Below are 105,092 nucleotides of genomic sequence, written 5' to 3' on the forward strand. Positions count from 1 at the left end.
GTGGGCTGGGTTCCGCTGGATGATCCCCGATTGGCTGAAGAGGAATTGGGAAGGCTGAACGCCGATTCCCTGTTCCGGGGTGTCCGCCACCTGGTGCACAACGATCCGCGGGATAACTTCCTTGCACTGCCGGAAGTCCGGGAATCCTTGAAACTCGTGGTCGGGCGCGGACTGGCTTTCGATGTGCCGGACGCATGGCCACGGCATTTGAGGCAAACTGTGGAGCTCGCCCGGGCGCTGCCAGAGCTGACGATTGTGCTGGATCACCTTGGCAAACCACCGCTCAGCTCCGGAGGATCGGAGCTGCACGCCTGGCGGGATGAATTCCGGGCCCTGGCTGAACTGCCCAATACGGTAGCCAAGGTCTCCGGCCTGCAGCTGCCCGAAGTGCCCAATACCGCAGCGGCCCTCCATCCTTTGTGGGAGGAAGCGTTGAACAGTTTTGGCCCGTCCCGCCTCATGTTTGGCGGAGACTGGCCGGTCAGCACCCTGACGACAAGCTACTCGGAAACCGTTGGAGTGCTCCTGGACCTGTCCGCAGAACTCTCAGAAACTGAGAGACAAGAATTCCTGGCGGGAACAGCCCGTCGGGTTTACAAGCTCGGCTAGGCGCCCCTTGAAAACATCTGATGTAATTACCCCTTCGCGCCACGAAAGACGTAATATTTCTGGGGAAATTGTCAGTAAACTTCATAAAAGATCGGATGTTTTTGGGCTTTTTGCTTGACTTCAATGTGACGAGGGCCGCATCCTGAGTATCAGGAACACGGCAGCCAGCGGACGATGACGTCGGCACTGCAACACCCGAAAGCTTTACCCGTATTTAGATCGGAAGGACCTTCACGTGCCTGTAAAAACCAAGCAACTCATCTCTGCGGCAACCTGTTTGACCGCTGCTGCCATCGCCTTGACGGCCTGTGGCTCCGGTACCAGCGCTGAAGCTGATACCAAAGCCGCGTCATCGATGTACACATGGATCTCCAATGACAATGACCGCCAGCAGTGGCAAGCTTTTGTAGACGCAGCAAAAACCAAAGATGCCGGCTTCAACCTGACTCTGGAGGGTCCGTCGTTCCCGGACTACTGGACCAAGGTCAAGACGCGTTTGGCCAGTGCCGGAGCGCCCTGCATCATCACCACCCAGGCGGCCCGCGCGCAGGAGCTCAAGGACGTTCTCGCACCGCTGAACGACCTGGTCAAGAAGAACAACGTTGACACCTCCGTGTACAACCAGGCAATGATCAGCGGAATGACGGTGGACGGGGAGCTCCGCGCGCTGCCATACGATGCAGAGCCAATGGTGCTGTATTACAACAAGGACCTGTTCAAAGCTGCCGGCTTGAAGGAACCTTCCACGAACTACACCCGGGACCAGTTCCTCACCGACGCGAAGGCCCTCACAGGCCAGGAGAAGTTCGGCTTCGCTCTTCCGCCGCAGCTCTCCGCCGGGCCAGGGCTCGCGTTCGCCTTCGCCGACGGACACCAGCCGGTCAAGGACGGTGCCTTGGACCTGGCCAATCCCGACTTCGTCAAGGACATCCAGTGGACGTTCGATCTGGTGGCCAAGGACGGCGTAGCCAAGGCGCCGCAGTCTTCAGACTCCAGCGACGTGGCCCAGCAGCAGTTCATGAGCGGCGAGGCAGCCATGCTCGTCGATGGCCCATGGATGTACGAACAGTTCACCACCAAGACGAAGGGTGAGGTCGGCATCGCCGTGATTCCCTCAACCTCCGGAAAGCCTTCCGCCATGGTGCAGGGCTCAGGATTCGGCATCGCAGCGTCCTGCAAAGACAAGGAAGCCGCCTTCCAAAACATCATGAAGATCACGACACCTGAGGTCATCGGGACAGTCGGCGCAACCCGGGGAACTGTCCCGTCGATCCAGTCCGTCGTGAAGGAGTGGGCCGGGAAGAAACCGGCAGGTGATGTGTCGGTCGTCGAAGCCCTTCTGGCAAACGGTCAGCCGCTCCAAACAACTTCCAACTGGAACCAGGTGGACACCCAGTTCACCCAGTACTCGGTGGAAGGCTTCCGCGGATCCAAGACGGCTGCGGGCATCCTAGACACCATCTCGGCATCCACCAAGTAGCCAACTAAGAAGACCGCCTGGACTCATCAGGTGACACCGATAGGCCCATCATGACCCTAATCCCGCAAATCCGCCGCGAGCCCAAGACAGCACCAGAACGCCCCGCCCCTCTCCCCGCCACCACCCGGCGGCGGGGACAGGGACGCCAAGCGGCGCTGTACCTGGCGCCAGGAATGCTCGGCTTCCTGATTTTCATTGTGCTGCCGTTGCTCGCTTCGCTGGTGATCAGCCTCTTCAGATGGCCGCTCTTCGGCACCCCGGAATTCATCGGCATGGACAACTACGTCACCATGCTGACCACTGACCCGGTCTTCTGGACCGTATTGCGAAACACGCTGGTGTTTGCGGCCTGCTACACCCTCGTGAATCTCGTCGTCGCTCTCGGACTGTCCACATGGCTTCAGAACCTTGGCAAGTGGGGACCGTTTTTCCGGATCCTGTTCTTCATCCCCGTGGTCACTCCCATGGTCGCCAATGCCCTGGTGTGGCGTCTGATGCTTGCCGACGACGGTGTGGTGAACGGAGTATTGGAAGCCGTAGGCATTGCGGGCCCGTCGTGGCTCAGCGACGGCAACCTCGCAATGCTCTCACTTATCACGATGTCCGTCTGGCAAGGTATCGGGTACAACATCATCGTCCTGGGCGCGGGACTCAACGGCATTTCGCCCAGTCTTCTCGAGGCCGCCAAGATTGACGGGGCCGGTCCATGGAAGCGGTTCATCAGCGTCATCCTGCCGATGCTCTCCCCGTCGCTGTTCTTCTGTACCGTCATGACCATCATCGGAGCCTTCAAGGTATTCACACAGCCCTATCTGCTGACCCTCGGCGGCCCGGGCGAGTCCACCAACACCATCGTCCTCTACCTCTACCGCAATGGATTTTCCTTCGACCAGATGGGGTATGCCTCGGCGCTGGCGTGGGCATTGTTTGTGATCGTCATGCTGATCACGGCCCTTCAGTTCTCTCAGCAAAAAAGGCTGGTCAACTATGACAATTGAACCAATGACCAAAAATGAACCAACGACCAAAAGGTACCAATCCGCGCCCGGGACCCTCACCTGGATCAGTCGAGCTGCGGTCGTCGTCGTTGGCTTCCTCTTCTTTTTCCCGTTTATCTGGATGTTCGCCACGAGCCTCAAGCCCAGCACCGAGGTTTTCTCCTCGGGCGCCAGTCTCCTTGGGTCACGCGTGGAATGGTCCAACTATGCTTCAGTCTGGACCGCTGTACCGTTCGGAAGGATCATCCTCAACAGCTTCGTTGTGGCCATCGCGGGTGCCGTCCTAACTTCAGTCGTCTCGCTGCTGTCCGCATACGCCTTCGCCCGCTTCAGCTTCAAGCACCGGGACAAGCTCTTTCTCGTTTTTCTCGGGACCCTCGTGCTCCCTCAGGAAGTTCTGGTCATCCCCCTGTACATCATGATGAACCAGCTGGGCATGACGAACACTCTTCCCTCGCTGATCATTCCATTCGCTTTCGGGGCTTTTGGAGCATTTCTCATCAGGCAGTTCCTGCTATCGCTCCCTGCCGATTTCGAAGAAGCTGCCCGTCTGGACGGCGCCGGCTCACTCCGAATCCTATGGAGCGTCATTTTGCCCCTACTCCGGGCGCCGCTGGCAGTCGTGGCAGTCTTCAGCTTCATCGAGTACTGGAGCAGCTTCCTCTGGCCGCTGATCGCCATCAACGATGTGACCCAAGCAACAATTCCGCTGGGACTCTCCATGTTTTCCGGCGAGCGAGGCACCGACTGGGGACCCTTAATGGCTGCTTCAGCGCTGGCGGTCATTCCCAGCCTCCTGATCGTGATCGTGCTGCAGAAACAGCTGGTCAAGGGCGTGGCCATGGGTGGCTTCGGCGGCCGCTAAGTCCATATCGCGTCCGTAACCCGTACCTAACTTACTAATTGGAGTCTCATGTCTCACAACACCGGAGCCACATCCGACTGGTCAAGCCTGGACCGCCCGCTGCCTGAATGGTTCAGAGATGCCCCGTTCGGAATTTTCATCCACTGGGGCGCCTACTCGGTTCCCGCTTGGGCCGAGCCCATCGGGGCTTTGGGGACAGTTAGCGACGACCGCGAATGGTTTACGCACAACCCCTACGCCGAGTGGTACATGAACACCATTCGGATTGAGGGCAGCCCCGCACAGGCGCATCACCAGGCGGCATTTACCGGCGTCGAGTATGACGGGTTGCTCGAGCAGTGGAAAGCAGAAAATTTCGATCCGCAGGAATGGGCGGCACTATTCAAGGCCGCAGGCGCAGACTATGTTGTGCCCACGACCAAGCATCATGATGGCATCACGCTGTGGGATGCCCCCGGCACCGGGGAACGAAACACCGTTCACCGCGGCCCCCACCGCGACCTGATCGCCGACATCGCCGGGGCTGTCCGGGATCATGGCCTGCACCTAGGCCTCTACTACTCGGGCGGCCTCGACTGGCACGTCAGACCCTTCCCTCCCCATCTCTCCACGGAAAGTGTTGATGAAACGGGACGGCCAAAGGACGCCGAGTACGCCCAGTACGCCTATAACCAGGTACTTGATCTCATCAACAAGTACAAGCCCGAGGTGCTGTGGAACGACATCAACTGGCCAGACGCAGGCAAGAACTTCGGGTCGTTCGGGCTCGGTACCCTCTTTGAGAAGTACTACGACGCTGTGCCGCAGGGCGTGGTCAACGACCGATGGGGCGACACGCACAAGGACTACTCCACCAGTGAGTACGAGAACTTCAAGGAATCAGAGTCCGCCGCTGCGTGGGAGAATTGCCGCGGCCTCGGCTTCTCATTCGGGTACAACCAGGTTGAAGGCCCCGAGCTGACACTCAGCGGCAAGGAAATCGCCCGCCAGCTTGTGGACGTCGTCTCCCGTGGCGGACGTTTCCTGCTCAATGTTGGTCCCCAGGCCGACGGCACTATCCCGGATCTGCAGCGCCGGTCGCTGATGGACATGGGCAGGTGGATGGTTGACGCGAAGCCTCTGCTGGTAGGAGCCATGCCGTTGGATCCTGGAACCGCCGGCTCGCAGGACGCGCCATGGGTTCGATGGGTAGACCGGGGCGATGAAATTGTTGCCTTCGTGGACGACCTGACCGGAGACGCAACAGTGGAACTGAATGTCAAAGACGTTGCCTTGCGGACAGCCGACGCAGCAATTGTCGGCGGCGGTGCCAAGCTTAATTTCAACGGGGATCGGCTCCACGTCAAGCTGGGCCCCGGGCGCGTAGGACCCGCTTTGGTCAGGATTCCTCGAATACGGCCTCAGGTGAACTAGTCAGAGGGTACCGGCTGGAGACTCCGGGGCTGTGTACTTGCCAGGTGTCCAGTTATGGGAGGTCCTGTCCGGGGACAGGGGCGGGGGCGGTCCGACCTAACGCCCAATACCCCCCAGGCCCTCCTCCCGCCCCTCCCCGCCCAAACATCCGATCAATTCGCGTTAGGATCGAACTATGGCTTTGACGGACGATGCAATCGGCAAAATCAAGGACATGTTGATGCGCGGGGAACTGAAACCCGGCGATAGGTTGCCGCCTGAGAAAGAACTGAGTGAACGCCTGGGTCTCTCCCGCAGTTCACTGCGGGAGTCCGTCAAGGCCTTGGAACTCATTCGTGTACTGGACGTGCGGCGGGGTGACGGCACCTATGTGACCAGCCTGGACGCCAAACTCCTCAACGAGGCTGTGGCGTTCGTGGCTGATTTGCACCAGGACCGGTCGGTTCTGGAAATCTTCGAAGTACGCCGCATCCTGGAGCCAGCAACTGCCGCACTCGCGGCAGGAAAGATTACCGCCGAGGAAATCACCGAGCTGCGTTCAGCCATGGATGGAATCAATGAGAGCACAGACGTAGAAGAACTAGTTGCCCACGACCTGGAATTTCACGGCATCATCAGCCGCGCCGCAGGCAACGCCTACCTGGGTAGCCTGCTCGAGGCCCTCTCCAGCAGCACCGTCCGGGCCCGGATCTGGCGGGGCCTTACTCAGGAAAAGGCCGTGTCCCACACCCTCTCGGAGCACGCGGCCATTGCGGATGCCTTGGAACGACGCGACGTGGAACTCGTGCGAGCCCTTGCGACAGTGCACATCAGCGGAGTGGAGAACTGGCTCCGTCAGGCACTCTGATCGACCGAGCGTATCGACCTGCGGGCCTAACCCCGGGGGAGAGATCGTCGCCCCGTGACCAGGACTGGGGGATGGTTCTAAAGGAGAATGCCCCGGGAGCCGTAGTGGCTGTAGATGTTGGGAGTTCATGCCAGCGGCCGACGCTGGCTGCCGCATCGAGGACGCCGATCAGTGGTGTGCGGAGGCGTCCGCCGGTGAAGGGACGGCGAGTCCTTCAGTTGCTTCCACCGTAGCGACCGTGAGCGGGGTGGCGGGGTCCTGCGGCTGTCTTTGCCTTCTTTGGAGAGGCTGTACGGGGCTCCCTTGGATCGGACGAATGCGGCGGGGTCGTCCTGTGCCCGGTCATCGTCGCCCCTTGCGGGGTGCCTCCGCGGGAAATCCGCTTACGGCAGGACGCCATCTGCAGCGCGGGGCCGTAGATGCCGCCGCGCTGTTTGTCGTGGAGGTGGACTACACCCCAGCCTGACGTCAGGTGCGGTCAATTAGTCCGTCAGAATAGGGTCCGTTCTGCGTATTCCGGACAGCCTTACGTGAAGGCCCTGAATCCTAAACTGACACTCTTGGGCGGAGGACCCTCCAACGCCAAACAGCCCTAGCGCTTGCCCTTTTTCCGTGACCCCTTGCCGCGTCCCTTGTCCGGGTTCGGCGCGTACCGCTGGGCCACCTTGGGCTTCTTGACGGCAGGTCCGCGACGGTCCGGCTTCGGTTCCTTCTTGGGCTTTTCCTGCTGAGCCGAAGGCTGGCGGGAGCTGGCCGCGGTCCGGCCGCGGACGATTCCGATGAACTCCTCAATGATCTCGTCCGTGGAGTCGGCGGGCCAGGCCAGCGCGATCTCCGTGACGGGCGCACCGGTGAGCCGGCGGGCCACTGTGTCCTTCACGTTGAAATGCCGGGCCACGGACATCGGCAGGATCACCAGGCCGGCGCCGGAGGCCACCACCTGCATGGCTGCTTCCGGGCCGCCCATTTCCGCAACGTCCAGGAACGTCTCTGCAGCCAGATCTTCCAGCGCCACTTCCTCGAACACCGAAATCTCGTGGCCCTTGGGCGCCACCACCACCGGCTGCTCCTCATAGAGGGGAATCACGTTCAGGTCGCCGCGATCAATCGGCAACCGGACAAAGCTGAGGTCCGCGGAACCGTCAGTTAATACGGAAACCTGTGCGCCGTCGTCGGCCATAAACGATTCCAGCGGGATGTCCAGCACGCGCTCTTCCCAGCGGCGGATCCACTTCCCGGGCGTGACGCCGGCAACGTAGGCGAACCGCAGCACCCGGGGCGCCTCCTGCCCGGTGGCATCGGAGGGGCTGCTCTCGGCGGGCGCAGCGTTCTGCAGGGATTCATTGTCAGCGGGCACGTCTTCACAGTACCGTCCGCCCGGATACCCTTGAAGCATGACCTCTGCAAACTCCCAGTCCATGAAGCCGGCCACCGTTGCCAAGAAGCTTGGCATCTACCTGCCGGCAACACCGCAGGAGTTCCAGGATTCCACCATCAGCCGCACCGATTTCGCCGAGCTCCAGGCCAACCCGCCGGAGTGGCTCGTGGAACTCCGCCGCAACGGCCCGCACCCCCGCCCGGTGGTGGCCCAGAAACTGAACGTCTCCATAAGCGGCCTCGCCCGCGGCGGCCTCGAGGAAGCACTTACGACGGCGGAAATCACCGCGCTGCTGCAGGCTCCCCCGGCGTGGCTGGTCACCGAGCGCTCAACCCACGCGGCGGTCCGCGCCGAAGCCCAGCGGGTCAAGGATGAGGCCGCCAAGAAGGACGCGAAGAAGGCACGCAGCCAGGCCGAGTAGTCCTTCCGCCTTTAAAGAGAACGTCAGTCCTGGTGCAGCATCACGTAGTTGCCGCAGCCGTCGTCGAACACGGCGCTGATTCCGGACGGGTCCTCTGACGGTTCGCCCTTGAACTTCACACCCGCCTCGACCAGCCGCTCGTATTCGGCCTGTACGTCCGGAACGCCGAAGACGATGGCGGGAAGCCCGGCCTCGTGCACCGCATTCATGTAGGTCGCCCCGATCGGGTTGTCGCTGGGTTCCAGCAGCAGCCCCGCGGTGTTGTCAGCGGCGCCCGGGTCTTTGATGATGTAGAGGTTGTACTCCGGCATCGCCATCAGGGTGTCGAACCCGAGGGTCTCGGTGTAGAACTTGTGGGCCGCGGCCGGATCCTGGACATGGATGCTGCACATCTTGATTCTCATGAACACCAACGTACCGGCCATGCCTGCGGGGTGAGAATAGGCGTGAGAAGCCTACCCATTGACCCGGCCGCCCGCAGGGGCTGGAATGGAAGAAGCAACCCGGAATCCTGGGCCGGGCCTGACGCTGGGAGGTGCCGCGGTGCCGGCAGTAGCAGAATCCATCCTTTCCGGAGCGTTGCAGCTGTTGATCTGCGGTGCAGTGCTGGTGTGCGCGGTCGCCGCCACCGTCTTCGCTGTCCGCCGCCATTCGACGCCGGACCCCGCCGCGCACGCCACGGGCCACACCACCGACACTGTGTTCTGGGACGTCTTTATGGGCTCCGCCGTGGCAATCCCGGCGCTCCTCATCCCCACGTTGGCGTCGCCCTGGTCCGGGGCAGTCCTCACCGCGCTGGCCGCAGGTGCGGGAGTGGCCGCACACCGTGGCAGCCCGAGGATTTTGGCCTGGCAGTCAGCACGCCGGCAGCGGCGGCTGGACCTGCCCGTCTACACCGCGGCGGAGGCTGAACATGACACGCTGCTGACCCGGTGGCGCCGCTACGAGCTGGACCCCGCCAGCTGCATCGACTACCCCGCCATGACCGATGTCCGGCGGCCCGAAACGTCCGCGCTGATCCGGGCCATGCGGGAGGCGGACCAGTTGAGGGCCGCGCGGCACCAAGGGTACGTTCCCGCCGTCGCACGCCTTGGCCTGGCCCTCAGCGCCGCCGAACAGGCGGCCGGCATCCGTTCCGCAGGGATCAGCTGACGACGTTAACGGGTATGTCGCCGCCACTGGAGTCCGCGGATTGCACGCCGTAGCATCCGAGGATGGAACCCACAGAAGCGGAAGTCCTTGACGAGTTCGGCAGGCGGCTGGTGGACAAAGGCGCCTGGCGGCAGGCCATCACCCTCGCGGCTGCCGGCGAACTGACAGCGCGCTGGCTTGAGGGCGAGAGCCAGTACCAGGCCGCCACCTTCACCCCCACGTACGACGCCGAGACGGCACCCATCGCGGCCGGGCTCGCCGCCCTGAACCGGAACGGGCTGTTCACCAAGGAGTCCCAGCCTGGCCTCCGGGAGGGGGAAACGGCGCAGCGCCAGTACGTCACCGGGTTCTGCAGCTCCGAAACGGCCGCCGAACTCCTGGCCCTCTCCACCCGCTCCGACCTGGTGACCGTGGCGCACGCGCCGGGCGAGTCCAGCAGTGCAGCCATTCCGGTAACGCTCGACGGCGGCGAGGTGGTCACCGTGCTCGGATCCAGTGAGAACCCGGTGGACGAAGGGCAGATCCAGGACTGGGCGAACGAAACCAACGACACCCTCGCCCTGCTGCTCGCCGATTCCTGGTACGTGGAAATCCTGGACCCGGTCTGGGGCCGGAACGATGTCCTGCTGCCGGCGGTCCTCGAAGCGCTGACCTCCGGGCAGTAAGGGACCGCCCCGGCTCCCGCCGTCGTTATCCTTCCGCCGCCTTGCGCGTGGTGAACGGCAGGACCAGGCGGGACGGGTGGGCGGCGTCGCGGTAGATCTTGTGCGTGACGGGCCGGCCCACCGGCAGGTGGAACGCATCGGGCGGGAGCAGCGCGTTGTGTTCGTCGGCCAGCGGTTCGTCGTTGGACAGTTCCACCGTGAGTTTGTGGCCGGGCAGGAACGTGTTGGCGAACGGGAAGAGCCGCAGCACGTATTCCTCGATCTGCCCCGGCTCCACGGGCACGGCACGGGTGTGCGGGTGGCGGGGGTTGCCCTCGGTGGTCCGGTCCTCGTCGAGCTCGCGGTGGGAGGCCTTGAGGTATCCGCTGGTGATGAGCTGGCGTTTGCCGTTGGGGGCGTAGTCCCACAGGCGCAGGATGAAGTTGGTGTCCGGCTGGTCGATTTCGGCGAAGATGTGCGCGGCGCCCGTGCCGATCATCTCTGTGGCCTCCTCGAAGACCGGGGTGGACCAGCTGATGATTTCCACCTTGTCGGTGACCGTCAGCGGGGCCTGGTAGAAACCGTCCGGCGCGGCGTATTCGGTCCCCATGGGTTCGGGTTCGGTGGACAGTTTGTGGCGGGGGCGCAGGTACAGGCTGGTGTAGTCGATGTCGTTCGGCGGCCACTGATCGGCGGTGACCACCTCGCGGGAACCCTCCACGAAGACGCTGACTGCGGGTTCGTCCATGACGCCGTTATCGATCCCCTTGATCCAGTAGTCGTACCACCGGAACATCTTCTCGTGTTCCTCAATGAAGGGGCGCGACTGCATGGGCGGGTAGGGGCCGATGTCGAGCTTTTTGGGGCCCTTCAGTTCATTGAACAGGTCGATGGTGCCGTCCAGGGTCCAGCCACGGCCCTGGTCCAGCTGCAGCCACACCGGGATGTCGATGTTCGGGGCGAGGGTGATGGGGTTGCGTTCCTCGTACCAGTCGCCGTCGAGCTCGTTCATGACGATGTCGAACCAGGCCTCGTGGTTCTTCGGGTAGTGCAGGACGTGGACCAGGTTGGGCCAGGCGGCGACGTCGGGGTCCTGCAGGCGCTTGTGGACGAGTTCCTTGAGCTCCTCCGGGGCGTATTTTTCGATCATGCGGGACTTCACGCCGTCGGTGAAGGCCCAGCCGGAGTCGCCGCCGCGGCCTTCGCGGGCGGCACGCGGCATGAACCACATGATGCCGCCGTGGTAGGTGGTTTCGTAGAAGTCGTAGTGTCCGCCGGACACGAAGATCGCCTTCAGGCTCGGCGGGCGTTCGGCCGCGGCGAGGACCTGCATGGAGCCGAAGTAGGAGATGCCCACCATGCCCACGTTCCCATCGCACCAGGGCTGCGCGGCCACCCACTCGATGAAGTCGTAGGCGTCCTGGCCCAGGGAGACGCCGCCGGCGTTGTAGTTGCCGATGTGTTCACCCTCGGAGGCGCCGGAGCCGCGGAGGTCGCCGATGACGTGGACGTAGTCTTCCTTGACGATCCGGGCGATGTCGCCGGCCTCGATGCAGCCGTCCCACATGGGGCTGGGGCGCCGCTGCGGCGGGGTGGTCAGCGCGAGGGCCTGGAGCTCCTTGCCGTAGGGGCTCAGCGCCACCAACGCCGGGCGCGGCTTGTCCTCGGCGCCCTGGTAGGCGTCCGCAGCGAGCTCCACGCCGTCGCGCATGGGAACCCGGAGGTCCTTGCGGATGGCGATCTTCTCGCCGCCGGCATTCCAGAACTGAAACTCATCCATGGGTGGGTAACCCCTCATCCTCGGTCGTATGGTGGAGCGTGGTGCGGTCAAACGTGGTGTCATCAAACGCGGTGCGGTAGCCGTGGAGCGTCGTGAAGAACGGGGACGGCTCCAGGCCGGGATCCCCCGTGTAGCCCAGGTCCTCGGCAACAGGGGCGAACGGCGAGTACGGCGAATCCGTCTCCTGCAGCCCGGCCGTGAAGCAACCGCAGGCCGCGTCACTGACCCGGGCCTCAATCTCCAGGCTCCCCTGCAGTGCCTCCCGGGCTTGTTCGGCGTCGAGCTCCACGCCGTAGGGTGTGCCGTCTGCCCGCCGGTACGGGTGCCCCAGGTAAAGGTGCCGGGGCCGGATTTCCTCGCTCAGGTACTGCAGGCTGGAGCGGTAGCCGGCCGGGTCAACGAAGCCGGGGAAGCCGTTGGCTGCGCCGTGGACCTGCACGGCGTCGCCCACGAACACGTCGTCCTGCCCGTCAATGACGTAGGCCACCGAGCCCGGGGTGTGGCCCGGGATGGAATGGACGGAGACGGTGACATCCCCCCCGAGGGAGATTCTCTCGCCGCCGCGGACCAGCATGGTCGGTTCCATCTCGCCGGAGATGACCGCGTTGGTGGCGGCGGTCAGTTTGGCTTCACCGTCCGGGTCGTTCAGATACCGGCCCCGTCCGGCCAGGTATTCGTCCACGTGGGCCCGGCGCGAGCGGAGCATGGGAGCGTCGGCCTCGTGGATCACCACCTGGGCGCGTCGCCCGGTCAGTTCCCACAGCGCATGCGCCCCGCCGATGTGATCGATGTGTCCGTGGGTCAGGAAGATCCAGCGGACATCCTCGATCCGGCGGCCGATTGCCTCCAGCGCCGGAACCATGCCCTCGGCCGGCGAGGACGCGATCCCGGTATCCACGATGGCCGGCTCCGGAGCATCAATGTAGAAGCTGTACAGCCCGAACCGGCCCCACGGCGAGACCAGCGGATGGATGCTGACCGGCGTCGTCATTTCACTGTCCGTGCGTTCAGGAATCCCGCCGCCTCATGGAACGGCCGGTAGAAATCAGGAATCCAGGAGAAGTTCTGGACAAAGCCGTGGTTGGCCCCCGCGTACCTGCTGACCCTAGCGTCCACCCCGGCCTCTTTCAGGCGCTGCCCGTACAGTTCAGCCTCGTCACGCAGGGGGTCGTGCTCGGCGGCGATGACCAGTGCCGGTGGCAGGCCGGTGAGGTCGCCGCGCTTGATCGGGGAAACCAGGGGGTCAGCCGGGTCCGCCCCGCTGTCCAGGTAAAAGGAGTTGAACGGTGCCAGGCCCGCCGTCTCCAGCCCGTAGCCTTCGGCGTTCTCCCGCAGGGAGGCGTAACGGTCCGCGTCGAAGTCCAGGTCCAGCGACGGGTAGAAAAGGATCTGGTGGGTGATCTTGTCGAAGCCGTCGTCGTGCGCTTTGGCGGCGACGGCGGCCGCGAAGGTGCCGCCGGAACTGTCGCCGGCAATGGCGAGGTTCTTCCCATCCCAGCCCAGGCTGTCGCCGTTCTCGGCGGCCCAGCGGACCACTGCGTAGCAGTCGTCGAGGCCGGCCGGGAAGGCATGTTCGGGGGCCAGCCGGTAGCCAACGGAGATGACCTTGTGGCCGGTCTCCTTGGCCAGGGCACGGGCCACGTGATCATGGGTATCCAGGCTGCCCAGGAAAAACGCGCCGCCGTGGAAGTACACCAGCAGGCCGTAAGCGTCAGCTTCCGCCGGCGTGTAAATGCGGACAGGCACCTCGCCGTGCGGCGTGACCGCGGTGGCCTCCTCCACTGCGTGCAGCGGGAGACGGTCCTGCAGCGGGGCAACCTGCGCTGCCTCGCCGGCCCGCATGGCCGCGGGGTCCAAGGGGGAACCGTCAGGTGCCGGCAGGGTTGCCAGGATCTTGCCGATCTCGGGGTGGATGGTCATGGCGCTCAGGCCTTTGCGTGCGCGGCGGGCTGCTGGGACGTGGGCTTCTGGCCCGGGAAGACATCGTTGACTTCTTCCTCGCTCCAGCCCTGGCGGGAAATGCGCTGCAGTTCGTCCGTCACCGGCTTGCGGGTTGCCTGGAAGAGGGCCAGCGCCTCCTTGACCGAACCGGCTTCGGCCAGTGCGTCGGCCAGTGCTCCGGCGTCCTCAATGGCGGAGTTCGCGCCCTGGCCCTGGTGGTGCAGCATGGAGTGCGCCGCGTCGCCCATGAGGACCACGGAGCCGGTGTGCCACGAGTCGACGGGGTCGATGTCGTAGACCGCGCGGATGTTGACGGTGTCCATGTCCAGGCCGCGGGCGATCGCCACGATCCGCTCGTCGAAGCCTTCCACGGTCTTGAGGAGTTCTTCCTTGGTGATCGAGGGTGCCCAGGTGCCGTCCGGGTTCAGGGCGGTGATGTCGAAGGACATCTGGTTGCGGTGGCGCAGCGGCAGCAGGTAGACCTTCGTGCCCCGGCCCATGTACATCCGCAGGTTGTCGTCCACCACCATGCCGTGGGCGTCGTCGGCGGAGATCACCACGCGGTAGGCGTGCTCGCCGGAGAACACCGGGCCCTTGTCGCTGAACATCTGCTCGCGCACCGTGGACTTGATGCCGTCGGCACCCACCACCAGATCGGCGTCGGCGGTTTCCCCGTTGGTGAAGGTCAGGACGGAGCGGCCGTCCTTCTCCTCGATGCCCTGCAGCTTGTGGCCGAGCCGCACCATGCCCTCGGGGAGCACGCTGAGGAGGGCCTCGATGAAGTCGCGGCGGTGGATGAGGTAGGTCTGCTTCTCATCGCCGGACTCGGGCCAGGTGTCCTTCATGATCGGATCCCCGGTGGCCGTGAGGATCTCGAAGTAGTCGCTGGGCGAGCTGACCTTGGCCACCGCGTCGAAGATGCCCCACTGGCGGAAGCGGGCCATGGTGGCGGGACGCAGGCCGATTCCGGCGCCCACCTCCCCCATCCGGGGAGCCTGTTCGTAGACCGTGACGTCTGCACCGAGCAGGCTCAGGGCCTTGGCCGCAGCGGCGCCGCCGTAGCCTGCGCCGATGATGGCGATCCGGAGGTTCTTGATTTCTTCAGCCTTCATGGGGTGGGTCTCTTTCTTGAACCAGGCCGCGCCTGGGGGTAAGTTTTGGTGGTTTTGTCCGGGGTCAGGCGTGCAGCGACAGGAAGTCGGCCGGGTTGTCCTCGAGCAGGAGTTTGAGGGTGGCATCGTCGATCCCGGCGGCGCGCATGTCCGGGATCATGTCCTCGAAGATGTAGTTGATGGTGTGGCCCTTCACGCCCGGCCAGCCCAGGGGGCTGCAGTTGGCGTCGGCCGAGACCAGGAGCTTGTCCGCATAGCCCTTGTTCACGAGCTTGACGAAGTGCTCCATGCGTTCGGCGCGCTTGCGGCCCCAGAACGGCGGATCCGGCAGCTCGAGATCGTAGCCGAAGGTGTCGAAGCCGATCCGGCCGCCCTGTTCGTAGATCCAGTCGTGCGGAGTCACGGGAGCGTTCAGGCCGTCGTCGGCGTGTCCGAAGAGCACACGGTCCAGCGGGAGGCCCTCTTCGGTGAAGATGTTCACTGCCGGCTCGGGATCGATGGCCAGGTGGGTCAGGATCGGAGCTCCGGTGACGACGGCGGCGCGGGCGGCAGCGCGGTAGATGCGCTTGTCCAGCTCGGTCATCCGTCCGCCCCGGCTTACGCCCACCTTGATGACGCCGGCCTTGGCGCCGGTGTTGCCGATGCCCACGGTGATCTCGTGGATGAATACCTTCGTGAGGTAGTCAACGGTGGCGCGGGAGAAGTGCGGCAGGGCGGTGTCGCCGCCGACGAATCCGGTGCAGGCCACGATGTGCACGCCCGTCTTTCGGGACAGTGACTTGTAGTAGTCCACGTCGCGGCCGTTGCAGATGCCGGTGGCGTCCACGAAGGTGCCGCCGCCGTATTCGCGGAATTTTCGGAGCTTCGGCACGGTCTCCTCGTAGGCCTGCTCGGGCGTCTTCCACCATTTGGTGTCCAGCTCGGACCCGGGCATGCCGTAGCCGATGTGTTCGTGGACCGCCACGATTTCCAGTTCTTCGGCCGGGATGGTTCCCAGCACGGTGTTGACCTTGGTCATTGCTTCACCTCAGGGTCTCGAAAGTTTGTTGTGGGGGCGTGCTTAGCGCACGGTCAGCAGGTTGCGCGGGTTGTCCACGAGGATCCGGCGGGCGTCGTCCTCGCTCAGCCCCCGGGACTTTAGGAAGGGCATGAACGTGGCCAGGACGTGGCTGAAGGGCAGGTTGTACTCCGCCACACCCTTGGCCACACCGATCGAGTTGCCAGAAAGGATGATCCTGCCGGCATGGCCGGCCTCCACGAGCTCGAGGACCAGTTCGGCGCGGTCATGGTCGGTGAGGTAGTCGGCGTGCTCGTTCAGGCCCACGTGGTCGATGCCCACGAAGGCTCCGCGCCCGGCCACTTTGATGGCGGCCCCTTTGGCGTCCTTGCGGTCCAGATCGCCCACGAGCACGCGGTCGGCTCCGATCTGCTCGTCCAGGACGATGTCCAGATCGTGCAGCGCATCGGCGCCGAAGCGGATGGAAACTGCGACGCCGGTGCTCCCGGCGGCGCGGGCGGAACCGCGGAAGAGGCTCTCCTCGGCCGGCGTCATGCCGGAGCGGTCGGCGACGGTGGCAACGATGCCGGCGGCGGCGCGGCGCTCCACCCGGGGAATCACCATGCCCTCGGTGACCTCCTTACCGAAAAGGTCGGCGAACTTTTCGGCCGGCCAGGGGGTGGGCGGGTTGGTCTGCGGTGTCAGGAAGTAGCCGCCGAGTTCCTCTTCCGGGCCCAGCCCGGTGGAGGCGATGATGTGGACGCCGGTGGAGCGGGACAGTGCCTCGTACAGCTTGAGGTCGCGGCCGTGGAACATGCCGGTGCTGTCGACGACGGTCCGGCCGCCGTGCTCACGGAAATCGATGAGTTTCGCAGCGAGTGCCTCGAAGATCTCCGCACGGTCCATGGAAATGTCCGGGGCGTACTGGGCGCCCGGAAGTACTGACAGCAGGGCCTCGTGGACCGCGACGACTCCCAGTTCAGAGGCGGGGACGGGGCCCAGGACCGTGTTGACGGTTTGCCCGGACGCGGCGCGGGACGCATCGCCGGTACCGACGGGGTTGGTGTTACTCACTTGGCTTCTCCCTTGAAGATTTGGGAACTGAAATGCGGGGGGCGCCGCGGAGAATGACCGAGCCATCGCTCCCTTGCGGTGTAGCCAGCATCACACAATCCTTTACACGGTGTCAAGCAAATAGTCGGAGCGTAAGTTCAGAATGCTTACGAAAACAACGCCTCGCAAACACTCTTGACACCATGTAAAGTTTTAAGCCACACTGTGGGGAGCGCCACATCTACCCGGAAACAAAGGAGTTTCATCGATGAGTCAGATCCCCCTGGGCCAGAGCCGCGGCTCAGTACGGGCCACCTTCATCGCCGCCTACAGCGCGGTCACCCTGGCCCAGATCACCAACGCCCTGCCAGGTGCCCTCAGCGGCACGTTCGCCGTCGAATTCCACACCTCCGGTGCAGGCCTGACCTGGATCGCGGGCATGTTCCTGATGGGCATCGTGGTGTTTGAGCTCAGCTGGGGCCTCCTGGGCGACATGTTCGGGCGCAAGAAACTGCTCTACGCCGGTGCCGCGGTCAGCGTTGTCGGCTCCGTGCTGGCAGCGCTGGCGCAGACCACCGAAATGATGATCTTCGCCCAGGCTGTCGGCGGCATCGGCGCCGGCATCCTGTTCCCGATCTCGCTGTCCATGATCGCGGCGATCACCCCGGACCACCGCGCCCGGGCGAAAGTGATCGCCACCTGGGCAGGCTTCCTGTCCCTCGGCGCGGTGATCTCCCCGGTGCTCGCCGGCTTCACGGCGCAGTTCTTTACGGTGCCGGGCGTTGCACCGGGCGCACCGAACGCCTTCAGCGGCTGGCGGGCGGCCTACCTGGTGGCGGCCGCCATCGCCGTACTCGTCCTTACCGTCGCGCTCCGGGCCAAGGATTCCGCCGCCGCCGAGGGCCGCAAGCTGGACCTGCCCGGCCAGTTCACGCTCGCGCTCGGCCTGATCGCCGTCCTCTACGCCACGGTGACAGCGGTGGATGCAGGCTTCGGCAGCGCCCAGGTGATTGCGAGCTACGTCGTCGGCGTTATCCTCCTCATCGCTTTCGTCGTCATCGAATCACGCACCGCGCAGCCGCTGATCCACCTGTCGCTGTTCAAGAACAGCTCCTACTCCATCACCGGCATCGTGGCGGTCACGGGCATGTTCGCATTCCTGGCGATCTGCTTCAGCACGAGCGTCGCCGTCAGCGGGCTCGCCCTTGCCGAGACCTGGAAGATCGGTGTGCTCTTCGTGTTCATCCAGGGTCCTGCATTCGCCTTCATTCCGGTGGTGGGATGGCTTATCCACCACGTCGCCCCGCGGTGGGTGCTCACCGCAGGCTTCGCCCTCATGGCAGTCTCCGGCTTCTGGCTCTCCACTTTCGCCCTCGGCACTCCGGAGGCCTTCGGCGGCACCACGTGGACGGCCTTCATCCCGCCGCTCTTGGTGCTGGGCATCGGATTCGCCCTCACCGTCGGCTCCGTCACCGCTGTTGCCATCAACACCGTCCCGCCGCAGCAGATCGGCATGGCCTCGGCGACCACCAACCTCCTGCGTGATCTCGGCTTCGCCCTCGGCCCCGTCGTCGGCTCAGCCATCGCCTTCGGAATCGGAGCCACGGCCTTCGCGGGTCCCCTCGCCGGGATCCTCAGTGGGGCAGGACTGCCCGCAGAGGCCGTCAGCGGGCTGGCGAACGTGCCGCCGCTGGGCTTCCTCTCCGGCTGGGACGGCGTGATCGCCCAGTTCACCGGCCAGGCAACGGCAGGCGGCGCACCCGCGCAGGCCGTCGACAACATGGTCAAGGCCCTCCACGCCGCGCAGCCGCAAATCCAGGGCGTGGCAGGGACCTCGCTGGGCCAGGGGTTCCAGGCCGTGTACCTCGCCGCAGGTATCGCGGCAGTCCTCTCCGCCGTTCTTACCCTCTTTATCTCCGCACGTTCCTCGGCGCCCACTCCCGAGGCCATCGCGGAAACCACCGAAGCAAACGCCGAGGCAATCGTCTAAGGCTGACGTCAGCCGGCCCCGGCCAACCACCCACCAATCCGCAAGGAGAACACCATGACTGCACCCATCGAGTCAGACATCGACATCTGGGATGACGGGATCCTCGTCGACCCCTACGGCACGTACGCCGCGCTCCGCGAGCAGGCCGCCGTCGTCCACCTGCCCAAGAACGATCTCTACGTCCTCACGCGCTACGACGCCATCCGCGATGCCCTTGGCGATCCGGAAACCTTCTCGTCCACCAGCATCGGCTTCAACCCGATGGTGAACGAGGCCTTGCAGGGCACCTCGCTCGCCTCCGACCCGCCCGTGCACACCCAGCTCCGCGCCACGCTGTCGCAGAACCTCACTCCGCGCGCCCTCCGCGGCCTGAAGGTGGTCATCGACGAAAAGGCCGACAAGCTGGTGGCCGAACTCGCCGCCAGCGGAAGCTTCGAAGCCATCGATTCCCTGGCCCGGGCCTTCCCGATCGAAATCGTTGCCGATCTCATCGGTTTCCAGGGCCATGTGAAGGACAACATGCTGCGCTGGGGCCAGGCAGCCATGCAGGTCATCGGCCCGCTGAACCAGCGCACGCAGGAAAGCTTCCCGATCGCTGGCGAGCTCTACGGCTGGTGCTCGTCGGTCACCGCCGAAGACCTGGCGCCCGGCTCCATCGGCCGCGGCATCTTCGACGCCGAGACCCGGGGCGATATTCCGGAAGGCTCGGCAGGACACATCATCCACCAGTACCTCGGGGCCGGCGTCGATACCACCATCGCCTCGATCGGGAACATCATTGCGCTGTTCGGCCGCCACCCGGAGCAGTTCAAGCAGGTGCGGGAAAACCCGGAACTCGTCCCCGCAGCTTTTGCCGAGGTCCTGCGCTACTGGGCGCCGGTCCATATCTGGGGCCGGAAGGCAACCCGCGATGTGGAGATCGACGGCGTCACCATCCCCGCAGGTGCCCAGGTGGGAATCCTCTTCGGCGCCGGAAACCGCGACCCGCGGCACTACGGCAACCCCGATACCTTTGACGTCACCCGCAACCCGGCGGACCACCTGTCCTTCGGCTACGGCCCGCACGGCTGCGCCGGCCAGGGCCTGGCGAAACTAGAAGCCCACGCCATCATCGAGGCCCTGGCCCGCAGGGTGGAATCGCTGTCCGTCGGCGACGAGGTACGCGAGCCGAGCAATATCACCCGCAGCATCGAAAAGCTGGAGGTCACCAAGGTGGTGGCAGCGTGAGGATCGAACTGGACCGGCCGCGCTGCGAGGGACACGGCCTTTGCGAGGAAGCCGCGCCCCAACTGATGCACCTCGATGACGACGGCGATCTGGTGATCGACGTCCCGGAGGTGGACGGGGCCGAGCTTGATGCCGCGAAGGCTGCGGTCAGGATCTGCCCGGTGGCCGCACTGCGGTTGGCCGCAGCATGACCATGCGCCGGATCGTGGTGGTGGGCAACGGCATCGCCGGACTGACAGCGTGCGATTCGCTGCGGTCTGCCGGCTTCGACGGCGAACTCACGGTCGTGGGGGCCGAGCGCCACCAGCCCTACAGCCGGCCCGCCCTGTCGAAGGCCCTGCTGCATGGCGACGACGCCCTTCAGGCGCATGAGCTTCCGGAGCCCAACCACGAGGCAACCGAACTGCTGGGCGTCAGCGCCACGGGCCTGGACGCTGACGCCGGGCTGGTCCGCCTGGCCGGGGGCGGTGAGCTGCCGTATGACGGCCTGGTCATCGCCTCCGGCTCCCGGGCGAGGCGCCTGTCCGAGGGATCTGCCTCGGAGCTCACGCTGCGCACCATCGAGGACGCCATCCTCCTCAAGGAACGCGTGGCGTCGCGGCCCTCGGTCATCGTGATCGGCGGCGGACCGCTCGGCATGGAGGTCGCCTCCGGCTGCCTGCATGTAGGCTGCGACGTCACCCTCGTTTCCGACGTCACGCCCCTCTCGCGTCAGCTGGGCGCGCACCTGGCTGACATCTTCACTGCAGCGGCCATCCGGCGTGGACTGAAGGTGGTTCGCGGCGGGAAGGCCCGAATTGTGGACCACGGAGCCGGGCCAAGGGTGGTCCTCGCAGACGGCACCGAACTTGGGGCTGATCTTGTGGTCACAGCCATTGGGGATGAGCCGAATACCGGCTGGCTGGGCGGCTCGGGCCTCCTGACGGACGGCTCGCTGCGGGTCGATTCCCGCGGCCGGGTCCGGCCGGAGATCGTGGCCGCCGGCGACGTCACGTTCTTCCCCACCAGCCGCGGCATCCAGCGCGTTCCCCTCTGGACCAGCGCCATCGACCAGGCCAAGGCCGCCGCCGTCGGCCTGCTCAAGGGCGACACCGCACCGGAGTTCAGCTTCCAGCCGTACTTCTGGACCGAAGGCTTCGGCCTGTCGCTCAAATCGGTCGGCTTTACGCCGGTGGTGGGTGCCCCCGACTACTGCGAGCCGGGTGCGGAACAGGAGTCGGTGCTGATGCGGTGGCAGAACGACGACGGCGCCGGCACCGCCGCCGCAATCAACTACCGGATCCCGATCCCCAAACTGCGCCGGCTGGCCGACGGCGGTGCGGCGGCGCTGCGTCCCGCCGCGCCCGCCCGGGTCTGACCCTGCAAGGGCCTGACTCTGCACACCCACCGTTAGGATTGATCTATGTCGTCGCTGCGAGAAGCCCAGAAGAAGCTCACCCGCGACGTGATCGTGGAGCGGGCACTGGCGCTCTTCACCGAGAAGGGTTACGCGGCCACCACCATCGACGAGATCGCCGCCGCGGCCGGAACCACCCGGGTGACCTTTTACGCGTACTACCCCTCCCGCAGTGACCTGATGAAGGACTTCATGGCGCGCGTCAACGCGGTGCTGGACCGTGCGGACGGACCGGACAGCGGTTCGACGGCGGCCGACCTGGTTGACGTGGTGCGCGCCGGCGAACTGTCGGGCATCCTGGCCTGGCTGGAGTCGCGGGCGGCGCTCTGGCCGGTCTTCCGCCCCTACCTCGATGTGCTCGACGAGGCCGCCGCCGTGGACCGCGACATGCGGGCCATGGTGGAGGGCTGGCACGAAGAGGTCATCTCTGACCTGGTCCGCGGAATGGAGCAGGCAGGGCGTTTCCCGGCGGAAACCCGGCACATCCGCGGAACCCTCGCCTTCACCGCCCTCGACTACGTGGCCACGCTCTGGACCCGGCGCAAGTTTGAACCGAACCGCGAGCACGCCCTCGAGATCCTCGCCGACAACTGGTACCACCTCCTCTGCGACGAAGGCTGAGGGCCGCCCGGTCCGCTAGTCCACGCGGTTCTTTTCCACGATCGCCACGATCTCCGTTTCAAAAGCCTGCGAGGACCGCATGGAGCCGCGGAACCAGCACACGGCGTGGACGTTCTCATCCCCCGGAACCACCATGGGCCGGAGGTTGTCCGCACCCGAATCAGCGGTGACAGCCTCCCAGTCCCAGCCCGCGCCGCCGTCGGACGTCCTTCCCGAGTAGATCTCGTAGTTCCTGGTGGACCGGCCGGAGCGCGGATCCACCGGAGTGGAGATATAGACGTGGTCAAGATCGTACGGATCCACTGCGCCCAGGCCCGTATAGTCCTGCTCGTGCGGGAGGTAACCGGGCCCGGCGACGGCGAGCGGATGCAGGTTCCACGCCGAACCGTCAAAGCGCGCGTACAGCAGCCGGTGATCGTCGACGTCGAGCTGCTGGACCCGTTCGAGGGCACCGTTGACGTCGTTGGCCCGGCAGGTGATGATGGCGGCGAGTTGGTTCCCATGCCGTCGCAAATCGGTGGTCCAGGCGTGGGTCAGGATGTCGCCGTCGAGCTCCATGCCGGCCGCGAAAATGGTGCTGAGCGCATTCTGGTTGACCCCTGCCGAACCGATTACAGGCTTGCTGACAACCTGGCCCGCCGCATCATGGAGGGCGTCACCCTGGAGGTAGCCGTGGTAGATGCTGTTGTTGAAATCGCGCGGGTGGTGGTCCGTGGTGATCAGGTCGATCCGGTCCGTGCCGTTTGAGCTGTACCGGGTGTAGCCGTTGACGTAGCCCACCTTGGCGCGGGTGAAGAGCTTGCCCCCGTAGCTCCACGTGCTGCCGTCGTCGTCGGAGACCATCAGGGTGGGGTCGTCGTTGATGGCCCGGACGAAGTCATACGTCCGGGACTCGGCAGCGAGCCGGTGCAGGTTGGAATAGGTGGCGCCGCGGCCGTCCGCCAGTTCGGTCCAGTCGAAGACCTGCTCCGGCTCCCAGTCGCTGGCATCATGGGGCCGGACCGAGACGCGCCAGCGGGAGTAGTTGTCCGTCTTGTGCTTGGCGTACATCGCCAGGTAGCGGCCGTCCGGACGGATCAGCAGGGCCGGGGCGTTGTGGTCGTCTGATTCGAGCTGCTCATGGAGGACGTGCACGCGGTGTTCACCGGTGGACAGATTCAGGACCGCCACCTCAATGTTTCCGCCACGGCTTTCGCCTCCGGGCCCCTCCGGCGCCGCGACCGACCCCACCAGCAGCGTGTTGTTCGCGGGATCCACCAGCGCCCGTTCGTCCTGGAACCAGCACCACGCGCCGTTGTCATTGATAGGCACAGGAACGTTCGGCATTGAAGATCCTCGGGTTGTATCGATTCAAAAGGCTTATCGCTCTCAGTTTATCCGTTTTGTTAGCGCGGACAAGCCCGTCGGCATGCGGAAGAGGCCATCCGTCAGCGTCTCGCCCCAGCGGGTCGACGGTACCGACTCTTGATGGGCCCTGTCTGCGCGGCGTAACCTGCACAGCAAGGCAGCGGACAGACGGCTATGCGTACTGGAGGCACGGATGAATCTACTGAGCCAGATTTTTGCCGGGGCGACCGCCCTCACCCTGTTCAGCGTCGGCCTGCTGGAGATTCTCCGTCACGGGGACCAACGCCTTTTCAGGATCTTTCTGATCAGGCCCCACGATGTTCCGGCCGTCCGCATGTGGGCGATGAACATTGGCGCCTACAACATCGCCTTTGCGCTGGGCATCGCCTCGGGGCTGTGGATGGTGAACTTCTCCGGCGATGCCGCCGGTGGCTCAGCGATCGTGCTTTTCTGCTGCGCGAGCCAGTTCTTCCTGGGCATCTGGCTGTGGATCACCGAAAAACGCCTGCTCATCAGTGCGATCGGACAGGCCATCGGCCCCGGCCTGGCGCTGGTCTTCTACTTCTTCCTGCGGTAAAGCCGGGCAGCCGCGAATGCTGCTGCCCGGCCGGTCCTCAGAGCCACTACAGCTCGACGGTGCCGCTTTCGCCGACACTCATGCGGCTGTTGGTCACCTTGGACTTCACCCACTGGAGCACTGTGGCGGCGGTGCCACCGGGGCTGGTCCAGTATTCTGCGGAGTCTGAATCGACACGGAGCAGGCACACCTCGGGAGTATCGGGGCCGTCCGGGAACCACGCCTCCACCACCTGGTTCCACATCTCGTGGATCTTGGCACGGTCCGTGATGACTTCAGCCGTCCCGGCCACCGAAACCCATTCCGTGCTCTTGCCGAACGAAACGTTCACGCGCGGGTCGGCCCGGACATGGGCAACCTGCGAGGTGCCCAGGCCCGTGAAGAACCACATGTCGCCGTCGTCCTTCACATCCTGCACGGCCAGCGGCCGGCTGACCAGGGCGCCGTCTTCGTTGATGGTGGTCAACATTCCGATGTGGGAATCGTTGATGATGTCCGTAACTTTGCTGATCTTCTCAGTGTCCGTCATGCTCTCACCTCGTTCTGGTCGAAAGGGGAAGTTCCCCGACCGCCAGCCTATTGGTAAGCATGCTTATTTTCCACCGAGGGACAGCGGTAAAGCTCGCCTAAAGCAACGCGGGGTCACTTCCGGCCCGATATCCTCGCTGGATTGGGCGTGGAGTGACCCCGCGTTGGCCTCGCCGGCCCCGGGCCTGCCCCGTGCGGGTGGCGGTCCTTTAGAAGTGGGCTCCGTCAGCCTTCACAGCCAGGACGGGGCGGTCGGCCTGCATCAGGATCCGCTGGGCGTGGCTGCCCAGGATGAACTTGCCCACCTGGGTGCGGTGCCGCAGGCCGATGACGATCAGGGATGCGTCGGCTTCCCGCGCCACGTCCAGGAACTCATCGGCCAGATCGTGCAGGTACGGCGGCTGGATCACTGTAGCCCGGACTCCCGCCTCCGCGGCACGGGCTGCCGCGCGCTCCATCACGTCCTCCGAGGCAACGGATTTGTCCACGAGCGCCCCCTCCCTGGCGGAGTTGACGATCACCAGGTCCTCATTGCGCAGCTTGGCTTCGGCGATGCCTGCCGTGAGGGCGGCATCCCCTGCTGGCGTGGGGACGAATCCGACGATGATGCTCATACCTTCTCCTTGATGTCCGGCGTGACGGCTGGGGTGGCAACAGTGGTTTTGCGTTGGGCGATGGCACCGCGGATGATCGGGAGCACAGCCACCAGGACAAAGACCAGCAGCAGGGTCGCGGAGATCGGGCGGCCGAAGAAACCCATGGGGTCCCCGCCGAAGACCAGCAGCGAGCGGCGCATGGAGCTTTCGAGCAGTTCGCCCAGGACGAAGGCCAGCACGAGCGGACCAGGTTCGAAGCCGAACTTCTTCATGAGGTAGCCGACGACGCCGAAGACCACCACGAGCGTGACGTCGAACATGCTGTTGTTGATCGTGTACGCACCCAACAGCGTGATCAGCGCGGTGACCGGCGCCAGGATGGCTGCCCGGACGCGGAGGATCTTCACGAAGATTCCCACCAGCGGCAGGCTCATGATCAGCAGCAGGATGTTGCCGATGTACATCGAGTTCACCACGCCCCAGAAGAGCTCCGGGTTCTGCTCCACCAGCTGCGGCCCGGGGGTGACTCCCTGGATCAGCAGCGCACCGAACATCAGCGCCATGGTGGCGTTGGCGGGGATGCCCAGGGTCAGCAGCGGGATGAACGACGACGTCGCTGCCGCATTGTTCGCGGTTTCCGGTCCTGCGACACCCTCGGGGGCACCCTTGCCGAAACGCTCGGGCTGTTTGGCCCGCTTCTTCTCCATGGCGTAGGAGGCCATCGACGCGATCGTGGCGCCGCCGCCGGGGAGGATGCCCAGGAAGAAGCCGAGCACGGATCCGCGGCCGATTGCGCCCGAGGCCTGCTTGAGGTCCTTGCGTGAAGGCCAGACGTTCGTCACTTTCGACGGCGCCTTGGCGGCCCGGTGGCGTTCCTCCAGGTTGTAGAGGATCTCGCCCAGGCCGAAGATGCCCATGGCGATGGGCACGAAGTCGATGCCGTCAGCCAGTTGCAGGCTGCCGAACGTGAAGCGGCTTTCGCCGGTGAAGATGTCCCGCCCAATGGTGGCAAGCAGGAGGCCGAGGGCCGCGGCGATGAGCGCCTTGGCTTTGGACCCGCTGCTGATGGTTGCCACGAGGAGGATGCCCAGCATGGCCAGGGCCGTGTATTCGGGCGGCCCGAAATCCAGGGCGAAACTTGCCACGATGGGGGCGAGGAACGTCAGGCCGATGATGGATGCGGTTCCTCCGATGAAGGAGCCGATCGAAGCCAGGCCCAGTGCGGTGCCTGCTTTGCCCTGCTTGGCCATCTGGTAGCCGTCGAAAACGGTGACAACCGAGGACGCTTCGCCGGGCAGCCGCAGGAGTACGGAGGTAATGGTGCCGCCGTACTGCGCGCCGTAGAAGATGCCGGCCAGCATGATGATGGCCGTAACGGGCTCCACGTTGTACGTGAGCGGCAGAAGGATGGCGATCGTTGCCGCGGGCCCCAGGCCGGGCAGCACACCGATCAGCATGCCGATCACCACGCCGATCAGGCAGTACAGGAGATTTGTCGGCTCCAGGACAACGGCAAATCCGTTGATAACGGGATTCAGGAAATCCACTGAGGTCTCCTAGAAGAGGTGGGGAATGGAGGTGTGGAGCGCGAGGACGAAAATCGCATAGAAGGAAATCACGACGGCGGCGCTGACTACCAGCGTGGAGCGCCACGTTTCGCCACCCAGGAACCGCATCCAGATGAGGCACAGCACCAGGGCTGGGATTTCGAAGCCGATCAGGGGCATCAGCGAGACCATTGCGGCGAGCGTCACCAGGCCGGTCAGCGGCGCGGTGGACATGCGGGTGAATTTTTCCGCATCCCGGTTGTGCCGGCCGGCGATCAGCTGGAACAGCCCCAGTGCCACCATGACGGTGCTGATGATGAACGGCCAGAGACCGGGCTGCGGCTTGTCAGGGGTGCCCAGCCCCATTGCAATGGACAGGACCGCTGCAGCGAGGCCGACGGCGAGGACCACCAGGGATGACGCGGCGTTGGCCAGGGCTCCGGCTGCGGGCGGCTTTTCATCCTCCCACTGGGCGGCGAGCTGTTCCGGCGTCAGGTCATCCACAGGGCTCTCCGGCGAGATACTCATTTTTTTCCACTCAGGCTGATGTCGTACTTCTCCACCAGTTCCTTGTACTTGGCCGCGTAGCTCTTCCATTCGGTCACAACCTCCGCCCCTGGGATCTCCTTCGGCGTCAGCGAGTTCTTCTTGTTGAACTCCTTGTAGGCGTCTGACTTGAACGCTTCCTGGAATGACGCGAGCAGCTTGTCCTTGACGTCCTGTGACGTTCCCTTCGGGGCTGCCACTGCCCGGTACTGCGCGACGGGGACGTCGAAGCCGGCTTCCTTTGCCGTGGGCGTATCGGGAAGGAAGCTGGTGCGTTCCTCGGAGAAGACCAGGAGCGGTGTCACCTTTCCGGCCTGGATCTGCGTCATCGCTTCGCCGAGCTGGATGGTGGCGAGCTCCACCTGGTTGCCCAGGACTGCCGTCAGTGCGGGCTTACCGCTGTCAAACGGGATATCCGTACCCTTGACGTCAGCCTGCTTGAAAAGCACTGTCTGCGCCAGCTGGCTTCCGGTGCCCACACCGGTGGTCCCGAAGGTGACGTTGCGTCCGGCGTCGGAAACATCCTTGAACGTCTTGAACCCGGACTGGTTACTGGCCACCAGCACGTAGTCATCCTGGGACAAACCCGCGATGATATCCAGGTCGTCGATGTTCACGGCCTCATCGGCAGTGACTGCCAACGGAGTGATGGTGATCAGGGAGGCGTTGAGCAGGACCAGTTCCTGGCCGTCCGCGGGCTTGCCCGCAACTTCCTTGGTGGCCAGGGCACCGTTGGCGCCGGGCTTGTTCACCACGGGCATCGGCTGGCCGAGCGTCTTGGAGGCACCCTCGGCGAGGGCCCTGGCGATCAGGTCGGTGCTGCCGCCGGCAGCCTGGCCGACGGAAAGGTTGATGGGCCCGCTGGGGTACTTCGCCGAATCGGCAGCAGCGCCGCCGCCTACGTTGCCACAGGCGGTGAGCGCCAGCAGGGCGACGGCAGAGGCTGCGCCGAGAATAGTGCGGCGTGTGGGGAAGTGCATCATTGGTACTCCTCATAGAGATTCGGGGCAGGCCCGGTTCTTTTGCTGTGAACCGAATCACTTCTGGCTCGCTCAACGACTATAGAGACGCGTTATGATGCATGTCTAAGCCCCAATAAGCATCAAGTGATACCCGAAAGGCATCATGTTTACCTTCGACCAATTGGCCGGATTCATCGCCGTCGCCGAGGAACTGCACTTCGGACGGGCCGCGGAAAAGCTGAACATGACCCAGCCGCCGCTCAGCCGCCAGATCCAGAAGCTGGAGAAGAGCATCGGCACCGAACTGCTGGAACGCGATAACCGCAAGGTGGAGCTCACTCCGGCCGGGAGCGCTTTCCTGGACGAAGCCAAGCGGCTGATGGCACTGGCCCAGCGCGCCCCCGTGACGGCCCGCCGGATCGCCACCGGCCGCTCGGGTGTTTTGCGGGTGGGCTTCACGGCCGCCAGTGGCTTCAGCATCCTTGGACCGCTCCTGGAAGAGATCGCCTCCATCCTTCCGGAGGTGGACATCGACCTCCAGGAGCTCGTGACGGGGGAACAGATCGAGGGGCTGCTGACAGGCGAGCTCGATCTTGGCCTGGCCCGGCCGCCGTTCGACCGCAGGGTCTTCGATTCGCACCTGCTCTACCGCGAGGCCATGGTGCTGGCCGTGCCATCGGGCCACCGCCTGGCTGGACTTTCCCGGCCGGTCAAGGACGAGGATCTTCGGGACGAGCCGCTCATTATGCATTCACCCACCAAGGCCGCCTACTTCTACGACCTCGTCATCCGCATGCACTCCATCCAGCATGAAAACGTCCTTCATACAGTGAGCCAGATCCTCACGATGGTCTCCCTGGTGGCAGCCAAGCGGGGTGTTGCCTTTGTCCCGCACTCCGCCACCCTCCTGGCCATCAAGGGAGTGGAATTCCTGCCCTTGGCCGGCGGCAGCGGCGAAGAGCCGGTTGAGCTCCACGCAATCTGGAACCGCAAGGCGGCAAACCCGGCCCTCCGCCGGCTCCTCCAGGACCTTGAGTTCAGGACGGACTAGCGCCAACACGAGGCACCGACCGGTCGCTCCGACGATGCAGCCAGGGTATCAATCAATACGAAATGGGCCTTAGACAGGCATCATGTTGCCTGCCTACTCTGGACGGGAACCAGCATCCAGCCGCCCCGGCGCATTCACCGCGCGGCATTCAGACAGAGGACAACATCGTGGCAAAGTACACCCCCCAGGAACTGGCGGACACCCTCAAGGAAGGCCTTCTCTCGTTCCCGGTGACCTCGTTCGATGCCCAATTGCAGTTTGACGAGGAAAACTACCGCAAGCACCTGGCCTGGCAGGCAAGCTTCCCGGTGGCCGGACTCTTCGCTGCCGGCGGCACCGGCGAAGGGTTCTCCCTCACGCCGGCGGAATCCGAGCGGGTGGTCCGCACCGCCGTCGACGAAGTGGGCGGACAGGTTCCGGTGCTGGCTTCTGCCGGGGGTTCCACGGCCCAGGCCATCGAGAACGCGCAGGCGGCGGAGGCAGCCGGCGCCGACGGCCTCCTGCTCCTCCCGCCCTACCTCACCGAAGCGGACCAGGGCGGCCTGATCGACCACGTCAGCGCCATCTGCAGCTCCACTTCGCTGGGTGTCATCATCTACAACCGTGCCAACGCCATCTACAAGGACACCACCGTGGCCACCCTCGCGGACCGCCACGAGAACCTGATCGGATTTAAGGACGGCGTGGGCGATCTCGAACACGATGCCCGCGTTTACGCCAAGCTCGGTGACCGGCTCTTCTACCTCGGCGGCCTTCCCACCGCGGAAACCTTCGCCCTTCCGCTGCTCCAGCTCGGCATGAGCACCTACTCGTCCGCCATGTACAACTTCGTCCCGCAGTTCGCCCTGGATTTCTACCAGGACGTCCGCAACAACGACCGCGTGGCCGTGAACAGGAAGCTCAACGAGTTCGTGATCCCGTACCTGGACATCCGAGACCGCGTGAAGGGCTACTCCGTTTCCATCGTCAAGGGCGGACTGGACGCCATCGGCCGCTCCGCCGGCGGTGTCCGTCCGCCGCTGCAGAACCTCGCCCCGCAGGACTTCGCAGACCTTAAAGCCCTGATTGCCACCGTTTCCTGATCAACTGGTCCTTGATCACCCGCACTTGATCACCCCCTCTTAGGAGTAACCACAGTGACACTCACCGGACATTCCCTGATCGCCGGGCAGCCCGTCGCCGGAAGCGGCAAGACTGCTTTTGGCTTCAATCCCGCCACCAACGAACAGCTCAGCCCCGCCTACTCGCTGATCACCGAAGAGCAGCTGACGACGGCGACCTCCGCCGCCGCGGCCGCGTACCCCTCCTTCAGCACCTTGGACCCGGAGACCCATGCCGCGTTCCTCGAGGCCATTGCGGAGAACATCGAGGCCATCGGCGAGGAACTCACCGTCCGCGCCGGCCAGGAAACCGGCCTGCCCGCGGCCCGGCTGACCGGCGAACGGGCCCGCACCACCGGCCAGCTGCGGCTTTTCGCCACCGTGGTCCGGCAGGGCGACTTCCGCGGCGTCCGGATCGATCTGGCCCTGCCGGAGCGCACCCCGATGCCCCGGGCCGACATCCGCCAGCGCCAGATTCCGCTCGGCCCCGTCGCCGTGTTCGGTGCCAGCAACTTCCCACTGGCCTTCTCGACGGCGGGCGGAGACACCGCCTCAGCCCTCGCCGCCGGCTGCCCGGTGGTCTTCAAGGCCCACAACGCCCACCCCGGCACGGGTGAGCTCGTTGGCCAGGCCGTGGTCAAAGCCGTCAAGGACTTCGGCCTGCACCCGGGCGTGTTCTCCCTGATCTACGGCCCCGGCGCCAGCATCGGCCAGGCGCTCGTGGCAGATCCCGCCATCAAGGCGGTCGGCTTCACCGGCTCCCAGGCCGCCGGCATCGCCCTGATGCGGACAGCCGCGGCCCGGCCCGAACCCATCCCCGTCTACGCGGAAATGTCCTCGCTGAACCCGGTCTTCGTCTTCGAAGGCGCCCTCACCGGCTCCGCCGAACAGATCGACACCCTGGCCCAGCAGTACGTCACCGCCGTCACCGGCAGCTCCGGCCAGCTCTGCACCTCCCCGGGCCTCCTGTTCGCCCCCGCCGGCGAGGCAGGCGACAAGCTGGCTGCCGCCGTCGGGCGTGCCGTCTCCACCTGCGCCGGGCAGACCATGCTCACCGAAGGCATCGCCGCGTCCTGGAACCAGGGAGCCGAAGCACTCGGCTCAACCGCCGGCGTCGACGTCGTGGGGCAGGGCACCGCGGGCCCCACCGAAAACGCCCCTGCCCCCACCATCTTCGGCACCCAGGTCAGGGACTTCGTGACCAACCACGTGCTCCACGAGGAAATCTTCGGCGCCGCGTCCCTGGTCATCCGCTACGACTCTGTGGAAGAACTCATCGATGCCGTCAACCGGCTCGAAGGCCAGCTCACCGCCTCCCTCCAGCTCACCGAAACGGACTACCCGACGGCGGCACGCCTGGTCCCTGCCCTCGAGCAGAAGGTGGGACGCATCATCGTCAACGGCTGGCCCACCGGCGTCGAAGTAGGCCACGCCATGGTCCACGGCGGACCCTTCCCCGCCACCTCCGACACCCGCACCACCTCCGTAGGCACCCTCGCGATCAACCGCTTCCTGCGGCCGGTCGCCTACCAGAACCTGCCCCAGGAACTCCTCCCCGCAGCGCTGCAGGATGGGAACCCCTGGCACCTGAACCGCCGCATCGACGGCGCCGTCGTCCCTGCAGATGTGGAGGTCAACGCATGAGCACGCAGCCCAGCATCGCCCGCGTGGAAGTAGTCCCGGTGGCCGGCCACGACAGCATGCTGATGAACCTCAGCGGCGCCCACGGGCCGTTCTTCACCCGAAACATCGTCATAGTGACCGACTCGGACGGGCGGACCGGCCTCGGCGAAGTTCCCGGCGGCGAGAAAATCAAGAACACCATCGAGGAGGCGGGAGCGCTCATCACCGGCCAGCCGGTGGCCCGCTACCGATCCCTGCTGCGGGAGGTCGCGGCCGAGTTCGCTGACCGCGACGCCGGCGGCCGCGGCCTGCAGACGTTCGATCTTCGCACCACCGTGCACGCCGTCACCGCCGTCGAGTCCGCCCTGCTGGACCTCCATGGCCAGTTCCTCGGCGTTCCCGTCGCGGAACTGCTCGGTGACGGCCAGCAGCGCTCATCGGTGCCCATGCTCGGCTACCTCTTCTTCATTGGTGACCATGCCCGGACCGACCTTCCCTATCTCGTGGAGGACGCCCCCGCGGACCGCTGGGAGCAGCTGCGCCGGCAGGAAGCCATGACTCCGGAGGCAGTGGTGGCCCTGGCCGAAGCCGCCCAGGAACGCTACGGCTTCAGCGACTTCAAGCTCAAGGGCGGCGTGCTGTCCGGCGACGACGAGGTGGACGTGGTCACGGCCCTCCACGAGCGTTTCCCGGATGCCCGGGTGACCCTCGATCCGAACGGCGGCTGGCTCCTGGAGGAGGCTATCCGCCTCGGCAAGCGGATGCAGGGCGTGGTTGCCTACGCAGAAGACCCGTGCGGTGCAGAAGGCCGGTTCTCCGGCCGCGAGGTGATGGCTGAGTTCCGCCGTGCCACCGGGCTGAAGACCGCCACCAACATGATCGCCACGGACTGGCGGGAAATGTCCCACGCCATCCGCAGCAACGCCGTGGACATCCCACTGGCGGACCCGCACTTCTGGACCATGCACGGCTCAGTCCGGGTGGCGCAGCTGTGCAACGAGTTCGGGCTGACCTGGGGATCGCATTCGAACAACCACTTCGACATCTCGCTGGCCATGTTCACCCACACCGGCGCCGCGGCACCCGGCGAGATCACGGCACTGGACACGCACTGGATCTGGCAGGACGGGCAGGGGCTCACCAAGAACCCGTTGCAGATCCGCGACGGCGCCATCGACGTTCCGGACGCTCCGGGCCTGGGCATCGAACTGGACCGCGACGCCCTTGGCAAGGCGCACGGGCTGTACCTGCAGCACGGCCTGGACGCCCGCGATGACAGCATCGGCATGCAGTACTACATCGACGGCTGGTCCTTCGACCCGAAGCGGCCCTGCCTGGTCCGGTGAGAATGTTAGGTACAGTCCGGTAACGCACCTCACGCTTCCGCACGGCCGGACCTCCCCGCAAAAGGAGACGGCCGTGCGGAATCCCGACAGTTAAAGAGAAGGGCGCATTTTGGGCGGCGTTGTCTCCGGAATCCTGATCATCTCCGCTGTCATTGCCGTGGGCTTTTTCGCCGCCCGGCTGAAGATCCTGGGGCCTGAAGTCCAGGGCGCCCTGACCCGCACGGCGTTCTACGTCACCAACCCGGCGCTCCTCTTTACCGTTGTGGCCGGCAGCGATATCCGCGCCGCGCTGGGAACCGACGCCCCGCTCGCGCTGCTCTCCGCAGCGATAGTGGGGCTTCTGTATTGCCTGCTCAGTTTCCTGTTCTTCCGCCGCCCCGTGGCTGAAACCGCCGTCGGGGCCATGGCCAGCAGCTATGCAAACGCCAACAACATCGGCATTCCGGTCTCCCTCTACGCCGTGGGCACAGCCCAGCACGTGGCGCCCGTGCTCCTGGTCCAACTGCTGGTCATGGCGCCGTTCTACCTCACGGTCCTGGGCCTGGCTTCGGGCTCCAGGATCTCGTGGCGGAAGGTGCTGCTCCAGCCGTTCGGCAATCCGATGATCATCGCCTCGGGGCTGGGGGTCGCCGTCGCCCTCACCGGCTGGGAGGCCCCTGACCTCCTGCAGAAGCCGATCGACATGCTTGCCGGGGGTGCCGTACCCATGGTGCTGCTCGCTTTCGGCCTCTCGCTGGCGGGCAGGGCGCCGCTTCAAAAGGGAGACGGCCGGACCGAAACCCTCGTGGCCACCTTTCTTAAAATTGGCGGGATGCCCCTAATTGTCTGGGTGCTTGGCCGCTTTGTGTTCGGGTTGGAAGGGCAACACCTCCTGGCCAGTGTCATCATGGCCGCGCTCCCCACCGCGCAGAATGTCTTCCTCTTTGCCTCCCCCTACGGCCGCGGCATGACCGTGGCCCGCGATGTGATCCTCTGCACCACAGTGCTCAGCGTGGGCGCTCTGCTGGTTGTTGCCTGGCTCGTCTGAGCGTGCCCACCGGGCAGAGGGGATTACTTGTAATACAAGTACAATACTTGTATCCTTAGTGGGAGGGCAATGCAGCCCGGACAGCCTGCTTTCGAGGAGCACCATGAGCACCGTAGACCTCATCCGCCACGTGAAACTTTCCACCGCGAGACTTCCCCTCGCCGTCCCAATCAGCGATGCAAAAGTGTTCACCGGGCGCCAGAAGCCCATGACCGAGGTGGTCTTCCTGTTCGCCGAGATCACCACGGAGCAGGGCCACAGCGGCATCGGCTTCAGCTACTCCAAGCGTGCCGGCGGTCCCGCCCAGTACGCCCACGCCAAGGAGGTCGCCGAAGGCATCATAGGCGAGGACCCCAACGACATCGGCAAGCTCTACACCAAGCTCCTCTGGGCCGGCGCCTCGGTGGGCCGCTCAGGGGTAGCCACCCAGGCGCTGGCCGCGATTGACATCGCCCTGTACGACCTCAAAGCCAAGCGCGCCGGCCTCCCGCTGGCAAAGTTCCTGGGCTCCTATCGCGATTCCGTGCAGACCTACAACACCTCAGGCGGCTTCCTCAACGCCTCCCTGGACGAGGTCAAGGCCCGCGCCACTGTCCTGCTGGACGAGGGGATCGGCGGCATCAAGATCAAGGTGGGCCTCCCGGACAGCGCCGAGGACCTGCGGCGCGTGGCCGGAATCCGCGAGCACATCGGCTGGGACGTCCCCCTGATGGTCGACGCCAACCAGCAGTGGGACCGCGCCACCGCCCTGCGCATGGGCCGCCAGCTGGAGGAATTCAACCTCATCTGGATCGAAGAACCGCTGGACGCCTACGACTTCGAGGGCCACGCCCACCTGGCGAACGTCCTGGACACTCCCATCGCCACCGGCGAAATGCTCGCATCAGTCGCCGAACACAAGGGGCTCATCAACGCCAACGGCTGCGACATCATCCAGCCGGATGCACCGCGCGTCGGCGGCATCACCCAGTTCCTGCGCCTGGCCGCCCTCGCGGACGAGCGCGGACTGGGGCTGGCACCGCACTTCGCCATGGAAATCCACCTCCACCTGGCCGCGGCCTACCCGCGCGAGCCCTGGGTGGAGCACTTTGACTGGCTGGATCCCCTGTTCAACGAACGGCTCGAAACGAAGAACGGCCGCATGATCGTCCCGGACCGCCCCGGACTCGGCGTGACCCTCAGTGACCAGGCCCGCGCCTGGACCACCGAGTCAGTGGAATTCGGCGCGTAACCTTGGACGCATGAGCCGGAACCTGACCGCGGACCTCGCTGCCGACCTTCGTACCCGTATTGTGGACGGCGTCATCCAGCCCGGCGACAAACTCCCCAGCGAAAATGCCCTGATGGGCGAATTTGGCGTGAGCCGCACCGTGGTGCGGTCGGCGCTGACCCGGCTCCAGGCCGAAGGGCTCGTGGAAACCGAACGCGGGCGGGGCAGCTTCGCACTGACCCCGCCCGACGACGGCCCCCAGCCGTTCCCGGGCAGCCGTCCGGTTGCCAGCGTCGAAGACCGCCTCCATCTGCTGGAATTCCGGATGGGTGTGGAGGCGGAGGCCGCGGCCTTGGCCGCGCGCAACCACTCGGACCGTCAGCTCCGGGCAGTCAACGCCGCATTGGAGCAGTTCACCGCCAGCTCGGACCACCCGGGCCACGCCATGAAGTTCGACTTCGAGTTCCACCGCGCCATCGCCGCAGCGTCAGGGAATCCGTTCTATACGGACTGCCTTGCCGCCTTGGGGCAGACGATGATTGCCATGCCGCGCACCCGGCTGATGACCGGCGTCGAGCATTATGCCCGCGACCATTTCGACCAGGTGGTGCATGAGCACCGTTCCATCGCTGCCGCGATCGCGGACGGCGACGAAACCGCCGCCGCCGCCGCCATGCGGAGTCACCTGGCTAATTCACGACGGCGGTTTAAGGCGTCGGTGCGTCCGCCGGCTGGGGAGCCACTCAACGCTGACCCGATGTGATGCCTTGACGGCATCACGTCATGCCACATCCGTGTTGGACGGGCATCGAAATTCCTGAATACAGTGGTGGCACCCGCTGTGGTCCGGACCACGGCACTCGATTCGGGTCCACTGGGCCTCACCGCACTGTTTAAGGAATTCCCCCATGCAGTCTGTAGACACCGCTGTCACGGATGTGGCCCTCGCCACGAAGAAGTTCTTCAAGCGGGTGCTGCCGATCATGCTGGTCATGCTGGTGTGCAACCAGCTCAACCGCTCCAACATCGGCTACGCCCACGAACACCTCGAAGCAGATGTGGGCATTGGCGCTGCGGCGTACGGCTTCGGCGCAGGCCTCTTCTTCATCGCGTACGCCATCTTCGAACTTCCCAGCAACGTCATGATGGAGAAGTACGGCGCCAAGGTGTGGCTGGCCCGCATCATGGTCAGCTGGGGCATCGTGTCTTTCCTGATGGCCTTTGTGCAGAACGAGATGATGTTCTACGTGCTCCGGTTCCTGCTGGGCGCTGCCGAAGCAGGCTTCTTCCCTGCCGTGATCTTCTACTTCGCCCGCTGGGTGCCCGCCGGCCAGCGCGGCAAGGCGACGGCCATCTTCATTGCCGGCTCCTCCATCGCTGCAGCATTGTCCGGTCCCATCGCCGGCATTCTCCTCAGCCTGCACGACGTCCTGGGGATCCGGGGCTGGCAGTGGCTGTTCGGTTTTGAGGGCCTCCTCTCCGTAGTGGTGGGCATCGTGGTGTTCTTCCTGCTGGATGCCAAAATCCAGGACGCCAGGTGGCTCTCGGCCGGCGAAAAGACCGCCCTGGCCCAGGCCATTGCCGCCGAGGACGCGCAGCACGTCACTGCTGACGGCGGGAAGGTCAACCGCTGGAAGATGCTGCTTAACCCGCAGATCCTGCTGCTCTGCGGCATCTACTTCTCCGTGCAGCTCTCCATCTACGCCAACACGTTCTGGCTGCCAACCATCGTCAAGCAGATTCCGGGCACAACTGACCTCAGTGTCGGCTTCCTGTCCGCCATCCCCTGGGTATGTGCCGTCGTCGCGATGTATTTCGCCGCCAGGTGGCAGGACAAAGCCAGGTCCAAACGGCCGCTGCTGGTGGCCGCACTCCTGGTCGCGGCCGTCGGAACCCTCGCCGCGGCCCTGGCCACCCCTGTCCTTGCGCTCGTCTTTCTGGCCATCGCCGCCATGGGCTTCAAGAGTGCTTCGCCGCTGTTCTGGACCATCCCGCAGTCCGGCCTGCATCCCCTTGTCCTCGCCCCGGCCATCGCCATCATCAACTCGCTGGGCAACCTGGGCGGCTTTGTGGCACCCTTTGGGTTCGGCTTGATCAAGGAGGCAACGGGCAGCGTGGTTCCGGGCCTGTTCGCCCTGGCCGCAGCCTCCACCGTGGCGGCCGGCCTGGTCTATTTCCTCAAGGAACGCCGCACTCCGCCGGCTCCCGGGCAGGAGTCCGGATCTCCCGCAGCAACCGATACCCTGGTTCCCGCTCCCTCCCGCTAGGAGTCTCTGCGAATAATCCCGGGCCGGAGCCCAGACGCAAAAGGAGCCCCAGTCCTAGGACTGGGGCTCCTTCAATTGCGTGCGCGAGGGGGGATTTGAACCCCCACGCCCTTTCGGACACTGGCACCTGAAGCCAGCGCGTCTGCCGTTCCGCCACTCGCGCGCAACTGATTTTCCTCGAATTACGGCCGGTTTCCCGGACCCGCAACCTTGTAAAAGCAGCGAGATCAAGCATAACGGACATCGGCGGCAAAACACCAATTGGGGCTCGGAGGACCCCGCGAAGCGCGGCCGAAAGCTTACGGGAGGGCCAGCCAAGTGAACTTTTCCTGGCGCCCGGCCGTTGGGGATTAAGGTCATTCATAGGCCTGCCCAGTAGTATCTGATGTAGTAGTGCCTGCCGCTCTCCGGCCGGTCACTGCGTTGTGAACACCGCTTCCGGTCGAGTTCCGGAGCGAAAACTGCCCCGCAGCAGGGAGGAAAGGAGAAGGACCATGGGATTGCTGGACAAGGTCGAGCGCGGCATCGAAAAAGCCGTCCGCGGTGTCTTCTCCACAGGCTCGCGTGCCCAGGTGGAACCTGTGGAAATCGCCAGCCGGCTCCGCCGCGAGGTAGATAACAAGGCCCTTACCGTCGCGGCCGGACGCACTCTTGCCCCGAACGTCTTCGACGTCCAACTCAGTGACGAGGACTTCAAGCGCGCCCAGGATTGGGGCACGCCGCTGGCCGAGGAACTGTGCGACGTCGTCATCAACCATGTGCGCAGCCAGGGCTACACCCTCCAGGGCTCCGTGCGGATCTCGTTCCGCCGGGCCGAGGACATGCGGGCCGGCAACTTCGAGATCGTCTCTTCCACCGAAAAAGCCAAGGGCGGCCCGGGCACCGCCGCACCCCGGCCCAACTTGCCGGCAGCCCCGAGCCGCCAGCCCGTCCGGCTCCAGCCCGTTTTGGACATCGACGGCCAGCGCTACTCCCTCAACGCGCCATCCATCGTCCTGGGCCGGTCCTCGGACGCCGATATCCTCGTTGACGACACCGGCGTTTCGCGCCGTCACCTCGAGATCCGGACCGCCAGCGGAGTTACCACCGCCGTGGACCTGGGCTCCACGAACGGCAGCTACGTCAACGGCCACAAAGTGGCAGGCAGCACCGAACTGACCGACGGTTCCACCATCACCATGGGACGGACAAAAATCATCTTTCGCCTCCTGCCCGCCAACTCCGGTGGCCGCCCATGAGTGAACTGACCATCACCGCGCTCCGGTTCGGCTTCCTCATTCTGCTTTGGGTCCTCATCTTCAGCATCGTCTCGGCCATGCGCCGCGACCTGATGGTGGGACGGAAGGCCGCAGCCGGTACTCCGACGGCGCGGCAGGTCCGCAAGAACCCTGATCTCGCTGAGGCGCCAGCGCCGCCGCAGAAGCAGCAGGCGCACCAGCTTGTGGTCACGGAAGGTCCGCTCAAAGGAACAACCATTCCCCTCGCGGCCAGCCCCATCCTGTTGGGCCGCGCCCAGGAAGCCACCCTCGTGCTTGAGGACGACTACGCCTCGGGCCGGCACGCACGGCTCTTCCCCCAGGGCAGCCGCTGGTTCATCGAGGACCTCGGCTCCACCAACGGCACCTACCTCGCCGACCAGCAACTTACCCGGGCGCTGCCCGTTGAACCTGGTGTACCCGTGAGAATCGGCAAGACGGTCCTCGAATTGAGGCCATAGCCATGGCCGCTGCCCTTCCCGCCGACGAGTCCAAGCCCGTCCAGCGGCCCCTCATCATGCGCTACGCGGCGCGTTCGGATGTGGGCCGCATCCGCGCAAAGAACGACGACTCCGCCTACGTCGGGCGGCACCTGGCAGTAGTCGCGGACGGCATGGGAGGACACGCGGGAGGCGATGTCGCCTCGGCTGCCACCGTTTTGGACATGCTGCACCTGGACCAAGGGGATTACGCGGGCGATGCCGGCACCATGCTGGCGGACGAGATCCAGACCGCCAACTCGCTCCTGTCCGAACTGGTGCACATCAACCCCAAGCTCGCGGGCATGGGCACCACCGTTACCGCCCTGCTGCTCGCCGAAGGCAAACTGCACTTCGCCCATATCGGCGACTCCCGCGCCTACCGCCTGCGCGATGGCGTGTTCGAACAGGTCAGCGTGGACCACACCTTCGTCCAGCGCCTCATTGATGAAGGCCGGCTCCGGCCCGAAGAAGCCGAAACCCATCCCCACAAGAACGTCCTGATGCGTGTCCTGGGCGATGTTGATGCCAGCCCTGAACTGGATCTGGACACCCTTGACGTCAAGCCCGGCGAACGCTGGCTGCTGTGCTCCGATGGTCTGAACTATGTTGCCGGGCATGTGGTGGAGCGGACAGTCCGCGAGACCAAGGACCTGCGCGAGTGCGTTGAGACCTTGGTTGACCTCACGCTCGAGGCCGGTTCCCCGGACAACGTCACCGTGGTCATGGTGGAGATTGTTGAGGAAACGCGCGACGACGTCAGTACCGCCGCCGTCGACGTCATCCCTTCGGCGCCGGCCGCCGCCCCCACCACGGCCGCCAAGCCAGCCCGCCTCGAGAATCCGGACGGCGTGGACAAGCCGGCGGGCCACGACGAACGGCGGGACGAACCGGCAGGCAGTGAAGGCCAGGCTGCCGGGAGCACCAAGCCTGCCGACGCTGAAAAGCAGCCCTCCACCGACCCGCACCTGGGCGAGCACCTCACAGCTGAGGTCCTGCGCGAGGAACTGGCTTCGCGCCCCCACGAACTGGTCGGTGCGGCGGCCGCCGCAGCAGAGACCGGATCCATTCCCACCATCGCCGGCCGCACGGTGGCCCGGCGGGCTGCAACCGTCCTCACGCACAAGGCCGAGACACCGGCCTCGGATGACGACGAAGTCCCGGAGCGCCCCAAACCCCGCCGGTGGGTCACCCTGTCCATCGCCGCCGCCGTGCTGCTGGTGCTGACCGTAGGACTCTGGCTCGGTTATGCGTGGACCCAGACCCGTTACTACATCGGTGAGTACGATTCCCGGGTGGCCATCTACAACGGGGTTTCGCAGCGGCTGGGGCCAATCCAGCTGTCAACGCTGGAAGCCGTGACAGAGATCCGGATGGATTCATTGCCCCTCTTTTCCCAGCAGCGGGTGCGGCAGACCGTTCCGGCCCGCGACCTGTACGATGCCCAGCGGATCGTCAAGAACCTCGAGGGCACCGGCACCATCGCGCCCGCGGATGAATGCCTGACCCCCTCGCCCACCACGCAGGCTTCAGGTCCTGCGTCAACTGATCCGGCGGCCCCGGCGGCCGCTCCTCCGCCCTCACCGAATGCATCCGACCCCGCCGCGGCGCCGGCCCCCTCGGCCTCACCCAGCCCGACCATCACCTGCGAGGGAGGACGATGAGCCAGCTCAGCACCATTCCTAAACCCCGGCGCAACGTCGAACTCGTGCTGCTGGTCCTTGCCCTCGCGGTCGGAATCGGCGCCAACATGATGGTGGGCGTTGACCAGGAGAAGGCGTTCGACGCGGACTTCTGGTTCCAGTCCAGCCTTCTGTCCGTGGCCGCCCTTGTCTTCCATGTGGTCCTGAGGCTCCGCGCTAAATATGCTGATCCGGTAATACTTCCACTGGTGGTTGCACTGAACGGGCTGGGCCTGGCCATGATCCACCGCCTGGACGCGCCCGGCGAAGACACCGGCAACAACCAGCTGCGGTGGACGCTGATAGCCATGGCCGTCGCGATTGCCGTGATCTTTTTCCTCAAGGACCACCGTGCCCTCCGCCGATTCACCTACATATCGCTGGCCGTCAGTGCTCTGCTGCTGATCCTTCCCCTCGTGCCGGGAATCTCCGCAGGGGAGATCCTTGGCGCCCGCGTCTGGGTCAGGGTAGGCCCCATGACGTTCCAGCCCGGTGAGATCGCCAAAATCACGCTCGCTATATTCTTTGCCGGGTATCTATCCTCCAACCGGGACCTGATCCTGCTGGCGGGCCGCAAGATCGGCCCGCTGCAGTTCCCCCGGTTCAAGGACATGGGACCCATGATTACCGCCTGGCTCGTCAGCATCGGCGTCCTGATCTTCCAGCGCGACCTCGGCTCGTCCGTGCTCTTCTTCGGCCTGTTCATCGTCATGATCTACGTCGCCACCAGCCGCATCAGCTGGGTAGTGATCGGCGTCGCGCTGATCCTCGGCGGCGGCTTCGTCGCGTCGCGGGTGTTCTCCCACGTCGGACTCCGGATCGACGGCTGGCTGAACGCCTTCACCGAAGAGGTCTACGGCCGCTCGCCCGGCGGTAGCGGCCAAATCGTCCAGGGCCTGTTCGGCATGGCCAACGGCGGGCTCGTGGGCACCGGCCTCGGCCAGGGCCGGCCCAACCTCGTCCCGTTCGCCAACAGCGACATGATCATCGCTTCCCTTGGCGAGGAACTGGGCCTGATCGGTCTTTTCGCGGTGGTCATGATGTACCTGCTGCTGTTCACGCGCGGCTTCCGGGCCGCCCTGGGCACCCGCGACGCCTTCGGAAAGCTCCTGGCCTGCGGGCTGTCCTTCGCAGTGGCACTGCAGTGTTTCGTGGTCATCGGGGGTGTCACGCGGCTGATTCCGCTGACCGGCCTGACCACGCCGTTCCTGGCGGCCGGCGGATCCTCCCTGCTGGCCAACTGGATCATCGTGGGCCTGCTGCTGATGATTTCCCACACCGCCCGCGGGCCTGTGGACACAACGCCACTGCCTGACGGCGATGGCGCGGAAGCCAAAACCATGGAAGCACCAACCGAGGCGGTGAAACCCCTGTGAACCAGGCAATCAGGAACTCATGGGTCGCCGCGATCGCCATGTTCGCGCTCATTTTCGGTGCCCTCAGTTATGTCCAGGTGGTGGGGGCGGACGAGCTCAAGGCCAACGCCTGGAACAACCGGGCCATCCTGCAGGACTACTGCAACGACCGCGGTGCCATCATTGTGGGCGGGGCGCCCGTGGCTGAATCCGTCGAAGGCACCGAACAGTGCAAATTCCAGCGGACTTACCCGCAGCCGGAACTCTACGCCGGCCTCACCGGCTACTTCTCGCAGAACTACGGCGCCACCGGTTTGGAGCAGGCCATGCGTGAGCAGCTCGCCGGAAGCTCGGACCAGCAGTTCCTGGACCGGGTCGGCCAGCTCTTCCTGGGCAACCAGCCCAAGGGCGCATCCGTGGAACTGACCGTTGATCCCAAAATCCAGAAGCTCGCCTACGACCTCATCCCGGACGGGCAACGCGGATCCATTGTGGTCACCAACCCCAAGACCGGTGCCATCCTGGCCATGGCATCCAAGCCGTCCTACAACCCCAACCTCATCGCTACCCAGGACCCCGTAGCCGAGAGCACCAACATCAACGAGCTGGTCAAGGTCCCCGGAATCAACCTGAACCAGAACGTCAGCGGCCCCACAGGTGAGCTGCTTGCGCCGGGGTCGGTCTTCAAACTCGTCGACGCCGCCGCCGCCCTCAACTCCGGGAAGTACAACAAGGACAGCGTGCTGCCGAATCCGGCCAACATGCCCTTCCCCGGCATCCAGTACACGCTGCCCAATTACGCCGGGGGCAACTGCTACACCCAGGACACGGCCAGCTTTGCTTTCGCCCTGCAGCAGTCCTGCAATACGCCGTTCGCCAGCATTGCCCTCGACCTTGGCCGGGACGCCATTGCCCAGCAGGCGGCGAAATTCGGGTTCGGTGAGGACCTGGGCGACCAGCTGAAGCTCCAGTACGCCAAGGGCAACGGCTTCCCCAAGGACCTTGACGGTCCCGGCCTCGCCCAGTCAGCGATTGGCCAGAAGGACGTGCGCGCCACGCCGCTGCAGGTCGCGCTGATGACCGCGGCCATCGCCAACGGCGGAATCCAGATGAGCCCCAGCCTGGTCAAGACGGTGCGCTCCCCGGACCTCCGGGTCATCGATGAGCCCAAGCCTGAAGCGCTGCGGACCTCCACCACGCCGGACATCGCGCGTCAGATCACCGAATGGATGACCAGCGCTGTCTCCCAGGGCATCGCCCGCGGCGCCGCCGTCCAGGGCGTGCAGGTGGCCGGCAAAACCGGAACCGCTGAACTGGGCAACGGCCTGAACAACTCATGGTTTACCGGCTTTGCCCCGGCGAACAACCCGCAGGTGGGTGTCACGATCGTCATGGAGGGCGTAGACATCACCACCGGCGCACAGCTAACCAGTCCGAACGCGAAGAAGATTTTTGAGGCGGTGTTGAATAAGTGAGGCCAACAACGGGAATCACCCTCGGCGGCAGATTCCAGCTGACCACGCGGATCGCGATCGGCGGGATGGGCGAGGTCTGGAAGGCCAAAGACCTTGTCCTGGGCCGGATCGTGGCCATCAAGGTGCTGAAGGAGGAGTACACCGGCGACCCCGGCTTCCTCCAGCGGTTCCGCGCCGAGGCCCGCCACACCGCCCTGTTGAACCACGTGGGCATCGCCAATGTCTTTGACTACGGCGAGGAAGAGGGTTCGGCTTACCTGGTCATGGAGCTCGTTCCTGGCCAGCCGCTGAGCAGCATCATCGAACACGAACAGGTTCTGTCCCCGGACCGCACCCTGTCCATGATTGCCCAGACAGCACGGGCGCTTTCGGTCGCCCATGCGCAGGGCCTGGTACACCGTGACATCAAACCGGGGAACCTGCTCATCACCCCGGACGGCCGTGTCAAGGTGACCGACTTCGGCATCGCCCGCCTCGCAGACCAGGTTCCGCTGACGCAGACCGGCCAGGTGATGGGCACCGCCCAGTACCTCGCCCCGGAGCAGGCCACCGGCCAGACCGCCACCGGATCCTCGGACATCTATTCCCTCGGCGTCATCGGCTACGAATGCCTGAGCGGACACCGGCCGTTTTCCGGTGAATCGCAGATCGCGATTGCCCTGGCCCAGGTCAACGACGCACCGCCGCCGCTCTCGGAGACCCTGCCCAAACCGGTCCGGGCGCTCCTGATGTCAATGCTGGCCAAGGATCCCAAGAACCGCCCGGCCAACGCCATCAAGCTTGCCGAAGCCGCAGAGGCCATCCGCAACGGCGATATCAAGGCCGCCCAGGCAGCCGTGCCTGGAATGCTCCTGTTTGAATCTGACACCGGCGCCATCACGGCACCGGTGGACATTGCCACGGCACCCACGGGTGTCATCAGCCAGAAAGACCGGACGACGGCGTCGACTTCTGCGCTGCCGGTGCTCGGCGCTGCTGCAGCAGGCGCCGCAGCCGGTGCGGCAGGAGCCGCTGCCGCCACAGGAAACGGGAGCGCGGTTTCGCGTGCTGATGCGCTGGCCGCCGAGCGCAGCTGGGTCCAGGAAGAGGAAACGTACGACGACGAACCGGCCGATGAGCCCGAGCGCCGCGGCCGCAGCCCCTGGACGTGGCCGCTGGTCGCCCTGATCCTGCTTGTCCTGTTTGCGCTGGTGGGGTTCTTCCTGACCCAACAGGGAATCCTCTTCCCGGCAAAGGACACCACCACCTCATCAGCATCCAGCCCGCCGTCCACGAGTGCCAGCCCCACAAGGACCTCGCCGTCCGCAACCCCCACACCCACCCGGACAAGCGCCACGCCGACTCCTGAGCCAACGCCCACCACCGTGGACATCATCTCGGCGGCCTACTTGGGCAAGGACTACCGTCAGGTCCAGGCAACACTGGAAACCATGGGCCTGTCCGTCCGCGTCATCCCGCAGCAAAGCACCGCCACCGCCGGTACGGTGCTGCAGGTCAACCCCACAGGGACCGTGCCGAAGGGCTCGGAAGTGACCGTAACCTACGCCGTGGCTCCCCCCGCGGCCACCACTGCGGCACCGGTCCCGACGGCCACAACGCCGGCCGTGTCTGCACCCACGCCCAACTCATCCCTGGCAGCCTGCACCCCCGGTGAGCTGCCGGGTACTCCCCCTACCTGCAAGCCGTAGCTGCCAGGATCGCCTATGAATGACTCAACCCGTACCCCGTCACACCGGGAGGACAGCCTCCCGGTGGATAACCAGCGTGTCCTGAACGGACGCTACGAACTCGGCGGCCTGATCGGCCGCGGGGGAATGGCGGATGTCCACAGCGGCGTTGACACCCGGCTCGGCCGGACCGTGGCCATCAAGCTGCTCCGGCCGGACATGGCCCGGGATCCCCAGTTCCAGGCCCGGTTCAAACGGGAAGCGCAGTCTGTGGCGGCGCTTAACCATTCCTCCATCGTGGCTATCTACGACACCGGCGAGCACACCGTTCACGACGGTTCCGAGGACAACGTGCGTGTGCCGTACATCGTGATGGAGTTTGTTGAGGGCAAGACGCTCCGCGACCTGATCCGGGCCAAGGAAGTCAGCATCGATCAGGCGATCGACTACACCCTGGGCGTCCTGTCTGCACTCGAGTACAGCCATAAAGCCGGAATCGTCCACCGCGACATCAAGCCCGCCAACGTGATGTACTGCGAAGGCTCAAATTCCGTGAAGGTCATGGACTTCGGGATTGCGCGGGCCATGGCCGACTCATCGGCCACCATGACCCAAACCCAGGCCGTGGTGGGAACCGCCCAGTACCTCTCGCCGGAGCAGGCTCGTGGCGAAACCGTGGACGCCCGCAGCGATCTCTACTCCGCGGCCTGCCTGCTGTACGAAATGCTGACGTCCCGCCCGCCCTTCGTCGGCGACAGCCCCGTCTCTGTTGCGTACCAGCATGTCCGGGAGATTCCGGAACCTGCCAGCAGATTCAACCCTGAGGTATCACCTGCGCTGGACAGTGTCCTGGCCAAGGCCCTGCAGAAGAACCGGGATGACCGGTTCCAGGATGCCGCTGCCTTCCGCCGCGCGCTGCGCGCGGCCCGGGCAGGAGTGCCCGTTCCCGCCCTGGCGGCAAGTGAGGCACCCACCGATCCGCACCACCACGTCCCGTCACCGGAAAGCGCGCAGGCGACGGAGGCCTTGGCCGTGTCCGGGGCCGCGTTCCTTGATGATGCCCCTGCGGGCCAGCACACGCCCCACGACACCCGCGCCGACCTGCCAATACTTCCCGTCATGGCCGCCGGGGAATCGGCGGCCCCGGACAGTGGCGAACTGCCGCTGGCGTTTGCTCCGGAACGCGAGCGGAGCCCGCGGCAGAAGCCCCGCCGTCGTACGTGGATAGCGGTACTGGTGATCTTCACCCTCCTGGTTCTGGCCGGCGGCGGCTTTTGGGTATACAGCACCGTGAACCGTCCCGCCCCCGCGCCTGCGAAAGTGGTCGTCCCGGTGGTGGCTGCCCTGACGGAGTCAGCTGCCCTCCAGGAACTTTACGGAGCCAACCTCCGCCCGCAGATCAGACGCAACAAACACGAGACCGTGCCCGCGGGGACAGCCATCGGCACGGACCCTGTGGCCGGAACCTCGCTTGATCCCAGTGCCGAGATCATCCTGAACATCTCCGAGGGCCCCAGCGCGGTGAAAATTCCGGAGAACCTGCCAGGCCAGACCGAGGCGGCGGCGCGTGACATCCTGCGCCAGACCGGACTGCAGGGCGCCGCGTCAACCACCACGGCGAACAGTGCCACGGTCCCGGGGGGCAGGGTCATCACCACCAGCCCGGCACCGGGGCAGCTGGTTGCGGTGGGCAGCACCGTGGAGATTGTGATTTCCACGGGCAAGGTGGCCATGCCTGAACTCCGCGGCCGCACCCGGGCCGAGGCTGAGGCTGCGCTCAAGGAGTTGGGGCTGGTCCCCAACGTCCAGGAAGTGGAGAACTCCCAGGTCGAGGCCGGACGGGTCACGGATCAGAGCGACGCGGTAAACGCCGCCGTCGATCAGGGTAAAACAATCAACATTGTGGTGGCCAAGGAGCCACCCCCGCCGGTGGCTACCCCGACGCCGACACCAACCCCCACGGCTACGCCCACCAAGAAGGGCTGACCTTCTCCACCCAAATCCAACGCGGGGTCACTCCACGCCCAAATTTCCCTTCCGGGAGGGCGCGGAGTGACCCCGCGTTGCGCTTTGCCACGGGCGGGCGGGCGGTCAGTGCTGGATGAGCGGACTCAACGTGGCAGCACGTGCGGCAACGCCGGTCATGCCCAGCGACTCAAGCCAGTTGCCGAGCATCTGGTAGCCACCCTCGGTCAGGACGGACTCCGGGTGGAACTGCACGCCGGACAGGGGTGCGGTCCGGTGCTGGAGGCCCATGACGACGCCGGAAGCAGTCTCGGCGGTGATCTCCAGGACGTCGGGGATGGTTTCCCGGACGGCCGCCAGCGAGTGGTAGCGCGTGGCGGTCAGGGGGGAGGGGAGCCCCGCGAACACGCTGGTGCCGTTGTGCTCCACCAGGGACGTCTTGCCGTGCATCAGTTCCGGGGCGTGGGTCACCTTGCCGCCGAAGGCTTCCGCCAGGGCCTGGTGTCCCAAGCACACGCCGAACATCGGCTTGTTGTTTTCGCCGCACCATTTGATCAGGTCAATGCACACGCCGGCTTCCGCCGGGTTGCCTGGGCCGGGGGAGATCAGCACGCCGTCGCGGGTTTCGGCCATCTCAATGGCCTCGGCAAGCGTCACGTCGTCGTTGCGGACAACCGTGGTTTCCGCGCCGAGCTCCTGGAGGTAGCCCACCAGGGTGTAAACAAAGCTGTCGTAGTTGTCTACGACCAGGATCTTAGTTGTGGTCATGGCTGACTTACGGAACCAATCGTTGAGTCGGTGAATTGAGTGAAATCTGACATCCAGGGAAACAGGAACTGGACCATGAGGACCAGGGCGCCCGCCACGAGCACCAGGGACTCGAGGATCCGAAGCCAAAGCGGGCCGGGCAGGTGGCGAAAAATCCAGCCGTACATACTCAGCCTCCCCCTACTGCTTCCGCAACCTGGGCCGCGATTTCGGCGGGCGGTCCAGCCGAGGCCGGCCGCCAGCTGTCCAGTAGGGCGTAGGCGATGATGCGTTCCTCTGCGCCGAAGCGCGGATTGCAGCTGGTCATGGTGAGGAAGCTTTCAGTGGGGGTGACACCCGGGCGGGAGGGGACAGGTTCCAGGACGTCGGTGCGGGACGGCATCACTATCTGGTTGTTTCGGAAGACGTAGATGAAAAAGCCGTCCTTGGTCTGGACGAAGATTTTGTCGCCCGGCACCAGTGTGTGGATATTGTCCAGCACGGCGCCGTGGGTCTGCCGGTGACCGGCCACGGCGAAGTTGCCGACGGCGCCGGGCATGGCCGTATTCGAGTAATGGCCCAGTCCCAAAGTGTCCAGCACGTCGCCGGTGGTTCCCTGCACGATGGGCCGGGTGTAGCTGTTGCCGAAACGTGGGATGTACATGATGCCGATGGTGCCCGCATGGCCTGGGGCGGTGGCGACGGCGGGGGGACCGTAATCGACAGGGGCGCTGGGTGCTCCGGGCGCGGCATCCGGCTGCGGTGCAGGGGTTCCGCCGAGCTCATGGGCAAATTCCTTGATGACGGCGCTCTGCCTGGCGTCCGACTCCACGTTGGTCCACCAGAGCTGCCAGGCCACAAACAGCAGCAGGATAATGCCCGCGGTGATAAGAAGTTCGCCGACCACCTGGACAGTTCCGCGCAGGACAGCGGCGCGGGCGGCCGGCACGGTGGCGGGCCTCGCCTTCTCCTGCAATACCACGCGTTCTCCTGTCGGGGCGGTCGCGATGGGCGTTGGGATGCCCTGAACTACGGCTAGAATTGACTGCTAGTAAGAATCCAGATTTGACCAAGATCGCGCTGACCGCTGGCAACTTCCTTCTTGCAGGATATCAAGCCCGCGCGGCCGAGCTTGCCCAGTCCGCCAAGGAGAGCACGTGCCCGAGTCAAAGCCACGCAGGAAGACTTCCACCGCCACGCAGCCCGCTTCCGCGGCGCAGGCATATAAGCCCAACGCGGTCTGGTTCAAGCCTGTCATGTTCGGCCTCATGATCATCGGGCTTCTGTGGATCATCACGTTTTACATCAGCGAAGGCCGGTTCCCCGTCCAGGCGTGGGGATCATGGAACATCATGGCGGGCTTCGGCATCGCCATCGTCGGGTTCCTGATGACCACGCGCTGGCGTTCCTGACCCTGCCCGGAGGACGCAGAGGACGGCGGCCCCCATGGAAGGTACAGTAACGGGCGACGACGGCCTGGCCCGCCCGCCGTGGGCATCAAACGACCCCTTGCTGCGCGAGTATTACGACACTGAGTGGGGACTCCCCGTCAGGGATGAGCAGGGGCTTTACGAGCGCATCAGCCTGGAAGGATTCCAGGCCGGCCTTTCGTGGGCCACCATCCTGCGCAAGCGCCCTGCCTTCCGCGAGGCATTCCACAGTTTCCAGCCTGATGCTGTTGCCGCCTACACAGACGCTGACGTTGAGCGGCTGCTTCAGAATCCGGGCATCGTCCGCAACAGGCTGAAGATCCGGGCGGCAATCGGCAACGCCCGGGCCACCATTGCCCTGAGGGACCAGGGTGGCCTCGTCGACTTCGTCTGGCAGTACCAGCCACCGGCCACGCCGGAACCCGCCACCCACGCGGACATCCCCACACAGTCAGTTGAATCGGCGGCATTGTCCAAGGCACTGCGGAAGCATGGGTTCTCGTTTGTCGGTCCCACCACCATGTTCGCGCTGATGGAAGCCATCGGCATGGTTGACACGCATCTCCTGCACAGCCACCGCCGCGGTTCCTCGGGGATTTGGCCGCAAGGACAGAACAGCTAGCCGCCACCCCAGGGGCCGTTTTTCCCCAGCTGTTGGGAAAGTTATCCACAATGTGCATAACTTCAGAAACCCAGAGGGAACGCGCACCGGCTGCAGGCCTCACCGTACCGATCCGGTCCAGTCCCTTCCGGGGCCCGGTTATTAACAGTGTGAATTAGCTGTGGATAACCGCTCCCAGACAGCGACGCCGGCGTATGCCAGCCGCGGCGCGCCGTCGCAGTGCGGCGTTCAGCGCTCCCGGGTGACCGGGTGGTGGCTGATCACTGACACCCGGTTGAACGCATTCATGGTGATGACCAGCCAGCTGACTGCAGAAAACTGTTCAGCGCTCAGGTGTTCCCGCGCAGAGGCCTCCTCGTGCTCAAGGATGCGGTGCTCCGGAAGCTCTGTGATGGCCTCAGCCAAGGTGAGGGCTGCCCGCTCCTTATCCGTAAAGAGCGACGTCTCCCGCCACGCGGGCAGGACAGCAAGCCGCTGAAGGCTCTCACCGCCCGTGATGGCATCCCGTACGTGCATGTCCAGGCAGTATGCGCAGCCGTTGAGCTGGGAGGTCCGGACGTTGAGCAGTTCGACGGTCTTGCGGTCGATCCCGGCTTCGTCGGCGGCGTCCCGGGCCTTGAGCCCCAGCCCGTTCAAAGCCCGCCACACTGACGGATGCTGCTTGTCGAGGAAGATGTGTTGGGTGGTGGTGCTCAAGGCGGTCCTCCTGCTGGGGCTTCTCTGGCGCGGAACGATAGCTGCTGCATCCACCCTCCCATATGTCGGGTTTTCCACTTACTAACAGTGGACTACCCACAACTTATCCACAGCTGTGGACAACAATCCACAGCTCCCGCCGCTCATAGCTCTCACGAGCCATGGCTGGGCAAACACCGCGGGCTAACTACATGGCCGTAAGTTATTAACACTGTGAATAACCCTGTTGAAACCGGCCTTCCACGCGCCGCCCGGGGGCCTGGAATGGCCCCCAATGGCGGGGATTTCAACAGGCATCCCGAAAACAGGCCGGTTTTCCACTTACCCACACCCATCCCGGATGGGTTTTCCACAGTTGTGGACTGATGCCTCCCGGGAAATGCCAAAATTGCCGGACCGGCGCGGACTCAGGTCAGGATTCCGGATGAACTACACCCATGTAAGTTACCAACAGTGTGGATAACCCCTGTGGATAACCGGACACCGGTGTAGTCAGCACAAAAGACCCCGGTGTCCTGATTGGGACACCGGGGTCTTTTGTTTGACCAGTGGGGCTGAAGTTCGGCGCGACGTCAGCCGGCGGCCACGCGGATCCAGCTGACCAGGACCAGGAGGGCAATCACGGCAGCCAGCCCCGCACTCTGCAGCAGGCCCTGACGCTTGCCGCGGGGAGCGTACGCAACCACGGCGGCACACAGAGCTCCCGTGACCAGTCCGCCCAAGTGCGCCTGCCAGGCGATCTGGGGCACCAGGAAACCGATGACGCCGTTGATCGCTATCAGCACCCAGAGCTGGCGGGTGTCCCCGCCGCGCTGCCGCTGCACGACCAGCATGGCGCCGAAGAGCCCGAAAATGGCACCGGATGCACCCACAACTCCCACCGGGCCCCCGGGCGGGAGGAGCGGGGTCAGGACCAGATAACCGACCGACCCGCCAATGGCCGAAACCAGGTAGACGGCAAGGAACCGCAGCCGGCCGAGGAGGGGCTCCAGCGCCTGGCCGAACATCCACAGCATGTACATGTTGAGCACAATGTGGAGGATGAAGCCCTGCGAGTGGAGGAAGGCCGACGTCAGCAGGCGCCACGGCTCGAAGGCTCCGAATTCAGGAGCGGCATAGACCGAGGCGAACGCGAGGTTCCTGAAGACAGCGTCGGCTGGAATGATCCATTGCAGCACGAAGAGCAGGGCGCATGCCGCGATGAGGCCGAATGTCACCAACGGTTTACCGGACGCAACGGCGCCGCCGTAGACCGTCCTGACGTCCGGCGTCGAACGTTTTGTTTCGTTGACGCAGTCAACGCACTGGAATCCGACGGCGGCCGCCCGCTGGCAGTCCGGGCACGCAGGGCGCCCGCACCGCTGGCAGCGCACGTAGGAGGGCCGGTCCGGGTGCCGCGGGCACACGGGAACCTGGGCGGACGGCTCAGCCGCCGGAATTCCGTAGCTCATGCGTTGGGGTTAGAGCTGCTCGATATCGATGCTGTTGATGGTGACATCCTCAACCGGGCGGTCGCCCATGCCGGTGCGGACTCCCTCGATGGCGTCGACAACCTTCTTGGATTCGTCGTCAGCCACCTCGCCGAAGATGGTGTGCTTGCCCTGCAGCCAGTCCGTGGGGATGGTGGTGATGAAGAACTGTGAGCCGTTGGTGCCCTTGCCCCCCTGGAGGCCGGCGTTGGCCATGGCCAGTTTGTACGGGGCGTTGAAGCTGAGCTCGGGGTGGATTTCGTCGTCGAACTTGTAGCCCGGTCCGCCGACGCCGCGGCCCAGCGGGTCTCCGGCCTGGATCATGAAATCTTTGATGATGCGGTGGAAGATGGTGCCGTCGTAAAGCGGTGTGCCGGTCTTGTCCTCGCCGGACTCCGGGTGCGTCCAGGCCTGCTCGCCGGTGGCGAGGCCAACGAAGTTTTTGACCGTCTTGGGCGCGTGGTTGCCGAAGAGGTTAACGACAATGTCGCCGAGGCTGGTGTGGATGGTTGCTTTTGCTGTTGCGATTGCAGTCATACCGCTCATTCTTTCACGGCAGGTCAACGCAGCGGCGGCTCCGCGGACAGTTCCGCGCTGGGTGAAATCGGCCGTGAATCCGCTGGAAGAATAGCCGGTGCAGGTCAATCCACGTAGGCTAACAACAAAACCGTCACATTAATCGGGAGGTAGTTGTGAAGAAATCGGATCGTATTGCCCGTGACCTTGAGCAGTCAGTCAACAACGCAGTCGAGTACGCAAAGGACTGGGCATCGCCCCGCGTGGAGGCAGCAGTGGACTGGGCAGTGCCCCGCCTGCAGCACAGCCTGGATACCGCTTCTCCCAAGATCCAGGAAGGGCTCAAGACCGCGGCCCACAACCTTGCCGACGGCGTCGCTACAGTGACACCGCGCATCCAGGACGGACTCGCGCACCTCGCGCCCAAAATCCACGATGCCGTAGAAGGCACCACCCCGCGCCTCCACGAAGCACTGGACAAGGCCACCCCGGCTATCCTCAATGCCCGCGACCGCGTCGTGGTCGAATACCTGCCGCGTCTTTCGGACCAGATCGGCCACGCCTCCGAAGCAGTCCACCGGACGCTTGAGAGTGCGCCGGCCCAGGTGGATGCCGTGGCCCGCAAACTCGGAGATGTTGGCATTGTCCACACCCTCCAGGACCAGGCACAGACAGCAGGCACCCACATCAAGGCGGCGGCCCACGAAGCGGGCAAAGCCGTGGGCATCCAGCTGGCGCAGCCGGAAAAGCCCAAGAAGCGTGGCTGGCTGGTATTCGGGATCATCGCCGCGGCAGTCGCCGCCGGTGTTGCCGCCTGGAAGGCCTCCAAGCCGGTCGAAGACCCGTGGAAGACCCCCTCGCCTGTGACGCCTACCCCGGCTCCGGTTCCTGCCACCACGGTGAACGACGTCAAGGACGCCACGGAGGATGCTGCGGCCAAGGCCGCCGCCGCCACGGCCTCAGGAGCCGGCGTCGTTGCCGACACAGCGGACGATGCTGCAGCGGACAAGGAGTCAACCGATGAGCCGGCCAAGCACCTCGCCGACGATTCAGCGGACGCCGCCGCGAAGGGTTCAACGGATGCCAGGACGGCCATGAAGAACATCGCCTCGAACATGAACGGTTCCACCGACAACACCCAGCACTAGGACTTACCCGCCGCTGAACAGCGGCGTAACCGAAGGGGTTCCGCCCAGTGACCATCTCACTGGGCGGGACCCCTTCAGTGTTTTCCCGATGTTACCCGCGTCATTACCTTCCGCGCCGGCGGGACGGGTGTGGATCGGTGCTAAATTTGGACTGATGTCAGCCGATAAATCCTCTGGGGATGCCTTGAACGACGCAGCACAGCTGCCCCGCGTGTCCATTGTCATCCCGGCTTACAACGAGGAAAGTGTGATCCGGCAGTGCCTCATTGCTGCGATCTACCAATCGGTGCCGGCCCACGAGATCATCGTGGTGGACAACCTCTCAACGGACCGCACAGCGGCCATAGTCGGCCAGATGCAGCTTGAGTACCCCGAGAGCCCCATCCTCCTCCTGAGCCAGGACCAGGACCAGGGGTTGATTCCCACCAGGAACTTCGGCCTGAACAGCGCCACCGGAGACATCCTGGGACGCATTGACGCGGATTCAGTGGTGGAACCGGACTGGGTGGAGCAGGTCCAGAAGGCCTTCCAGGACCACTCAGTCCAGGCTGCCACCGGGCCCGTGGTCTATTACGACATGCCGATGCGCCGCTTCGGGCTCAAGGCGGATGACAAGATGCGCCAGCTCATGCTGAAACTCGCCAAGCATCAGTACCATTTCCTCTTCGGCTCCAATATGGCGCTGCGCGCCTCCGCCTGGGAGACCATCCGGGCTGAAACCTGCCGCGACGAGAAGGACGAGATGCACGAGGACATTGACCTCTCGCTGCACCTTGCCGACCACGAACTCAAGGTCCAGTACTGGCCGCAGATGGTGTCAGGGATGTCAGCCCGCCGGCTAGAGGATTCGCCCCGCGACTACCGCTACTACGTGACCCGCTTCGACCGCACCTACAAGGCCCACAACGTCAAGAAAATGGCGCTCAAAGCGCCCATGGTGGTGTTCTTCTCCGTCTACTTCCCGGCGAAGCTCCTGCGGGCGATCCACACCGTGAACACCGCCCAGCCCGTCCGCCGCGGCGGTCAGTAGCGCCGCAGGCGTCAGTCCGTTCCCAGCTCCGCAAGACGGTCCGACGGCGGTTCTCCCGTTTTAGTGCCCGCCTCACCGTCAGCGCGGCGCTGCCGGGCGGCACCGGAGCGCTGGCCGAGAACCACCACGGCCAGGCCCACGAGGATAAAGGCCAGTCCTGCATAGGTACCGCCGGGAAGCGTCTCATGCAGAAACACGGCAGCCAACAGGGCCGCCCCGGGGATCTCCAGCAGAATGATCATGGAGACCAGCAGCGGGCTCATGGTGGCCAGCAGGTGATTGAAGGCCGTGTGTCCGACCAATTGGGCACAGACGGTGATGGCTGCGATCCCGAGCCATCCCGCGGCGTCGAACCCCACCAACGGCTGGCCGCTGAAAAGTGCCATCACGGCCACGAGGGCAGCGCACATCCCGTAGCACAGGGTGGTGTAGGTTCCCGTGGTCATGGTCTGGCGGGCTTTGCCGCCGGCCAGGGTGTAGAGGCCGGCAAGCGCCCCTCCGGCTACCGCCAGCAGGTCTCCTAACAAGGCGTCAGGGGAGGATCCCATATCGAACCCGGTGATGGTGACGACACCGCCAAAGGCGATACCCAGCCCCACCAGCACCTGCCAGCGGTGCCGGGTTCCCCGGAAAAGCTGGAACACGGCGATCCAGGCCGACTGCAGGCACACCAGCGCAGTAGCGGCAGCCACGGACGTGAGCTGGAGGGAAGTGATGAAGCAGGCAAAGTGCAGGGCCAGCGCCACGGCGGCCAGGAGTGACCAACGGAACTCGGGCGCCGTCACCCGGCCGAACTGCCGCGGTTCGCGGACCAGCGTGGGAGTAGCCATGACGGCGGCCCCAATGGCATTGCGCCAGAAGGCAATGGCGAGGGCGCTGACCGTGGTGGCACCGAGGGTCGCAGCGATCAGTGGCCCGGATGAGGCCACGCCCAGGACGCCGATGGCCGCCAGAAAGAAGTTCACCGTTCAACCCTAATGGTCTGCTTAAAGAAAAAAGTCCCGGACAGCGTTTCCGCTGTCCGGGACCCTCCTTATGGTGGAGGCACGGGGACTCGAACCCCGAACCCCCTGCTTGCAAAGCAGGTGCGCTACCAATTGCGCCATGCCCCCATAAGAAGCAACCCGTCAATCATACCCTAGAACAAGGAAGCCATTTTTCAGCTTCCGGTCCGGGAATCCGGCCTATTCGACCGTGTCGGTCGACTGGCTCCAGACTGTTTTCCGGGCCTCGGATTCCTGTGCTTTCCTGTAGAGCAGGACGCCTGCGACCGCAGCTGCAAGTACCAGCAACTTCTTCACATGCACCCCGTTCCGGTCCTGTCTGCCTAAGCAGACCTGACCTTCCATTGAACCTGCACAGGTTCCGTGGGCGTACCAGGACTTGAACCTGGGACCTCTTCGTTATCAGCGAAGCGCTCTAACCGCCTGAGCTATACGCCCCGATGCCTCATCGGGCCGAGATATGACTGTACAGCACATCCCGGCCCGATCTCAAATCGAGGCATTTCCCGGGCAAAACTCCCGGAAATTGCGGGTTTTCAGTCGTCCGTGAGGGTAACGCCGATGCCGCCCACCAGGGTGGCGGAAATGTTGTAGAGCACCGCGGACAGCATGGACAATGCCGTCAGCAGCACAACGTTCACCACGGCAATGATCGTGGCAAACGAAGCCACCTGGCCAAGGGAAGCGACCTTCTTCAGTTCGAACCCGCCGCCCTCGGAACCCGCGAGGGTCCCCAGGAGGCTGTCCACCTGATCAAAGATGCCCGTGAGGTCCAGAACGGTCCACAGCACAATGGCAGCGACCACGGTGACGATTCCCAACGCCACCGACAGCAGGAATGCCATCTTCAGCACAGACCACGGATCCACCTTGCTGATCAGGAGCCGTGCACGCCTGACCTTGGCCTTGGGGGCAGGCTTGACCAGTCCAGGCTGGCCCTGGGCGGGTCGCTGGCCTTGCTGGGTCTGCGGGGGCCTGCCCTGCGCGGGCCGCTGGCCGGCCGGTCCCTGCGCCGGACGCTGGCCGGGTGTGGCGGGACGCTGGCCGGGAGCGGCTGCCCGCTGGCCCGGAGCGGCGGCCGGTGCCGCCGGCCGCTGCTGCGGCCTGACGGGCGCATTCACCCGGGGTGCCGCCGCGGGCTGCGGGGCACCGGCGGGGACATTGTTGTTCGGCTTGGGATATGAGTCGGGATTACTCACTCGTTACCTCCGGTGTAGTCTTCGTTCGGCTCAGCGTCGCCGGAGGCATCCTCTGACTCAACAGCCGGTGATGTTTCTGCCACTGATGCTGACCCTGCGGATCCCTCGGGGGACCCGGCCTCTTCAGCCAACGTTACGTCATCGTCCGCGGATTCATCGCCCTCGAGGCCGCGTTCGCTGTTCCTGGCGACTTCAATGATGCGGTCGTTTTTGTCCGGCTTGGCGAAGATGACACCCATCGTGTCGCGCCCCTTGGCAGGGACACCCGCCACGGACGAGCGGACAACCTTGCCGCCCTCCATGACCACCAGGACCTCATCTTCCTCCTGGACGATCAGGGCACCGACCAGGTGGCCGCGTTCCTCCTGATACTTGCCCACCTTGATGCCCAGGCCGCCGCGGCCCTGCAGGCGGTACTCCTCCACGGCCGTCCGTTTGGCGAAGCCACCCTCGGTAACGATGAAGACGAAGGAGCCGTCAGTGACGACGTCGGCCGCCAGCAGTTCATCATCCTCGCGGAACTTCATTCCCGTGACGCCCGACGTCGCGCGGCCCATGGGCCGCAGGGCATCATCCGTGGCTGTGAAACGGATCGACTGGCCCATCCGGGACACGAGCATCAGATCGTCCGTCTCGGAGACCAGCTGGGCGGAGACAAGCTCGTCTCCATCCCGCAGGTTGATCGCAATGACCCCGGCGGAACGGTTGGTGTCGTAGTCCTCCAACCGGGTCTTCTTGACCAGGCCGCGCTTGGTGGCAAGCACCAGGTACGGTGACTGCTGGTAGTCCCTCAGGTCCAGGACCTGGGCGATGTGTTCGTCGGGCTGGAAGGCCATCAGGTTGGCAACGTGCTGGCCCTTGGCATCGCGGCCGGCTTCGACCAGTTCGTAGGCTTTGGCGCGGTAGACGCGGCCCAGGTTGGTGAAGAACAGCAGCCAGTGGTGCGTCGTGGTCACAAAGAAGTGCTCCACCACGTCGTCCCCGCGGAGCTGGGCACCCTTGATGCCCTTGCCGCCCCGCTGCTGGGAGCGGTAGTTGTCGCTGCGCGTGCGCTTGACGTAGCCGCCGCGGGTGATCGTGACCACCATCTCCTCTTCGGGGATCAGGTCCTCCATGGACATGTCACCGTCGAAGCCCATGAGGATTTTTGTCCGGCGGTCGTCGCCGTGCTTGGCGACGATCTCGCCCAGCTCGGTGCTGATGATTTCCCGCTGGCGCTGCTCAGATTCCAGGATGGAGGTGTACTCCGCGATCAGTGCTTCGAGTTCGGCATGACGGTCCTGGATCTTCTGGCGCTCCAGGGCTGCCAGGCGGCGCAGCTGCATGTCCAGGATGGCACGGGCCTGCAGTTCGTCAATATCCAGCAGTTCCATCAGGCCGTCGCGCGCGGCTTCGGTGGTGTTGGAGGCGCGGATGAGCGCAATGACTTCATCCAACGCGTCCAGTGCCTTCAGGAGAGCGCGCAGGATGTGCGCTTCTTCTTCGGCCTTGCGCAGGCGGTAGCGGGTCCGGCGCGCAATGACGTCCATCTGGTGGGTTACCCAGTGGCGGATGAATGCGTCCAGGCTCAGGGTGCGCGGCACGCCGTCGACGATCGCGAGCATGTTGGCGGAGAAGTTGCTTTGCAGCTCGGTGTGCTTGTAGAGGTTGTTCAGCACCACCTTGGCCACGGCATCGCGCTTGAGCACAATGACCAGGCGCTGGCCGGTACGGCCGGAGGTCTCATCGCGGAGATCCGCAATGCCCGAAATCTTTCCGTCCTTGACCAGTTCCGCGATCTTGATGGCCAGGTTGTCCGGGTTGGCCTGGTAGGGCAGTTCGGTGACAACCAGGCAGGTGCGCCCCTGGAGTTCCTCGACGTTGACCACGGCGCGCATGGTGACCGAGCCGCGGCCGGTCCGGTATGCGTCCTCAATGCCCCTGTGTCCCAGGATGGTTGCCCCGGTGGGAAAATCCGGGCCCTTGACGCGCAGCAGCAGCTCTTCGAGCAGCTCCTCGCGGGTTGCGGTCGGATTCGACAGGTACCACTGGACTCCGTCTGCCACTTCGCGCAGGTTGTGCGGCGGAATGTTGGTGGCCATGCCTACGGCGATGCCGGAGGAACCGTTGACCAGCAGGTTGGGGAACCGTGCCGGCAGGATGGTCGGCTCCTGGTTCTTGCCGTCATAGTTGTCCTGGAAGTCGACGGTTTCCTCGTCGATGTCCCGGACCATCTCCATGGCAAGCTGGGCCATTTTGGTTTCGGTGTACCGGGGGGCGGCAGCGCCGTCATTGCCCGGTGAACCGAAGTTGCCCTGGCCAAGGGCCAGAGGGTAGCGCATGGTCCAGTCCTGGATCAGGCGTACCAGGGCATCGTAGATCGCAGTGTCGCCGTGGGGGTGGTACTGGCCCATGACCTCGCCGACCACACGGGCGCACTTGTTGAAGGAGCGGTCCGGCCGGTAGCCGCCATCGAACATCGCGTACAGCACGCGGCGGTGCACCGGCTTCAGGCCGTCCCGGACGTCAGGCAGGGCGCGGCCCACAATAACGGCCATGGCGTAATCCAGGTAGGAGCGCTGCATTTCAGTCTGCAGGTCCACCTGTTCCACGCGGTCGATCAGCACATCGCCTTCAAGCACGTCGTCCGGAAGATCGGCGGACTCCGCCGGGTTCTCGGGTGTCTCGTCACTCATCGTTTATATTTTCCGTTTCAGGTATATGTCGGTCATGGAATATCAGTCGGTGAACCGGCTAGATATCCAGGAACCTGACGTCCTTGGCGTTCTGCTGGATGAAGTTACGGCGCGATTCCACGTCTTCACCCATCAGCGTGGAGAAAATCTGGTCTGCTGCCAGGGCGTCGTCCATGGTGACCTGCAGCAGGGTCCGGTGGTCAGGGTCCATGGTGGTGTCCCACAGCTCGGTGTAGTCCATCTCGCCCAGGCCCTTGTAGCGCTGGATGCCGTTGTCCTTCGGGATACGGCGGCCGGCAGCCTGCCCGGACACGAGCTTGGCATCGCGCTGCTTATCGCTGAAGACGTAGTCGTGCGGGGCGTTGGACCACTTGATCCGGTACAGCGGCGGCTGGGCCAGATACACAAAGCCGTTTTCGATCAGCGGGCGCATGTAGCGGAACAGGAGCGTCATCAGCAGCGTGGTGATGTGCTGGCCGTCAACATCGGCATCGGCCATGAGCACAATCTTGTGGTACCTGAGCTTGCTGAGGTCGAAGTCCTCGCCGATGCCCGTGCCGAACGCGGTGATCATGGACTGCACCTCGGCGTTGCCCAATGCCTTATCCAGGCGTGCCCGCTCAACGTTCAGGATCTTGCCGCGCAGCGGCAGGATGGCCTGGGTTTCGGGATTGCGCCCGCGCTTGGCCGAACCGCCGGCCGAGTCACCCTCCACGATGTAGACCTCGCAGCGTGCGGGGTCCTTTGAGGAGCAGTCAGACAGTTTGCCCGGCATGCCGAAAGACTCCAGCGGGCTCTTGCGCCGCGCGTTGTCACGGGCCTTGCGGGCAGCCATGCGGGCCTGTGCTGCGGAGATTGCCTTGCGGATAACGTCGCGGGCAGGACCGGGGTTCCGTTCCAGCCAGTCGCCCAGCCCGTCAGTGACCACCCTTTGGACGAAGCCTTTTACCTCGGAGTTGCCCAGCTTCGTTTTGGTCTGGCCCTCGAACTGCGGCTCGGCGAGCTTGACCGAAATAACCGCAGTCAGGCCTTCGCGGATGTCATCCCCGGTGAGGTTGTCATCCTTTTCCTTGATGATGCCCTTCTCCCGTGCGTAGCGGTTGATGAGCGATGTCATGGCGGCGCGGAAGCCCTCTTCGTGCGTTCCACCCTCGTGGGTGTTAATGGTGTTGGCGTAGGTGTGGACGCTTTCGGAGTAGGCATTCGTCCACTGCATGGCCATTTCCAGGGCGATGTGGCGTTCCGTATCCTCGGTTTCGAACGAGATGACGTCCTCGTGGACCACATCCACCTTCTTGCCCGAGTTCAGGTGCTTCACATAGTCGAGCAGGCCGTCGTCGTACTGGTACACCACGGTGCGGTGCTCAGCACTCACTTCACCTTCGGTAACCACCGCATCGAGGTCAAGGTCTTCATCGGCGCCGGAGTTCGCGGCAGGGGCCCGCTCGTCCGTGAGCGTGATGCGCAGGCCCTTGTTAAGGAACGCCATCTGCTGGAAGCGGGCGCGGAGGGTCTCGAAATCGAAATCCGTTGATTCGAAAATACCGGCGTCGGGATAGAACGTCTGGGTGGTTCCGGTGGTGTCTGTGGCTTCACCCTTGACCAGGCCGCCCTGTGGTTTTCCGCCGTCGGCGAAGGACATCCGCCACACGTTTCCCTGGCGCCGTACTTCGGTGTCCACCCGGCTGGAGAGTGCGTTGACCACGGAAATTCCGACACCGTGGAGGCCGCCGGAAACGGCGTACCCGCCACCGCCGAACTTGCCGCCCGCGTGCAGGATGGTCATGACCACTTCAACGGTGGGCTTGTGCTCCGTCGGGTGCATGTCCACGGGGATACCGCGGCCATCATCAACGACCTTGACGCCGCCGTCGGCCTGCAGGACCACCTCGATGTGCGTGCAGTAGCCGGCCAGGGCCTCGTCGACGGAGTTATCCACCACTTCATAGACGAGGTGGTGCAGGCCCCGGGGCCCTGTGGATCCGATGTACATACCCGGGCGTTTCCGCACAGCTTCCAGGCCTTCAAGGACAGTAATGTCGCTGGCGCCGTATTCCCTTGGCGTCACGGTCTCGGCCGGCTTATTCGGGGTGGGGACATCCTCCGCTGCGCGTTCTACTGCCTGGGTATCTGTCATGTCGTTAGCCACAGGTGCTGTCGACTCCTCTTTTTCGATGATGGCCGGCGGGTTCTTTCCGAGGGGAAAGGGCTCGCCAACAGGCACAAGCTGATGGCACTGAAGAGTAGGTCGACCTGCAGAACCGAAGTCCGCCTGCGGAAGGCATACGGAAAACGGACTCAGTCAACGTTTCACCGGCGCCCAGTTATCTTCTGCGATTCTACCGTGAAATAGCCCGCAAACCCGCATTCCGGAGGCGTCGCGGCACTCGTCTTTGCCCGTGTGTGGCCATTGATCCTGCCTAGGGCGCCCTTGCGATGCGGCCGCCGGGTGCCTATACGCCCCGGGGGCGCCGGACCGCCCTACACGCCGTCGGACGGATTTTCAAGGTTCGACGGCGGCCGTTAAGCAGAGGTGCGGCGGCTAACCGTACGTATCACGGGGTCCACGGCCGTTGACAGTACGGCCACCCTTGCGCCAGCTGGGCGCCGAGGGCCCGAGGACCTGGATGCTGGTCACCACGCCGTCGCCCAGTTCGGTCCGGAATTTTTCGAGCAGGCTGATACTCAGCAGCCGCAGCTGCGTGGCCCAGGCTGTCGAATCGCAGCGTACGTGCAGCGTGGTGTCCGCGAAGCTTTCCGGGGTGCAGTGCGCAGAAATTTCAGGGCCAACCAAAGTTGCCCATTCGGCCATGACCGACCCCACCGCTACCGGTGACGTCCAGCCGCGTTCGGCCACCAGGCGCCCCACCACTTTGCCCAGGCCAAGGGGGTCCCTGCCGGTGGAATGGAACTGGCTGAAGCCGCGGGTATCCCGGATTCCGCGTTTGGCCTTGGGGGCACCGCCGGGAGGAGGTGCTTTTCGGCGGATTTCCCCTCGTGCTGCGGCGGCTTCCCGCATCCGGTTCAGCGCTGCCTGGGGCGCATCGATGTTGTCGGGGTCGCGGCCGGGCTGCAGCCCGCCGTTTTTCTCGTCCCTACTCATCAATTCCTCCCGGAATGACCTTCACCCGCCGGCCGGTCAGTTCCTCCGGTATATCGGCGTCGACGGCGGCGGTCACCAGGACCTGTTCCGCGCCGGAGACTATTGCCGCCAGTTTACGCCGACGCTGCACATCGAGCTCGGCAAAAACGTCGTCGAGAATCAGGATGGGCGCGGATCCGCCGGTTCTGGCGTCGTCCAGCATCACATAGTAGGAGGCAAGCCGGAGCGAGAGGCACATCGACCATGTTTCGCCGTGGGAAGCATAACCTTTGGCGGGCGCTTCGCCGAGCACCAGCTCAAGTTCGTCGCGGTGCGGCCCGACCAGCGAGATGCCGCGTTCCAGTTCCTTGCGGCGTGATGCCTTGAATGCCTGGACATAGCGTTCGGTCAGCTCCTCGATCGAGAGGAATCTGAGGTTCTCATCTCCGGCACCCTCTCCGGAAGTGGCGGACCCTGCCGTTACGGAGCTTCCGCCGGAGTTGCCAAACGGGGATGCGCCGTCGTCGTTCATCAGGTTCTGAAGAGTGGACCGGTAAACAGCACTGGCTTCCTTGGATCCGTCCGTGAGCTGGGCGTAGGCCTTGGCCAGGTGCGGGCGCAGCCGTTCCACGAGTTCCAACCGCGCAAACACCAGCTCTGCACCGGCCTTGGCCATGTGCTGGTCCCAGACATCCAGGGTTGATTCGTGCGCCGCAGTGAACTTGCCGGCCCGCGCGGATTTGAGGAGGGCGTTGCGTTGCTTCAGGACCCGGTCGTAATCGGTGCGGGTCGCCGAGTGCCGCGGTACGAGGCTGACGAGCAACTCATCGAGGAACCGCCGGCGGTTCGAGGGGTCGCCCTTGACCAGGGCCAGGTCCTCGGGGGCAAAAAGGACCGTCTGGCAGATCCCCAGCAGATCCCTGGCGCGCACCGGGTTGCTGCGGTTGATGCGGCCGCGGTTTGCCCGGCCGGCATTGATTTCAAGTTCCAGCACGGTGGTCTGCGCGCCGCGGACCACCCGTGCCCTGACCAACGCCCTGTCGGTACCGAACCGCAGCAGTGGAGCATCGGAGCTGACCCGGTGTGAGCTGAGCGTGGCCAGGTAGCCGATGGCCTCCATCAGGTTGGTCTTGCCAATGCCGTTTGACCCCACCAGGACTGTGACACCTGGTTCAAGCGCAAGGTCAACCTGGGCGTAACTGCGGAAGTCGGTCAGCGAAAGGTGTTCTAGATACACGCGGTCTTCAAAATTCTCGGAACCAGGCCGGTTCCGCGGTGGTTGCCAGCGGTGGTTTGCTACTTGGCGGGACGGGTGGCATGCCCGCCAAACTGATGGCGCAGGGCAGAGACCATTTTCATTGCCGGGGAGCTGTCCTCACGGGATTCGAAGCGCGCGAACAGTGCCGCCGTGATGGCAGGGGCAGGAATGGCATTGGCGATGGCTTCTTCCACGGTCCATCGGCCTTCACCTGAATCTTCGACGTAGTCGTCGATGTTCTGCAGTCCGGGGTCCTCGTCGAGCGCCTTAACCGCGAGGTCCAGCAGCCAGGACCTGACCACGGTGCCCTTTTGCCAGGCTCGGAACGTCCCGGGAAGGTCGTTGACGATGTCCTTGGAAGCAAGGAGTTGGTAGCCCTCGGCGTAGGCCTGCATCAGGCCGTATTCGATCCCGTTGTGGACCATTTTGGCGTAGTGGCCGGCACCGATTCCGCCGACGTGGACGAAGCTGTCGGCCCGCTCTCCTTCCGGCCGGAGTACATCAAAGACGGGCAACGCGCGCTCGATATCGGCTGCGTCACCGCCGGCCATCAGCCCGTACCCGTTCTGCAGTCCCCATACGCCGCCGGAAACTCCGCAGTCCGCGAAGCGGATTCCCTTTTCTGCCAGCGCGGCACCGTGCTTCTGGTCCTCGGTGAAGCGGGAGTTGCCGCCGTCGATCACCAGGTCGCCGGCGTCGAGCTTGTTTCCGAGATCCGTGATCACGGCATCGGTGATCTGCCCGGAGGGAACCATGACCCAGATCAGCCGCGGCGCCGGGACAGCAGCAATGAGTTCCTCCACAGAGGCAACGTCTGTGATTTCCGGGTTGCGGTCGAAACCTGTGACCTCAATGCCCCCCTTGCGCAGGCGTTCGCGCATGTTGAAACCCATTTTTCCAAGGCCGATCAGTCCGATATGCACGGTGAGACTCTTTTCTGAGCTGGGTTGAGCCGGGGGCTTGGTGTTGAATCCGGGGGACTAGTTGGGGAGCCTGACGGGCATGACCAGGTAACGGTAGTCGTCCTGGTCCTCGCCGTCGGCATCGGCCTGGGCTGTGATCATCGCCGGTTTCGGCGCCGTAGTGAAGGAGAACCTGACGAACTTGGTTTCGATAACGCTCAGGCCCTCAACAAGGTAATGCGGGTTGAAGGCAACCGTGATGTCGTCCCCGAAGAGCTGGGCCTCGAGTTCTTCAGAGGCCTGGGCATCCTCGCCGGTGCCGGCGTCCAGGTGCAGCAGGCCGTCGGTGAAGGCCAGTCGGACCGGCGTATTCCGTTCCGCCACCAGGGAAACACGGCGAACAGCCTCTACCAGTTCCTGGGTCTGAACGGTGGCGTGGATGGGAGTGGAATCCGGGAAAAGCGACCGGATTTTGGGGTAGTCCCCGTCCACAAGAAGTGACGTGGTGGTGCGTCCGCCGCTTTCGAAACCAATAAGCCGGCTGTCGTCATTCGCCAGTGCAAGGTTGATGTCGCCACTGTTGCCGAGGGTCTTGGCTACCTCGTTGAGGGTCTTCGCCTTGACCAGGGCGCTGGTGGAAATTCCGGGGGTAACCGGCTTCCACGGCACTTCGCGCATGGCCAGCCGGTACCGGTCCGTGGCAAGCAGCGTGATGAGGTCGTCCTCGATCTCCATCCGCACGCCCGTCAGGATGGGAAGGGTGTCATCCTTGCTGGCCGCGATGATCACCTGGGACACGGCCTGGGCGAACGAATCACCCGGAACGGTTCCGCTGATGGCCGGCAACGACGGCAGGGGCGGGTATTCGGCCTCGGGCATCGTGGCCAGGTGGAAGCTGCTGCGGCGGCAGGTCAGGGTGACTTTGTTGCCGTCTGTTTCAACCTCGACAGGAGCGGACGGCAGGCTGCGGCAGATGTCCGCGAGCAGGCGGCCGGAGACCAGGATGGTGCCCTCGGTGGTGATATCGGCGGCGATTTCCAGCCGTGCCGAGGTCTCGTAATCAAAACTCGAGAGGCTGACCGTTCCTGCTTCAGCCTTCAGGAGCAGACCGGACAGCACGGGAACCGGCGGCCGCGGAGACAACGACCGGGCTGTCCAGGTGACGGCTTCTGCCAGGACGTCCCGTTCGACTCTGAACTTCACGGAAGGGTGCCGCCTTTCATTACTGCTGCCATAGAGATACCTGGAACTCCGTCAGGGAGTCCAAACGAGTAGCGCCCAGACACCGGAACCTGCATGGTCCGGCGGTTGCTGAACCACAGAGAAACCCGAGGATGGGAGCGCTGCTGACAGCTTAGCCGGAAGATCAGGGATTAACCCATCCCCGGCCGGCGCCCAGGGGGTCCGGTGGCCCCTGTCCGGTGTTCCGGACCTGGCCTGCTTGGCGTGCGGATCGAGATTGTTATTTGAGGGAAATCAATTTCTTGGGATTAGTAGTGTTAATAACTGCTGTGGAAACTGTGGATAACTCGATCCGGCCGCAGGATCCGGCGGTTAAGCCCTGTTCATGGACTGTGGGTGGGGAGGTTTTAAACAGGCTGTGGATGGGGATAACATTTTTCGGCTTCCGGCCGGTCCACAGCTGGCTTAAGGGTTTTAAGCCCATTAAGCGCGGTTGTCCCCTTAACTGTCCACAGGCTTATCCACATGCGCCTGTTAATAAGGTAGGAGAGCAGGGCGTCAGGAATCGCGCTGCTGCTGTTTGATCCTGTTGGTGAGCTCGGTGACCTGGTTGTAAATCACACGCCGCTCTGCCATCAGCTCACGGATCTTCCGGTCAGCGTGGATCACCGTGGTGTGGTCGCGGCCGCCCAGCTCCTGGCCGATCTTGGGCAGGGACATGTCCGTGAGTTCACGGCAGAGGTACATCGCGATCTGGCGGGCCGTTACCAGGGTCCTGGTGCGAGACTTGCTGCAGAGTTCCTCCATGCTGAGTTTGAAGTAGTCAGCGGTCTGCGTGAGGATCTGGCTGGAGGTGATCTCCTGGGCGCCGTCGTCGGTGATTAGGTCCTTGAGAACCATCTCGGCCAGTGCCACATCGACAGTCTGGCGGTTCAGGCTGGCGAACGCCGTCACGCGGATCAGTGCACCTTCAAGTTCTCGGATGTTGCTGGAGATCTTGGATGCAATGTATTCCAGGGCATCGTCCGGTGCGGAAAGGCCTTCACTGAGGGCCTTTTTGCGGAGGATGGCGATACGCGTTTCAAGTTCCGGCGGCTGAATGTCGGTGAGGAGGCCCCACTCGAACCGTGACTTCATCCGGTCCTCGAAACCTGCCAGCTGCTTCGGCGGCAGATCCGAGGTGATGACTACCTGCTTGTTGTTGTTGTGAAGTGAGTTGAAGGTGTGGAAGAACTCCTCCAGCGTCCGGTCCTTGCCTGCCAGGAACTGGATGTCATCAATGAGCAGCACGTCCACGTTGCGGTACATGGTCTTGAAGCTGGCACCCTCGTCGTCGCGGATGGAGTTGATGAAGTCGTTGGTGAACTCTTCCGAGTTGACGTAGCGGACCCGGATTCCGCTGTAGAGCCGGCGGGCGTAGTGACCGATGGCATGCAGGAGGTGTGTTTTCCCCAGGCCGGAATCACCATAGATAAACAGCGGGTTGTAGGCCTTGGCAGGTGCCTCGGCTACTGCCACGGCGGCGGCGTGCGCGAACCGGTTGGACGAGCCAATCACGAAGGTGTCAAAAACATACTTGGGATTAAGCCGGCCGAACTCGTGGGAAGTGCTCGGCAGCATGGGCTGCGGCTTCTGTTCGATCAACTGGTCCGGAGAATAAGCGGGAACGACGACGGGTTCCGGCTCTTGGTAGATGGGTACCAGATCGGCGTCCACGTCGATCGCGCAGCGGATGTCTTCAGAGAAAACGCTGTGGAGTGCATCGTCCAGCGCATCCTTGACCTGGGTCTGCAGTACTTCACGGGTCAGTTCATTGGGGACGGCGACCAGGAGTGTGGATCCGATCAGTCCCTGGGCCTGGGCCAGGATGACGAAGCCGCGCTGCCGCGGTGAAACGCGGTCGTCCTGCTCGAGAAGGTTCACCACGCGCCGCCAGGAACTTCCGACAGTATTGGCGTGGTTGGCTTCGTCTACTGTCATCAATCAGTTCCTCAAAACTTGCGTGCCTGCATTACGTGCAGCCCCAAGTCCCGAACCAGGATGCTGGTCCAGCTTCATCCACAGGGTTATGCACAGTCCGTGGATAATCGGCTACTGAGCCACTCTAGGGGATCAAAACGCCAGAAGATAGCTGGGAAGTAGCTTGTGGATAATTACACGGTTGTGGTTCGAAAACGGGCCCTGTGAGCCACTTCATCCACAGGCTGTGAGCCCGGGTTAACCACAGCCGGGGGCAGGACAGGCAGGGCATCCCGGTTTGACTCGGCGGTGCATTTTGCCCTAACGTTGTGAAGTCCTTTGTGTCCGCTTTTCTGCCTCATCTGAATCTCTCAAGCGCCCCGCGTTTGAGCAGTGGGGGAAGCGTGCATATACAAAACTTAGCGTCGGCCAGTTCTTCCCCTTTTACTGATCGGGTGGGCGCACCTTTGATCCACTGGAGTAACTAACGTGAGCAAGCGGACTTTTCAGCCGAATAACCGCCGTCGAGCCAAGAAGCACGGCTTCCGCCTTCGTATGCGTACCCGTGCCGGCCGTGCCATCCTGGCAGCCCGTCGTGGCAAGGGCCGCACCGAACTGTCGGCCTAGATTCTGACTCGTCGGTAGACATGTCTTTGCGAGTTTAAGGTGCTGGCCACCCGCAACCGTCTAAGGACTTCAACCGAATTTTCAACAACTGTGCGTTCCGGCGTCCGCAATGGACGCCGGAACGTAGTGTTATATGCGGCAGCCATCGCTGCCGACGAACCCAGCCGGATCGGGTTCATAGTTTCCAAAGGTGTCGGGAACGCTGTTGTCAGGAACCTCGTTAAGAGGAGACTGAGAGAAGCCGGTGCGGCCTCGCTTCGCGAGTACGGTACAGGGTTCGCTATCGTGGTCCGGGCGCTGCCTGCGTCCGCGGCCGCCAACTGGGACCAACTGTTGGCGGACTACAACGCCGCATTGGAATCAACCATGAACCGGTTGGGCGGCCGCCTTCCAAAGGCTGCTGTAGACGGTTCAACCGGTACGACACAGGAAGGGACACAGCGTGCGTAAGGTTACTGCCGCCGTCGTCCGCTATCTTCAGCCTGTTGCCGTGACTGTGGGCCTCTTCATCTGGAACCTGCCCAAAAACATTCTTATTCTTTTGCTGATGGCCTACCGCAAGGTGATTTCCCCCTTGTATGGCCAGGTCTGCCGTTTCTTCCCTTCATGCTCGGCCTATGCCCTTGAAGCGATTACCGTCCATGGTGCGGTAAAGGGCAGCTGGCTCGCGGCCCGCCGCCTGGCTCGCTGCCATCCGTGGAACGCCGGTGGAGTGGACCATGTCCCCGCCGGCCACCGTGAATGGCCTGAAGACCGGACCCCCACAATTGTTGTGATGAACAACCCGGACAAGTACCTGGCTGCTCAGACTGATGGAGAAGGCCGCCTTGCGGCCTGACGAATAGGGATATCGTATGGACTTCTTTGAAACAATCATGTTTCCGTTCAAGTGGCTTGTGTCCATCATCATGGTGGGCTTTCATGAGGGCCTGAGCTCCATTGGCCTGCCGGAAGCCTCGGGCTGGACGTGGACGCTGTCCATCATCGGCCTGGTGCTGGTGATCCGGGCTGCGCTGATCCCGGTGTTCGTCAAGCAGATCAAGGCACAGCGTGGCATGCAGCTGTTGCAGCCGGACCTGAAGAAGCTCCAGGACAAGTACAAGGGCAAAACCGATCAGCTCTCCCGCCAGGCCATGGCGCAGGAGCAGATGGCCATGTACAAGAAGCACGGAACCAACCCGTTCTCCGCATGCTTGCCCATGCTGATCCAGATGCCGTTCTTCTTCGCGCTCTTCCAGGTTCTTTCCGGCATAACCTCGGCCCGGACCAAGGGTGCCGGCATCGGTGCAATGAGCCACGACCAGGTGGTGCAGTTCGACGAGTCCAGCATTTTCGGCGCCCCGCTTTCTGCCACCCTTCTTCATGGCGGCGGCGGCGACTCGCAACTGGTCGTCAACATTCTTTCCATCGTGATGATCCTGGCCATGACGGCCTCGCAATTCATCACGCAGAAGCAGATCATGGCCAAGAACATGTCTGAAGAAGCCATGGCCAGCCCCTTCATGCGCCAGCAGAAAATGATGCTCTATATCCTGCCGCTCGTCTTTGGTGTGGGTGGAATCAACTTCCCTATCGGTGTCCTGATTTACTGGACCACCACCAACCTCTGGACCATGGCACAGCAGTTCTTCGTCATCCGTCGCATGCCCACGCCGGGGTCCCCCGCCGCGAAGGCACTGGCCGAGCGCCGTGCGGCCAAGGGCCTGCCGGCCCTGCCCATTCTGGGCGGCAAGAAGGCCGACGCCGAAGCGGAGGCAGCTGCCGCGGCTGCGATCATCGAGCAAAAGGGACAGCGCGTCCAGCCCCAACGTAAGAACAGGAAGAAGAAGTAATGTCAGCCGAGAGCACCGAACACGCCCTTTCCGACGAGGTCACTGAAGATCACGACGAGTCCGTGAGTGATGCAGCTTCCCCGAAGGGCTCGGTTGCCAGCCGGCTCGAGGAGGAAGGCGACGTTGCTGCCGATTACCTTGAGGAACTCCTGGACATTGCGGACATCGATGGCGACATCGACATCGAAGTCAGGAACGGGCGCACCTACATTTCGATCGTGGCCGAGGAAGAGTCCGACAGCCTGGACAACCTTGTCGGCGAAGACGGTGAAGTCCTCGAAGCACTGCAGGAGCTGACCAGGCTGGCCGTGCTGTCCGCAACCGAGAACCGCTCGCGCCTGGTGCTGGACATCAACGGCTACCGCCAGGAGCGCGCCGGTCATCTCCAGAAGATCGCCGAAGACGCGGCGGCCTCGGTCAAGGAGACCGGCAAGGCAATCGCGCTGGAGCCAATGAGCGCCTACGAACGCAAGATTGTGCACGACGCCGTAGCTGACCTCGGTCTGGTCAGTGAATCCGAGGGCGAAGGTGCCGGCCGCCACATCGTTGTATCCGCCGACTAGAGAATTGCTGATTCGCTAATCATGGTTGATATCACGGCAGCTGAACTGCTCGCGGCTGAAAAGATCTTCGGGGACCGGCTGGACCTTGCCCGGCGCTACGTCGAGCATCTCGCCACCTCCGGAACGGAACGCGGACTCATCGGGCCCCGGGAAATCCCCCGGCTGTGGAGCCGGCACGTTCTCAACTGTGCGGTCATCGAAAGCGAGATCGCCCATGGCAGCCATGTTGCCGACGTCGGGAGCGGGGCGGGGCTTCCAGGACTTTGCCTGGCGATAGCCCGGCCCGACCTGGAACTGACGCTGATTGAACCGCTGGAGCGCAGGGTCATTTGGCTCCAGGAAGTCGTGGATGACCTGGGCCTGACCAATGTCACCGTCATGAGAAGCCGCGCGGAACTCGCGGTGGGCCACGTCAAGGCAGATGTGGTGACCGCCCGCGCGGTCTCTGCACTGAGCAACCTGGCCGGCCTGACCATTCCGCTGCTGGCCGGCAAAGGCGAAGTAGTGGCCATTAAGGGGCGCAGTGCCGGTGAGGAAATCGAGAAGGCCGCGAAGGTGATCCGGAAGCTTGGGGGCGTTCAGACGTCGGTAGTAACAGTTGGTGAAAATCTGCTGGAGGAACCCACTACAGTGGTGCGCATCGTCGTAAACAAGTCCGGAAAGATTGCCTAGTCCGGGCCCGGTAACCTTGGTCTGCAGGGCGAAGCGGTTAGGCTAGACAACGGCAGCAAAAGCTGAACGAGAGTGAGTGTGTCCCAGTGACCAGTAGCGAAGCCTCCACACAACGGATCCCCCCGTTTGTGTCTTTGGGGTCAGCACGATCAGTGGCTGGCATGGGTTCCGCACCGGTCCGAACTGCGATACACCCTAAAGTGGTTGCAGACGCGGCCTCCTTTGCCGCTGTTTCACGTGAAACAACGGTTGGTGGCAAGGCCAATGTCATCGACACGATGGACGACTCCAGTCCCATCGCCCGCGAACTGGCACACGAAACGAAACGTCGGGAACGCCTTCTGGGCCGGGAATTGCCTAAGCCGGAGAAAACACGTATTTTCACGGTTTCAAACCAAAAAGGCGGTGTCGGTAAGACCACCACCACCGTGAACATCGCCGCAGCCCTCGCGGCCGCCGGATTGAACGTCCTGGTCATCGATATCGATCCGCAGGGCAATGCCTCCACAGCCTTGGGCGTGGAACATCATGCCGATGTGGACAGCATCTATGACGTCCTGATCAACGATTTTCCCTTGGCCGACGTTGTGGCTCCCTGCCCCGACATCAGCAATCTGATCTGTGCTCCCGCCACCATCCACCTGGCCGGTGCCGAGATTGAGTTGGTCTCGCTCGTGGCCCGCGAACAGCGTCTTCGCAGGGCAATCGACGTCTACGCCAAGACCAGGGCGAAAAACGGCGAAGAACGCCTGGACTACATTTTCATTGATTGCCCGCCGAGCCTGGGCCTGTTGACGGTCAATGCTTTCTGCGCTGCGGGCGAAGTCCTCATACCCATTCAGTGCGAGTACTACGCACTGGAAGGCCTGAGCCAGCTCCTCAATAACATCGAGATGATCCAGAAGCACCTGAATGCGGATCTGGTCGTTTCAACTATTCTCCTCACCATGTACGACGGCCGGACCAACCTGGCTGCCCAAGTGGCTGCTGAGGTGAGGCAACATTTCCCGGATCAGGTTCTGGGGGCCGTGGTTCCGCGCTCGGTGCGGATTTCGGAAGCGCCGAGCTACCAGCAGACTGTTATGACCTACGATCCTTCCTCCAGTGGAGCCCTGTCTTATCTGGAAGCCGCTGCCGAAATTGCTGAACGCTAAAATCTTCAAGAACTGCAACAACCGGAGCCAGGCTGGGGCCGGCTCTTCCATCGGAGGGATTTATCCATGAGCGAGAAGCGACGTGGCTTAGGCCGCGGTCTTGGCGCACTGATTCCAAGTTCCGCCGCCGGGAGCGCATCGGGCAACGGTGCCGCTGCGTCACGCCCAGTGGATCTCTTCTTTCCGGAGGGCCGCAAGAAAGTTTTCCCGCCGGATGACGTGCAGGATGGCGGCGAGGCGAGTTCGCTTGCTGATGCTGCTGCGGCTGTAAAGCCGGCTGCCAAGGTACCGGCTGCGAAGGTGCAGTCCAAGGCTCCAGCCAAGGTTTCCGTTGACGCTTCTGCGAATGCGTCTGCCAAAGACTCTGCCAAGGACTCTGCCAAGGGAACAGAAGCATCAAAAGCCGAGGACAAGACTGCGGCACCGGGCGGGAAATCCGGTGGAGCTGAGGCAGCGGCGCAGGTTGACGCGGCGGAGGATTTCGACGACAACGGCGTAGACCTCGTGGAAGTACCCGGTGTGCGTTTTGCCGAGATCCCGGTGTCGGACATTCACCCGAACCGCAAACAGCCCCGATCGGTCTTCGACGAAGACGATATGGCGGAGCTGATTCACTCCGTTCGTGAAATCGGAGTCCTCCAGCCAATTGTGGTGCGTACTTCAACCGAAGAAGGTGGAGAACCCTATGAGCTGGTGATGGGTGAGCGCCGGTGGAGGGCGGTTCAGGCCGCAGGCATGGAAACTATCCCTGCCATCGTCCGTGACACCACGGATGACGACCTCCTGCGCGATGCACTTCTTGAAAACCTGCACCGCAGCCAGCTGAACCCCTTGGAAGAGGCCGCAGCCTACCAGCAGCTCCTCGAAGATTTCGGTACCACCCACGAGCAGTTGGCCGATCGCATTGGCCGTTCACGTCCACAGGTCTCCAACACTCTGCGTCTGCTGAAGCTCCCTCCACTGGTTCAGCGGCGTGTGGCTGCCAGCGTCCTTTCAGCTGGCCATGCGCGTGCACTCCTCGCCCTGCCGGATGCTGCAGCCATGGAACGCCTGGCCCAGAAGATCGTCGCCGAGGGTATGTCTGTCCGGGCAACAGAAGAAGCGGTGACGCTGTACCAGGACCCCACTAAGCCTGCCAAGAACAACATTCCACGCCCCGGTGCGCGCCATGAGCGATTGGACTACCTGGCTTCCTCTCTTTCTGATCGTCTGGATACGAACGTCAAGATCTCGTTGGGTGTCCGAAAGGGCCGGGTAAGTATTGAGTTCGCCAGTGTGGAGGACTTGAACCGCATTATGGATGTTCTGGCGCCAGGTTCCGACAACTAGAATCCGGCAATCGAGGGGCATGTTTCACGTGAAACATGTCCCCTCTTTGTATTCTTGGGCGCTCTTTGGATCGGGCTTACCTCGAATTGGAAGTTTGGCTGCTTGATAGCGGTGTTCCTGCGCATAATCCGACCTCGTTTTCCGTACGGGAGCCCCCCGTTTTGCCGGAATGATGTGTCTTCGTCGAGGCGGCGCATGTCGCCCATAGGGGCGATATCTCCCGCCCGGGTCCGGATAGCACCCTCGTCGGACACGGGTAATCGGCCAGCCAAAGTTCACCGACCAACTGCCCTCGCGCCAGGGCCCAGCGATGGACCGCGGGCGCGAGGCAGCTAACCTCACCGCGCCAGTAGAGCTAACCGCAGCGAAAAAAGGAAGCGGGACGTAGCCTGGGTCGGCATATTTCCCCGTCCAGAGAGCCTGACAAGAGGGCTGGCGTACGAAACTTTTAGCCACAATGGGCTCAATGCAGTCGCAAACATGTCGGATGGATGAGCCAAACGTCGTAGCGTGCTGGATTTGTGGCACTCGGCAGCCGCCACGGTTCCTGCGTTTCACGTGAAACATTCGTCCTACTGATCTCGCCTTGCCCATTGTGGAGCCTTGCGACTCTCCCCCAGGGCTGACGATTGGATCGGCGCATTTCTTGGGACCGTTCTTGCGGTGACAAATGATCATCGCGATGGTTCACGGGTTCACGGGTTCACGGGTCGACGCTCGAGCGAACTCCGCCCGCTGCTCAGGAGTCTTCACTTGGAGCCGCAACGTGTTTCACGTGAAACAAAGTAAGTAAACTTCCAATGGCTCACGTAAGACAAAGGAAGTAGACTTCCAATCCACCGGCTACATGAGAACTGAGCCCAGGTCTGGCACGTGGTTCTGTTCGGATGGCACCCAATAAATCGGGGTCACAGAGGGCTCAGCTAAACGTACGATGCCGAACTGATAAAACGGCCGGATATCTTGGGTGTCGCACTCAGGCATTGTCTCTCGAGGAGTAGCCGCAAGGTCTACACCTCCTCCCATAGTCGGGACTCACAGAAACGCCCACATTGCTCCCATAGCGTCCACTCTTAGAACGTCAGCTGGCAGGCCGTGACTGTTTGTGTCGCGGCAAAGCGTCGCGGAGCGGTCCTCCGGTCCACGGGCGGGCCCTGGTCCTGCCACGCCGCCAGGCCCCCTGGTTTTGAAGGTCGGCGGTTTTGAAGATCGGCCTCGACGACTTGGCGCCTTCACGTGGAGAACCATGAGCCTGCGGGCGCGCCGAACTATGGAAATGCCACAACGGCAAACGTGGCGCCCAGTTCAAACCCACAGGGCTGATCCTGGAGGGCACGCACTCCCCCCGTAGCGCCACAGACGCGGTCCGTTGGCCGTGGCCGGGCGGGCCGCACCTTATACCGACCTTTGCCTGTCCTCGATGCCCTAGGGGCCACAGCTAGCACCTGCGGCTCCCCCGGGCGGCTGCGTTTCGAGGCCGGCCGCGGCGGCGCGCCTCGGGGCGTGCAGGCGGTGATGCATCTCCGTTGGAGGTTGTCGATCCTGGCCGACGGAGGCCGGCTCAAATCAATCCAACCGCTTCGTCTCTTGTCAGCGGGATTGAACACTACTTGGAAAGAACTCGTGGACCTCTTCCTGGAACGCGCGGAAGCTGCTCGGCGTCCCACAGTTCGTGGAGGCGCGTGGGTCCGGGTCCGCCCTCCCTCAGGTTGGCCACATTGCAGTGATGCGTACCTAGTCCAGGCGACGCCGTCCGCGAAAAATGGCTCAGGGGCTTCCGAGATGGAGCTAGGGTGGCGGGGCCTCTTGGTCGGCTCCGTCGTGGCTTGGAGACGTGCATGGTCTGATGGCTTGGAGTCAGGTAGCGCACGGGCTTGCCCAGATATGAAAACTGGCCCAGCTCGGCATCCGGCTTCCGGACCGCGCTGGCTTATGACGATAAGAGTGGGTAACAGCGCATTCTTCTTGAAGTAACGGTGCAACGTCCGCGTATGATCGCGGACGTGCTTGTTTGTGGAGCTATGCCAAATCTTCGGTCCTGCATGACGAGTGAGTGCGTGGCCGCGCAGACTCCTTTCCCTTTGTACGGCAGAAGTGTCCAGGGCCCGCGGACGTCGGCACGCGTCTTCTTCTGGCGTCCGTTTTTGCTCGGAGGTCATGGTCTTGGCCTGAACCAAGCTGGCTGTCTTCGTGGCGATCGAGTGAGTTCACGCAGAGCTCAGACCACTGTGATTTTCCTTCCACACGGCAGTACATGGCAGTGGATATCGCTGTGGATAACTTTGTGGATGAGATCACACCGAAAGCGCATGGAAGGGACGCCGAGCCTATGTCGGCTCCGAATATCTGGGCGGTTCGACGAATTTCTCGACGTTCGCTCTATCGTCAAGTGATTGTGTTTCACGTGAAACGGTGCTGGAAGTGGTTCAAGTAGCTTGATCGCACCAAATACTTCTACGAAAGCAGTTGATTCTTGACCGGAACGGCGCCGTTTGGGCATTGTGGCGTTGGTCTCTTTACGTCCATGGTTTAACGAAGCGCAGGGATGCTGCAGCTGCAGCCACTGATCGAGCAGCGATCTTGGTACTGGACTCTGCCTGACCCAGGTGCGGAAGCATGTTCTTACGAGTGGATAAGCTTGTGGATATCGCTGTGGATAACATGTGGGGATAACCTGGGGAAAAGGTTGCCGCCGACTATATCCTGACGCCGGTTGCCACGGGCCGGATGTCGCCGAAGGATAGTCTCCACCGATATGTCGGATTCGTCCCGGGCAGGCGCATGGCAGCGCCAAGAGAACACCAACGGAGTTCAGCTTCCCCGGCACATCTAGGGAACGGCTCGTACTTTGGCGCAGCTTCGTGGGATTTCAGAACACGGCGTCTTCCTGCGGACCTCCTGAGGCCGCCATACTCACGTCCTGTCCGAAGTCGGCCCATCTTCAATGTTTTGCTGAGATTGACGCCGGCCTGGAGTGGCGTCTCCGTGCTCCTCTCAGTGGGTGTCTGAGGCGGTCGCCCGGGTCTGAGGGCTGTGTGCTCTCGATTCTTGAGTGGGCTTGGCAGGTGATCCGGCGAGGAACGGTGCCTTACTGGCCGCCCGCCCCCCTCAGCGTGTCGGAGCGGCTGTCCCCCCGGGGCTTTGTCAGAGCTGTCCGGGCATCGTGGGATAGGGTCAACCCCCCATGCAGCCGATGGGTGCAGTTTCACGTGAAACATTGGGAAGATCCAGTGGATGCCATGCCTTGGCCTACGGGATGCGAGCGTTGACCGCCCAAGAGGCTCTCGCAAAAGAGCCACCGCGACATTAGTCCTTGGTCACCATCACGACGAGTCTTAGCTGTCCCTATCATGAGCAAAGTCGTTGTCCTTGCTGCCGGCTCGTCCTTAGGACTGCGGGGCAGCAAGAGCCCACCGGGTGTTTCACGTGAAACATCCACAGGACGATGGGCTGAATATCTTCCTCACTCTGGACACTGCGCAAGCCTCCTCGTTGTTGGGAAGGCCTCCTGGGATGCCCTCGCAGTGGATAGCGAATTAGCGAACTATAGAGCACGATCGTCCTACGGTGTAGATGTGGCCTCATTCCCTCGGCTTCTGGATCCGGCGGAGCATTCAGTTGGCGAAGTGAGGTTTCTATGAATTGGCAGTCGTGAAGTTCTCAAGGTGGGTGTTCAAGCCAGCGCCGCATGGTCATCCAGCCACAGATGGGCGATCTCGTGCCTTTATTGGCTGGCGTGAGGATCTCCTCCAAGGGCCCGCGTGGCAGCTCGATGGTCGCTCATCGCGGCTGGTCGGTGGTTGCCAATAGTTTGTGTGTCGCACATTGCCAGCGGTATCAGGACGAGATCCATTGTTCTCCACGCTGACCTTAGGGAGATGAAAAGAAGCCACCCTACTAACTGAGTTCGGTGGGACAAGCGGACAACTTCGCCCAGACCAGCGGCCCTGCCATAGGTCGCTTGGGAGGGTTTGGCTACGGGCACCCAGAACAGGATCGCTGTGGACTCTCAGCCATCGGGTACCGGCTATTAGTGCGATGGCACCGGCCTGTCAGGGGTCTTCCTAGGTTCTGGTGATTGGCGGCGGTGCAGTTTTGCTGCAGTGGTTTGCTGGCCAGGGCGATTTGAGGCCCGAGATGACAAGTATGTGCGTGGAACGGTCACTGTCGCGCTCGTACACATCGCGGTATGCGACACCAACGATCGACGTGGGCACCCACGCCAGCTATCTATGTGCCGAGTAGCCTCAGTGAGGATCGGCGGAGGAAGACGTGTTGCTTGAAAGGTGCGCCGGTGGAACCGGCGCCGTTAGTATGAGACCTTTTCAGCTCCCGCATGCGATTCACTTTAGGATCACCCTTGTTTGAGCTGGTTCAGCTCTTTGTGCATGGCGCTTGTTGTCAGTATTTCTGCCGGGAATCGATCTTTTGTGTGAGCCGTCTTCCTATGCGGTCCCAGGACTACGTGACCCTGATTGCTCGTAGGGCTGCGGTGGCCTACTTTAGATTCGGCTTACTACTGTTGGAGGTCGCTTGGGGCTTGGGTCGGCGTGCGGTCGGCAGTCTCCAGGTTGGCCCATGGATGTTTCACGTGAAACATCCGTCCATGCTTCCGGCCAAGAGTCCGGCGACGTTCGGCGCGAAAACACGTGGAACAACGCGCAGCTTATGAAGCAGGACTGCGGGGCTGAGCCATGCCGTCTTCGCGGCCAGTCCATTCGAGGCAAAGCAGGCCGGGATAACAAAATACCCAGGGCGGGGTACTAAGCACCCAGGGCAAATCCACTACCAGCATCCCTCCACACGGATGACTAAGGGTCTGGACGAAATCACTTTGGACGCAGGCAAGGCCGGATGCGGATAACTCATCCTCGGCAGTTTCCGCATCCTGGATAGAAATAGCGATTGGTAGTCTGTGCCGTTGGATCAATACGGGGGTGATGCTGGATCGGGTGACTCGACAGCCACGTAGTGACCCCATAGAAGGATGCCAGGAAGTCCGCCCGTGTAGTGAACCTTTGCCTCATGATCCGACCGGCCGGTTATTCGACGTCGTGTTTCACGTGAAACACGGGTACCGATCACCGATCACCGGTACGCGGGTTCGCCACGTGGGCGGTCTGCGGTCGACGTCTCCCCTGTCTAGCTCCCGCGTAGAATCGCGAAGCATTGAAGCAGGAACAGATGCATCTGAACCAAATTCGGGGCTGTTGGAAGCCATGTGGAGGCCCCTTCGGTCGCCGCCCTTGGAAGCAAATGGCAATGAAACCCGAATCCATCGTTTACACTCTTACGATTGCCCACAAACAGATATGGCCACCGTTTCGTAAGAAACGGTGGCCACATTCCTCCGTTGCCAGCAATGCTGTCTCCGGTCTCGCATTTAGTTAGGAGAGGACGTCAGCAAATTCCTTCTCGAAGAACTGCTTGGGCTTGGCGCCGATGACGGTGCTCTTCACCTGGCCGTCCTGGAAAAGATAAACGGCAGGGATGGACGTGATGCCGTACTCGGCGGCGATGGCGGGGTTGTCATCGACATTCACCTTGACCACGTCCACCTTCTCGCTGTACTCAACGGAGATCTCGTCCAGGATCGGGCCGAGCTTGCGGCAAGGACCGCACCATTCAGCCCAGAAGTCCACAATCACGGGCTTTTCAGCGGACAGGACATCCGTGCCGAAGCTTGCATCTGTTACGTCTTTAGCGTTGCTCATAACCTTGTCTCTCTCTTCGAATGGATGCTAAGGGTGTTACGCGTGGAGGTCTGCGAGATAATGTTCCACGTCGATCGCAGCGACGCACCCCGAGCCTGAAGCCGTAATGGCCTGGCGGTAAGTGGGGTCAACAACGTCCCCTGCGGCAAACACCCCGGGGATGCTCGTCTTGGAACTCCGCCCCTCGACTGCGATGGTTCCGGCGTCGGTGATTTCCAAGGTGTCCTTGACCAGGTCCGTGCGTGGATCGTTGCCGATCGCTACGAAGACGCCCGTGACCGCGAGGTCGGTGATGGTACCGTCCTGGAGGTTCCTGATCTTGAGCCCGGCAACCTTGTTCTCCCCGATGACGTCATCAACTGTGCTGTTCCAGATGAAGGAAATCTTTTCGTGTGCAAGAGCGCGGCCGGCCATGATCTTTGAGGCCTTCAGTGAGTCCCGGCGGTGCACCACCGTGACGGACTTCGCGAATTTCGTGAGGAAGAGGGCTTCCTCCATGGCCGAGTCTCCCCCGCCGATGACGGCAATGTCCTGATCCTTGAAAAAGAAACCGTCGCAGGTTGCACACCAGCTGACGCCATGCCCAGAGAGGCGCTTTTCATTGGGCAGGCCGAGCTCACGGTATGCCGATCCGGTGGAGAGAATGATCGAGCGGGCCTTGAAGGTCTCACCGGTGGCGATGGTGACAGTCTTAATGTCGCCGTCCAGGTCCAGGGACGTGACATCCTCGAACTGGATCTCGGTCCCAAACCGGGCAGCCTGCTTCTCGAAGTTCTCCATAAGGTCCGGCCCCATGATGCCTTCGGGAAACCCGGGGTAGTTTTCGACGTCGGTGGTGTTCATCAGTTCGCCGCCGGCAGTGACGGATCCTGCCAGCAGCAGGGGCTTCAGGTTGGCGCGCGCCGTATAGACTGCGGCCGTATACCCGGCCGGACCGGAGCCGACGATGATGACATCACGTACTTCGGACGCGGTGTTTTCTGCGTTGGTCACTGAACGGTGAACCTCTTCCTTAGTCGATGCGCCGGCTTTCGGGGCCGGCCACATGGCACAACTGAATCCTGGTGGTGAATATTCCGGGCGCCGCGCGAACGGAGAACCATGAGCGGTCACGACAAAGCAGGCCCGGAAGGACGCCCTACCAGATTACCGTCTTCACACAGCTGGGCCGCGCCTGTTACTGCAGGAGCCGTGCGCCATGCAGAACAGCCGCGGCCCAACAGCCGCGACGTGGGTCCTGACTACTGAACCTTTATTTCGGCCAAGCGGATGCCGAAGCCGTACCGGGTCTTCGGGGCGGCCAGCTTGGGGAGCGTCTTGATGGACACGATCACGTATTGCGCCTGCACGGGCTCGGCCAGGGGCATGGTGAGGTCCGTTGAGGTAAAGCTGTTGGTCCCCACCAGTTTGGCTCCGTCCAGTGAAGGACGGTCGTTGGTGAAGACGCTGATGTTGCCGCCTGAAGCGCCGAGCTGGGTCAGTGTGATGGAAGAGACGGTGGCCGGAGTCTTAAGTTTGACGAACAGGGGCACGCCATCGGCCGCGAGGCCACCCCATCCCTCGGTGGCGAACTCCATGTCGGACCAGTAGCTGGCAGCGTTGCCGTCGTAAGCCTTCACCAGGTCCACGTCATAGTTGGCTGCGAATTCGAAGCTGCCCTGCCGCGTGACGCTTTCGATTGCAGGCGGCACTACGGGGGCAACAGAGCTCGGGTTCGGACTTGGAGCTGCCGTGCCCGCAGCGCTGCTGGCGTCCGTGGCGGTGGTCGGGTTGGCCTGGGGCGCAGGCCGGAACAGGCCACCCAGGCCGGTCAGTGCGAAAACGAGACCGGCAATCAGCAGTACGGCAAGCAGGCCGCCCACCAGCCAACGCATGGACTTGGGCTCACGCTCGGGCTCGTCGTCGTCGTCGTAAAAATCGTCAGCTGGGCCAGACGGCGGGACGGCAGCTGCAGTAGCCGTCTTCCGGGCCAGGGAGGGAAAAGCACCCGCGGCGCGTCCGCGCTGAGTGGGCGGCTCCGCGGCAACGGCTTCTTCGTAGCCGGCTTCCTGCTCGTCGTGCGTGTAGTCGTCCTCCGACCAGAGTGAGACCTTCGGAGAATCCGCTCCCTGGCGGCCGTGCCCGGTGTCGGAGGTTGCCCCCTGTCCGGAACCCGGCCGGTTTGGCCGTTGGACGGGCTGTGGAGCAGTCGTGTGCTGTCCCGCAGCAGCCCCGGCCGCAGCAGCGCCAGCGGCTCCGGCGGCAGCAGCGCCAACGCCAGCGGCCCCCGCACCACGTCCGGACCCAACGGTAGGGGCAGACGGCGGACGGACCGGCTGGCGCGGCGGAACCACTGGCCGGGCAGCCGGCGGGGCCCCCGGTGACGCGGACCGGTAGGGGCTGACCTGGCTGGGGTGGTTGTCGGCGTAGTTGATGTAGCCGGCGTCGATGTTCTCTTCGTCGTCGTAGGGTTCCGGCTCGTTTGAACGCGCCTGACCGAAGATTTCGCTCCCCAGGGTGTCCGTGAAGAACGGCTCAACATAGGGCGGGTTGGCAGCAACCACGAGATCCAGCAGGTCTGCCGCCGACGTGTGGTTGGTGATCAGGTACGTGGCGTCCTCTGTGACCCCGAGGTCAAGGACCTGCATGTTTCCCGGGCGTTCGCCGGTGGCCACCTCACGGGCGCTCTGGGCCACCTGATCGGTGTTGTCCGGGCCGGCGACCAGAATGCTGACCGGACGGTTCAGAACCTGGTCCACCCCGTCCAGCACCAGATCATGGTCGTGTGAGGTCAATACGGTGGCTGTCACCTTGTAACGGCCGCCGAGTACTGATCCAACGTCGATCGGGTGGGACACGGGTTCCTCCTAGACTGTCAGGGAAATGATGGCGTGCATGATGCCGCCGCCAGCCGGCGACCGGTCAAAAGCCAGCCAGCGGGCCGGCTGACGCCTGCCTGCAAATACCCTTGTTCATTGTCGATCCTAGCCGATTGGCCTTGGCCGCCGCGGGCGACAGGCAACCGAAAAGGCTGGGAAAGTCACTTTCTCCGTGGCCTTCGCGGCTTGAAATGGGGGTTCTGGCCAGGCTTGCCCTGAAAGGTGCGACGGCCAGGCAGGGGGATTTCGTCGCGCAGCAGCCCGCCCCTGGCGGTGCTTGGAACATCCTCCGCCGGAAGATATCCTTCCGCAGGTTCGGTGCGCCTGCCATCCTCCGTGCCGCCTGCCGGTCCCACGTTCGTCACAGCAGGCGCCGCTGGGCGTTCCGGCACAGGTCCCGCGCGGAACGAGGTGGCGTCGAATTCGCCGGAAATCCGGGGAATCAGTCCGGTATCAACCGAGACCGTGGCTCGTTCCGGCGTCGGGCGTTCCATCCCGGAGTCACCACTGTCAGCCGAAGGCGACGACGGCGTCCCCCCGGACCCGTCCGACGGCCCCGATCCCCCGCGGCCCAGCCGCGCCATCAGGGGGCGGAGCAGGTCACGGAGTTCTGCCACGTGGAAGATCCTGAGCAGGAAGACGTAGGCGACCAGCATGATCGGCCCCACCACCATGACGGTCACCAGTGCTGCGAGCCGGTCCTGCCAGGCGAAGCCGTCCGGGCTGTAGCTTCCCATCAGATAAAGGGCCCCGGCCCCGGCTACCGCGGATCCGAGCGCCGCGTAGCCCATCCGGATATAGGCGTTGGCAATCCGCGGCCCGTCGAGGTGGCCCAGGAGCCGGCGCAGGAAATAGGCGCTGATGACAACGGAGAGAATGTTGCCCACCATGTAGAGAATGGCGATGGCATAGATGATCTGGCCTACAGGCAGGAACTGGATGGCAAACGCGCCTGCCACATAGACAAACGCGAGCAGCAGCTGGACATAGAACGGAGTCCGGGCGTCCTCGTTGGCGTAGAAGACGCGGGACATCATGAAATTGGCGCTCATAAAGGGTGTGCTGAGCGCCAGGATGGTGAGCGTTTGGGCCAGCATCACGCCGTCCTGGCGCGGGCCGCCCGAGAAGAACATGCCCAGCGGCCCGGCCAGCGCAAAGAGTGCCATGGCGCCAAAGACTGTGGCCACCGCCATGGTGCGGAGGCCGTGCGAGAGGGCATCGCGGAGTTCAGCCCGGTTGCCGTCCTGGGAGGCGCGGGTCATCCGGTTGAAGAGGACAGTGGCAAGTGAGAGCGCAATGATCGAGTGCGGCAACAGGTACAGCTGGCTGGCCACCTCCAGGACAGCGTTGCCCGGAAGCATGCCTGCGGCCGGATCCCCCGCAGCCTGCAGCCGCAGGCGCTCGGCCCCGGGAATCGTTGCGATACGCATGACATACAGGAACGCCAACTGCCCGACGGCGGCAGTCAGGAGAGTCCACACGCTCAGCTTTGCTGCCTGGCCAAGTCCCACTCCCCGCCAGCCGAACCGCGGCCGCAGCCCCAGCTTCAGCCGGAAAACCGGAATCAGCAAAATGGCTGTCTGCGCAATCACGCCGATGGTGGAGAATCCGGCCACCAGCAGGGTCTGGTCGGGACCCCAGTTCTCCAGGGTGTGCGGGTTGGCGGCATTTTCGCCGAAAATCCAGATGAACATGCCCAGGCCGCCGATGGCCACCAGGTTGTTCAGGATGGGCGCCCACATGGCAGGGCCGAACGCACCGTTGGCGTTGAGGATCTGCGTGAGCAGGGCATACAGGCCGTAGAAGAAAATCTGCGGCAGGCACCAGAAGGCAAAGGCCACCGCCAGCGCCTTCTGCTGCGGCGAATACCCCTGCGTTGTCAGCTCAATGACCCACGGCGCAGCCAGGGTGACCAGCGCCGTGAGGCCCAGCAGCAGCAGCACAGCCAGCGTCAGCAGCCGGCTGATGTAGTCCGATCCCCTGTCCGGGGCCTTGCTGGCCTTGATGATCTGCGGTACCAGCACGGCGTTGAACACGCCGCCGGCCACCAGCAGGAAGATCAGGTTGGGCAGGTTATTGGCGTTGATGAACGTGTCATTAACCGTTGAGCCAAGCCCCAGGGCAGCTCCGAGCATCCACGTTTTTCCGAAGCCCAGGAAGCGAGAGACAAGGGTCCCCGCCGCCATGATGGCGCTGGAGCGGGTTTCGCTCGCGCCGGAGGGGTCGGCAGCAGGTTCAGCTACGGGTCCGGTTGCAGGGCCGGCAGGAACCGTCGGGTCGGCTGCCGGGCCGGTTTGCCCGGCGCGGTCTGCTTTGTCGGAAGGGAAATTGGTAGCTGGCATCGAGTTCATCGTCTCACCCGGACGCTGTTTGTTCGGCAACCGACAGGCTGCCTGCAGGCGTCAGAGGTGTTCGGGCAGGACGTCCCGGGCCAGGTCAGCGATGCGGCGTTCGTTGGGAAAGGAGAGCTTCCGCGCGAGTTCCCGGATGGGCACCCATGCCACGTCCACGGCTTCCTGGTCAGGATCGTTTTCGATGGTGAGCTCGCCGCCGGTGGCACGCAGCAAATAATGGTGGACGGTCTTGTGGACACGGTGGCCGCTGACGGTGAACCAGTAGTCGATGCTGCCCAGCGGCGCGAGGATGTCGCCTTCGATGCCGGTTTCTTCGGCGATCTCGCGGACCGCGGCCTGCTCGTTGTTTTCCTTGCCCTCCGGGTGGCCCTTCGGAAGGCACCACTCCAGCCGTCCGCCCCGATTAAGGCGGGCAATGATCGCAACCCTTAGTTCGCCGTCGGACGTGTCCACCACAACGCCGCCGGCGGAAATTTCCTCAACCGTAGGCAGCGACGCCGGTGCCGAATGCAAGGAAGGCGCGACGTGGGCACCGATTGCCGAGGGCAACGGTGCGTTTGTCCTCCTGCCGGGAGCGCTCGGTACGGGGTGTGCCATGCAGTCCACTCTAACGACTCTTGCCCTCTCATGATGACTGGAACATGACATCAAGATGGACGGCGCATGACGCACTTTGCAGGCCTGTGAGCGAATACGCGTGATCCGGAGAAGATTTTGGCCTGCCAAGCCGCTGGTTTCTGACAAGCTTAAGTAACTATGGCGCACGTACATCACAAGACTGATTCCCACCCCGTCGATTTCCAGGTAGACCCGGTGGTCCTGGAGCTGGGGCAGCGCTTTGTCGACGCCGGCCACGAGCTGTCGCTGGTGGGCGGTCCGGTGCGGGACCTCTTCCTGGGCCGGACGTCGCCGGACCTGGACTTCACCACTGATGCCACCCCGGACCAAACAGTGGCCCTCATCAAAAGGTGGGCGGACAACTACTGGGAAATCGGCCGTGCCTTCGGGACCATCGGCATGCGCAAGGCCGGCTTTCAGATCGAGATCACCACCTACCGGGCTGAGGCCTATGACCCGGAATCGCGCAAGCCAGTGGTGGCCTTCGGATCCTCGCTCACAGACGACCTGCTGCGCCGGGACTTCACCATCAACGCCATGGCGTTGAAGCTCCCGTCCCTGGAACTGGTTGATCCTTTCGGCGGTGTCCGGGACCTCCACGCCACCGTGCTCGCCACCCCCGGCTCGCCCGAGGACTCCTTCTCCGATGATCCTCTCCGCATGATGCGCGCCGCCCGGTTTGCCTCGCAGCTGGGCATCTCTGTCCACGACGACGTCCGGCTGGCCATGACCCAGATGGCGGAACGGATCACCATCATTTCGGCCGAACGCGTGCGCGACGAGCTGGTCAAACTCATCTGCGGCGCACACCCGCGCGTTGGTATTGACCTCTTGGTGGATACCGGCCTGGCCGAGTTCGTGCTGCCCGAAGTCTCCGCCTTGCGGCTCGAGTCCGACGAGCACCACCGCCACAAGGACGTTTACCAGCACTCCCTCCAGGTGCTGGAGCAGGCCGCCGGCTTGGAAACCGATGCCGATGGCGCTGTGCCGGGCCCCGATTTTGTGCTGCGGTTCGCAGCATTGATGCACGACGTCGGCAAGCCGGCCACGCGGCGCTTCGAACCGGGCGGCGCGGTCAGCTTCCGCCACCACGACATGGTGGGGTCCAAGCTGACCACGAAGCGGATGAAGACACTGCGCTTCGATAACGACACCATCAAAGCGGTAGCCCGCCTGGTGGAGCTGCACATGCGCTTCTATGGCTATGGTGAGGCCGGCTGGAGCGACTCCGCGGTCAGGCGCTACGTCACGGACGCCGGCCCCCTGCTGGAGCGCCTGCACCGGCTGACCCGCTCGGACGTCACCACCCGCAACCAGCGAAAAGCCGAACGCCTCGCGTTCGCCTACGACGACCTGGAAGCCAGGATCGCCACCCTCCGGGAGCAGGAATCCCTGGACGCCGTGCGGCCCGACCTGGACGGCGCCCGGATCATGGCCATCCTGAACCTTAAGCCGGGACCCGTGGTTGGCCGTGCCTACAAGTACCTGCTGGAGGAGCGGATGGAGCACGGACCCCTGCAGCCCGAAGATGCCGAGGCACGGCTCCTGGCGTGGTGGGCAGAACAGCCCGAATCAACCCCACTGACCGGATCAGTACCCCCTGCCGGATCACCCGAGGCAAAGGAGACGGAAACGTCTCCCGCCGGCGTCGAACTTTCCCCCACCGAGGAGTCCAAATGAGTGTCCCCATGTTTGCGCCACGCCCCCAGCTCTGGATCATGCGTCACGGGGAGACGGAATGGTCCAAGAGCGGACAATATACGGGCCTCACGGACCTGCCCCTGACCGTGGAGGGCGAGCAGCAGGCGGTGGAGGCCCGCAAGGTGGTGGACATGGTGGATTTCGACCTCGTCCTGACCTCCCCACTGCGGCGGGCCCGGAGGACGGCCGAGCTGGCTGGATTCCCTGACGCGCAGCACGAGCCGCTGGCAGTGGAATGGAATTACGGCGACTACGAAGGAATCAGCTCGGACCTGATCCGGAAGGACAACCCGGATTACCTCATCTGGACCCACGGCGTGCCCAACGGCGAAACACTGGACGAGGTGGCTGCCCGCGCGGACAAGATCGTGGCCCGCGTCCTGGAATCCGGGCTGGACAACGTGCTGATCGTGGCCCACGGACACTTTTCCCGGATCCTGACGGCCCGGTGGCTCGAATTGGCACCCGCCGAAGGCCGCCATTTCATTCTCGGCACGGCAAAAGTCTGCACGCTTGGATGGGACAAAAAAACTCCCGCCATTGTCCGCTGGGGACTATAAACACGCATTCATAAACTTTCCGGAAAAACTTCTGCAATTAAGTAGCGGACCTCTGCGTTCGTAGGGTATTTTTATTCGTGACCCCAGAGCGGATCTGCCGGGGTCACGGCGCACGTTGCCAGGCCAGTCTTCCGGCGCAACGGCTCAGCAGAAAAGGAGGTTGGGACAGTGATTACTTTGACTAGCGGATGGCAGATGACCATCACCGCCACCCCGGCCTCTGCTGCTTTTGCGCGCCGTTTTCACGGACTGCTTGCCTCTTAGCCCCAGTACCTGATCCCGCCTCCGCGGCGGTATCACTGGACGAGGCACGCTCCCAGCCACCCGCTGGCGCGCGAAGACGCAATGAGCAGTGGCCCCGCTGTGACGCAGCAGCAACCCCATAGTTCGGAACCCTGCTTCCTGTTGGGGGCTTCGCCGCCGCAATTTCCGGTGACTGTTTGCGCATTTACGGACCACTAATTCAGCCGGGGCATTTCTTTGTCCAATTCCCGCCCATATTTGGCCGACATTGATTGGCTTTAATTGCCATGCCCGTTTCCCTTTGAAAGGAGGTGACTGCCATGATCAAAAAGATCAAGAAAGCACTGTTCCAGTTGCGCATTCTCGGCAGCGACGGTTCTGTTCGGGCTGAGCGAGGCGAATTCAACGGCAAGCTGCTGGACCAACGACGCGAAGAGGCATTTGTCCTGATGCACCAGCAGATGGCCGGCTTGCACTGAAGCCCGGGAACCGCGGGTGCCCGGAGCCCATGTCACGGTATCTCCGGGCACCATCCCGGTAAGCTCTGAATCATGCAGGAAACCAAGCCGCCGCGACAGCCGCGGCGTGCCCGTTTGGTTGTCCCGAGCCGGAGCGACCTGCTGTTGAGGAACTTCACGGAGCTGATTGGCGGACCGATGGGTGCCAGGTCGGCGCCGGGCATCGTCTCCCCCGGCGTGTTTACGGTGGAACGCGTGCTGATCATCCTGACCGTGCTTGCAGCATTGACCGGCATCGCCATCAAGAGTTACTGCCGCGCCAACGGATGGGAAACCCCGGGCCAGTTCTACTCCACCTGTTACTCGGATTTTCCGGACTACTTCCGGAGCCGCGGGCTGGGCGAGGGCACGTTCCCGTTTTTGAGCCAGGGAAGCCTTTTTGACGATCCGGTCCTGGTGGGACTCATCGCTGGTGCCACTGCGTGGCTGATCCCCGGCGACGGTGCAACGGACGCCCGGGTCCTGGGCTACTTCGACACCAATGCCACCTTGGTGGCTGCCGTCTGGATTGTCACCGTGCTGGCCACGGCGCGGATGTCGCGACGGCGCCCCTGGGACGGGGCAATGGTTGCTTTGGCTCCGGGGATCATCCTGGCCGGGACCATCAACTGGGACATATGGGCAGTCGGTTTCCTGGCCTTGGCCATGCTGTTCTTCTCGCGCGGCAGACTGGTGCTGGCCGGCATCCTCATCGGCCTTGCTGCGGCATCAAAGCTCTACGCCGTGCTCATTTTGGGCGCAATCCTCCTGCTGGCGCTGCGTACCGGGCGGATCCGTCCGTTTCTGGTGACCTCAGCCGCGGCGGCAGGTACGTGGCTGGCCGTCAATGCTCCGGTTGCCGTTTTCAACCCCTCCAGCTGGGCTCATTCCGTCAGGTTTCCCGAGACCCGGGACGCCGGCTACGGATCGCTGTGGTTCGCCTACAACCTGGTGGCCCGACGCCTTCGCTGGCCCGTCCTGGACGCCGGGACCGTCAACTGGGTTGCAGTGTCGCTCTTTGTGCTGGCCTGCGTCCTGATTGCCCTGGTGGCCCTCACGGCCTCACGCCGGCCCCGTCTGGCGCAGTTGCTGTTCCTGATCGTTGCGGCCTTTATTCTGACGAACAAGGTGTACTCCCCCCAGTTTGTGCTCTGGCTCATCCCGCTGCTTGCTCTGGCGAGGCCGCGGTGGCGGGATTTCCTGATCTGGCAGGGCGTCGAGGGCCTTCACTGGGCCGCGATCTGGATGTACCTTGGCCAGGTGACCAGCCAGGGGACATCGCAGCACAATATTGACATGCCCTACTACGTCCTGGCGGTTGCAGCACATATGCTCGCGACGGCATATCTGATGCTCCGGGTCGTTTGGGACATCTACGACCCCACATACGACCCCATCCGCCGCCATGACGTCGATGACCCGCAGGGCGGCCCGTACGAGGGCTTGCCCGACTGGCTGCGGTTCAGTCCCCGGCACCCTTCCCGGGCCGTCCTCCCCTGGCGGGAGAAACGGCATGCCTGACGTCGCTGTTGTCGGTGCCGGGCCCAACGGCCTTGCCGCCGCGGCCGTTATGGCCAGGGCAGGCCTTTCCGTGGAAGTTTTTGAAGCGGCCGGAACAATCGGCGGCGGTACCCGCACCACTGAGCTGATGCAGCCCGGACACCTCCATGACATCTGCTCTGCCGTGCATCCCATGGCGCTGGCATCGCCTTTTTTCCAGGCGTTCGAGTTGGCCCGGAGAATAGAGCTGGCGGTTCCTGGGCTCGCCTTTGGAACACCGCTCGACGGCGGCCGGGCGGCCTTGGGCTACCACTCCCTGGAACGGACGGTTGACGGCCTTGGACGGGACGGGGCCGCATACCGCCGGCTTCTTGGCCCGCTGGTAAGCCGGATCGACGGCGTCATGGACCTGACCCAGCACCAGCTCCTGCGGCTCCCCCGGAACCCCGCTGCTGCGGCGCTATTCGGGATGCGGACCCTGGAACAGGGATCCCCACTGTGGAACGCACGTTTCCGGGAGCCGCTGGCGCCCGCACTTCTGAGTGGTGTGGCCGCCCATGCGGTTTCGCAGTTGCCCTCGCTGGCAGCCGCGGGGGCAGGGCTGATGCTGACGGCGCTGGCGCATGCCCAGGGCTGGCCTATCCCGCTGGGCGGCTCGGCGGCCATCGCGGCGGCACTGGGAGATGACATCCGGGCGCACGGCGGAGTAATCCATACCGGCGAACCGATCGACAGCCTGGAACAACTCCGCGGAGCGCGCGCAACCTTGCTGGACGTTGCGCCGCAGGGACTTCTCGGCATGGCCGGCGACAGACTCCCCGGAAAGTACAGGAGGTCCCTGGAGTCCTTCCGGTACGGGAATGGTTCCTGCAAGGTTGACTACATCCTGTCCGGGCCCGTCCCGTGGGCCGCGCAAGAGCTCGCCGACGCCGGAACAGTCCACGTCGGCGGCACGCGTGCGGAGGTGGCGCAGGCGGAGAACGAGGTGTCCGCCGGGAAACACCCGGACCGCCCTTACGTGCTGGTGGCACAGCCCTCCCGATTTGACGGCGGCCGGGCGCCTGCGGGGCGGCACATTCTCTGGGCCTACTGCCATGTTCCGGCCGGATCAACACGGGACATGAGCGAGGCCGTGACCGCGCAGCTGGAGCGCTTCGCACCGGGTTTCCGCGACGTGGTGGTGCAGACCCATGTGACCACCGCGGCAGGTCTTGCCAGCTACAACCGGAATTACGTCGGGGGCGATTTCAGCGCGGGAATCATGGACGTGCGCGGACTTCTCCAGCGCCCCGTGGTTTCCCGGGTCCCATGGCGGACGCCGCTGCCGGGGGTGTACCTGTGCTCGTCGTCCACGCCGCCGGGCCCTGGCGTGACAGGCATGCCGGGCTTCTTCGCCGCAAAGTATGCCTTGAAGGACATATTCGGGCGCGGCGTCCCTGCGCTGGGGCTGTAAACCGGCGCCTGGCGCCAGCGGCCCCGGCTGGGTCCCGGCCATCCCCCGCGCGGGGACAGCAAGCGCATTCCGAAACGGGGCATAATAGCGCCCGTGGGGAACTCAAAAAAACTGTCACTTGCCATAGCTGGACTCATCCTCGGCGCCACCCTGGTTGCCTGCGACGACGGCAGAGGGGCCGCCGAAGGTTCAGCGAAAAACCTTGCGGCCGCGCTTTCCGCCCTCGACGTCGGTTCTGTGGCGTTTGATGGCAAGGACTCCGGGGTCGCCAGGCAACAGGTGCAGGACGTATTCAAGGCCCTGGAGCCGGACCGGCCGACGGTGGCTGCCGGAGAGCTGACCCTTGACGGCGACAAAGCCATCGTCCCGCTGAACTACACCTGGAAGATCTCCTCCTCAGAGTGGAAGTACACGGTCTCCGCAGAACTGACCAAGTCCGGTGGCAAGTGGATGACCGTATGGAACCCGGCGTCCCTCGTGCCGGGACTCACGGACAACGAAATCCTCAGCAAGGGCAGCCAGTCACCGCAGCGGGCCGACATCCTGGGCGCCGGGGACGCGAAGCTGGTCACCTACCGCCCCGTGGTGAACGTGGGGATCGACAAATCCCAGCTCGGCTCTGCAGATCCGGCTGCGTCAGCCACCCAGCTGGCTCAACTGGTGGGGGTGGATCCCGCTGCTTACGCCCAGCAGGTTGCCGCCTCCGGTGCCGAAGCGTTTGTTGTAGCAATCACCCTCCGCGAAGAAGGCCGCACCATTACGGATCAGCAGATCCAGGCCATAACCGGAGCCCGCGCCATTCCAGCAACCCAGCCCCTGGCGCCGAGCCGGACCTTCGCCCGGGCAGTGCTCGGCACAGTGGGTGAGGCCAGCGCCGAACAGATCGAAGCCTCGGCCGGAGCCCTCACCGCCGGAGACGTGACCGGCGTCGGCGGACTTCAGCAGCAGTACGACGCCCAGCTCCGCGGGACGGACGCCGTGGTGATCCGGGCTCAACGGGCCGACCTCACCCGCGAACAGATCCAGGCGGCGGGAACCGATCCCCGCCGGGTGGTGTTCGAGGTCGCTCCTACGCCCGGAACGCCGCTTAAAACCACGCTGGATCCGAATCTCCAGGCGCTGGCCGAGAGCACGCTTGCAGGGGTGGGTCCGGCGTCGGCCATTGTTGCCCTGCGCCCCTCAACAGGAGCGGTTCTGGCGGCAGCCTCGGGTCCCGGAAGCAACGGCTACAACACAGCGATGCTCGGCCAGTATGCCCCTGGATCGACCTTCAAGATGGTGGATTCCCTCGCGATGCTCCGTAACGGCCTCAACCCGGATTCGAAGGTGGAATGCACCCCCACCCTCACCGTGGACGGCAGGACTTTCAAGAACGCGGAAGGCTACCCGGAAAGCTCATTGGGCTCCGTCACCCTCCGCGACGCGTTCGCCCACTCGTGCAACACCGCCTTCATCGCAGCCCGCGACTCCGTATCCCAGGCTCAGCTCGAGGCAGCGGCGATGGCCATGGGTGTGGCAGTGGAGGCGCCGTCACTTGGCGCCGTCGCCTTTCTCGGTTCGGTGCCCGGGGAAGCTTCGGGCACCGAACACGCCGCCTCGATGATCGGCCAGGGCAAGGTCCTGGTGTCCCCGCTTGCCGCGGCCATCATGGCCGGATCCGTGGCCAAGGGGTCCCCCGTCTCGCCCCGGCTTGTGCTGAACCCCGACGCCGGAGCCGCCAAGGGAGGCACCCCCGGCGAGCCGACGGCGGAGGCCGCGTCGCCGTCGTCGAGCGTTACGCCCGAAGCGCCGGCGCAGGCTTCCGGCCAGCCGATCACGGCCGCGGAGGCGGCTGCGCTGTCCGACATGATGCGGGCCGTGGTCACTTCCGGCCACGCCGGATTCCTTGCCAGTGTTCCGGGGGCGCCCGTAGGTGCAAAGACAGGAACGGCAGAGTTCGGCAACGAGAACCCGCCCAAGACCCACGCGTGGATCGTGGCTGTCCACGGTGATCTCGCGGTAGCCGTCTTCGTGGAGGACGGCGGGCTCGGAGCCACCACATCGGGGCCCTTGCTCAAGCAGTTCCTGACCGCAGCCGGCTGACCCGCCGGAATGCGCCGGCAGCCGGGCGTGGGAAGATTGTTGGCGTGGCCCACATAGACATTTCCGGCATTGACTACTTCCTTTCCGATGGCACGCAGCTGCTCAACGGCGTGACGTTCAAGGTCCCGGACGGCACTAAAACGGCGCTGATCGGCCCCAACGGCACCGGGAAGACCACGCTGTTCCGGATCATCGCCGGCGATCTGGTCCCGGACGAAGGCGTGATCGGCCGCTCCGGGAACATGGGCATCATGCGCCAGTTCGTGGGCCAGGTACGGGACGAATCCACCGTGCGTGACCTGCTGGTTTCCGCTGCCCCGCCTGCATTGGCCGCTGCGGCGCGGGAAGTGGATGAGGCCGAGCTCGCCATGCTCGAGCACGACGACGAACCCACCCAGATGCGCTATGCGCAGGCCATCGTGGACTGGGGGGATGCCGGCGGTTACGACGTGGAGACCGTCTGGGACGAGGTCTGCATGGCGGCCATTGGACTGCCGTTTGACCGTGCACAGCACCGCCCGGCGTCGGGCCTCTCCGGCGGAGAACAAAAGCGGCTGGTGCTTGAGGCCCTGTTCGCCGGCCCCGATGAACTCCTGCTCCTGGACGAACCGGACAACTACCTCGATGTGCCTGGCAAGCGGTGGCTCGAGGAAAAGCTCAACGAGTCCAAAAAGACCGTGTTCTTCATCAGCCACGACCGCGAGCTGCTGAACAACGCGGCGGGACGCATCGTCACCCTCGAGCCCGGCATCAACGGCGCCGGAGCCTGGGTGCACGGCGGCGGCTTCGGTTCGTACGTGGAGGCCCGCGCGGACCGCAACGCACGTTTCGAGGAGTTGCGGAAGCGGTGGGACGAGGAGCACATCAAGCTCAAGGAACTCGTCAACATGTACAAGAACAAGGCGGCTTTCCGTTCCGATATGGCCAACCGCTACCATGCGGCCCAGACCCGGCTGGCAAAGTTCCTGGAGATCGGTCCGCCTGAGGCTCTCCCCATTGAGCAGAACGTGAAGATGCGGCTCAAGGGCGGCCGGACCGCCAAACGCGCCATCGTGGCAGAGCAGCTCGAGCTGACCGGACTGATGAAGCCGTTCTCGGCCGAGGTATGGTTCGGGGACCGCGTGGGGGTGCTGGGCTCGAACGGGTCCGGCAAGAGCCACTTCCTGCGTCTTCTCGCCACAGGGGGCACGGACCCTGAACGGGAACACGTCCCCGTCTCCGACGTCGAAATCGCCGAAGTGCCGCACGAAGGCACCGTGAAACTCGGCGCCCGCATCCGGCCCGGCTTCTTTGCCCAGACCCACGTCCGGCCCGACCTTCTCGGCAAAACGCTGCTGGAGATCCTGCACCGCGGCGACGAACACCGGTCCGGGCTTGGCCGTGAGGCCGCCGCCGGCGCCCTGGACGGCTATGGCCTGGCAGGCCAGTCCGAGCAGAAGTACGAGTCCCTGTCCGGCGGCCAGCAGGCCAGGTTCCAGATCCTGCTCCTGCAGCTTTCCGGCGCAACGCTGCTGCTGCTCGATGAACCGACCGACAACCTGGACCTGCATTCGGCCGAGGCGCTGGAAAAGGCCATCGACCACTTCGAGGGTACGGTCCTGGCGGTCACCCACGACCGCTGGTTCGCCCGCACGTTCGACCGCTTCCTGGTCTTCGGCTCCGACGGCCGCGTGTACGAGTCCCCCGAGCCGGTCTGGGACGAAAAGCGCGTGCAGCGCGCCCGCTAGCCTCGACGCTCTTGCACTTCCTGCGCATTTTGGGCCAACGCTCCTGCGCCGGGTGCCAGAGCGACGGCGGTTTTCCTGCAGGAAGTGCCGGAGCGATGGTGGCTTTGCTGCAGGAAGTGCCAGAGGGTCGGGTGATGTGATCACAGGAATGATTAAGTGATCATAAATTGCTAGCATATAGACAATGAAGACTGACGAGCGGCACAGGCTGATCGGTGAGTTGTTGCGGCACCGCCCTGAGGTGACCGTGGATGAACTGGTGGCCGCCTGTGACGCGTCCGGGGCCACCATCCGCCGCGACCTGGAGGTGCTCGCGGCCAACGGTGTCCTCCGCCGGGTCCATGGCGGTGCCAAAAGCCTGATCGGGCGGGGCGAGAACCCCGGCTATGGCCAACGCGAACTTGAAGACCACGACGTCAAAGTCCGGATTGCGGCAGCGGTGTCCGGACTGCTCAAGGACCGGGAACACGTCTGGCTGGATGCCGGAAGCACGGCAACCGAGATCGCCCGGGCGCTGCAGGGCCGCGAACTCACCCTCATGCCGACGTCGTTGCCTTCGCTCAATGCGGTAACCGGCGACGCCGGCGATGCGGGCCATCGCCCCGCGCTGCTTCTGCCCGGCGGCAGCCTGATCCCCGGCGAACTCTGCTTCCGCGGCCCGCTCGCCGAAGCCAACATCCGCTCGCTGCGTTTCGACACGGCAGTAGTCACGCCCTGTGCACTGAACCTCAAGGACGGGCTCCTGGCCCATGATCTTGAGGATGCGGCAGTGAAGCGGGCAGGACTCGAATCGGCGGCCCGGCTGATTGTTGCCGCTGCGGGATCAAAGTGGAATGCCACGGCAGTGGCCATGGTGGCCGCCCTTGATGCGGTGGACGTCATTGTGACGGACAAGGATTTCAGTGCGGAAGAACTCGCGCACCTCAACACACTCCCGGTGGAAGTAGTCAAGGCATGAGCATCAACACCAGCACCTCAACCGGTCCCTCCCTCCGGGCAGCCGCCGCCGCCACGTTTGTGGTCTTCGGAGTCAACGGCTTCGTTTTCGCCAGTTGGGCAGCACGTATTCCTGCCGTCACCGAAACGCTGCACCTGACCTCCGGCCAGATGGGCACGCTGCTGCTGTGCACGGCCATCGGCTCGCTGTTGGCACTTCCGACGGCGGGACTTGTGGTGGGAAGGATCGGCACCGCAAACGCCGTACGCTCGGCCGGAGTGTTGGCAGCACTGGCCGGCGTCGGGATTGCACTCTCCCTGTCGGCCGAGTCGGTGGCGGGCACGGCCATCTCCCTGTTCTTCTTCGGGATCGGGATCGGCTTGTGGGATGTCTCCCAGAACATTGAGGGCGCCGACGTCGAGCACAAGCTGCGGCGGACCATCATGCCCCAGTTCCACGCCGCCTTCAGCGGCGGGGCGTTTGTGGGGGCGTTGATCGGCGCAGGGCTGTCGAGTATCGGTGTCGGCCTTCCGCTGCACCTGCTGGCCATCGCCGGCATCGTGGTCGTCGTGGCACTGATCGCGCCCCGCTACTTTCTCCCGCACCTGCCGGAGGCAGCGCTTGCTGACGGTGAACCGAGGACCCCGAAGGAATCCGCCTGGCGTGACGGCCGTACCCTGCTGATCGGCGTTGTGGTCCTGGGTGCCACCCTGACCGAGGGCGCCGGAAATGACTGGATCGCGAAGGCAACCGTGGACGGGCTGGGCGCCTCGGAATCCACCGGCGCCCTGATGTTTGCCTTGTTTGTGCTGGCGATGACGGCCATGCGGTTCTTCGGCGGCCGGGTGATCGACACTTACGGGCGCGTTGCCGTGCTCCGTGCCAGCATGGCAGCAGCGGCCGCCGGTCTCGGCATGTTCGTACTCGCAGGGAACGTGTGGCTGGCCGGTGTCGGAGCTGCGCTGTGGGGCGTCGGCGCCGCGCTGGCCTTCCCCATGGGGATGTCTGCCGCCGCCGACGATCCGAAGCATGCAGCCGCCAGGGTTTCGGTAGTATCCACCCTGGGGTATGTTTCGTTCCTCGCCGGCCCGCCCCTGTTGGGCTACCTGGGCGATCTCACCGGAATCCACCTGGCGCTGCTCGCCATCCTGGCGCCGATCATGCTTGCTTTGCTGCTCGCCGGTGCCGCGAAGCCGCTGGCGTCCAAGTAGCTTCGGCAGGTACCGCCCGCCTCGGCAGTAGGGTGGTGGGATGCACAGAGTATGGCGCAAGGGACCAGGCCTGATCACCCGCATCGACCGGCAGCTGGTCCGCAGGGTGTCCTCCTTCCCCAGCGGCGGCCACGACACGTTCTTCCGCCGCCTGTCCGCATCCGCCAATCACGGCAAGCTATGGATGGGGGCGGCAGCAGTGATGGCCCTCTTTCCCGGAAAGCCACGCCGGGCCGCGCTGCACGGGCTGATCGCCCAGGCAGTTGCATCTGCCGTCACCAACATAGGGTTCAAGACCCTGCTCCCGCGTACCCGTCCCCTCCCGGAGCACCTGCCGGTTTTCCGGTTCGTCCATCCGCAGCCCACCAGCTCCTCCATGCCGTCCGGCCACTCGGCCTCGGCCGTCGCATTTGCGGTGGGTGCGGGCATCGTTCAGCCGGCCCTGGGGGCAGCGCTGGCCCCGCTGGCCGCCGGCGTCGCCTATTCCCGGGTGCATACGGGAGCCCATTGGCCGTCCGACGTCCTTTTCGGATCAGCCATCGGTGCGGGGGCGGCGTTGATCACCCGGAAGTGGTGGCCGGTCCGTCCCCCGTTTCCGCCCACCACCCGAAGCTGGACAGATGCGCCTGAACTCCAGGACGGCGCGGGCCTCGGCATCGTGGTGAACACCCTGGGCGGTTCCTTCACCGAGCAGACCGCGTCGGCGCTCCAGGAAGTATTCCCAAAAGCGCATATAGAGACGGTCAAGCCTGACGAGGCCCTTGAAGAGGCCATCCTGGAGGTCGTGGGGCGTCCGGAAACGCTGGCCTTGGGTGTGTGGGGTGGTGACGGAACCGTCGGCACGGCAGCAGCGGCCGCCGTCGAGCGCTCCCTGCCCTTGCTGGTGCTGCCCGGCGGCACGCTGAACCATTTTGCCCGGGACGCGGGAACCGGAACCCTGCAGGATGCAGTCACGGCGGCCACCCGCGGCGAGGCGGCCCGGGCGGACGTTGGCATCGTGACCGTCGAACGCGGGCTGGCAGGCAACCCGGAAACAGCGGAACACATCATGCTGAACACAGCCAGCATCGGCCTGTACCCCAACCTGGTGCGGCGGCGGGAACAGTTGCAGCCCGCCCTCGGCAAACCCCTCGCCGGGGTGGTGGCCATGTTCCGTACCTTCGCCGCCGGAACACCCACCACCCTGACCGTGGACGGTGTGAAGCACAAGGTATGGATCGCGTACGTCGGGCGCGGACGCTACTATCCCCGGGACCATGCACCGCTGCTGCGGCCTGTGCTCGATGATTCGGTCCTGGACGTCCGGATGATCACGGCCGACGAGCACCTTGCCCGGCTCCGCCTGCTGTGGTCGGTGCTGACCGGCACGGTGGCGACGTCCAGGATCACCCACCTGCGGGAGGCCTCGGAGGTCCGGATCGAGGCGGACGGGTCCCCCATGGTCCTGGCGGTCGACGGAGAAGCGGTGGCGGGCGTGCGCAGCGTGCGGATACGGGTGGAACGGCAGGCCCTGACCTATTACTCCCCCAGGTCATGAGGACTCCAGGCCCTGATCATCTCGTTCGACAAACCCTGATTGGACCCTGATTCATCCCTGATACGGACAAAATCGGCGCCGGCGATCGGTAGCGTGGAGGGTACCAACCACCCATCCCGCATCCCGCAGCCGGCTGGCTGCCATTCGAAGGAACACGTCCATGATTGAGGCAAAAGGCCTGACAAAGGTTTTCGGCGAGAAGACCGCCGTCGCCGGAGTCAACTTCACGGTCGAGGCCGGCCGGGTCACCGGTTTCCTCGGCCCCAATGGCGCAGGCAAGTCCACCACCATGCGCATGATCATGGGACTGGACCGGCCGACGTCGGGAACGGTCACTGTCAACGGCTCACCGTTTACGCGGCACGCTGCCCCCCTGCGCGACGTCGGTGCGCTGCTCGATGCCAAAGCCGTCCACACGAGCCGTACGGCGTACAACCATCTTCTGGCCATGGCCGCGACGCACAGCATTCCAAAAAAGCGTGTGCACGAAGTCATTGAGATGACAGGGCTCACGGACGTGGCGAAGAAGAAGGTGGGGGGATTCTCGCTCGGCATGGGACAACGGCTCGGGATTGCCGCTGCGCTGCTCGGCGATCCGCAGACCGTCATCCTGGACGAGCCCGTCAACGGCCTGGATCCGGAAGGCGTTGTCTGGGTCCGCAACCTGGTCAAGTACCTGGCATCCGAGGGCCGTACGGTGTTCCTCTCCAGCCACCTGATGAGCGAAATGGCACTTACGGCGGACCACCTGATCGTGATCGGCCGAGGCAGGATCATCGCCGATGCGCCGATCAAGGACATCATCAACGGCAAGGGCCGGATCCGCACCAGGGTCCGCACCGACCAGCCGGAGCAATTGATGCGCCTGCTGGACGGTGAGGGTGTCTCCGTGGAGCTCCAGGACAACGAACTTCTCGAAGTTTCCGGCCTCGATCCCCGCCAGATCGCCCGGACCGCGCTCGAGAGCCACACCATGATCTACGAACTCACCCCGCTGCAGGCCAGCCTTGAGGAAGCCTATATGGAGCTGACCAAGGATGAGGTCGAATACCACTCGTTGATCAGCACGGGCGCCGACGCCCCCGTCCAGGCCGGAGGCAACCAGCCATGAGCTCAACCACCCTCGAACCCAACCCCTCCCGCCGCGGCGCCCACGCCGGCACGGCACACTCCGGTCAACTGCCGGGCGACGGCACCAGCACGGGTCCCGGCCCGTCGTTCCCCCGCGTGCTCAACTCCGAATTCATCAAGTTCCGCACCCTCCTCTCCACACTGATCCTTCTTGCCTGCACGGTCCTGGTGGTGGTGGGATTCGGTGCCCTCTCCGCGTGGGGGACCGGCCAGTTCTCCCAGCAGGCGCTGAACGACCCGCAGGCGGCCGCACGGCTTGCGGCCCGGGGCAGTGACATCGCCGTCGGCGTTCCCACGTCCGGCATCGCGTTCGCGCAGCTCATCCTCGGCTCCCTCGGCGTGCTGCTGATGAGCTCGGAGTTCTCCACCGGGATGGCCCGTTCCACCTTCGCCGCCGTGCCGAAGCGGACGCCGGCCTTCGTGGCCAAGCTGCTGGTGGTGATGGTCACCGCGTTCATTGTCACAGCGGTTTCCGTGTACATCGCCGGCCTGGTTTCAGTGCCGATCCTGGACAACTACGACCTCAAGCTGGACCCCGCCAGCCCGCAGTCAGTGAAAATGCTGCTGATCAACAGTGCATACGTGGCCGCTGTTGCCGCGATCGGTATGGCGCTTGGCACTCTGCTGCGCAACTCCGCGGGCGGCATCATGACCCTCGTGGGCCTGTTCTTCGTGGCTCCCATCGCGTTCCAGCTGATTCCGGGCGACTTCTTCGTCCAGACCCGCAAGTACCTTCCGGGCAACACCGTGGAGCCCATGGCCGCGGCGCAGCACATACCCGACACCCTCGAGGCCTGGCAGGCTGCCCTGGTCCTTGGCGCGTGGGTGGTCATCCCGGTGGTGCTCGCCGCCGTCGTGCTGAAGAAGCGCGACGTCTAAGAGGCAGCGCACAGGTTCCGCACAGGAACCGCCTATGCAGGCGATAGGCGCGGCGGGTTGGATGGGGATCATGACCAATCATGTTCCCCATCCCAACCATGACCGCGGCCTTGAGTTTGATCTCTCCACGATGATGAGCCGCCGTTCGCTCGGCATGTTCTTCGGCGCCGGCGGCGCCGTTGCTGCCCTGGCGGCCTGCACGCCCGGCGGGTCGGGCAGCACAGCCGCCACGACGACGTCGGCCGCCACCGAAAGTGCCGCCGCCAGTGCTGCAGCGACTTCTGCGGCGGCGACGGCGACGCCCTCCGCATCGCCCATGCTCACCCGGGCGATCGCAGAATGCGGGGTGGAAATTCCCGCGGAAACGGCAGGTCCGTACCCGGGTGACGGCTCCAACGGTCCCAATGTGCTGACAGCCTCCGGAGTGGTGCGCCAGGACATCACCACCAGCTTCGGAACCGGCAGCGCGAAAGCCGAGGGCGTGCCGCTGACCTTTACCCTGACCCTGCTGGACAACGCCAACGGCTGTGTTCCGCTTGCCGGTGCCGCCGTATATGCCTGGCACTGCGACCGGGACGGGCGGTATTCGCTGTACGATTCCGGCCTGAAGGGCGAAAACTACCTCCGCGGCGTCCAGGAGGCGGATGCCAACGGGCAGGTCACTTTTACGTCCGTTTTTCCTGGCGCCTATTCGGGACGCTGGCCGCACATCCACTTCGAGGTGTTCGAATCGATGGGCAACGCGACGGCGGCAGGGCAGGTTCTGGCGGTGTCGCAGATTGCGCTGACCAAGGCCGCCTGCGACGACGTCTACGCCACGCCCGGCTACGAGGCCAGCGTCACCAACATGAAACGGACCACCCTGCAGTCCGACAATGTCTTCCGGGACGACGGCGGCATCTACCAGCTGGCCACGATGACCGGGTCGGCCGCCACCGGGTACACGGCAGGGCTTAACGTGACCATCTAGACTCGGAACCATGCCTTCACCTTCCGCCGCAGACCACATCCAGGACCTTGGCGCCTACGTCAGCGCGTCGCCGTCGAGCTTTCATGCCGTCCATGAAGCCGCCCGCCGGCTGGACGAGGCGGACTTCACCCGTCTGGACGAACTGCAGCCCTGGGACGGCGGCGCCGGCCGGTTCTACATAGTCCGCGACGGCGCCCTCATCGCCTGGGTGGTCCCGGAAAACGCCGGACCCACCACCGGGTTCAACATCCTGGGCGCGCACACTGACTCGCCGTCTTTCAAACTCAAGCCCAAGCCAACCACCGGCGCGTTCGGGTGGCTGCAGGCCGGCGTCGAGGTCTATGGCGGCCCGCTGCTCAACTCGTGGCTGGACCGGGAGCTGCAGCTTGCCGGCCGGCTGGTCATGCTGGACGGAACCCAACACCTCACCGCCACCGGCGCCATGCTCCGCTTTCCGCAACTGGCTATCCACTTGGACCGCAACGTGAACGACGGCCTGACCCTGGACAAGCAACGCCACATGAACCCGGTCTGGGGCCTGGGCAACCCGAATGACTTTGACCTGCTATCCGTGCTGGCCTCGCATGTGCCTGACGCTTCGGTCGATCCCGCCCTGATCGGCGGATACGACGTCGTTATCGCGGACACGCAGGCACCCGCGGTTTTCGGGGTAAACAGTGAGTTCTTCGCCTCCGGGCGGCTGGACAACCTGTCAGCGACGCATGCCGGGCTGGCAGCGTTGATCGCTTCTTCCTCCGGAGCAGGCGCAGGTTCACCGGCTGCCGGCGCGCCGATCGCGGTCCTCGCGGCGTTCGACCATGAGGAAATCGGCTCAAACTCCCGCTCGGGAGCATGCGGCCCCATCCTCGAAGACGTGCTGGTACGGATCTCCGACGGCCTGGGCGCGTCGGTGAGCCAGCGTCGGCAGGCGCTGGCGGCCTCGTTCTGCGTTTCCGCTGACGCGGGGCACGCCGTCCATCCGAACTATGCCGAAAGGCACGATCCCGCCAACCATCCTGTCCTGAACGGTGGCCCGCTGCTTAAGATCAACGCCAACCAGCGCTACGCCACCGACGCCAGCGGGGCGGCGTTCTGGGCACGCCTCTGCCGTGAGGCCACGGTTCCGTATCAGGAATTTGTGTCCAACAATACGGTGCCCTGCGGCTCCACCATTGGCCCGCTGACCGCCACCCGCCTCGGGATCCGGACGGTCGACGTCGGCGTTCCATTGCTCTCGATGCACTCCGCCCGGGAGCTTTGCGGCGTGGATGACCCTGCCCGGCTGGCCTCGGTCACGGAGTTGTTCTTCCGCACTGCGGCGTAGCCCGCCGGATCAGCAGTCCTGCACAGGCAGGTTACGCGGCCGGGGGTTTAACCTGCCGGCTTCAGCGCCGTCCGCCAGACCGCGACTGCCCTCATGGCACTGAAGGTCCACGTGGCCGTTCCGCTTGCGCCCGCGGTGGCCTGAACCTCATCGGCCAGTTCGGCAATTTGGCCGGAGGGGGCCTCCCACCGCTCAGTCCAGCCGGTTGGCGGGGTCACCACCGGCGAGCTGCAGTCGCAGGCGATGCCGCCAATCAGCATGGCGCCGTTGCTTACTGTCGTCACGCTGGGGCCTGCGATGCTGGTCGCTGTGTACGTCGTATTCACGGCGTTGACCACTGGGGTGTCCAGCGGGGTCGTGGTGTTGACCCCGCGGTAAGCAGTGATGCCGCCACCCCATTTCACGGCGGTGCTCAACGTCCAGGAGTAGCTTGCCTGATCGGAGGCTCCCACCACGTGGTAGTAAGCGAATGCCCGGGAGCCAGCCGAGGACGAACTGTTGATCGACAAGGCGTTCACCATCGGCGTCCAGCCGGCCGGAACCGAAGCCATTGTCGGGTTGTAGTCCGCGGTAATCGACGCGACCAGCACGTCACCGGCCGCCGTACCTGCCGGTTTGGCCAGTTCCACGGCGGCCGCCGCCGTGGTCATGGACGCGGTGCTCGAAGCGACCACCGTCACCCCTCCGGCCGGGGGTGCCGTGCCGACGGTGATGGTGGTGGTGGCGGTGGTGGAGCCGGAGCTGTTGGTCGCGGTCAGTTTCGCTGTGTAGGTTCCGGCTGTCGTGTAGGTGCGGGAGGGGTTCTGGGCGGTGGAGGTGCCGCCGTCGCCGAAGGTCCAGGCCAAGGATGTGGGGCTGCCCGTGGACGTGTCGGTGAAGCTGACTGTCAGGGGTGCGTTTCCGGAGGTGGGCGTGGCGGTGAAGGAGGCTGTCGGGGCGGCCGGGGGTGCTGTGCCGACGGTGATGGTGGTGGTGGCGGAGGTGGAGCCGGAGCTGTTGGTCGCGGTCAGTTTCGCTGTGTAGGTTCCGGCTGCCGTGTAGGTGTGTGAGGGGTTCTGGGCGGTGGAGGTGCCGCCGTCGCCGAAGGTCCAGGCCAAGGATGTGGGGCTGCCCGTGGACGTGTCGGTGAAGCTGACTGTCAGGGGTGCGTTTCCGGAGGTGGGCGTGGCG

At 64.2% G+C, this 105,092-nt stretch carries 91 protein-coding genes and 3 tRNA genes (1 of these 94 running past the window's edge); 56 read left to right on the top strand and 38 right to left on the bottom strand.

Annotation, left to right across the window (positions count from 1 at the left end):
• The 6 genes from ACS5PJ_RS07120 to ACS5PJ_RS07145 all read left to right on the top strand — a co-directional run.
• Positions 1–609 carry the 3' portion of an amidohydrolase family protein gene (locus tag ACS5PJ_RS07120; protein ID WP_439434222.1) on the top strand. 237 nt of this gene lie to the left of the window's left edge, so the window shows 609 of its 846 coding nt (coding positions 238–846); its start codon lies off the left edge, out of view; it ends in the stop codon at positions 607–609.
• Positions 610–844: 235 nt separating this feature from the next.
• Positions 845–2,089: an ABC transporter substrate-binding protein gene (locus ACS5PJ_RS07125; protein ID WP_439434223.1), complete on the top strand. Its 1,245-nt coding sequence runs from the start codon at positions 845–847 to the stop codon at positions 2,087–2,089.
• A 50-nt stretch (positions 2,090–2,139) separates the two neighbouring features.
• A complete protein-coding gene (locus tag ACS5PJ_RS07130) occupies positions 2,140–3,087 on the top strand; it encodes a carbohydrate ABC transporter permease (RefSeq protein WP_439434224.1) in 948 nt (315 codons plus the stop codon).
• A gap of 4 nt (positions 3,088–3,091) precedes the next feature.
• Positions 3,092–3,952 carry a carbohydrate ABC transporter permease gene (locus ACS5PJ_RS07135; protein ID WP_439434225.1) on the top strand — a complete coding sequence of 287 codons (861 nt, stop codon included), beginning with the start codon at positions 3,092–3,094 and terminating at the stop codon, positions 3,950–3,952.
• A 48-nt stretch (positions 3,953–4,000) separates the two neighbouring features.
• Complete coding sequence (locus ACS5PJ_RS07140) at positions 4,001–5,365, top strand: alpha-L-fucosidase (RefSeq protein ID WP_439434226.1); 1,365 nt, start codon at positions 4,001–4,003, stop codon at positions 5,363–5,365.
• A 175-nt stretch (positions 5,366–5,540) separates the two neighbouring features.
• Positions 5,541–6,212, top strand: a complete 672-nt coding sequence (locus ACS5PJ_RS07145) for a FadR/GntR family transcriptional regulator (RefSeq protein WP_439434227.1) — start codon at positions 5,541–5,543, stop codon at positions 6,210–6,212.
• A 592-nt stretch (positions 6,213–6,804) separates the two neighbouring features.
• Here the strand turns inward: ACS5PJ_RS07145 and ACS5PJ_RS07150 are convergent.
• The gene (locus tag ACS5PJ_RS07150; protein WP_439434228.1) at positions 6,805–7,644 is read right to left on the bottom strand and encodes a LysR family transcriptional regulator substrate-binding protein; all 840 of its coding nucleotides are present in this window, start codon (positions 7,642–7,644) and stop codon (positions 6,805–6,807) included.
• On the opposite strand from ACS5PJ_RS07150, the gene ACS5PJ_RS07155 reads away from it, so the two are divergent.
• On the top strand, positions 7,607–8,011 hold the full coding sequence (locus ACS5PJ_RS07155; protein ID WP_439434229.1) for a DUF5997 family protein: 405 nt from the start codon (positions 7,607–7,609) through the stop codon (positions 8,009–8,011). The genes ACS5PJ_RS07150 and ACS5PJ_RS07155 overlap by 38 nt on opposite strands.
• Before the next feature lie 23 nt (positions 8,012–8,034).
• Here the strand turns inward: ACS5PJ_RS07155 and ACS5PJ_RS07160 are convergent, their stop codons facing one another.
• Positions 8,035–8,415, bottom strand: a complete 381-nt coding sequence (locus tag ACS5PJ_RS07160; protein ID WP_439434230.1) for a VOC family protein — start codon at positions 8,413–8,415, stop codon at positions 8,035–8,037.
• A gap of 85 nt (positions 8,416–8,500) precedes the next feature.
• Here ACS5PJ_RS07160 and ACS5PJ_RS07165 point away from each other — a divergent pair, with 85 nt between their 5' ends.
• Both ACS5PJ_RS07165 and ACS5PJ_RS07170 read left to right on the top strand, forming a co-directional pair.
• A complete protein-coding gene (locus tag ACS5PJ_RS07165) occupies positions 8,501–9,163 on the top strand; it encodes a hypothetical protein (protein ID WP_439434231.1) in 663 nt (220 codons plus the stop codon).
• Between the two features lie 62 nt (positions 9,164–9,225).
• Complete coding sequence (locus ACS5PJ_RS07170; protein ID WP_439434232.1) at positions 9,226–9,828, top strand: DUF6919 domain-containing protein; 603 nt, start codon at positions 9,226–9,228, stop codon at positions 9,826–9,828.
• 25 nt (positions 9,829–9,853) lie between these two features.
• Here ACS5PJ_RS07170 and ACS5PJ_RS07175 read toward each other — a convergent pair whose 3' ends face one another.
• The 6 genes from ACS5PJ_RS07175 to ACS5PJ_RS07200 all read right to left on the bottom strand — a co-directional run bounded on the left by ACS5PJ_RS07175 (position 9,854) and on the right by ACS5PJ_RS07200 (position 16,711).
• Positions 9,854–11,587, bottom strand: a complete 1,734-nt coding sequence (locus tag ACS5PJ_RS07175; protein WP_439434233.1) for a CocE/NonD family hydrolase — start codon at positions 11,585–11,587, stop codon at positions 9,854–9,856.
• Positions 11,580–12,578: an MBL fold metallo-hydrolase gene (locus ACS5PJ_RS07180; protein ID WP_439434234.1), complete on the bottom strand. Its 999-nt coding sequence runs from the start codon at positions 12,576–12,578 to the stop codon at positions 11,580–11,582. The genes ACS5PJ_RS07175 and ACS5PJ_RS07180 overlap by 8 nt, the downstream gene beginning before the upstream one ends.
• Entirely contained in the window at positions 12,575–13,507 is a 933-nt protein-coding gene (locus tag ACS5PJ_RS07185) for an alpha/beta hydrolase (protein WP_439434235.1), read from the bottom strand. Before ACS5PJ_RS07185 ends, ACS5PJ_RS07180 begins: the two co-directional genes overlap by 4 nt.
• 5 nt (positions 13,508–13,512) lie before the next feature.
• Entirely contained in the window at positions 13,513–14,640 is a 1,128-nt protein-coding gene (locus ACS5PJ_RS07190; protein WP_439434236.1) for an FAD-dependent monooxygenase, read from the bottom strand.
• A 64-nt stretch (positions 14,641–14,704) separates the two neighbouring features.
• A complete protein-coding gene (locus tag ACS5PJ_RS07195) occupies positions 14,705–15,658 on the bottom strand; it encodes a phosphotriesterase family protein (RefSeq protein ID WP_439434237.1) in 954 nt (317 codons plus the stop codon).
• 42 nt (positions 15,659–15,700) lie between these two features.
• The gene (locus ACS5PJ_RS07200; protein ID WP_439434238.1) at positions 15,701–16,711 is read right to left on the bottom strand and encodes a phosphotriesterase family protein; all 1,011 of its coding nucleotides are present in this window, start codon (positions 16,709–16,711) and stop codon (positions 15,701–15,703) included.
• Between the two features lie 247 nt (positions 16,712–16,958).
• On the opposite strand from ACS5PJ_RS07200, the gene ACS5PJ_RS07205 reads away from it, so the two are divergent.
• Genes ACS5PJ_RS07205 through ACS5PJ_RS07225 form a run of 5 tightly spaced genes read left to right on the top strand, consistent with a single transcriptional unit; the run spans position 16,959 to position 21,924 of the window.
• Positions 16,959–18,680, top strand: coding sequence for an MFS transporter (locus ACS5PJ_RS07205; protein WP_439434239.1), 1,722 nt, complete (start codon positions 16,959–16,961; stop codon positions 18,678–18,680).
• Between the two features lie 54 nt (positions 18,681–18,734).
• Positions 18,735–19,907, top strand: a complete 1,173-nt coding sequence (locus tag ACS5PJ_RS07210) for a cytochrome P450 (protein ID WP_439434240.1) — start codon at positions 18,735–18,737, stop codon at positions 19,905–19,907.
• Entirely contained in the window at positions 19,904–20,098 is a 195-nt protein-coding gene (locus tag ACS5PJ_RS07215; RefSeq protein WP_439434241.1) for a ferredoxin, read from the top strand. Before ACS5PJ_RS07210 ends, ACS5PJ_RS07215 begins: the two co-directional genes overlap by 4 nt.
• A complete protein-coding gene (locus ACS5PJ_RS07220) occupies positions 20,095–21,264 on the top strand; it encodes an NAD(P)/FAD-dependent oxidoreductase (RefSeq protein ID WP_439434242.1) in 1,170 nt (389 codons plus the stop codon). The genes ACS5PJ_RS07215 and ACS5PJ_RS07220 overlap by 4 nt, the downstream gene beginning before the upstream one ends.
• A 45-nt stretch (positions 21,265–21,309) precedes the next feature.
• Positions 21,310–21,924: a TetR/AcrR family transcriptional regulator gene (locus ACS5PJ_RS07225; protein ID WP_439434243.1), complete on the top strand. Its 615-nt coding sequence runs from the start codon at positions 21,310–21,312 to the stop codon at positions 21,922–21,924.
• 15 nt (positions 21,925–21,939) lie between these two features.
• Here ACS5PJ_RS07225 and ACS5PJ_RS07230 read toward each other — a convergent pair whose 3' ends face one another.
• Positions 21,940–23,250 (bottom strand): BNR-4 repeat-containing protein, encoded by a 1,311-nt coding sequence (locus tag ACS5PJ_RS07230; protein ID WP_439434244.1) that lies wholly within the window; start codon positions 23,248–23,250, stop codon positions 21,940–21,942.
• Positions 23,251–23,464: 214 nt separating this feature from the next.
• Here ACS5PJ_RS07230 and ACS5PJ_RS07235 point away from each other — a divergent pair, with 214 nt between their 5' ends.
• On the top strand, positions 23,465–23,848 hold the full coding sequence (locus ACS5PJ_RS07235; RefSeq protein ID WP_439434245.1) for a DUF1304 family protein: 384 nt from the start codon (positions 23,465–23,467) through the stop codon (positions 23,846–23,848).
• A 46-nt stretch (positions 23,849–23,894) separates the two neighbouring features.
• Here ACS5PJ_RS07235 and ACS5PJ_RS07240 read toward each other — a convergent pair whose 3' ends face one another.
• The 5 genes from ACS5PJ_RS07240 to ACS5PJ_RS07260 form a co-directional block, all read right to left on the bottom strand.
• Positions 23,895–24,377 (bottom strand): pyridoxamine 5'-phosphate oxidase family protein, encoded by a 483-nt coding sequence (locus ACS5PJ_RS07240; protein WP_439434246.1) that lies wholly within the window; start codon positions 24,375–24,377, stop codon positions 23,895–23,897.
• Positions 24,378–24,585: 208 nt separating this feature from the next.
• Complete coding sequence (locus ACS5PJ_RS07245; protein WP_439434247.1) at positions 24,586–24,990, bottom strand: universal stress protein; 405 nt, start codon at positions 24,988–24,990, stop codon at positions 24,586–24,588.
• On the bottom strand, positions 24,987–26,519 hold the full coding sequence (locus ACS5PJ_RS07250) for a tripartite tricarboxylate transporter permease (protein ID WP_439434248.1): 1,533 nt from the start codon (positions 26,517–26,519) through the stop codon (positions 24,987–24,989). Before ACS5PJ_RS07250 ends, ACS5PJ_RS07245 begins: the two co-directional genes overlap by 4 nt.
• A 9-nt stretch (positions 26,520–26,528) precedes the next feature.
• Positions 26,529–27,047, bottom strand: a complete 519-nt coding sequence (locus ACS5PJ_RS07255; protein ID WP_439434249.1) for a tripartite tricarboxylate transporter TctB family protein — start codon at positions 27,045–27,047, stop codon at positions 26,529–26,531.
• A complete protein-coding gene (locus ACS5PJ_RS07260) occupies positions 27,044–28,048 on the bottom strand; it encodes a tripartite tricarboxylate transporter substrate binding protein (protein WP_439434250.1) in 1,005 nt (334 codons plus the stop codon). The genes ACS5PJ_RS07255 and ACS5PJ_RS07260 overlap by 4 nt, the downstream gene beginning before the upstream one ends.
• Before the next feature lie 142 nt (positions 28,049–28,190).
• Here ACS5PJ_RS07260 and ACS5PJ_RS07265 point away from each other — a divergent pair, with 142 nt between their 5' ends.
• The 8 genes from ACS5PJ_RS07265 to ACS5PJ_RS07300 all read left to right on the top strand — a co-directional run bounded on the left by ACS5PJ_RS07265 (position 28,191) and on the right by ACS5PJ_RS07300 (position 37,651).
• A complete protein-coding gene (locus ACS5PJ_RS07265) occupies positions 28,191–29,078 on the top strand; it encodes a LysR family transcriptional regulator (protein ID WP_439434251.1) in 888 nt (295 codons plus the stop codon).
• Between the two features lie 167 nt (positions 29,079–29,245).
• A complete protein-coding gene (gene kdgD / locus ACS5PJ_RS07270; protein WP_439434252.1) occupies positions 29,246–30,160 on the top strand; it encodes a 5-dehydro-4-deoxyglucarate dehydratase in 915 nt (304 codons plus the stop codon).
• A 54-nt stretch (positions 30,161–30,214) separates the two neighbouring features.
• Positions 30,215–31,822, top strand: a complete 1,608-nt coding sequence (locus tag ACS5PJ_RS07275) for an aldehyde dehydrogenase (NADP(+)) (RefSeq protein ID WP_439434253.1) — start codon at positions 30,215–30,217, stop codon at positions 31,820–31,822.
• On the top strand, positions 31,819–33,147 hold the full coding sequence (locus ACS5PJ_RS07280; protein ID WP_439434254.1) for an enolase C-terminal domain-like protein: 1,329 nt from the start codon (positions 31,819–31,821) through the stop codon (positions 33,145–33,147). Before ACS5PJ_RS07275 ends, ACS5PJ_RS07280 begins: the two co-directional genes overlap by 4 nt.
• Before the next feature lie 109 nt (positions 33,148–33,256).
• Positions 33,257–34,174, top strand: a complete 918-nt coding sequence (locus ACS5PJ_RS07285; RefSeq protein WP_439434255.1) for an AEC family transporter — start codon at positions 33,257–33,259, stop codon at positions 34,172–34,174.
• Between the two features lie 103 nt (positions 34,175–34,277).
• Complete coding sequence (locus tag ACS5PJ_RS07290) at positions 34,278–35,405, top strand: L-talarate/galactarate dehydratase (RefSeq protein WP_131683549.1); 1,128 nt, start codon at positions 34,278–34,280, stop codon at positions 35,403–35,405.
• Between the two features lie 10 nt (positions 35,406–35,415).
• Positions 35,416–36,147, top strand: a complete 732-nt coding sequence (locus tag ACS5PJ_RS07295; RefSeq protein WP_439434256.1) for a FadR/GntR family transcriptional regulator — start codon at positions 35,416–35,418, stop codon at positions 36,145–36,147.
• Positions 36,148–36,292: 145 nt separating this feature from the next.
• Entirely contained in the window at positions 36,293–37,651 is a 1,359-nt protein-coding gene (locus ACS5PJ_RS07300; protein WP_439434257.1) for an MFS transporter, read from the top strand.
• A gap of 80 nt (positions 37,652–37,731) precedes the next feature.
• Here the strand turns inward: ACS5PJ_RS07300 and ACS5PJ_RS07305 are convergent.
• Positions 37,732–37,814, bottom strand: a tRNA-Leu gene (locus ACS5PJ_RS07305).
• Between the two features lie 331 nt (positions 37,815–38,145).
• Here ACS5PJ_RS07305 and ACS5PJ_RS07310 point away from each other — a divergent pair.
• Genes ACS5PJ_RS07310 through pknB form a run of 7 tightly spaced genes read left to right on the top strand, consistent with a single transcriptional unit; the run spans position 38,146 to position 47,551 of the window.
• Positions 38,146–38,889: an FHA domain-containing protein gene (locus ACS5PJ_RS07310; protein ID WP_439434258.1), complete on the top strand. Its 744-nt coding sequence runs from the start codon at positions 38,146–38,148 to the stop codon at positions 38,887–38,889.
• Positions 38,886–39,368 carry an FHA domain-containing protein FhaB/FipA gene (locus tag ACS5PJ_RS07315; RefSeq protein WP_439434259.1) on the top strand — a complete coding sequence of 161 codons (483 nt, stop codon included), beginning with the start codon at positions 38,886–38,888 and terminating at the stop codon, positions 39,366–39,368. The genes ACS5PJ_RS07310 and ACS5PJ_RS07315 overlap by 4 nt, the downstream gene beginning before the upstream one ends.
• 2 nt (positions 39,369–39,370) lie before the next feature.
• On the top strand, positions 39,371–41,050 hold the full coding sequence (locus ACS5PJ_RS07320) for a PP2C family protein-serine/threonine phosphatase (RefSeq protein WP_439434260.1): 1,680 nt from the start codon (positions 39,371–39,373) through the stop codon (positions 41,048–41,050).
• Entirely contained in the window at positions 41,047–42,444 is a 1,398-nt protein-coding gene (locus tag ACS5PJ_RS07325) for an FtsW/RodA/SpoVE family cell cycle protein (protein ID WP_439434261.1), read from the top strand. Before ACS5PJ_RS07320 ends, ACS5PJ_RS07325 begins: the two co-directional genes overlap by 4 nt.
• Positions 42,441–43,898: a peptidoglycan D,D-transpeptidase FtsI family protein gene (locus tag ACS5PJ_RS07330; RefSeq protein ID WP_439434262.1), complete on the top strand. Its 1,458-nt coding sequence runs from the start codon at positions 42,441–42,443 to the stop codon at positions 43,896–43,898. Before ACS5PJ_RS07325 ends, ACS5PJ_RS07330 begins: the two co-directional genes overlap by 4 nt.
• Positions 43,895–45,586, top strand: a complete 1,692-nt coding sequence (locus tag ACS5PJ_RS07335) for a protein kinase domain-containing protein (protein ID WP_439434263.1) — start codon at positions 43,895–43,897, stop codon at positions 45,584–45,586. The genes ACS5PJ_RS07330 and ACS5PJ_RS07335 overlap by 4 nt, the downstream gene beginning before the upstream one ends.
• Positions 45,587–45,601: 15 nt before the next feature.
• A complete protein-coding gene (gene pknB / locus ACS5PJ_RS07340; protein ID WP_439434264.1) occupies positions 45,602–47,551 on the top strand; it encodes a Stk1 family PASTA domain-containing Ser/Thr kinase in 1,950 nt (649 codons plus the stop codon).
• Between the two features lie 105 nt (positions 47,552–47,656).
• Here pknB and ACS5PJ_RS07345 read toward each other — a convergent pair whose 3' ends face one another.
• Positions 47,657–48,298 carry an aminodeoxychorismate/anthranilate synthase component II gene (locus tag ACS5PJ_RS07345; RefSeq protein ID WP_439434265.1) on the bottom strand — a complete coding sequence of 214 codons (642 nt, stop codon included), beginning with the start codon at positions 48,296–48,298 and terminating at the stop codon, positions 47,657–47,659.
• Positions 48,299–48,467: 169 nt separating this feature from the next.
• On the bottom strand, positions 48,468–49,259 hold the full coding sequence (locus tag ACS5PJ_RS07350; RefSeq protein WP_439434266.1) for a class E sortase: 792 nt from the start codon (positions 49,257–49,259) through the stop codon (positions 48,468–48,470).
• A gap of 175 nt (positions 49,260–49,434) precedes the next feature.
• Here ACS5PJ_RS07350 and ACS5PJ_RS07355 point away from each other — a divergent pair, with 175 nt between their 5' ends.
• Positions 49,435–49,689, top strand: a complete 255-nt coding sequence (locus ACS5PJ_RS07355) for a cell division protein CrgA (RefSeq protein ID WP_439434267.1) — start codon at positions 49,435–49,437, stop codon at positions 49,687–49,689.
• A 34-nt stretch (positions 49,690–49,723) separates the two neighbouring features.
• Complete coding sequence (locus tag ACS5PJ_RS07360; RefSeq protein ID WP_439434268.1) at positions 49,724–50,329, top strand: DNA-3-methyladenine glycosylase I; 606 nt, start codon at positions 49,724–49,726, stop codon at positions 50,327–50,329.
• 228 nt (positions 50,330–50,557) lie between these two features.
• Here the strand turns inward: ACS5PJ_RS07360 and ACS5PJ_RS07365 are convergent, their stop codons facing one another.
• From ACS5PJ_RS07365 to ACS5PJ_RS07375, 3 genes are all read right to left on the bottom strand, one after another.
• Complete coding sequence (locus tag ACS5PJ_RS07365; protein ID WP_439434269.1) at positions 50,558–51,025, bottom strand: carboxymuconolactone decarboxylase family protein; 468 nt, start codon at positions 51,023–51,025, stop codon at positions 50,558–50,560.
• Positions 51,026–51,597: 572 nt separating this feature from the next.
• The gene (locus tag ACS5PJ_RS07370) at positions 51,598–52,476 is read right to left on the bottom strand and encodes a rhomboid family intramembrane serine protease (protein ID WP_439434270.1); all 879 of its coding nucleotides are present in this window, start codon (positions 52,474–52,476) and stop codon (positions 51,598–51,600) included.
• A 9-nt stretch (positions 52,477–52,485) separates the two neighbouring features.
• Positions 52,486–53,031, bottom strand: coding sequence for a peptidylprolyl isomerase (locus tag ACS5PJ_RS07375; RefSeq protein ID WP_439434271.1), 546 nt, complete (start codon positions 53,029–53,031; stop codon positions 52,486–52,488).
• 155 nt (positions 53,032–53,186) lie between these two features.
• On the opposite strand from ACS5PJ_RS07375, the gene ACS5PJ_RS07380 reads away from it, so the two are divergent.
• A complete protein-coding gene (locus ACS5PJ_RS07380) occupies positions 53,187–54,158 on the top strand; it encodes a hypothetical protein (protein ID WP_439434272.1) in 972 nt (323 codons plus the stop codon).
• A 154-nt stretch (positions 54,159–54,312) separates the two neighbouring features.
• Positions 54,313–55,188, top strand: coding sequence for a glycosyltransferase family 2 protein (locus tag ACS5PJ_RS07385; protein WP_439434273.1), 876 nt, complete (start codon positions 54,313–54,315; stop codon positions 55,186–55,188).
• A gap of 11 nt (positions 55,189–55,199) precedes the next feature.
• On the opposite strand, the gene ACS5PJ_RS07390 is transcribed toward ACS5PJ_RS07385, so the two are convergent.
• From ACS5PJ_RS07390 to dnaA, 12 genes are all read right to left on the bottom strand, one after another.
• The gene (locus ACS5PJ_RS07390; protein ID WP_439434274.1) at positions 55,200–56,153 is read right to left on the bottom strand and encodes a DMT family transporter; all 954 of its coding nucleotides are present in this window, start codon (positions 56,151–56,153) and stop codon (positions 55,200–55,202) included.
• A 71-nt stretch (positions 56,154–56,224) separates the two neighbouring features.
• A tRNA-Ala gene (locus tag ACS5PJ_RS07395) sits at positions 56,225–56,300 on the bottom strand.
• 72 nt (positions 56,301–56,372) lie between these two features.
• Complete coding sequence (locus ACS5PJ_RS07400) at positions 56,373–56,537, bottom strand: DLW-39 family protein (RefSeq protein WP_439434275.1); 165 nt, start codon at positions 56,535–56,537, stop codon at positions 56,373–56,375.
• A gap of 19 nt (positions 56,538–56,556) precedes the next feature.
• Positions 56,557–56,630, bottom strand: a tRNA-Ile gene (locus ACS5PJ_RS07405).
• 98 nt (positions 56,631–56,728) lie between these two features.
• Positions 56,729–57,391 (bottom strand): DUF3566 domain-containing protein, encoded by a 663-nt coding sequence (locus ACS5PJ_RS07410; protein ID WP_439434276.1) that lies wholly within the window; start codon positions 57,389–57,391, stop codon positions 56,729–56,731.
• The gene (gyrA, locus tag ACS5PJ_RS07415; RefSeq protein WP_439434277.1) at positions 57,388–60,066 is read right to left on the bottom strand and encodes a DNA gyrase subunit A; all 2,679 of its coding nucleotides are present in this window, start codon (positions 60,064–60,066) and stop codon (positions 57,388–57,390) included. Before gyrA ends, ACS5PJ_RS07410 begins: the two co-directional genes overlap by 4 nt.
• A 58-nt stretch (positions 60,067–60,124) precedes the next feature.
• The gene (gyrB, locus tag ACS5PJ_RS07420; RefSeq protein ID WP_439434485.1) at positions 60,125–62,215 is read right to left on the bottom strand and encodes a DNA topoisomerase (ATP-hydrolyzing) subunit B; all 2,091 of its coding nucleotides are present in this window, start codon (positions 62,213–62,215) and stop codon (positions 60,125–60,127) included.
• A gap of 393 nt (positions 62,216–62,608) precedes the next feature.
• A complete protein-coding gene (locus ACS5PJ_RS07425; protein ID WP_439434278.1) occupies positions 62,609–63,169 on the bottom strand; it encodes a DciA family protein in 561 nt (186 codons plus the stop codon).
• On the bottom strand, positions 63,162–64,385 hold the full coding sequence (recF, locus tag ACS5PJ_RS07430) for a DNA replication/repair protein RecF (protein WP_439434279.1): 1,224 nt from the start codon (positions 64,383–64,385) through the stop codon (positions 63,162–63,164). Before recF ends, ACS5PJ_RS07425 begins: the two co-directional genes overlap by 8 nt.
• Before the next feature lie 59 nt (positions 64,386–64,444).
• Positions 64,445–65,329, bottom strand: coding sequence for a phosphogluconate dehydrogenase (NAD(+)-dependent, decarboxylating) (gene gnd, locus ACS5PJ_RS07435; protein ID WP_439434280.1), 885 nt, complete (start codon positions 65,327–65,329; stop codon positions 64,445–64,447).
• Between the two features lie 57 nt (positions 65,330–65,386).
• Complete coding sequence (dnaN, locus tag ACS5PJ_RS07440; RefSeq protein WP_439434281.1) at positions 65,387–66,511, bottom strand: DNA polymerase III subunit beta; 1,125 nt, start codon at positions 66,509–66,511, stop codon at positions 65,387–65,389.
• 537 nt (positions 66,512–67,048) lie between these two features.
• Positions 67,049–68,470, bottom strand: coding sequence for a chromosomal replication initiator protein DnaA (gene dnaA / locus ACS5PJ_RS07445; protein ID WP_439434282.1), 1,422 nt, complete (start codon positions 68,468–68,470; stop codon positions 67,049–67,051).
• A gap of 468 nt (positions 68,471–68,938) precedes the next feature.
• Here dnaA and rpmH point away from each other — a divergent pair, with 468 nt between their 5' ends.
• From rpmH to ACS5PJ_RS07485, 8 genes are all read left to right on the top strand, one after another.
• Positions 68,939–69,076 carry a 50S ribosomal protein L34 gene (gene rpmH, locus ACS5PJ_RS07450; protein ID WP_003800212.1) on the top strand — a complete coding sequence of 46 codons (138 nt, stop codon included), beginning with the start codon at positions 68,939–68,941 and terminating at the stop codon, positions 69,074–69,076.
• Between the two features lie 90 nt (positions 69,077–69,166).
• Positions 69,167–69,526: a ribonuclease P protein component gene (rnpA, locus tag ACS5PJ_RS07455; RefSeq protein WP_439434486.1), complete on the top strand. Its 360-nt coding sequence runs from the start codon at positions 69,167–69,169 to the stop codon at positions 69,524–69,526.
• Positions 69,519–69,914 carry a membrane protein insertion efficiency factor YidD gene (yidD, locus tag ACS5PJ_RS07460; RefSeq protein WP_439434283.1) on the top strand — a complete coding sequence of 132 codons (396 nt, stop codon included), beginning with the start codon at positions 69,519–69,521 and terminating at the stop codon, positions 69,912–69,914. Before rnpA ends, yidD begins: the two co-directional genes overlap by 8 nt.
• A gap of 16 nt (positions 69,915–69,930) precedes the next feature.
• A complete protein-coding gene (yidC, locus tag ACS5PJ_RS07465) occupies positions 69,931–70,908 on the top strand; it encodes a membrane protein insertase YidC (RefSeq protein WP_439434284.1) in 978 nt (325 codons plus the stop codon).
• The gene (locus tag ACS5PJ_RS07470; protein ID WP_439434285.1) at positions 70,908–71,471 is read left to right on the top strand and encodes a Jag family protein; all 564 of its coding nucleotides are present in this window, start codon (positions 70,908–70,910) and stop codon (positions 71,469–71,471) included. Before yidC ends, ACS5PJ_RS07470 begins: the two co-directional genes overlap by 1 nt.
• A 21-nt stretch (positions 71,472–71,492) precedes the next feature.
• On the top strand, positions 71,493–72,143 hold the full coding sequence (gene rsmG, locus ACS5PJ_RS07475; RefSeq protein ID WP_439434286.1) for a 16S rRNA (guanine(527)-N(7))-methyltransferase RsmG: 651 nt from the start codon (positions 71,493–71,495) through the stop codon (positions 72,141–72,143).
• A gap of 86 nt (positions 72,144–72,229) precedes the next feature.
• Positions 72,230–73,297, top strand: coding sequence for a ParA family protein (locus ACS5PJ_RS07480; RefSeq protein WP_439434287.1), 1,068 nt, complete (start codon positions 72,230–72,232; stop codon positions 73,295–73,297).
• Positions 73,298–73,363: 66 nt separating this feature from the next.
• On the top strand, positions 73,364–74,626 hold the full coding sequence (locus tag ACS5PJ_RS07485) for a ParB/RepB/Spo0J family partition protein (RefSeq protein ID WP_439434288.1): 1,263 nt from the start codon (positions 73,364–73,366) through the stop codon (positions 74,624–74,626).
• Between the two features lie 5,387 nt (positions 74,627–80,013).
• Here ACS5PJ_RS07485 and trxA read toward each other — a convergent pair.
• The 5 genes from trxA to ACS5PJ_RS07510 all read right to left on the bottom strand — a co-directional run bounded on the left by trxA (position 80,014) and on the right by ACS5PJ_RS07510 (position 86,101).
• Positions 80,014–80,340 carry a thioredoxin gene (gene trxA, locus ACS5PJ_RS07490; protein ID WP_354148865.1) on the bottom strand — a complete coding sequence of 109 codons (327 nt, stop codon included), beginning with the start codon at positions 80,338–80,340 and terminating at the stop codon, positions 80,014–80,016.
• 36 nt (positions 80,341–80,376) lie between these two features.
• Positions 80,377–81,333: a thioredoxin-disulfide reductase gene (gene trxB, locus ACS5PJ_RS07495; RefSeq protein ID WP_439434289.1), complete on the bottom strand. Its 957-nt coding sequence runs from the start codon at positions 81,331–81,333 to the stop codon at positions 80,377–80,379.
• Positions 81,334–81,581: 248 nt separating this feature from the next.
• Positions 81,582–83,177 (bottom strand): ABC transporter substrate-binding protein, encoded by a 1,596-nt coding sequence (locus tag ACS5PJ_RS07500; RefSeq protein ID WP_439434290.1) that lies wholly within the window; start codon positions 83,175–83,177, stop codon positions 81,582–81,584.
• Positions 83,178–83,359: 182 nt separating this feature from the next.
• Complete coding sequence (murJ, locus tag ACS5PJ_RS07505; protein WP_439434291.1) at positions 83,360–85,540, bottom strand: murein biosynthesis integral membrane protein MurJ; 2,181 nt, start codon at positions 85,538–85,540, stop codon at positions 83,360–83,362.
• 60 nt (positions 85,541–85,600) lie between these two features.
• Positions 85,601–86,101: an NUDIX hydrolase gene (locus ACS5PJ_RS07510; protein ID WP_439434487.1), complete on the bottom strand. Its 501-nt coding sequence runs from the start codon at positions 86,099–86,101 to the stop codon at positions 85,601–85,603.
• Positions 86,102–86,308: 207 nt separating this feature from the next.
• Between ACS5PJ_RS07510 and ACS5PJ_RS07515 the strand changes: the two genes are divergently transcribed.
• The 14 genes from ACS5PJ_RS07515 to ACS5PJ_RS07580 all read left to right on the top strand — a co-directional run bounded on the left by ACS5PJ_RS07515 (position 86,309) and on the right by ACS5PJ_RS07580 (position 103,922).
• Complete coding sequence (locus ACS5PJ_RS07515) at positions 86,309–87,850, top strand: CCA tRNA nucleotidyltransferase (protein WP_439434292.1); 1,542 nt, start codon at positions 86,309–86,311, stop codon at positions 87,848–87,850.
• Entirely contained in the window at positions 87,847–88,431 is a 585-nt protein-coding gene (locus tag ACS5PJ_RS07520) for a histidine phosphatase family protein (protein ID WP_439434293.1), read from the top strand. The genes ACS5PJ_RS07515 and ACS5PJ_RS07520 overlap by 4 nt, the downstream gene beginning before the upstream one ends.
• A gap of 563 nt (positions 88,432–88,994) precedes the next feature.
• Positions 88,995–89,153 carry a hypothetical protein gene (locus ACS5PJ_RS07525; protein ID WP_439434294.1) on the top strand — a complete coding sequence of 53 codons (159 nt, stop codon included), beginning with the start codon at positions 88,995–88,997 and terminating at the stop codon, positions 89,151–89,153.
• 72 nt (positions 89,154–89,225) lie between these two features.
• Positions 89,226–90,692, top strand: coding sequence for a glycosyltransferase family 87 protein (locus ACS5PJ_RS07530; RefSeq protein ID WP_439434295.1), 1,467 nt, complete (start codon positions 89,226–89,228; stop codon positions 90,690–90,692).
• Positions 90,685–92,124 carry a phytoene desaturase family protein gene (locus tag ACS5PJ_RS07535; protein ID WP_439434296.1) on the top strand — a complete coding sequence of 480 codons (1,440 nt, stop codon included), beginning with the start codon at positions 90,685–90,687 and terminating at the stop codon, positions 92,122–92,124. The genes ACS5PJ_RS07530 and ACS5PJ_RS07535 overlap by 8 nt, the downstream gene beginning before the upstream one ends.
• A 93-nt stretch (positions 92,125–92,217) precedes the next feature.
• A complete protein-coding gene (locus ACS5PJ_RS07540) occupies positions 92,218–94,206 on the top strand; it encodes a penicillin-binding transpeptidase domain-containing protein (RefSeq protein ID WP_439434297.1) in 1,989 nt (662 codons plus the stop codon).
• A 44-nt stretch (positions 94,207–94,250) separates the two neighbouring features.
• The gene (locus tag ACS5PJ_RS07545; RefSeq protein ID WP_439434298.1) at positions 94,251–95,933 is read left to right on the top strand and encodes an ABC-F family ATP-binding cassette domain-containing protein; all 1,683 of its coding nucleotides are present in this window, start codon (positions 94,251–94,253) and stop codon (positions 95,931–95,933) included.
• 184 nt (positions 95,934–96,117) lie between these two features.
• The gene (locus ACS5PJ_RS07550) at positions 96,118–96,891 is read left to right on the top strand and encodes a DeoR/GlpR family DNA-binding transcription regulator (RefSeq protein WP_439434299.1); all 774 of its coding nucleotides are present in this window, start codon (positions 96,118–96,120) and stop codon (positions 96,889–96,891) included.
• Entirely contained in the window at positions 96,888–98,081 is a 1,194-nt protein-coding gene (locus ACS5PJ_RS07555; RefSeq protein WP_439434300.1) for an MFS transporter, read from the top strand. The genes ACS5PJ_RS07550 and ACS5PJ_RS07555 overlap by 4 nt, the downstream gene beginning before the upstream one ends.
• Before the next feature lie 40 nt (positions 98,082–98,121).
• Entirely contained in the window at positions 98,122–99,618 is a 1,497-nt protein-coding gene (locus ACS5PJ_RS07560) for a bifunctional phosphatase PAP2/diacylglycerol kinase family protein (RefSeq protein ID WP_439434301.1), read from the top strand.
• Positions 99,619–99,778: 160 nt separating this feature from the next.
• Entirely contained in the window at positions 99,779–100,729 is a 951-nt protein-coding gene (locus ACS5PJ_RS07565) for an ABC transporter ATP-binding protein (protein ID WP_439434302.1), read from the top strand.
• Positions 100,726–101,628, top strand: coding sequence for an ABC transporter permease (locus ACS5PJ_RS07570; RefSeq protein WP_439434303.1), 903 nt, complete (start codon positions 100,726–100,728; stop codon positions 101,626–101,628). Before ACS5PJ_RS07565 ends, ACS5PJ_RS07570 begins: the two co-directional genes overlap by 4 nt.
• 70 nt (positions 101,629–101,698) lie before the next feature.
• Complete coding sequence (locus tag ACS5PJ_RS07575; protein WP_439434304.1) at positions 101,699–102,598, top strand: intradiol ring-cleavage dioxygenase; 900 nt, start codon at positions 101,699–101,701, stop codon at positions 102,596–102,598.
• A gap of 10 nt (positions 102,599–102,608) precedes the next feature.
• The gene (locus ACS5PJ_RS07580) at positions 102,609–103,922 is read left to right on the top strand and encodes a M18 family aminopeptidase (RefSeq protein ID WP_439434305.1); all 1,314 of its coding nucleotides are present in this window, start codon (positions 102,609–102,611) and stop codon (positions 103,920–103,922) included.
• A 47-nt stretch (positions 103,923–103,969) separates the two neighbouring features.
• Here ACS5PJ_RS07580 and ACS5PJ_RS07585 read toward each other — a convergent pair.
• Positions 103,970–105,092: PKD domain-containing protein (locus tag ACS5PJ_RS07585; protein WP_439434306.1), on the bottom strand; the 1,123-nt coding region annotated here is incomplete at its 5' end.

This window comes from Pseudarthrobacter cremeus, assembly GCF_051857465.1.
Lineage (GTDB): Bacteria > Actinomycetota > Actinomycetes > Actinomycetales > Micrococcaceae > Arthrobacter.

Bases quoted from the DNA above. Each gene is read 5' to 3' on its own strand.
- ACS5PJ_RS07240 (WP_439434246.1), bottom strand. From the start codon at position 24,377: ATGACGGACACTGAGAAGATCAGCAAAGTTACGGACATCATCAACGAT.
- ACS5PJ_RS07300 (WP_439434257.1), top strand. From the start codon at position 36,293: ATGCAGTCTGTAGACACCGCTGTCACGGATGTGGCCCTCGCCACGAAG.
- murJ (WP_439434291.1), bottom strand. From the start codon at position 85,540: ATGCCAGCTACCAATTTCCCTTCCGACAAAGCAGACCGCGCCGGGCAA.
- ACS5PJ_RS07485 (WP_439434288.1), top strand. From the start codon at position 73,364: ATGAGCGAGAAGCGACGTGGCTTAGGCCGCGGTCTTGGCGCACTGATT.
- ACS5PJ_RS07385 (WP_439434273.1), top strand. From the start codon at position 54,313: ATGTCAGCCGATAAATCCTCTGGGGATGCCTTGAACGACGCAGCACAG.
- ACS5PJ_RS07265 (WP_439434251.1), top strand. From the start codon at position 28,191: ATGTTTACCTTCGACCAATTGGCCGGATTCATCGCCGTCGCCGAGGAA.
- ACS5PJ_RS07290 (WP_131683549.1), top strand. From the start codon at position 34,278: ATGAGCACCGTAGACCTCATCCGCCACGTGAAACTTTCCACCGCGAGA.
- ACS5PJ_RS07190 (WP_439434236.1), bottom strand. From the start codon at position 14,640: ATGAAGGCTGAAGAAATCAAGAACCTCCGGATCGCCATCATCGGCGCA.
- ACS5PJ_RS07315 (WP_439434259.1), top strand. From the start codon at position 38,886: ATGAGTGAACTGACCATCACCGCGCTCCGGTTCGGCTTCCTCATTCTG.
- ACS5PJ_RS07580 (WP_439434305.1), top strand. From the start codon at position 102,609: ATGCCTTCACCTTCCGCCGCAGACCACATCCAGGACCTTGGCGCCTAC.
- ACS5PJ_RS07185 (WP_439434235.1), bottom strand. From the start codon at position 13,507: ATGACCATCCACCCCGAGATCGGCAAGATCCTGGCAACCCTGCCGGCA.
- ACS5PJ_RS07170 (WP_439434232.1), top strand. From the start codon at position 9,226: ATGGAACCCACAGAAGCGGAAGTCCTTGACGAGTTCGGCAGGCGGCTG.
- ACS5PJ_RS07560 (WP_439434301.1), top strand. From the start codon at position 98,122: ATGCACAGAGTATGGCGCAAGGGACCAGGCCTGATCACCCGCATCGAC.
- ACS5PJ_RS07195 (WP_439434237.1), bottom strand. From the start codon at position 15,658: ATGACCAAGGTCAACACCGTGCTGGGAACCATCCCGGCCGAAGAACTG.
- ACS5PJ_RS07260 (WP_439434250.1), bottom strand. From the start codon at position 28,048: ATGATGCACTTCCCCACACGCCGCACTATTCTCGGCGCAGCCTCTGCC.
- ACS5PJ_RS07575 (WP_439434304.1), top strand. From the start codon at position 101,699: ATGACCAATCATGTTCCCCATCCCAACCATGACCGCGGCCTTGAGTTT.
- ACS5PJ_RS07370 (WP_439434270.1), bottom strand. From the start codon at position 52,476: ATGAGCTACGGAATTCCGGCGGCTGAGCCGTCCGCCCAGGTTCCCGTG.
- ACS5PJ_RS07160 (WP_439434230.1), bottom strand. From the start codon at position 8,415: ATGAGAATCAAGATGTGCAGCATCCATGTCCAGGATCCGGCCGCGGCC.
- ACS5PJ_RS07525 (WP_439434294.1), top strand. From the start codon at position 88,995: ATGATCAAAAAGATCAAGAAAGCACTGTTCCAGTTGCGCATTCTCGGC.
- ACS5PJ_RS07535 (WP_439434296.1), top strand. From the start codon at position 90,685: ATGCCTGACGTCGCTGTTGTCGGTGCCGGGCCCAACGGCCTTGCCGCC.
- ACS5PJ_RS07565 (WP_439434302.1), top strand. From the start codon at position 99,779: ATGATTGAGGCAAAAGGCCTGACAAAGGTTTTCGGCGAGAAGACCGCC.
- ACS5PJ_RS07135 (WP_439434225.1), top strand. From the start codon at position 3,092: ATGACCAAAAATGAACCAACGACCAAAAGGTACCAATCCGCGCCCGGG.
- ACS5PJ_RS07360 (WP_439434268.1), top strand. From the start codon at position 49,724: ATGGAAGGTACAGTAACGGGCGACGACGGCCTGGCCCGCCCGCCGTGG.
- rsmG (WP_439434286.1), top strand. From the start codon at position 71,493: ATGGTTGATATCACGGCAGCTGAACTGCTCGCGGCTGAAAAGATCTTC.
- ACS5PJ_RS07320 (WP_439434260.1), top strand. From the start codon at position 39,371: ATGGCCGCTGCCCTTCCCGCCGACGAGTCCAAGCCCGTCCAGCGGCCC.
- ACS5PJ_RS07140 (WP_439434226.1), top strand. From the start codon at position 4,001: ATGTCTCACAACACCGGAGCCACATCCGACTGGTCAAGCCTGGACCGC.
- ACS5PJ_RS07180 (WP_439434234.1), bottom strand. From the start codon at position 12,578: ATGACGACGCCGGTCAGCATCCATCCGCTGGTCTCGCCGTGGGGCCGG.
- ACS5PJ_RS07295 (WP_439434256.1), top strand. From the start codon at position 35,416: ATGAGCCGGAACCTGACCGCGGACCTCGCTGCCGACCTTCGTACCCGT.
- ACS5PJ_RS07145 (WP_439434227.1), top strand. From the start codon at position 5,541: ATGGCTTTGACGGACGATGCAATCGGCAAAATCAAGGACATGTTGATG.
- ACS5PJ_RS07220 (WP_439434242.1), top strand. From the start codon at position 20,095: ATGACCATGCGCCGGATCGTGGTGGTGGGCAACGGCATCGCCGGACTG.
- ACS5PJ_RS07280 (WP_439434254.1), top strand. From the start codon at position 31,819: ATGAGCACGCAGCCCAGCATCGCCCGCGTGGAAGTAGTCCCGGTGGCC.
- ACS5PJ_RS07375 (WP_439434271.1), bottom strand. From the start codon at position 53,031: ATGACTGCAATCGCAACAGCAAAAGCAACCATCCACACCAGCCTCGGC.
- ACS5PJ_RS07175 (WP_439434233.1), bottom strand. From the start codon at position 11,587: ATGGATGAGTTTCAGTTCTGGAATGCCGGCGGCGAGAAGATCGCCATC.
- ACS5PJ_RS07130 (WP_439434224.1), top strand. From the start codon at position 2,140: ATGACCCTAATCCCGCAAATCCGCCGCGAGCCCAAGACAGCACCAGAA.
- ACS5PJ_RS07345 (WP_439434265.1), bottom strand. From the start codon at position 48,298: ATGACCACAACTAAGATCCTGGTCGTAGACAACTACGACAGCTTTGTT.
- ACS5PJ_RS07400 (WP_439434275.1), bottom strand. From the start codon at position 56,537: ATGGAAGGTCAGGTCTGCTTAGGCAGACAGGACCGGAACGGGGTGCAT.
- ACS5PJ_RS07425 (WP_439434278.1), bottom strand. From the start codon at position 63,169: ATGAGTAGGGACGAGAAAAACGGCGGGCTGCAGCCCGGCCGCGACCCC.
- ACS5PJ_RS07225 (WP_439434243.1), top strand. From the start codon at position 21,310: ATGTCGTCGCTGCGAGAAGCCCAGAAGAAGCTCACCCGCGACGTGATC.
- ACS5PJ_RS07520 (WP_439434293.1), top strand. From the start codon at position 87,847: ATGAGTGTCCCCATGTTTGCGCCACGCCCCCAGCTCTGGATCATGCGT.
- ACS5PJ_RS07165 (WP_439434231.1), top strand. From the start codon at position 8,501: ATGGAAGAAGCAACCCGGAATCCTGGGCCGGGCCTGACGCTGGGAGGT.
- ACS5PJ_RS07530 (WP_439434295.1), top strand. From the start codon at position 89,226: ATGCAGGAAACCAAGCCGCCGCGACAGCCGCGGCGTGCCCGTTTGGTT.
- ACS5PJ_RS07325 (WP_439434261.1), top strand. From the start codon at position 41,047: ATGAGCCAGCTCAGCACCATTCCTAAACCCCGGCGCAACGTCGAACTC.
- ACS5PJ_RS07570 (WP_439434303.1), top strand. From the start codon at position 100,726: ATGAGCTCAACCACCCTCGAACCCAACCCCTCCCGCCGCGGCGCCCAC.
- ACS5PJ_RS07255 (WP_439434249.1), bottom strand. From the start codon at position 27,047: ATGAGTATCTCGCCGGAGAGCCCTGTGGATGACCTGACGCCGGAACAG.
- ACS5PJ_RS07155 (WP_439434229.1), top strand. From the start codon at position 7,607: ATGACCTCTGCAAACTCCCAGTCCATGAAGCCGGCCACCGTTGCCAAG.
- dnaA (WP_439434282.1), bottom strand. From the start codon at position 68,470: ATGACAGTAGACGAAGCCAACCACGCCAATACTGTCGGAAGTTCCTGG.
- trxA (WP_354148865.1), bottom strand. From the start codon at position 80,340: ATGAGCAACGCTAAAGACGTAACAGATGCAAGCTTCGGCACGGATGTC.
- ACS5PJ_RS07205 (WP_439434239.1), top strand. From the start codon at position 16,959: ATGAGTCAGATCCCCCTGGGCCAGAGCCGCGGCTCAGTACGGGCCACC.
- ACS5PJ_RS07550 (WP_439434299.1), top strand. From the start codon at position 96,118: ATGAAGACTGACGAGCGGCACAGGCTGATCGGTGAGTTGTTGCGGCAC.
- ACS5PJ_RS07230 (WP_439434244.1), bottom strand. From the start codon at position 23,250: ATGCCGAACGTTCCTGTGCCTATCAATGACAACGGCGCGTGGTGCTGG.
- gyrA (WP_439434277.1), bottom strand. From the start codon at position 60,066: ATGAGTGACGAGACACCCGAGAACCCGGCGGAGTCCGCCGATCTTCCG.
- ACS5PJ_RS07470 (WP_439434285.1), top strand. From the start codon at position 70,908: ATGTCAGCCGAGAGCACCGAACACGCCCTTTCCGACGAGGTCACTGAA.
- ACS5PJ_RS07235 (WP_439434245.1), top strand. From the start codon at position 23,465: ATGAATCTACTGAGCCAGATTTTTGCCGGGGCGACCGCCCTCACCCTG.
- ACS5PJ_RS07210 (WP_439434240.1), top strand. From the start codon at position 18,735: ATGACTGCACCCATCGAGTCAGACATCGACATCTGGGATGACGGGATC.
- yidC (WP_439434284.1), top strand. From the start codon at position 69,931: ATGGACTTCTTTGAAACAATCATGTTTCCGTTCAAGTGGCTTGTGTCC.
- ACS5PJ_RS07245 (WP_439434247.1), bottom strand. From the start codon at position 24,990: ATGAGCATCATCGTCGGATTCGTCCCCACGCCAGCAGGGGATGCCGCC.
- ACS5PJ_RS07515 (WP_439434292.1), top strand. From the start codon at position 86,309: ATGGCGCACGTACATCACAAGACTGATTCCCACCCCGTCGATTTCCAG.
- ACS5PJ_RS07555 (WP_439434300.1), top strand. From the start codon at position 96,888: ATGAGCATCAACACCAGCACCTCAACCGGTCCCTCCCTCCGGGCAGCC.
- pknB (WP_439434264.1), top strand. From the start codon at position 45,602: ATGAATGACTCAACCCGTACCCCGTCACACCGGGAGGACAGCCTCCCG.
- ACS5PJ_RS07310 (WP_439434258.1), top strand. From the start codon at position 38,146: ATGGGATTGCTGGACAAGGTCGAGCGCGGCATCGAAAAAGCCGTCCGC.